Annotated in this window: 113 protein-coding genes and 2 tRNA genes (1 of these 115 only partly in view); 52 read left to right on the forward strand and 63 right to left on the reverse strand. The window is 60.6% G+C overall.

Annotated features, from left to right (window positions below; translation table 11 throughout):
• The first annotated feature begins 254 nt into the window (after nucleotides 1-254).
• Nucleotides 255-1730 (forward strand): inorganic phosphate transporter, encoded by a 1476-nt coding sequence (locus ACM6HV_RS21635; protein ID WP_007963152.1) that lies wholly within the window; start codon nucleotides 255-257, stop codon nucleotides 1728-1730.
• A gap of 949 nt (nucleotides 1731-2679) precedes the next feature.
• On the opposite strand, the gene ccoM is transcribed toward ACM6HV_RS21635, so the two are convergent.
• From ccoM to ACM6HV_RS21650, 3 genes are all read right to left on the reverse strand, one after another.
• Nucleotides 2680-2793: a cytochrome c oxidase subunit CcoM gene (gene ccoM / locus ACM6HV_RS21640; RefSeq protein WP_041070550.1), complete on the reverse strand. Its 114-nt coding sequence runs from the start codon at nucleotides 2791-2793 to the stop codon at nucleotides 2680-2682.
• Nucleotides 2794-2941: 148 nt separating this feature from the next.
• On the reverse strand, nucleotides 2942-3196 hold the full coding sequence (locus tag ACM6HV_RS21645; protein ID WP_131669914.1) for a hypothetical protein: 255 nt from the start codon (nucleotides 3194-3196) through the stop codon (nucleotides 2942-2944).
• A 19-nt stretch (nucleotides 3197-3215) separates the two neighbouring features.
• Entirely contained in the window at nucleotides 3216-3557 is a 342-nt protein-coding gene (locus ACM6HV_RS21650; protein WP_003222394.1) for a hypothetical protein, read from the reverse strand.
• 252 nt (nucleotides 3558-3809) lie between these two features.
• On the opposite strand from ACM6HV_RS21650, the gene rapA reads away from it, so the two are divergent.
• Nucleotides 3810-6656, forward strand: coding sequence for an RNA polymerase-associated protein RapA (rapA, locus tag ACM6HV_RS21655; RefSeq protein WP_041070553.1), 2847 nt, complete (start codon nucleotides 3810-3812; stop codon nucleotides 6654-6656).
• A gap of 172 nt (nucleotides 6657-6828) precedes the next feature.
• Here rapA and ACM6HV_RS21660 read toward each other — a convergent pair whose 3' ends face one another.
• On the reverse strand, nucleotides 6829-8178 hold the full coding sequence (locus tag ACM6HV_RS21660) for a spinster family MFS transporter (RefSeq protein ID WP_222016105.1): 1350 nt from the start codon (nucleotides 8176-8178) through the stop codon (nucleotides 6829-6831).
• 301 nt (nucleotides 8179-8479) lie between these two features.
• Between ACM6HV_RS21660 and ACM6HV_RS21665 the strand changes: the two genes are divergently transcribed.
• Both ACM6HV_RS21665 and ACM6HV_RS21670 read left to right on the forward strand, forming a co-directional pair.
• Nucleotides 8480-8848, forward strand: a complete 369-nt coding sequence (locus ACM6HV_RS21665; protein ID WP_041070557.1) for a YkgJ family cysteine cluster protein — start codon at nucleotides 8480-8482, stop codon at nucleotides 8846-8848.
• A 147-nt stretch (nucleotides 8849-8995) separates the two neighbouring features.
• Nucleotides 8996-11278, forward strand: a complete 2283-nt coding sequence (locus ACM6HV_RS21670) for a putative bifunctional diguanylate cyclase/phosphodiesterase (RefSeq protein WP_414905254.1) — start codon at nucleotides 8996-8998, stop codon at nucleotides 11276-11278.
• On the opposite strand, the gene ACM6HV_RS21675 is transcribed toward ACM6HV_RS21670, so the two are convergent.
• Complete coding sequence (locus tag ACM6HV_RS21675) at nucleotides 11169-12065, reverse strand: NAD(P)-dependent oxidoreductase (RefSeq protein WP_414905255.1); 897 nt, start codon at nucleotides 12063-12065, stop codon at nucleotides 11169-11171. The two genes, ACM6HV_RS21670 and ACM6HV_RS21675, sit on opposite strands and share 110 nt — an antisense overlap.
• A gap of 197 nt (nucleotides 12066-12262) precedes the next feature.
• Here ACM6HV_RS21675 and ACM6HV_RS21680 point away from each other — a divergent pair, with 197 nt between their 5' ends.
• Nucleotides 12263-14461, forward strand: a complete 2199-nt coding sequence (locus ACM6HV_RS21680) for a hypothetical protein (RefSeq protein WP_414905256.1) — start codon at nucleotides 12263-12265, stop codon at nucleotides 14459-14461.
• A gap of 294 nt (nucleotides 14462-14755) precedes the next feature.
• On the opposite strand, the gene ACM6HV_RS21685 is transcribed toward ACM6HV_RS21680, so the two are convergent.
• Nucleotides 14756-15061, reverse strand: coding sequence for a DUF2288 domain-containing protein (locus ACM6HV_RS21685; protein WP_145597836.1), 306 nt, complete (start codon nucleotides 15059-15061; stop codon nucleotides 14756-14758).
• Nucleotides 15062-15413: 352 nt separating this feature from the next.
• On the opposite strand from ACM6HV_RS21685, the gene ACM6HV_RS21690 reads away from it, so the two are divergent.
• The 5 genes from ACM6HV_RS21690 to ACM6HV_RS21710 all read left to right on the forward strand — a co-directional run bounded on the left by ACM6HV_RS21690 (nucleotide 15414) and on the right by ACM6HV_RS21710 (nucleotide 20414).
• Nucleotides 15414-16541, forward strand: coding sequence for a branched-chain amino acid ABC transporter substrate-binding protein (locus ACM6HV_RS21690; protein WP_047292128.1), 1128 nt, complete (start codon nucleotides 15414-15416; stop codon nucleotides 16539-16541).
• 230 nt (nucleotides 16542-16771) lie between these two features.
• Nucleotides 16772-17695 (forward strand): high-affinity branched-chain amino acid ABC transporter permease LivH, encoded by a 924-nt coding sequence (gene livH / locus ACM6HV_RS21695; protein ID WP_027614381.1) that lies wholly within the window; start codon nucleotides 16772-16774, stop codon nucleotides 17693-17695.
• Nucleotides 17692-18948 (forward strand): high-affinity branched-chain amino acid ABC transporter permease LivM, encoded by a 1257-nt coding sequence (locus ACM6HV_RS21700; protein WP_041070567.1) that lies wholly within the window; start codon nucleotides 17692-17694, stop codon nucleotides 18946-18948. Before livH ends, ACM6HV_RS21700 begins: the two co-directional genes overlap by 4 nt.
• Nucleotides 18945-19712, forward strand: coding sequence for a high-affinity branched-chain amino acid ABC transporter ATP-binding protein LivG (livG, locus tag ACM6HV_RS21705; protein WP_047292124.1), 768 nt, complete (start codon nucleotides 18945-18947; stop codon nucleotides 19710-19712). Before ACM6HV_RS21700 ends, livG begins: the two co-directional genes overlap by 4 nt.
• Nucleotides 19713-20414, forward strand: a complete 702-nt coding sequence (locus ACM6HV_RS21710; protein WP_003222380.1) for an ABC transporter ATP-binding protein — start codon at nucleotides 19713-19715, stop codon at nucleotides 20412-20414.
• 158 nt (nucleotides 20415-20572) lie between these two features.
• On the opposite strand, the gene ACM6HV_RS21715 is transcribed toward ACM6HV_RS21710, so the two are convergent.
• From ACM6HV_RS21715 to ACM6HV_RS21725, 3 genes are read right to left on the reverse strand one after another with little or no spacing between them, the layout of a single operon-like run.
• The gene (locus ACM6HV_RS21715) at nucleotides 20573-21811 is read right to left on the reverse strand and encodes a DUF2599 domain-containing protein (RefSeq protein ID WP_414905257.1); all 1239 of its coding nucleotides are present in this window, start codon (nucleotides 21809-21811) and stop codon (nucleotides 20573-20575) included.
• 30 nt (nucleotides 21812-21841) lie between these two features.
• Nucleotides 21842-23215, reverse strand: a complete 1374-nt coding sequence (locus ACM6HV_RS21720) for a DUF2599 domain-containing protein (RefSeq protein WP_414905258.1) — start codon at nucleotides 23213-23215, stop codon at nucleotides 21842-21844.
• Between the two features lie 48 nt (nucleotides 23216-23263).
• Nucleotides 23264-23440 (reverse strand): hypothetical protein, encoded by a 177-nt coding sequence (locus ACM6HV_RS21725; RefSeq protein ID WP_414905259.1) that lies wholly within the window; start codon nucleotides 23438-23440, stop codon nucleotides 23264-23266.
• Nucleotides 23441-23510: 70 nt separating this feature from the next.
• Here ACM6HV_RS21725 and ACM6HV_RS21730 point away from each other — a divergent pair, with 70 nt between their 5' ends.
• The 4 genes from ACM6HV_RS21730 to ACM6HV_RS21745 are packed head-to-tail and all read left to right on the forward strand — an operon-like array spanning nucleotide 23511 to nucleotide 25960.
• A complete protein-coding gene (locus tag ACM6HV_RS21730) occupies nucleotides 23511-23819 on the forward strand; it encodes a DUF2282 domain-containing protein (RefSeq protein WP_047292122.1) in 309 nt (102 codons plus the stop codon).
• Nucleotides 23820-23844: 25 nt separating this feature from the next.
• On the forward strand, nucleotides 23845-24732 hold the full coding sequence (locus ACM6HV_RS21735; RefSeq protein WP_414905260.1) for a DUF692 domain-containing protein: 888 nt from the start codon (nucleotides 23845-23847) through the stop codon (nucleotides 24730-24732).
• Nucleotides 24729-25487 carry a putative DNA-binding domain-containing protein gene (locus tag ACM6HV_RS21740; protein ID WP_414905261.1) on the forward strand — a complete coding sequence of 253 codons (759 nt, stop codon included), beginning with the start codon at nucleotides 24729-24731 and terminating at the stop codon, nucleotides 25485-25487. The genes ACM6HV_RS21735 and ACM6HV_RS21740 overlap by 4 nt, the downstream gene beginning before the upstream one ends.
• Nucleotides 25484-25960 (forward strand): DoxX family protein, encoded by a 477-nt coding sequence (locus ACM6HV_RS21745; protein ID WP_414905262.1) that lies wholly within the window; start codon nucleotides 25484-25486, stop codon nucleotides 25958-25960. Before ACM6HV_RS21740 ends, ACM6HV_RS21745 begins: the two co-directional genes overlap by 4 nt.
• A 118-nt stretch (nucleotides 25961-26078) precedes the next feature.
• On the opposite strand, the gene ACM6HV_RS21750 is transcribed toward ACM6HV_RS21745, so the two are convergent.
• Nucleotides 26079-26993 (reverse strand): LysR family transcriptional regulator, encoded by a 915-nt coding sequence (locus ACM6HV_RS21750; protein ID WP_414905263.1) that lies wholly within the window; start codon nucleotides 26991-26993, stop codon nucleotides 26079-26081.
• 104 nt (nucleotides 26994-27097) lie between these two features.
• Between ACM6HV_RS21750 and ACM6HV_RS21755 the strand changes: the two genes are divergently transcribed.
• From ACM6HV_RS21755 to ACM6HV_RS21765, 3 genes are all read left to right on the forward strand, one after another.
• Nucleotides 27098-27697, forward strand: a complete 600-nt coding sequence (locus ACM6HV_RS21755) for a short chain dehydrogenase (RefSeq protein ID WP_108181892.1) — start codon at nucleotides 27098-27100, stop codon at nucleotides 27695-27697.
• A 59-nt stretch (nucleotides 27698-27756) separates the two neighbouring features.
• Nucleotides 27757-28410, forward strand: coding sequence for a COG3650 family protein (locus tag ACM6HV_RS21760; protein WP_103485731.1), 654 nt, complete (start codon nucleotides 27757-27759; stop codon nucleotides 28408-28410).
• Between the two features lie 97 nt (nucleotides 28411-28507).
• The gene (locus ACM6HV_RS21765; protein WP_095667341.1) at nucleotides 28508-30121 is read left to right on the forward strand and encodes an NAD(P)/FAD-dependent oxidoreductase; all 1614 of its coding nucleotides are present in this window, start codon (nucleotides 28508-28510) and stop codon (nucleotides 30119-30121) included.
• Between the two features lie 138 nt (nucleotides 30122-30259).
• Here ACM6HV_RS21765 and ACM6HV_RS21770 read toward each other — a convergent pair whose 3' ends face one another.
• Nucleotides 30260-31354: a PLP-dependent cysteine synthase family protein gene (locus ACM6HV_RS21770; protein WP_414905264.1), complete on the reverse strand. Its 1095-nt coding sequence runs from the start codon at nucleotides 31352-31354 to the stop codon at nucleotides 30260-30262.
• A gap of 337 nt (nucleotides 31355-31691) precedes the next feature.
• On the opposite strand from ACM6HV_RS21770, the gene ACM6HV_RS21775 reads away from it, so the two are divergent.
• On the forward strand, nucleotides 31692-32918 hold the full coding sequence (locus ACM6HV_RS21775; protein ID WP_414905265.1) for an S-type pyocin domain-containing protein: 1227 nt from the start codon (nucleotides 31692-31694) through the stop codon (nucleotides 32916-32918).
• Between the two features lie 5 nt (nucleotides 32919-32923).
• Nucleotides 32924-33181 (forward strand): colicin E3-like toxin immunity protein, encoded by a 258-nt coding sequence (locus tag ACM6HV_RS21780; RefSeq protein WP_371917799.1) that lies wholly within the window; start codon nucleotides 32924-32926, stop codon nucleotides 33179-33181.
• A 71-nt stretch (nucleotides 33182-33252) separates the two neighbouring features.
• Here ACM6HV_RS21780 and ACM6HV_RS21785 read toward each other — a convergent pair whose 3' ends face one another.
• Nucleotides 33253-33717, reverse strand: a complete 465-nt coding sequence (locus tag ACM6HV_RS21785; RefSeq protein WP_007969461.1) for a glycine zipper 2TM domain-containing protein — start codon at nucleotides 33715-33717, stop codon at nucleotides 33253-33255.
• Between the two features lie 167 nt (nucleotides 33718-33884).
• Between ACM6HV_RS21785 and ACM6HV_RS21790 the strand changes: the two genes are divergently transcribed.
• Entirely contained in the window at nucleotides 33885-34121 is a 237-nt protein-coding gene (locus tag ACM6HV_RS21790; protein ID WP_414905266.1) for a hypothetical protein, read from the forward strand.
• A gap of 5 nt (nucleotides 34122-34126) precedes the next feature.
• Here the strand turns inward: ACM6HV_RS21790 and pdxH are convergent, their stop codons facing one another.
• The 5 genes from pdxH to dinG all read right to left on the reverse strand — a co-directional run bounded on the left by pdxH (nucleotide 34127) and on the right by dinG (nucleotide 41961).
• Entirely contained in the window at nucleotides 34127-34774 is a 648-nt protein-coding gene (gene pdxH, locus ACM6HV_RS21795; RefSeq protein WP_414905267.1) for a pyridoxamine 5'-phosphate oxidase, read from the reverse strand.
• A 24-nt stretch (nucleotides 34775-34798) separates the two neighbouring features.
• Nucleotides 34799-35935 carry an OmpA family protein gene (locus ACM6HV_RS21800; protein ID WP_414905268.1) on the reverse strand — a complete coding sequence of 379 codons (1137 nt, stop codon included), beginning with the start codon at nucleotides 35933-35935 and terminating at the stop codon, nucleotides 34799-34801.
• Nucleotides 35936-36048: 113 nt separating this feature from the next.
• Nucleotides 36049-37194: a serine hydrolase domain-containing protein gene (locus ACM6HV_RS21805; protein WP_145597807.1), complete on the reverse strand. Its 1146-nt coding sequence runs from the start codon at nucleotides 37192-37194 to the stop codon at nucleotides 36049-36051.
• A 190-nt stretch (nucleotides 37195-37384) separates the two neighbouring features.
• Complete coding sequence (locus ACM6HV_RS21810; RefSeq protein ID WP_414905269.1) at nucleotides 37385-39724, reverse strand: beta-galactosidase; 2340 nt, start codon at nucleotides 39722-39724, stop codon at nucleotides 37385-37387.
• Nucleotides 39725-39816: 92 nt separating this feature from the next.
• Nucleotides 39817-41961: an ATP-dependent DNA helicase DinG gene (gene dinG, locus ACM6HV_RS21815; protein WP_414905270.1), complete on the reverse strand. Its 2145-nt coding sequence runs from the start codon at nucleotides 41959-41961 to the stop codon at nucleotides 39817-39819.
• 98 nt (nucleotides 41962-42059) lie between these two features.
• Here dinG and ACM6HV_RS21820 point away from each other — a divergent pair, with 98 nt between their 5' ends.
• Complete coding sequence (locus ACM6HV_RS21820; protein WP_145597803.1) at nucleotides 42060-42524, forward strand: CopD family protein; 465 nt, start codon at nucleotides 42060-42062, stop codon at nucleotides 42522-42524.
• A 174-nt stretch (nucleotides 42525-42698) separates the two neighbouring features.
• Here ACM6HV_RS21820 and ACM6HV_RS21825 read toward each other — a convergent pair whose 3' ends face one another.
• From ACM6HV_RS21825 to ACM6HV_RS21840, 4 genes are all read right to left on the reverse strand, one after another.
• On the reverse strand, nucleotides 42699-43457 hold the full coding sequence (locus tag ACM6HV_RS21825; RefSeq protein ID WP_414905271.1) for a collagen-like protein: 759 nt from the start codon (nucleotides 43455-43457) through the stop codon (nucleotides 42699-42701).
• Nucleotides 43450-43725 carry a DUF1145 domain-containing protein gene (locus ACM6HV_RS21830; RefSeq protein WP_145597799.1) on the reverse strand — a complete coding sequence of 92 codons (276 nt, stop codon included), beginning with the start codon at nucleotides 43723-43725 and terminating at the stop codon, nucleotides 43450-43452. Before ACM6HV_RS21830 ends, ACM6HV_RS21825 begins: the two co-directional genes overlap by 8 nt.
• Nucleotides 43726-43887: 162 nt before the next feature.
• Nucleotides 43888-44610: an OmpA family protein gene (locus ACM6HV_RS21835; protein WP_041070617.1), complete on the reverse strand. Its 723-nt coding sequence runs from the start codon at nucleotides 44608-44610 to the stop codon at nucleotides 43888-43890.
• Nucleotides 44611-44700: 90 nt separating this feature from the next.
• A complete protein-coding gene (locus ACM6HV_RS21840; protein ID WP_414905272.1) occupies nucleotides 44701-45396 on the reverse strand; it encodes an OmpA family protein in 696 nt (231 codons plus the stop codon).
• A gap of 197 nt (nucleotides 45397-45593) precedes the next feature.
• Here ACM6HV_RS21840 and ACM6HV_RS21845 point away from each other — a divergent pair, with 197 nt between their 5' ends.
• From ACM6HV_RS21845 to ACM6HV_RS21860, 4 genes are all read left to right on the forward strand, one after another.
• Nucleotides 45594-46091 (forward strand): DUF6231 family protein, encoded by a 498-nt coding sequence (locus tag ACM6HV_RS21845; RefSeq protein WP_041070621.1) that lies wholly within the window; start codon nucleotides 45594-45596, stop codon nucleotides 46089-46091.
• A 4-nt stretch (nucleotides 46092-46095) separates the two neighbouring features.
• Nucleotides 46096-46572 carry a YchJ family protein gene (locus tag ACM6HV_RS21850; protein WP_108181882.1) on the forward strand — a complete coding sequence of 159 codons (477 nt, stop codon included), beginning with the start codon at nucleotides 46096-46098 and terminating at the stop codon, nucleotides 46570-46572.
• Between the two features lie 111 nt (nucleotides 46573-46683).
• A complete protein-coding gene (locus tag ACM6HV_RS21855) occupies nucleotides 46684-47178 on the forward strand; it encodes an LEA type 2 family protein (protein WP_041070625.1) in 495 nt (164 codons plus the stop codon).
• Entirely contained in the window at nucleotides 47175-47378 is a 204-nt protein-coding gene (locus ACM6HV_RS21860; protein WP_003198420.1) for an SEC-C metal-binding domain-containing protein, read from the forward strand. The genes ACM6HV_RS21855 and ACM6HV_RS21860 overlap by 4 nt, the downstream gene beginning before the upstream one ends.
• Nucleotides 47379-47570: 192 nt before the next feature.
• Here the strand turns inward: ACM6HV_RS21860 and ACM6HV_RS21865 are convergent, their stop codons facing one another.
• The gene (locus ACM6HV_RS21865; protein ID WP_414905273.1) at nucleotides 47571-48128 is read right to left on the reverse strand and encodes a cysteine hydrolase family protein; all 558 of its coding nucleotides are present in this window, start codon (nucleotides 48126-48128) and stop codon (nucleotides 47571-47573) included.
• 446 nt (nucleotides 48129-48574) lie between these two features.
• Here ACM6HV_RS21865 and ACM6HV_RS21870 point away from each other — a divergent pair, with 446 nt between their 5' ends.
• From ACM6HV_RS21870 to pdeM, 10 genes are all read left to right on the forward strand, one after another.
• Entirely contained in the window at nucleotides 48575-51025 is a 2451-nt protein-coding gene (locus ACM6HV_RS21870; RefSeq protein ID WP_414905274.1) for a penicillin acylase family protein, read from the forward strand.
• Between the two features lie 187 nt (nucleotides 51026-51212).
• A complete protein-coding gene (locus ACM6HV_RS21875; protein WP_047601187.1) occupies nucleotides 51213-52247 on the forward strand; it encodes a ligase-associated DNA damage response exonuclease in 1035 nt (344 codons plus the stop codon).
• A complete protein-coding gene (locus ACM6HV_RS21880) occupies nucleotides 52244-53932 on the forward strand; it encodes an ATP-dependent DNA ligase (RefSeq protein WP_414905275.1) in 1689 nt (562 codons plus the stop codon). Before ACM6HV_RS21875 ends, ACM6HV_RS21880 begins: the two co-directional genes overlap by 4 nt.
• 388 nt (nucleotides 53933-54320) lie before the next feature.
• On the forward strand, nucleotides 54321-55103 hold the full coding sequence (locus tag ACM6HV_RS21885) for a transporter substrate-binding domain-containing protein (protein ID WP_064586299.1): 783 nt from the start codon (nucleotides 54321-54323) through the stop codon (nucleotides 55101-55103).
• A gap of 57 nt (nucleotides 55104-55160) precedes the next feature.
• Complete coding sequence (locus ACM6HV_RS21890; protein ID WP_003222319.1) at nucleotides 55161-55889, forward strand: ABC transporter permease; 729 nt, start codon at nucleotides 55161-55163, stop codon at nucleotides 55887-55889.
• Nucleotides 55886-56596, forward strand: coding sequence for an ABC transporter permease (locus ACM6HV_RS21895; RefSeq protein ID WP_041070638.1), 711 nt, complete (start codon nucleotides 55886-55888; stop codon nucleotides 56594-56596). The genes ACM6HV_RS21890 and ACM6HV_RS21895 overlap by 4 nt, the downstream gene beginning before the upstream one ends.
• A gap of 11 nt (nucleotides 56597-56607) precedes the next feature.
• Complete coding sequence (locus ACM6HV_RS21900; RefSeq protein ID WP_414905276.1) at nucleotides 56608-57726, forward strand: succinylglutamate desuccinylase/aspartoacylase family protein; 1119 nt, start codon at nucleotides 56608-56610, stop codon at nucleotides 57724-57726.
• Between the two features lie 13 nt (nucleotides 57727-57739).
• A complete protein-coding gene (locus ACM6HV_RS21905; RefSeq protein ID WP_123586990.1) occupies nucleotides 57740-58504 on the forward strand; it encodes an ABC transporter ATP-binding protein in 765 nt (254 codons plus the stop codon).
• 171 nt (nucleotides 58505-58675) lie between these two features.
• Nucleotides 58676-61165, forward strand: a complete 2490-nt coding sequence (locus tag ACM6HV_RS21910) for a ligase-associated DNA damage response DEXH box helicase (RefSeq protein WP_414905277.1) — start codon at nucleotides 58676-58678, stop codon at nucleotides 61163-61165.
• Entirely contained in the window at nucleotides 61162-61818 is a 657-nt protein-coding gene (gene pdeM / locus ACM6HV_RS21915) for a ligase-associated DNA damage response endonuclease PdeM (protein WP_414905278.1), read from the forward strand. The genes ACM6HV_RS21910 and pdeM overlap by 4 nt, the downstream gene beginning before the upstream one ends.
• A 46-nt stretch (nucleotides 61819-61864) precedes the next feature.
• Here the strand turns inward: pdeM and ACM6HV_RS21920 are convergent, their stop codons facing one another.
• Together ACM6HV_RS21920 and dcd are read right to left on the reverse strand one after the other, a co-directional pair.
• Nucleotides 61865-62074 (reverse strand): hypothetical protein, encoded by a 210-nt coding sequence (locus ACM6HV_RS21920; RefSeq protein ID WP_047292047.1) that lies wholly within the window; start codon nucleotides 62072-62074, stop codon nucleotides 61865-61867.
• A 102-nt stretch (nucleotides 62075-62176) separates the two neighbouring features.
• Nucleotides 62177-62743: a dCTP deaminase gene (gene dcd / locus ACM6HV_RS21925; protein WP_003222308.1), complete on the reverse strand. Its 567-nt coding sequence runs from the start codon at nucleotides 62741-62743 to the stop codon at nucleotides 62177-62179.
• 353 nt (nucleotides 62744-63096) lie between these two features.
• Here dcd and ACM6HV_RS21930 point away from each other — a divergent pair, with 353 nt between their 5' ends.
• Nucleotides 63097-63306, forward strand: a complete 210-nt coding sequence (locus tag ACM6HV_RS21930) for a cold-shock protein (protein ID WP_002554837.1) — start codon at nucleotides 63097-63099, stop codon at nucleotides 63304-63306.
• 163 nt (nucleotides 63307-63469) lie between these two features.
• On the opposite strand, the gene ACM6HV_RS21935 is transcribed toward ACM6HV_RS21930, so the two are convergent.
• Nucleotides 63470-64477 carry a DUF481 domain-containing protein gene (locus tag ACM6HV_RS21935; RefSeq protein ID WP_414905279.1) on the reverse strand — a complete coding sequence of 336 codons (1008 nt, stop codon included), beginning with the start codon at nucleotides 64475-64477 and terminating at the stop codon, nucleotides 63470-63472.
• 166 nt (nucleotides 64478-64643) lie between these two features.
• On the opposite strand from ACM6HV_RS21935, the gene ACM6HV_RS21940 reads away from it, so the two are divergent.
• The 4 genes from ACM6HV_RS21940 to ACM6HV_RS21955 all read left to right on the forward strand — a co-directional run bounded on the left by ACM6HV_RS21940 (nucleotide 64644) and on the right by ACM6HV_RS21955 (nucleotide 69416).
• Nucleotides 64644-64997 carry an MGMT family protein gene (locus tag ACM6HV_RS21940; RefSeq protein ID WP_145597769.1) on the forward strand — a complete coding sequence of 118 codons (354 nt, stop codon included), beginning with the start codon at nucleotides 64644-64646 and terminating at the stop codon, nucleotides 64995-64997.
• Nucleotides 64998-65040: 43 nt separating this feature from the next.
• Complete coding sequence (locus tag ACM6HV_RS21945) at nucleotides 65041-66600, forward strand: AmpG family muropeptide MFS transporter (RefSeq protein ID WP_041070722.1); 1560 nt, start codon at nucleotides 65041-65043, stop codon at nucleotides 66598-66600.
• Between the two features lie 129 nt (nucleotides 66601-66729).
• Nucleotides 66730-68445, forward strand: coding sequence for a proline--tRNA ligase (locus ACM6HV_RS21950; protein ID WP_041070725.1), 1716 nt, complete (start codon nucleotides 66730-66732; stop codon nucleotides 68443-68445).
• Between the two features lie 17 nt (nucleotides 68446-68462).
• Nucleotides 68463-69416: a hypothetical protein gene (locus tag ACM6HV_RS21955; RefSeq protein ID WP_414905280.1), complete on the forward strand. Its 954-nt coding sequence runs from the start codon at nucleotides 68463-68465 to the stop codon at nucleotides 69414-69416.
• A 98-nt stretch (nucleotides 69417-69514) separates the two neighbouring features.
• Here ACM6HV_RS21955 and dinB read toward each other — a convergent pair whose 3' ends face one another.
• A complete protein-coding gene (dinB, locus tag ACM6HV_RS21960) occupies nucleotides 69515-70576 on the reverse strand; it encodes a DNA polymerase IV (protein ID WP_047292012.1) in 1062 nt (353 codons plus the stop codon).
• Nucleotides 70577-70855: 279 nt separating this feature from the next.
• On the opposite strand from dinB, the gene ACM6HV_RS21965 reads away from it, so the two are divergent.
• The 4 genes from ACM6HV_RS21965 to ACM6HV_RS21980 all read left to right on the forward strand — a co-directional run bounded on the left by ACM6HV_RS21965 (nucleotide 70856) and on the right by ACM6HV_RS21980 (nucleotide 75428).
• Nucleotides 70856-70932, forward strand: a tRNA-Met gene (locus ACM6HV_RS21965).
• A 208-nt stretch (nucleotides 70933-71140) separates the two neighbouring features.
• Nucleotides 71141-71217 (forward strand) — tRNA-Met (locus tag ACM6HV_RS21970).
• 279 nt (nucleotides 71218-71496) lie between these two features.
• Entirely contained in the window at nucleotides 71497-74136 is a 2640-nt protein-coding gene (gene mprF / locus ACM6HV_RS21975) for a bifunctional lysylphosphatidylglycerol flippase/synthetase MprF (protein ID WP_414905281.1), read from the forward strand.
• Entirely contained in the window at nucleotides 74136-75428 is a 1293-nt protein-coding gene (locus ACM6HV_RS21980; RefSeq protein ID WP_007964390.1) for a virulence factor family protein, read from the forward strand. Before mprF ends, ACM6HV_RS21980 begins: the two co-directional genes overlap by 1 nt.
• 248 nt (nucleotides 75429-75676) lie before the next feature.
• Here ACM6HV_RS21980 and ACM6HV_RS21985 read toward each other — a convergent pair whose 3' ends face one another.
• The 3 genes from ACM6HV_RS21985 to ACM6HV_RS21995 all read right to left on the reverse strand — a co-directional run bounded on the left by ACM6HV_RS21985 (nucleotide 75677) and on the right by ACM6HV_RS21995 (nucleotide 78280).
• Nucleotides 75677-75964: a type II toxin-antitoxin system RelE family toxin gene (locus tag ACM6HV_RS21985; RefSeq protein ID WP_414905282.1), complete on the reverse strand. Its 288-nt coding sequence runs from the start codon at nucleotides 75962-75964 to the stop codon at nucleotides 75677-75679.
• 11 nt (nucleotides 75965-75975) lie between these two features.
• Complete coding sequence (locus tag ACM6HV_RS21990; protein WP_273896440.1) at nucleotides 75976-76266, reverse strand: type II toxin-antitoxin system Phd/YefM family antitoxin; 291 nt, start codon at nucleotides 76264-76266, stop codon at nucleotides 75976-75978.
• Nucleotides 76267-76438: 172 nt separating this feature from the next.
• Nucleotides 76439-78280: a potassium transporter Kup gene (locus tag ACM6HV_RS21995; RefSeq protein WP_414905356.1), complete on the reverse strand. Its 1842-nt coding sequence runs from the start codon at nucleotides 78278-78280 to the stop codon at nucleotides 76439-76441.
• A gap of 349 nt (nucleotides 78281-78629) precedes the next feature.
• On the opposite strand from ACM6HV_RS21995, the gene rimO reads away from it, so the two are divergent.
• The 5 genes from rimO (at nucleotide 78630) to tsaA (ending at nucleotide 82758) form a co-directional block, all read left to right on the forward strand.
• Nucleotides 78630-79967, forward strand: coding sequence for a 30S ribosomal protein S12 methylthiotransferase RimO (rimO, locus tag ACM6HV_RS22000; protein WP_047292002.1), 1338 nt, complete (start codon nucleotides 78630-78632; stop codon nucleotides 79965-79967).
• A gap of 201 nt (nucleotides 79968-80168) precedes the next feature.
• Complete coding sequence (locus tag ACM6HV_RS22005; RefSeq protein WP_145597758.1) at nucleotides 80169-80642, forward strand: GNAT family N-acetyltransferase; 474 nt, start codon at nucleotides 80169-80171, stop codon at nucleotides 80640-80642.
• Nucleotides 80643-80799: 157 nt separating this feature from the next.
• Entirely contained in the window at nucleotides 80800-81510 is a 711-nt protein-coding gene (locus ACM6HV_RS22010) for an rRNA pseudouridine synthase (RefSeq protein ID WP_414905283.1), read from the forward strand.
• Nucleotides 81511-81582: 72 nt separating this feature from the next.
• Nucleotides 81583-82050, forward strand: a complete 468-nt coding sequence (locus ACM6HV_RS22015) for a DUF1456 family protein (protein ID WP_047291996.1) — start codon at nucleotides 81583-81585, stop codon at nucleotides 82048-82050.
• A 9-nt stretch (nucleotides 82051-82059) separates the two neighbouring features.
• Nucleotides 82060-82758 (forward strand): tRNA (N6-threonylcarbamoyladenosine(37)-N6)-methyltransferase TrmO, encoded by a 699-nt coding sequence (tsaA, locus tag ACM6HV_RS22020; protein WP_414905284.1) that lies wholly within the window; start codon nucleotides 82060-82062, stop codon nucleotides 82756-82758.
• A gap of 178 nt (nucleotides 82759-82936) precedes the next feature.
• Here the strand turns inward: tsaA and fpr are convergent, their stop codons facing one another.
• Nucleotides 82937-83716, reverse strand: a complete 780-nt coding sequence (gene fpr / locus ACM6HV_RS22025) for a ferredoxin-NADP reductase (protein WP_003222277.1) — start codon at nucleotides 83714-83716, stop codon at nucleotides 82937-82939.
• A 133-nt stretch (nucleotides 83717-83849) separates the two neighbouring features.
• Here fpr and ACM6HV_RS22030 point away from each other — a divergent pair, with 133 nt between their 5' ends.
• On the forward strand, nucleotides 83850-84776 hold the full coding sequence (locus ACM6HV_RS22030; protein WP_007964377.1) for a LysR family transcriptional regulator: 927 nt from the start codon (nucleotides 83850-83852) through the stop codon (nucleotides 84774-84776).
• On the opposite strand, the gene ACM6HV_RS22035 is transcribed toward ACM6HV_RS22030, so the two are convergent.
• From ACM6HV_RS22035 to ACM6HV_RS22045, 3 genes are all read right to left on the reverse strand, one after another.
• Nucleotides 84773-85135, reverse strand: a complete 363-nt coding sequence (locus ACM6HV_RS22035) for a diacylglycerol kinase (RefSeq protein WP_042607041.1) — start codon at nucleotides 85133-85135, stop codon at nucleotides 84773-84775. The genes ACM6HV_RS22030 and ACM6HV_RS22035 overlap by 4 nt on opposite strands.
• A gap of 74 nt (nucleotides 85136-85209) precedes the next feature.
• A complete protein-coding gene (gene erdR, locus ACM6HV_RS22040) occupies nucleotides 85210-85860 on the reverse strand; it encodes a response regulator transcription factor ErdR (RefSeq protein ID WP_041072218.1) in 651 nt (216 codons plus the stop codon).
• A gap of 224 nt (nucleotides 85861-86084) precedes the next feature.
• Nucleotides 86085-86831 (reverse strand): tRNA-uridine aminocarboxypropyltransferase, encoded by a 747-nt coding sequence (locus ACM6HV_RS22045; protein ID WP_186448507.1) that lies wholly within the window; start codon nucleotides 86829-86831, stop codon nucleotides 86085-86087.
• Nucleotides 86832-87020: 189 nt separating this feature from the next.
• Between ACM6HV_RS22045 and ACM6HV_RS22050 the strand changes: the two genes are divergently transcribed.
• A complete protein-coding gene (locus ACM6HV_RS22050; protein ID WP_041072220.1) occupies nucleotides 87021-87446 on the forward strand; it encodes a PA3611 family quorum-sensing-regulated virulence factor in 426 nt (141 codons plus the stop codon).
• Here the strand turns inward: ACM6HV_RS22050 and ACM6HV_RS22055 are convergent, their stop codons facing one another.
• Nucleotides 87447-87641, reverse strand: a complete 195-nt coding sequence (locus tag ACM6HV_RS22055) for a hypothetical protein (protein WP_041072222.1) — start codon at nucleotides 87639-87641, stop codon at nucleotides 87447-87449.
• A gap of 358 nt (nucleotides 87642-87999) precedes the next feature.
• On the opposite strand from ACM6HV_RS22055, the gene ACM6HV_RS22060 reads away from it, so the two are divergent.
• A complete protein-coding gene (locus tag ACM6HV_RS22060; RefSeq protein ID WP_145597751.1) occupies nucleotides 88000-89118 on the forward strand; it encodes a TIGR00730 family Rossman fold protein in 1119 nt (372 codons plus the stop codon).
• Between the two features lie 56 nt (nucleotides 89119-89174).
• Here the strand turns inward: ACM6HV_RS22060 and recX are convergent, their stop codons facing one another.
• The 29 genes from recX to ACM6HV_RS22205 form a co-directional block, all read right to left on the reverse strand.
• Nucleotides 89175-89645: a recombination regulator RecX gene (recX, locus tag ACM6HV_RS22065; protein ID WP_041072226.1), complete on the reverse strand. Its 471-nt coding sequence runs from the start codon at nucleotides 89643-89645 to the stop codon at nucleotides 89175-89177.
• 8 nt (nucleotides 89646-89653) lie between these two features.
• Nucleotides 89654-90712, reverse strand: a complete 1059-nt coding sequence (recA, locus tag ACM6HV_RS22070) for a recombinase RecA (protein WP_003222269.1) — start codon at nucleotides 90710-90712, stop codon at nucleotides 89654-89656.
• Between the two features lie 83 nt (nucleotides 90713-90795).
• Complete coding sequence (locus tag ACM6HV_RS22075) at nucleotides 90796-91296, reverse strand: CinA family protein (RefSeq protein WP_414905285.1); 501 nt, start codon at nucleotides 91294-91296, stop codon at nucleotides 90796-90798.
• Between the two features lie 68 nt (nucleotides 91297-91364).
• Entirely contained in the window at nucleotides 91365-91883 is a 519-nt protein-coding gene (locus tag ACM6HV_RS22080) for a lysis system i-spanin subunit Rz (RefSeq protein ID WP_414905286.1), read from the reverse strand.
• Nucleotides 91862-92428 (reverse strand): glycoside hydrolase family 19 protein, encoded by a 567-nt coding sequence (locus ACM6HV_RS22085; RefSeq protein ID WP_414905287.1) that lies wholly within the window; start codon nucleotides 92426-92428, stop codon nucleotides 91862-91864. The genes ACM6HV_RS22080 and ACM6HV_RS22085 overlap by 22 nt, the downstream gene beginning before the upstream one ends.
• A 33-nt stretch (nucleotides 92429-92461) precedes the next feature.
• Nucleotides 92462-92680 carry a hypothetical protein gene (locus ACM6HV_RS22090; RefSeq protein ID WP_414905288.1) on the reverse strand — a complete coding sequence of 73 codons (219 nt, stop codon included), beginning with the start codon at nucleotides 92678-92680 and terminating at the stop codon, nucleotides 92462-92464.
• A gap of 8 nt (nucleotides 92681-92688) precedes the next feature.
• Complete coding sequence (locus ACM6HV_RS22095) at nucleotides 92689-93888, reverse strand: carbohydrate-binding protein CenC (protein ID WP_414905289.1); 1200 nt, start codon at nucleotides 93886-93888, stop codon at nucleotides 92689-92691.
• Nucleotides 93889-93905: 17 nt separating this feature from the next.
• Nucleotides 93906-94352, reverse strand: a complete 447-nt coding sequence (locus tag ACM6HV_RS22100) for a hypothetical protein (protein ID WP_414905290.1) — start codon at nucleotides 94350-94352, stop codon at nucleotides 93906-93908.
• Complete coding sequence (locus tag ACM6HV_RS22105; protein WP_414905291.1) at nucleotides 94353-95249, reverse strand: gp53-like domain-containing protein; 897 nt, start codon at nucleotides 95247-95249, stop codon at nucleotides 94353-94355.
• Between the two features lie 20 nt (nucleotides 95250-95269).
• Nucleotides 95270-95836, reverse strand: coding sequence for a tail fiber assembly protein (locus ACM6HV_RS22110; protein ID WP_414905292.1), 567 nt, complete (start codon nucleotides 95834-95836; stop codon nucleotides 95270-95272).
• Nucleotides 95837-95844: 8 nt separating this feature from the next.
• The gene (locus tag ACM6HV_RS22115) at nucleotides 95845-96939 is read right to left on the reverse strand and encodes a phage tail protein (protein ID WP_414905293.1); all 1095 of its coding nucleotides are present in this window, start codon (nucleotides 96937-96939) and stop codon (nucleotides 95845-95847) included.
• A gap of 137 nt (nucleotides 96940-97076) precedes the next feature.
• Entirely contained in the window at nucleotides 97077-97592 is a 516-nt protein-coding gene (locus tag ACM6HV_RS22120) for a phage tail protein (protein WP_414905294.1), read from the reverse strand.
• The gene (locus tag ACM6HV_RS22125; RefSeq protein WP_414905295.1) at nucleotides 97589-98740 is read right to left on the reverse strand and encodes a phage tail protein; all 1152 of its coding nucleotides are present in this window, start codon (nucleotides 98738-98740) and stop codon (nucleotides 97589-97591) included. The genes ACM6HV_RS22120 and ACM6HV_RS22125 overlap by 4 nt, the downstream gene beginning before the upstream one ends.
• Nucleotides 98741-98754: 14 nt before the next feature.
• Nucleotides 98755-99354 (reverse strand): YmfQ family protein, encoded by a 600-nt coding sequence (locus ACM6HV_RS22130; RefSeq protein WP_108181847.1) that lies wholly within the window; start codon nucleotides 99352-99354, stop codon nucleotides 98755-98757.
• Nucleotides 99342-100388, reverse strand: coding sequence for a baseplate J/gp47 family protein (locus tag ACM6HV_RS22135; protein WP_414905296.1), 1047 nt, complete (start codon nucleotides 100386-100388; stop codon nucleotides 99342-99344). The genes ACM6HV_RS22130 and ACM6HV_RS22135 overlap by 13 nt, the downstream gene beginning before the upstream one ends.
• The gene (locus ACM6HV_RS22140; RefSeq protein ID WP_007964342.1) at nucleotides 100378-100776 is read right to left on the reverse strand and encodes a phage GP46 family protein; all 399 of its coding nucleotides are present in this window, start codon (nucleotides 100774-100776) and stop codon (nucleotides 100378-100380) included. Before ACM6HV_RS22140 ends, ACM6HV_RS22135 begins: the two co-directional genes overlap by 11 nt.
• Nucleotides 100776-101285, reverse strand: coding sequence for a phage baseplate assembly protein V (locus ACM6HV_RS22145; RefSeq protein WP_007964341.1), 510 nt, complete (start codon nucleotides 101283-101285; stop codon nucleotides 100776-100778). The genes ACM6HV_RS22140 and ACM6HV_RS22145 overlap by 1 nt, the downstream gene beginning before the upstream one ends.
• A 143-nt stretch (nucleotides 101286-101428) precedes the next feature.
• Nucleotides 101429-102472: a phage baseplate assembly protein gene (locus ACM6HV_RS22150; RefSeq protein ID WP_414905297.1), complete on the reverse strand. Its 1044-nt coding sequence runs from the start codon at nucleotides 102470-102472 to the stop codon at nucleotides 101429-101431.
• A gap of 3 nt (nucleotides 102473-102475) precedes the next feature.
• The gene (locus tag ACM6HV_RS22155) at nucleotides 102476-103711 is read right to left on the reverse strand and encodes a DNA circularization N-terminal domain-containing protein (RefSeq protein ID WP_145597717.1); all 1236 of its coding nucleotides are present in this window, start codon (nucleotides 103709-103711) and stop codon (nucleotides 102476-102478) included.
• On the reverse strand, nucleotides 103698-105596 hold the full coding sequence (locus tag ACM6HV_RS22160) for a phage tail protein (RefSeq protein ID WP_414905298.1): 1899 nt from the start codon (nucleotides 105594-105596) through the stop codon (nucleotides 103698-103700). The genes ACM6HV_RS22155 and ACM6HV_RS22160 overlap by 14 nt, the downstream gene beginning before the upstream one ends.
• A 130-nt stretch (nucleotides 105597-105726) precedes the next feature.
• Entirely contained in the window at nucleotides 105727-106023 is a 297-nt protein-coding gene (locus tag ACM6HV_RS22165; protein WP_003222226.1) for a phage tail assembly protein, read from the reverse strand.
• Nucleotides 106020-106367 carry a phage tail tube protein gene (locus ACM6HV_RS22170; RefSeq protein WP_007964335.1) on the reverse strand — a complete coding sequence of 116 codons (348 nt, stop codon included), beginning with the start codon at nucleotides 106365-106367 and terminating at the stop codon, nucleotides 106020-106022. The genes ACM6HV_RS22165 and ACM6HV_RS22170 overlap by 4 nt, the downstream gene beginning before the upstream one ends.
• 67 nt (nucleotides 106368-106434) lie before the next feature.
• Complete coding sequence (locus ACM6HV_RS22175; protein WP_414905299.1) at nucleotides 106435-107931, reverse strand: phage tail sheath subtilisin-like domain-containing protein; 1497 nt, start codon at nucleotides 107929-107931, stop codon at nucleotides 106435-106437.
• Nucleotides 107931-108113 (reverse strand): DUF2635 domain-containing protein, encoded by a 183-nt coding sequence (locus tag ACM6HV_RS22180; protein ID WP_041072263.1) that lies wholly within the window; start codon nucleotides 108111-108113, stop codon nucleotides 107931-107933. The genes ACM6HV_RS22175 and ACM6HV_RS22180 overlap by 1 nt, the downstream gene beginning before the upstream one ends.
• Nucleotides 108110-108694 carry a hypothetical protein gene (locus ACM6HV_RS22185; protein WP_145597712.1) on the reverse strand — a complete coding sequence of 195 codons (585 nt, stop codon included), beginning with the start codon at nucleotides 108692-108694 and terminating at the stop codon, nucleotides 108110-108112. The genes ACM6HV_RS22180 and ACM6HV_RS22185 overlap by 4 nt, the downstream gene beginning before the upstream one ends.
• A gap of 161 nt (nucleotides 108695-108855) precedes the next feature.
• A complete protein-coding gene (locus ACM6HV_RS22190; protein WP_414905300.1) occupies nucleotides 108856-109884 on the reverse strand; it encodes a phage late control D family protein in 1029 nt (342 codons plus the stop codon).
• Nucleotides 109885-109893: 9 nt separating this feature from the next.
• Nucleotides 109894-110106 (reverse strand): tail protein X, encoded by a 213-nt coding sequence (locus tag ACM6HV_RS22195; protein ID WP_145597708.1) that lies wholly within the window; start codon nucleotides 110104-110106, stop codon nucleotides 109894-109896.
• Nucleotides 110099-110482: a phage tail protein gene (locus ACM6HV_RS22200; protein ID WP_414905301.1), complete on the reverse strand. Its 384-nt coding sequence runs from the start codon at nucleotides 110480-110482 to the stop codon at nucleotides 110099-110101. The genes ACM6HV_RS22195 and ACM6HV_RS22200 overlap by 8 nt, the downstream gene beginning before the upstream one ends.
• On the reverse strand, nucleotides 110482-111064 hold the 3' end of the coding sequence (locus tag ACM6HV_RS22205) for a phage tail tape measure protein (protein WP_414905302.1). Its footprint extends 1670 nt past the window's final position; the window shows 583 of its 2253 coding nt (coding positions 1671-2253); its start codon lies beyond the right edge, outside the window; the stop codon is at nucleotides 110482-110484. The genes ACM6HV_RS22200 and ACM6HV_RS22205 overlap by 1 nt, the downstream gene beginning before the upstream one ends.

The raw sequence follows: 111064 nt of genomic DNA on the forward strand, positions 1-111064 counted from the left end.
AAGGAGCGTGTCTGACTCGTTTCAGAGATATTTCACACAAGCGTTTGAGGCCCTCGCGCACTCGACGAAACGCCTGCTGCCTGAAGGTTTTTTCAAAAGAATCAAACACTTGAAAAACCCTGCAACACGCTCGGGCTTTGCACCTTGCAACAATTTAATTCGACATTGATTGCTACCGATGAGCAGGTAGGGGATCGATTTCCAGTCTTTTCTGGCATAATCGCGCCCCCTTATGACCGGGTCAGAAAACCTTCATGATCGATTTATTCAGCGGACTGGATGCTTGGGTGCTTGTGAGCCTCTTGCTCGCCCTGACGTTTGTCCTCGCCTTCGAGTTCATCAATGGATTTCATGACACCGCTAACGCGGTAGCCACTGTTATCTACACCAAAGCCATGCCGCCTCACCTGGCGGTGTTCTTCTCCGGTGTGTTCAACTTCCTCGGCGTGTTGCTGGGCGGCGTTGGCGTGGCGTATGCCATTGTTCACCTGCTGCCGGTAGAACTGCTGATCAATGTGAACACCGGCCATGGCCTGGCAATGGTGTTCTCGTTGCTCGCCGCGGCGATCACCTGGAACCTGGGCACCTGGTACTTCGGTATCCCGGCCTCCAGTTCCCACACCCTGATCGGCTCGATCCTTGGCGTTGGCCTGGCCAACGCCCTGATCAACAACATCCCGCTGGCCGACGGCGTGAACTGGCAGAAAGCGATCGACATCGGCGCCTCGCTGGTGTTCTCGCCAATGGCCGGCTTCCTGATCGCCGCGCTGATCCTGATCGGCCTGAAGTGGTGGCGCCCGCTGTCGAAGATGCACAAGACCCCGGAACAGCGCCGCAAGATCGACGACAAGAAACATCCGCCGTTCTGGAACCGCCTGGTCCTGGTGATCTCGGCCATGGCCGTGAGCTTTGTGCACGGCTCCAATGATGGCCAGAAAGGCATCGGCCTGATCATGCTGGTGTTGATCGGTATCGTGCCTGCGCAGTTCGTCCTCGACCTGAGCAGTACCACTTACCAGATCGAACGCACCCGTGATGCGACCCTGCACCTGAGCCAGTTCTACAAGCGCAATGCCGACTCCCTGGGCGAATTCCTGGCCCTGGGCAAAAGCGTTGAAGGCGACCTGCCGGAGAAATTCCGCTGCAACCCGCAGCAGACCGAACCGACCATCAACGCCCTGCTCGATACGCTTAAAGGTGTAGCGGACTACCATTCGCTCTCCTCGGAAAGCCGCATCGAAGTGCGTCGCTACCTGCTGTGCCTGGACGACACCGCGAAGAAAGTCGGCAAGCTGCCAGGCCTGGAAGCGCGTGAAAAGGCTGACCTGGACAAACTGCGCAAAGACCTGACCACCACCACCGAATACGCCCCGTTCTGGGTGATTCTGGCGGTCGCGCTGGCCTTGGGCCTGGGCACCATGGTTGGCTGGAAACGCGTGGTACTGACCATCGGCGAGAAGATCGGCAAGCAAGGCATGACCTATTCCCAGGGCATGTCGGCGCAGATCACCACCGCGAGTCTGATCGGCATGGCCAACATCTTCAGTCTGCCGGTATCGACCACCCACGTGCTGTCCTCGGGCGTGGCCGGCACCATGGTCGCCAACAAGAGCGGCCTGCAGGGTGGGACTGTTCGTACCATTTTGCTGGCGTGGGTGCTGACCTTGCCGGCGACGGTGGCGTTGTCGGCTGGGTTGTTCTGGTTGGCATCCAAAGCGCTGGGTAGCTGATAGACCGCTGCACATGAGAAAGGCGTGATTCGTGAGGATCGCGCCTTTTTTTTGGGTTTGGATTTGTGAGCATATCCGTTGCTGCGGTAACGGCTGCTGGCGGTTTCGCTCTTACAGCGAGTCACCTTTTCCAGACGCCGAAAAGGTAACCCAAAAGGCTTTGCCCCGGCGTACGGCACTTCGCTGAGGCTCAGTGTTCCCTCGCTACGGTGTCCATCCGGGGGCATCGCCTACGGTTTGCTTCGCTGCACCTCCTCTCGATGTATGCGGCTTCGCCGCATGACGCTGCGCGCCTCCCCCCGGATGGACACCTTCGCTCGGCCTGCCGAAGGGGCTGAAGATCAAAAGCCAGATCAAGAGCCAAAGCCAAAGCCAAAGCCAAAGCAGATCAAAAGATCGCAGCCTTCGGCAGCTCCTACATGGGATTGGGTGCTTTCAGTTGGAGTTTGGTCGGCTGTCAGGCCGCCTTCGCGAGCAGGCTCGCTCCTACAACTTTATTCGTGCACACCCCATGCGGCGAAGCCGCCCCACTCAACACGATGAGCGTTAGCTCGAGTACCGCTTTTGATCTGAGGGCCCGTCGGCAGGCTGAGTGGAGGGATTTATCCGGGGGTGGGAGCGCAGCGACCGTTTGGCGCAGCCAAACACAGCGAGAGGAGGTGCAGCGAAGCAAACCGTAGGCGCTGCCCCCCGGATGAATCCCGCAGCGAAGGAACCCGAGCCTAAGCGAGGGCCGAACGTCAGGGTAAAGCCTTTTGGGTTACCTTTTCGGCGTTTGGAAAAGGTGACCCGCCGTAAGGGCGGAACCGTAATAAGCAACACCCGCAGCAACGGATATTCACACCCAACAACCCACAACATGGTCGGCCCAAAGGCCGCCAAGAACACAAAAAAAAGGGCAACCGAAGTCGCCCAAAATGCCTTGCGTGCTCATTCAATCCAGAAAGGACTACTTCTTGCGCTTATGCGCATCCTTCCAGATAAAAAATCCAAACCCTGCAAAAAACAGAACCATGAGACCTACGGTCAGAACCCCGGCAAACACCACGTTATCGAAAAACATGACTGTGGCCTCCTGGCCCCTGCTTTGCTGCGATGGAGCTAAGTTAACCAATCGCGCAGGCGCAGAAATTGACCAGGATCAAGTCCGGTCAACACAGAGGATAAAGGCGGGAAAATAACTGACCTGCATCAAAGGATGCAGGGGACGATCAACGCTTTTTCGGTTTCTTTTTCGGCTTTTTCTGGGTTTTTCCCAACGGCATGGCCTGCTCGAAGGCCTTGCGCACTTCGTTCAGCCGCTTTTCGTTGAGATCATGCACACGCTTGGCGCGTTCAGTGCCGAGGTCGATCAGTTTTTCATCTTGGCTCATGGCGTTCAGCGCATCACTTGAAGAAAACACAACTGCCGCATCAGCGGCAGGGCTGCGCCAATCATGCAGCCTGACACCAGCACCCGACAACAATTCGTGTAAATCGGCGGACTCAGATCTCGATATCGACCCACAAGCCCTGGCGCGGCTGGTCTTCCATCAGCGGCACCACCGGCACGGTGTTGTCGGCATTCAGCTCGGTACCCGGCACGGCCAGATGCTCCTCCGGGTCTTCATCGGCTTCGCGACGGCGCCGATCACGTTCCTGCTGACGGCGCTGTTCCTCGCGCGCCAGCAGACGATCCTCTTCCGGGTCGCGCTTTTGCAGGTCGATCGTGCTTTCGTTGGAGCTTTCCTGCACCGGCACCACCGGAGGAATGTCCGGCCGCTGGCGAATCGGATCCTGCTGGGAAGTGATCGGCACAGCGCTCAGGGGGAGCATCGGTGGCAGCATATAAAGGGTCTCCTGTCATCAGGCTATCGGCTGCGGCAAAGGCGCCTTGAGCCATCCGTCGCAAATCTGTGATCGGGTTGGCACTGCAGGAGCTGCCGAAGGCTGCGATCTTTTAATGGGACAACGTAGAACTCAGGTGTTTCCGTAGATCAAAAGATCGCAGCCTGCGGCAGCTCCTACCCAGTAATCTTTGGCCCTGAAGCCTGCATTCCGTTAAGATAGCCCGCTTTTTCAAGGTGGGAGTCAGGCAGCATGGCGCAGCAGTATCAACCGGGGCAACGCTGGATCAGTGACAGCGAAGCAGAGCTTGGTTTAGGCACCGTTCTGGCACAGGACGGCCGCTTGTTGACCGTGCTTTACCCGGCCACTGGCGAAACCCGCCAGTACGCGCTACGGAATGCGCCCCTCACCCGCGTGCGGTTCTCGCCGGGTGACACCATTACTCACTTCGAAGGCTGGAAGATGACCGTGCGCGAAGTCGACGATGTCGACGGGCTGATGGTCTATCACGGTCTCAACGGGCAGAACGAAGCCGTCACCCTGCCGGAAACCCAGCTGTCGAACTTCATTCAGTTCCGTCTGGCCAGCGACCGTCTGTTCGCCGGACAGATCGACCCGCTGCCATGGTTCTCCCTGCGCTACAACACCCTGGAACACACCAGCCGCCAATTGCAGTCCTCGCTCTGGGGCCTGGGCGGCGTGCGTGCGCAACCGATCGCGCACCAGTTGCACATCGCCCGTGAAGTCGCCGACCGTATCGCGCCGCGGGTTCTGCTGGCGGACGAAGTGGGTCTGGGGAAAACCATCGAAGCCGGTCTGGTGATCCATCGCCAACTCCTCTCGGGCCGCGCCAATCGCGTGCTGATCCTGGTGCCGGAAAACCTGCAGCACCAGTGGCTGGTGGAAATGCGCCGCCGCTTCAACCTGCAGGTCGCGCTGTTCGACGAAGAACGCTTTATCGAAAGCGATGCCACCAACCCGTTCGAAGACACCCAGCTGGCATTGGTTGCCCTGGAGTGGCTGGTCGAAGACGAGAAGGCGCAGGATGCCCTGTTCGCCGCCGGCTGGGACCTGATGGTGGTCGACGAAGCCCATCACCTGGTGTGGCATGAAGACAAGGTCAGCCCGGAATACGCGCTGGTCGAGCAACTGGCGGAAGTGATTCCCGGCGTACTGCTGCTCACCGCGACCCCGGAACAACTCGGCCAGGACAGCCACTTCGCCCGTCTGCGCCTGCTCGACCCGAACCGTTTCCACGACCTGGCCGCCTTCCGCGCCGAGAGCGAGAACTATCGCCCGGTGGCCGAAGCCGTGCAGGAGCTGCTCGACAAGGGACGCCTGTCGCCCGAAGCGCACAAGACCATCCACGGTTTCCTCGGCAACGAAGGCGAAGCCCTGCTGACCGCGGTCAACGATGGCGACAGCGAAGCCAGCGCCCGTCTGGTGCGTGAGCTGCTCGACCGCCACGGCACCGGCCGCGTACTGTTCCGTAACACCCGCGCCGCGGTGCAGGGTTTCCCCGAGCGTAAACTGCACCCTTACCCGCTGCCATGCCCGGACGAATACCTCGAACTGCCGCTGGGCGATCACGCCGAGCTGTACCCGGAAGTCAGCTTCCAGGCCCAGCCGGACGCCAGCGAAGAAGAGCGCTGGTGGAAATTCGACCCGCGCGTCGAGTGGCTGATCGATCAGCTGAAAATGCTCAAGCGCACCAAAGTGCTGGTGATCTGCGCCCACGCCGAAACCGCGATGGACCTGGAAGACGCCCTGCGTGTGCGTTCCGGCATCCCGGCCACGGTGTTCCATGAAGGCATGAACATCCTTGAGCGTGACCGCGCCGCCGCCTACTTCGCCGACGAAGAGTTCGGCGCGCAAGTGCTGATCTGCTCGGAAATCGGCAGTGAGGGTCGCAACTTCCAGTTCGCCCATCACCTGGTGCTGTTCGATCTGCCATCGCACCCGGACCTGCTCGAGCAGCGCATCGGTCGTCTCGACCGGATCGGCCAGAAGCACATCATCGAACTGCACGTGCCGTACCTGGAAACCAGCCCGCAAGAGCGTCTGTTCCAGTGGTACCACGAAGCGTTGAACGCCTTTCTCAACACCTGCCCGACCGGCAACGCCTTGCAGCATCAGTTCGGCCCGCGCCTGCTGCCGCTGCTCGAAGAAGCCGATGACGGCGAGTGGCAAGCACTGATCGACGAGGCCCGCACCGAGCGCGAGCGTCTGGAACAAGAGCTGCACACCGGTCGCGACCGTCTGCTGGAACTCAACTCCGGCGGCGCTGGCGAAGGGGATGCGCTGGTCGAGGCGATCCTTGAACAGGACGACCAGTTCGCCCTGCCGATCTACATGGAAACCCTGTTCGATGCGTTCGGCATCGACAGCGAAGACCACTCGGAAAACGCCCTGATCCTCAAGCCGAGCGAGAAGATGCTCGACGCCAGCTTCCCGCTGGGCGACGACGAAGGTGTGACCATCACCTACGACCGCAACCAGGCGCTGTCGCGCGAAGACATGCAGTTCATCACCTGGGAACACCCGATGGTGCAGGGCGGCATGGACCTGGTGCTGTCCGGTTCGATGGGCAACACCGCCGTTGCGCTGATCAAGAACAAGGCACTGAAACCGGGCACCGTGCTGCTGGAACTGCTCTACGTCAGCGAGGTGGTTGCCCCGCGTTCGCTGCAACTGGGCCGTTACCTGCCGCCGGCCGCCTTGCGCTGCCTGCTCGACGCCAACGGTAACGACCTGTCACCACGGGTCTCGTTCGCAACCCTCAACGATCAACTGGAAAGCGTACCTCGCGCCAGCGCCAACAAGTTCATCCAGGCCCAGCGCGATCAGCTGACGCCACGGATCAACGCGGGTGAAGACAAGGTCACTCCGCGCCACGCCGAGCGCGTGGCCGAGGCCCGGCGCCGTCTGGCAGCCGACACCGAAGAAGAACTGGCGCGCCTGACCGCGTTGCAAGCGGTCAACCCGACCGTGCGTGACAGCGAACTCGATGCGTTGCGCCAGCAGCGTGAACAGGGTCTGGCGATGCTGGATAAAGCGGCGCTGCGTCTGGAAGCGATTCGGGTGTTGGTGGCGGGTTAAACCACCCTGCCCCATCGCTGTAAATGAAAAGGCCCGCAGTGATGCGGGCCTTTTTGTTTGCCTGGTATTTATCCGGTGATGCTACAGACCCTTTCGCGAGCAGGCTCGCTCCCACAGGGATTGTGTTCACGCTGGAGATCCAATGTGGGAGCGAGCCTGCTCGCGAAGGCGGTTATGCAGTCGCCACAGAAACATCAGGCTCAACCACTGCCACCAAACCCTCCTTCATCCGCTGCGCATCCCGCACAAAACACCGCGCCGCCAGAAACAGAAACACCATGGTCAAGAACAGCGCCACCGGAATCAGGTACATCGCGTCATGCAGGCCGACAGCCTTGAACGCCTCGGTCATCTGCTCAGCCCCCGCCGAAAGCATCGCCGACTTGGCGAAGTGATCGGACAAGGCCCCCACCACCACCGGCCCCAACCCACCGCCGAGCAAGTACAGCCCGGCAAAGAACAACGCCATTGCCGTCGCTCGCAGGCGCGGCTCGACCACGTCCTGGATCGCCGTGTACACGCAGGTGTAGAAGTTGTAGGCAAACAGCCAGCCGACGCTGAACACCGCGACGAACACGCCGATCTCGACCCGTCCGGCGTGCAACGCCCAGGCCGTGCACAGGGTCGAGATGATCAGACTGAAGCCGGCAAACAGCAGCCGGCCGTTGGCGACTCGTTGATGAATCTTGTCAGCGATCCAGCCGCCGAGTGTCAGGCCGATCAACCCGGTGATCCCCACAATCACCCCGGTCGCCACCGCCGCGTCCTGCAACGGCATCAGGAAATACCGCTGCAGCATCGGCACCAGAAACGAGTTGCAGGCATAGGTGGCGAAGTTGAAGCACAAGCCTGCCATCACCAGCCACAGGAATGTCGGCACGGCGAGGACACGGCGGATCGGCCTGTCGACTTTATCCTGGGACACCTGCACGGTTTCCGCCGCGCCGCGCTTGGGTTCCTTGATGAAGAACATGAATACCGCGAGGATCAGCCCCGGCACCGCCGCGATAAAGAACGGCGCACGCCAGCTGTCGAACGCCTTGACCATCGCACCGATGGTGAAGAACGCCAGCAACAATCCCAAGGGCAGCCCGAGCATGAAAATGCCCATGGCCCGCGCCCGGCGGTGTGCCGGGAACAGGTCGCCGATCAGCGAGTTGGCGGCCGGTGCATAACTGGCTTCGCCAATGCCGATGCCCATGCGCACCAACAGGAAACTCCAGAAACTGCCAACCAGACCGTTGACCGCCGTCAGTGCGCTCCAGGTCGCCAGGCCCCAGCCCATCAGTTTGCTGCGCGAGCCAGTGTCGGCCATGCGGCCTAACGGCAGACCGGCAATCGCATAAACCAGGGTAAACGCGGTACCGACGATCCCCAGTTGAAAGTCACTGAGGTGCCACTCCATGCGGATCGGCTCGATGATGATCGCCGGAATGGTGCGGTCGAAGAAGTTGAACAGGTTGGCAAGGAACAACAGGAACAGAATGCGCCAGGCATTCGCCGCTTGGGTCGAGTTCTGCATGGGTCCGTCTCTTTATTGTTATGAGGGCTTCACTGCCGACGCATCCGAGCCCGGAACCTGCAATCTAGACAGGCGGTGCGTAGCTGTCTGTGATCATTCGTCAAGCTGATGATGAGCCATGGCACTGTAAAGAAACGTAAGCCCTTGATAACGCAGCAATCCCCCGTAAACCGGGGGTTTAGCGGCAAAACCCGGCTACAAAAAAATACTTTCGCGCCCCCCTTCCCAAGTTCATGGCGAAGCCTAGAATAGCCGCCGGATCCGTCCGGATTCGCCGATCAACCCCTTTGATGCCCTCCTAATGTCCGAAGTCAGTCCGTGTCTGAATTGCGGTGCCTGCTGTTCCCATTTTCGCGTGTCTTTTTTCTGGGGTGAATGCGCCTCCTCCGGCGGCACAGTGCCCGATGAGCTGGTGACGCAGATCAGCCCCAGCCGGGTGGCGATGAACGGCACCGACTGCAAATCACCGCGTTGTACGGCGCTGGTCGGCGAGGTGGGCAGCCAGGTGCAGTGCTCGATTTATGAGCAGCGCTCCAGCCCCTGCCGCGAATTCGAATCGTCCTGGGAGAACGGCGAACAGAATGTCGATTGCGACAAGGCCCGCGCCCGCTTCGGCTTGCCGCCCCTCGAAAAGGACTGGAATCAGATCCCCTACGACCAGAGCGCCTGACGCTTAGCGCCAATCGCTATGAGGCTCATGCCGAAATGGTTGGCGCCAATATGCCACTATCGCTTGCACGATAAAAACCGCCTCTATACTCATCTCATTCGCCTGCGTTTCTGACGCAGAAGGGACGACTTCAGAGACGGGGATGCTATGGAGTGGCTTGGTTTGCAGTTTGTTACCGAGCTGCCGGACGGCGGGCAGGTCATTCTCGATTGCACACACAATCCCTTGCTGGTGCTGGTGGCTTATCTGGTCGCCTGCGCCGCGAGTTTTGCCACCCTCGACATGGCCGAGCGGGTCGGCCATGCCGAAGACCCGGGCTCGCAACGGGTCTGGCGCTGGATCGGCGCCACTTGCCTGGCCGGCGGTATCTGGGCGATGCATTTCATTGCCATGCTGGCGTTCCAGACACCGATCGAAATCCATTACGAACTGGCCACCACTCTGTTTTCCCTGGTGATCGCCCTGCTCGCTTCTTGGCTGGCGATGCACACCCTGAGCGTGCCCCATCCCTCACGGGTGCATTACCTGAAAACCGCCATCGTCATTGGCTTGGGCATCGCCGGCATGCATTACGTCGGCATGGCGGCGATGCACTCGGTGGCCACCGCCTATTACCAGCCGCTGTTGTTCTGCCTGTCGATCGTGATTGCGATCAGCGCCAGTTTCGCCGCGCTGTGGGTCGCCGGTTACTTGCGTGAAGGCAGTGGGCGTTTTCATCAACTGTTCAAATACACCGCCGCGATCATTCTCGGCGCCGGCATCATCAGCATGCATTTCACCGGGATGGCCGCGTTGCATCTGGTGTTGCCCGAAGGCGCCACGCCCACTTTGAGTGCCGAAACCAATCACCTGCAACTGGGCCTGACCATCGCGCTGATCACACTGTTGATTCTCGGCAGCGCGATCAGCGCGGCACTGGCCGACAAGAAACTGCAAAGCAAGGAGCAGGACTTGCGCCGAGTCAACGCCTTGCTCAGCCAGCTCGATCAGGCTCGGATGTCGCTGCAACAAGTGGCCAATTACGACGCCCTGACCAACCTGATCAACCGTCGCGGTTTCAACCAGATCTTCGCCGAGAAACTCAGCCAGAAAACCAGCGAAGGCGGCATGCTCGCGGTGATGTTTCTCGACATCGACCACTTCAAGCGGATCAACGACAGCCTCGGCCATGACGCCGGCGACGCCCTGCTCAAAGTCATCGCCAACCACATCAAAGGCTCGGTGCGCAGCCATGACGACGTGGTCGCACGCTTTGGCGGTGACGAGTTCTGCATCCTGATCGGCCTGCACGACCGCGAGGAAGCGCGCAGCATGGCGCAACGGATCATGCAGAAAATGAAGGAGCCGATCGAATTGGCCGGACGTCGTATGGTGATGACCACCAGCATCGGCATCAGCCTGTTCCCCGACGACGGCACCAGCTGCGAAGAACTGCTCAAGCACGCCGATCTGGCGTTGTATCAGTCCAAGGGTGCCGGGCGTAACGGCCTGCATTTTTTCAGTTCGAACATGAAGACCCGCGCCAGCCTCGAACTGCAACTGGAAGAAGAACTGCGCCAGGCTTTGCGTGAAGACCACGGGCTGACGCTGTATTACCAACCCATCTTCGAACTGAAGACCGGCCGGGTGACCAAACTCGAAGCGTTGATTCGCTGGCAGCATCCGGTGCATGGCCTGCTGGCCCCGGACCGTTTCATCGCGATTGCCGAAACCAACGGCCTGATCGCCGAACTGGACAACTGGGTGCTTCGCCGGGCCTGCACCGACCTCGGCGAACTGACGCGCCACGGCTGCAACGAACTGAAAATCGCCTGGAACTGCTCACCGCTCAACCTCGCCCGGGAAGAACTGGCCAACGAAATCGAAAGTGCACTGCGCAGCGCTGGCGTCGCGCCGGAACGGCTGGAGCTGGAAGTCACCGAAAACGCACTGATGGGCAACATCGCCAACACGCTGGTGCTGTTGCGGCAGATCCGGGCCCTCGGCGTATCGCTGTCGATCGACGACTTCGGCACCGGATACTCATCGTTGGCCTACCTCAAACGTCTGCCGCTCAATACGCTGAAAATCGACCGCTCGTTCATCCTCGACATTCCTGCGGCGACCGCCGACATGGAGATCGTCCAGGCGATCATCGTCATGGCCCACACCCTGCACTTGCAGGTGGTGACCGAAGGCGTGGAAAGCCTGGAGCAGTACGAGTTTCTCGAACGTTCGGGCTGCGACTTCATTCAGGGTTATCTGCTCAGCCGCCCGGTGCCACTGGATGAACTCCGTCCGGTGCTGGAGGAAATCAACCAGCGCAAACACGCGCATGCGGTCAATCCACTGAGTCTGGCGCGCGGTACATGTGTACCAGAGTCGCTGGATCCTTCTGCAAAAAACCCTGCGCCCCATGCAGGCGCATCAGTTGTGCGGCCAATCCGCTGATCGGCGTAGCCGAGCCTTGTTCGCGGGAGAATTTCACCGCCGTATCGAGATCCTTGAGCAGCGTGCGCACGTGCCATTTCACCGGTTCAAAACGGCTTTCGGCCATTTGCGGGGCGAGGATCTGCAGCGGTTTCGAATCGGCAAAGCCACCGGCCAGCGCTGCGGCAATCAAGCGCGCATCGACTCCGGCCTGTTCGGCCAGCGCCACCACTTCGGCAATCACCAACGCGTTGCAGGCGACGATCATCTGATTGCAGGCCTTGGTCACCTGCCCGGCGCCGATGCCGCCCATGTGCGTGACGCGCTGACCGAGGTTGAGCAGCACCGGGCGCACCCGATCCAGATCCGTCACCGCACCACCGACCATGATCGCCAGGCTGCCCGCCTCGGCACCGACCACGCCGCCGGACACCGGTGAATCAAGCCAGGCCATGCCGGTCCTGCCTGCCAGGTCGGCGGCCATCTCGCGAGTAGCCGTCGGTTCGAGGCTGGAGAAGTCCACCAGCAACTGGCCGTTTTTCGCACCTTCAACAACCCCGCCGGCGCCAAACACCACCTCGCGCACCACCGCCGTATCGGCCAGACAGAGCATCACCACGTCCGCGTGTTCGCACAGCTCGGCTGGAGTCGCCACCTGCCGGGCGCCGGCTTCAACCAGGGGCGCGCACTTGGCCGGGTTGCGGTTCCACACGGTCAACGGGTAGCCCGCCGCCAGCAAACGGTGACACATCGGCAAGCCCATCAGGCCGATTCCGGCAAAGCCCAACGAAGGTAGCGTTGACATCATTTTGCCTCTTTTCGATTAAAGATCACCGAATAATGGCCGATTCATGAACGATCAGGAAAGGATTCCCCCGCGCGACGATCAGGCCAAGCCCCTGACGCCCGGGCCAAATACGCGCAGTCAAAGACGCGAGATCCTCTTTCCGTGAGGCTCGATGACAACGGTCGCCGAGCCAACCCTGTCCAGGTATATGGCGCACAATGACTTCTAAAAACAATCCCGCCACTGCGGTATCCGATCTGACCCTGAGCCCTGCCGCAAACAGCCCGTCACCTTCGAAGCCATTGCCTCCCTCGCGCCCGCTGGGCACTCAGCAATATCTGTACTACACCGAGACCAACACCGATCGCATCCTCGACAACCTGGACGGGCTGCGCGATCTGGTGTTCCCGCGCCCGCCGCACCTGGAAGGCGACAACGAGCAGCACAACGACCAGGAATTCCCGTCGGTGTGCCTGATCGGCCTCGGTCGCTGCGGCTCGAACATCGCCCTCGACGTCGCGGAGCTGGTGTACAACGCGCGCAAGTTCTACCTCAACGAATTCAACAACGAAGACCGCGCCGCGGATCGGCGTCTGGCCGACAAGGGCTACAGCCCGGCCCAGTGGATCAAGCAGAATCTGCGGATCGGCCCGAACAAGTCGAGCAAACCGGTGTTCCTCGTCGAACCGCTGGTGATGCTCGGCGACCTCGACAAGGACATCGCCGGGCGCATCCGGTTCTCGCGCAAGGGCGAGAAAAGCGGCTTTCTGCGCGATTACAGCAAAATGAAGATCATGGACTTGTCCGAAGTCCATGCCGGTGGCGCCGGTAACGCGCCGATCCTCGGTCAGTACCTGGCCAAGATCATCCTCAACAAGGACACCCAGCGTTTCTCCAGCCCTGACTGGAAAATGATCCACTCGTACCTGATCGACAGCTGCGGCATCAAGGCCAACCAGTCGCGCCTGTACTTCTCGATCTTCAGTGCCGGCGGCGGTACCGGTTCGGGCATGGCTTCGGAATTCGGCCTGGCCCAACAGCACTCGTACATGAACAAAACGTTCGACACCAAACCGATGGACGAACATGACGGCAAGAGCGGGCATTCGTTCGTGTTCGAGCCGATCTTCACCAGCGGCATCTGCGTGCTGCCGAACATTTCCGATCACCGCAGCGAAATGTCCGAGGCGCTGCACATCAACGCCGGACGCCTGTTGTGCAAATACCTCTCGGAAGAATGGGATTTCTCCTACAACTTCGCCAATGAAGACAGCAGCGAAGCCAGCGTCATGGGCCGTATTCGCCCCTGGAACGCGATGATGCTGATCTCCAACGACATCATGCGTTACGCCGAAGAGAGCGATGACGGCAACATCCAGAACATTGACGTCAATGCGATGGAGAAGCACGCCAACCAGTACATCTCCCAGCAGATCTTCAACATTCTGACGGCGCAGGCGGTGACCACCGACTACGACCAGAACTACTTCCGTCGCGCCGGCATCGACATCGGCGAAACCATTCGCCTCGACGCCAACGACTTGTTCATGAGCCTGGCCGGCCCGGTGGCGATTGCCTACGCCGAATCGGTGGTGCCGGAAACCCCGCCGCCGAGCAGCGACAAGTTCAAGGTATTCGACAAAGAGCCGCAGCGCCTGAACATCGATGATCTGTTCTTCCGCTCGATCGACCTGCCGCACTTCAACAAGGTCACCCAGGCGATCGAAGGCATCAGCCTGCTGCCAATCGAATCCAAGCGCTATCGCGCGTCGCTGGAGCAGTACAAGAATTCCGGCTACGACGCCGCCGCGCTGCACGACCTGCACTTCTTCAAGAACTGCTCGTCGGTGGTGTCGATCGTTTCGTTGCCGAAAGACTACAAGCTGTCCTACATGGACCTGAACCGGTTGAAGACCCACCTCAACAGCCTGTTCCCCAACACCACACTCAAGCGTTATGCGCTGGTGATCGGTGCGTCGGCCAACCTGTCGCTGACCACCCTGATCGCCAAGAGTCCGTGCCTGTCGGACGACTTCCTGACCCTGATCGTGGCGTTCATCAAGCGTTGCTTCGCCAAGACCCCGTACCGTTTCGACGAGACCCTGGACAACTCGATCCTCGACTTCATCATTAATGAAGACTTTGACGAAGACCGCATCGACGATCTGCTCAACGAGTTCGAAAACCCGGCGAAGATCCTCGACACCAACTGGTACGCGATCAAACCGATGTACGAGAAGAAGTACCGCGAACTGATCAACGACAAGGACAAGTTTGTTTCGATCAACGACATTCGCCTGTCGCGGGATTGCGTGAAGAAATCGATCAAGTACCTGCGCGAGATCTACCGTCACCGGATCGGCAAGACCAAGGTAATTTCCCTGAATAACCATACCGGGAAGACTTACTCGGTCTGATCGAAGACCGAGTCGCTCCCTTCGCGAGCAGGCTCGCTCCCACAATGGAATGCATTCCAAATGTGGGAGCGAGCCTGCTCGCGAAGAGGCCATTCCACACACTGCAAAACCTTCATCGCCAACATCCAGAAACAATTAAGCAGCCCTCAGGCTGCTCAATAAACTGTTCCCGTTACGTTTACGTCACCGTTATGCCACCCACGCTTGTGGCCTTTCTCTACGGCAACGTGCCATCACGCTACTCGGCTACACACTTTTCGCCGCTGGTCAGGCGCACCACAAAGGTGCGCAGTCTCAGGCAGCCGCCCTTTCCTGGACCAGAATCCACGGCCTTACCACCACCGCCCACATCTGCGGATCACGCTCGAAAATATCCAGCGCCCGCGTTTCAGACAGCTTGGCGACCTTGTCTTCGGCCAGCCAGGCGGCGACTTTCTCGCCATCGTCCGAAGCCACGGCCTCGGCGGCGGCGATCAAATCCAGGGCCGGGTCGACCCACAATAGGGCACCCTTGGCGAAGAACGGCTCCAGCTCTTTCCAGGTAATAGATGCGGTTTCACCAAGCAGCTTGGCATAGAGGGTGCTAGGTTCTTGATTCATGGGACTGTCCGGAAAAGAAATCGGCGCGAATGATAACGTCGGTGGTCCGGCAGAAAAACCCGGTTGCAAATGGCTTCATCGAACGAAAAGAGCAGGAACGCCAAGGAATGCTGCTGTTTGGGGCATAAGCCCCCCGAAAGCCCCGCCGCAATTCTGTCTTTTTCATTCAAAAATGCGACACCCACAAGTTTTGCCCCCTGGCGCCAGCTTCCCAGGCCAACAACCGGCGCTCTACACTGTACCGGTACAGTTGCCGGGGGCATTTCCGGAGGGTATCGCCAAGATATCTGACCCGGTTCTGCTGCTACGGCGCCAGAACTCAAAAAAATTACAACAGTAAGAGTGGAGCACTATGACTAAGGCTACTAAGCAGATTTCCAAACTGTTTGCCGCTATGGTTCTGGCCGGGGTTGCCAGCCATTCGTTCGCCGCTGACACCATCAAGATCGGTATCGCCGGCCCTAAAACCGGTCCTGTAGCCCAATACGGCGACATGCAGTTCAGTGGCGCGAAAATGGCCATCGAGCAGATCAACGCCAAGGGCGGCGTCGACGGCAAGAAACTCGAAGCCGTTGAATACGATGACGCGTGCGATCCGAAACAAGCCGTAGCGGTCGCGAACAAGGTCGTCAACGACGGCGTCAAGTTCGTGGTTGGTCACCTGTGCTCCAGCTCCACTCAGCCTGCTTCGGACATCTACGAAGACGAAGGCGTGGTGATGATCACCCCGGCTGCCACCAGCCCGGACATCACCGCCCGTGGTTACAAAATGGTCTTCCGCACCATCGGTCTGGACAGCGCCCAGGGCCCTGCCGCCGGTAACTACATTGCCGATCACGTGAAGCCGAAAATCGTTGCCGTACTGCACGACAAACAGCAATACGGTGAAGGCATCGCCACCGCCGTCAAGGCGACTCTTGAGAAGAAAGGCGTGAAAGTCGCCGTGTTCGAAGGCGTCAACGCCGGCGACAAAGACTTCTCCTCGATGATTGCCAAGCTCAAACAAGCCAACGTCGATTTCGTTTACTACGGCGGCTACCACCCGGAGCTGGGCCTGATCCTGCGTCAATCCCAGGAAAAAGGCCTGAAAGCCAAGTTCATGGGCCCGGAAGGCGTGGGTAACGACTCCATTTCGCAGATCGCCAAAGAGTCCTCCGAAGGCCTGCTGGTGACCCTGCCGAAATCCTTCGACCAGGATCCGGCCAACGTTGCCCTGGCAGATGCGTTCAAGGCGAAGAAAGAAGACCCGAGCGGCCCGTTCGTGTTCCCTTCCTACTCGGCGGTTGAAGTGATTGCCGAAGGCATCAAGGCAGCCAAGTCCGAAGACGCAGCCAAAGTGGCCGAAGCCATCCACGCCGGCACCTTCAAGACCCCTACCGGCGACCTGAGCTTCGACGCCAAGGGCGACCTGAAGGACTTCAAATTTGTGGTTTACGAGTGGCACTTCGGCAAACCGAAAACTGAAGTTTCGCCTCAGTAAGGCGCGCCCTGACTGACTGCCAATAAAGCCCACGGCGTGCCGTGGGCTTTGTTTTACGAATGTATGGGCCGCGCTGGCGTGATCCGCCAGTCTCCCCACCTGAAAATCTCAAAACCGTCATCAGCGGTTCGCTGGCAAAACCCGGATTCGAAGTGGATAAAGATCCACGGGGCCGGGCGGGAAAATGACTCCACCAGTGAAATGCGTATCAGGTTTTTAGGAGCGTTGTAATGCCTGACATCTATCACTTCTTCCAACAGCTGGTTAATGGCCTGACCATTGGCAGCACGTATGCCCTGATCGCCATCGGCTATACGATGGTTTACGGCATCATTGGAATGATCAACTTCGCCCACGGCGAGGTGTACATGATCGGTTCGTACGTGGCGTTCATCGCCATCGCCGGGCTGGCCATGATGGGAATCGACAACGTCCCGCTGTTGATGACCGCCGCGTTCATCGCGAGCATCGTCGTCACCAGTTCCTACGGTTACAGCATCGAACGGATCGCCTACCGCCCCCTGCGCGGCAGCAACCGTCTGATTCCGCTGATTTCCGCCATCGGTATGTCGATCTTCCTGCAGAACACGGTTCTGCTCGCGCAAGACTCCAAGGACAAATCCATCCCCAACCTGATCCCCGGCAACTTCTCCATCGGGCCAGGTGGCGCACATGAAGTGCTGATTTCCTACATGCAAATCGTGGTGTTCGTGGTGACCCTGGTCGCCATGCTCGGCCTCACGCTGTTCATCTCCCGCTCTCGCCTGGGTCGCGCCTGCCGCGCCTGCGCCGAAGACATCAAGATGGCCAACCTGCTGGGCATCAACACCAACAACATCATCGCCTTGACCTTCGTCATCGGTGCTGCGCTGGCGGCCGTTGCGGCTGTGCTGCTGAGCATGCAGTACGGCGTGATCAACCCCAACGCCGGTTTCCTCGTCGGCCTCAAGGCTTTCACCGCTGCGGTACTGGGCGGCATCGGCAGCATCCCCGGCGCCATGCTCGGCGGGCTGGTGCTCGGGGTGGCGGAAGCCTTTGGCGCCGATATCTTCGGCGACCAGTACAAGGACGTCGTGGCTTTCGGCTTGTTGGTTCTGGTGCTGTTGTTCCGTCCGACCGGCATTCTGGGCCGTCCGGAGGTTGAGAAAGTATGACTAGGAATCTTAAACAGGCACTGTTCAGTGCCTTGCTGGTGTGGGCCGTGGCCTACCCGGTACTCGGTCTGAAACTGACCATCGTCGGCATCAACCTCGAAGTGCACGGCACCAGCCCGGCCATTCTGGCGACCATCGCCGTCTGCTCGGTGCTGATGTTCCTGCGGGTGCTGTTCAACCAGCAGATCAGCAAGGCGTGGAAATCCTCGCCGGGCCTGCCGTTGATCCCGGCCAAGGCCAGCAACTTCCTGACCCTGCCGACCACGCAGCGCTACATCATCATTGCGCTGATCCTCGGTGCACTGGTGTGGCCGTTCTTCGGCTCCCGTGGTGCGGTGGACATCGCCACGCTGATCCTGATCTACGTGATGCTCGGCCTCGGTCTGAACATCGTGGTGGGTCTGGCCGGTCTGCTCGACCTGGGTTACGTCGGTTTCTACGCCGTCGGCGCCTACAGCTACGCGCTGCTGTCGCACTACTACGGCCTGAGCTTCTGGATCTGCCTGCCGATTGCCGGCCTGATGGCGGCGACGTTCGGCTTCCTGCTGGGCTTCCCGGTGTTGCGTCTGCGCGGTGACTATCTGGCGATCGTGACCCTCGGCTTCGGGGAAATCATCCGCCTGTTCCTGCGTAACCTGACGGACATCACCGGCGGGCCGAACGGTATCAGCAACATCGAGAAACCGACGTTCTTCGGCCTGACCTTCGAACGCAAAGCGGCGGAAGGCCTGCAAACCTTCCACGAGTATTTCGGCCTCGAATACAACTCGATCAACAAGGTGATTTTCCTGTACCTGGTTGCCCTGTTGCTGGCACTGGCGGCGCTGTTCATCATCAACCGTCTGCTGCGCATGCCGATCGGCCGTGCGTGGGAAGCGCTGCGAGAAGACGAAATCGCCTGCCGCGCACTTGGCCTCAACCCGACCGTGATCAAGCTGTCGGCGTTCACCTTGGGTGCGAGCTTCGCCGGTTTCGCCGGCAGCTTCTTCGCCGCCCGTCAGGGTCTGGTGACACCGGAATCGTTCACCTTCATCGAGTCGGCGATCATTCTCGCCATCGTCGTACTGGGTGGCATGGGCTCGCAACTGGGCGTGATTCTCGCGGCCGTGGTGATGATCCTGTTGCCGGAAATGATGCGTGAGTTCAGCGAATACCGGATGTTGATGTTCGGTGCGCTGATGGTGTTGATGATGATCTGGCGTCCACAAGGTCTGCTGCCGATGCAACGCCCACACATGGAGTTGCGAAAATGAGCCGCGAGATCCTGAAAGTCGAAAACCTGAGCATGCGCTTCGGCGGCTTGCTGGCGGTCAATGGCGTGGCCCTGACCGTCAAGGAGAAACAAGTGGTGGCGCTGATCGGGCCGAACGGCGCGGGCAAGACCACCGTGTTCAACTGCCTGACCGGTTTCTACCAGCCATCGGGCGGCAGCATCCTGCTCGACGGCGAGCCCATCCAGGGCCTGCCGGGGCATAAAATCGCCCTCAAGGGCGTGGTGCGCACCTTCCAGAACGTGCGGCTGTTCAAGGACATGACGGCGGTCGAGAACCTGTTGATCGCGCAGCACCGTCACCTGAACACCAACTTCCTGTCCGGTCTGTTCAAGACCCCGGCGTTCCGCAAGAGCGAGCGCGAGGCCATGGAATACGCCGAATACTGGCTGGAAAAGGTCAACCTGAAAGAGTTCGCCAACCGTACGGCCGGCACCCTGGCCTACGGTCAGCAACGGCGCCTGGAAATCGCCCGCTGCATGATGACCCGCCCGCGGATCCTCATGCTCGACGAACCGGCCGCCGGCCTGAACCCGAAGGAAACCGAAGACCTCAAGGCGCTGATCAGCGTGCTGCGTGAAGAGCACAACGTCACCGTGCTGCTGATCGAACACGACATGAAACTGGTCATGAGCATTTCCGACCACATCGTCGTGATCAACCAGGGCACGCCGCTGGCCAATGGCACGCCGGAACAGATCCGCGACAATCCTGAAGTGATCAAAGCCTACCTGGGGGAAGCGTAAATGCTGCAGTTCGAAAACGTTTCCACCTTCTACGGCAAGATCCAGGCCCTGCACAGCGTCAACGTCGAAGTCCGTCAGGGCGAGATCGTGACCCTGATCGGCGCCAACGGTGCCGGCAAGTCCACGCTGCTGATGACGCTCTGCGGTTCGCCGCAGGCGCACAGCGGCAGCATCCGCTACATGGGTGAGGAACTGGTCGGCCAGGACTCGTCGCAGATCATGCGCAAGAGCATCGCCGTGGTGCCGGAAGGTCGTCGGGTGTTCGCCCGTCTGACCGTCGAAGAGAACCTGTCGATGGGCGGTTTCTTCACCGACAAGGGCGACTATCAGGAGCAGATGGACAAGGTCCTCGGCCTGTTCCCGCGCCTGAAAGAACGCTTCAACCAGCGCGGCGGCACCATGTCCGGCGGCGAACAGCAAATGCTCGCCATCGGCCGCGCGCTGATGAGCAAGCCCAAACTGCTGCTGCTCGACGAGCCATCGCTGGGCCTGGCACCGATCATCATCCAGCAGATCTTCGACATCATCGAACAGCTGCGCAAGGACGGTGTAACGGTGTTCCTGGTCGAGCAGAACGCCAACCAGGCGCTGAAAATCGCCGACCGTGCGTACGTTCTGGAGAACGGCCGCGTGGTCATGCAAGGTACCGGTGAAGCGCTGCTCACCGACCCGAAAGTGCGCGAGGCGTACCTCGGCGGTTGAGGCTTTTCGCTGAACAAAAAAACGGCCTTCGGGCCGTTTTTTTATACCTCACACATCCCCCGTGTAGGAGCTGCCGCAGGCTGCGATCTTTTGACTTTGCCTTTTAGAAGCAAGATCAAAAGATCGCAGCCTGCGGCAGCTCCTACAGGGAAGCGCCGTCAGTACGGGTTGCAGTACTGCGCCACCGCCGTCGCCTGATCGACATACGGCCGGGCCGGTTCAAGGTTCCACTCAGGCTTGTTCCTCACCGGTTTGCCGTCGTAGACCGCCGCCAGATGACAAACCATCTGCCGCCGCAACGACCCGCCATTGACGCTGTACTCGCGCCATTGCGCATCGTCCTTGTGCTTGTTGTACAGCTCGGCAAACATCCGGTCGGTCTGGTCGTCCTTGATTGCCCGCCCGCACGCGGTCGGCACTACCGAGAGCGACCAGGTGTTCGGCCCCAGTTTCGGATCGGGACGCTGCACCCAGGTGCTGGAGTCGATGTACTTGTCGCAAAATTTTGGTGCGGCCGGCGTCGAGGTCTGGATGCACGAGAAAGAGGCCTTGGCGACCGGGGTTTTCGGGAAGTCGATCTTGATGATGTTGCGATCCTTGCCGGTCTTGGCCTTGTAGTCCTTTTGATTGGCCAACGCATCGTTCAGACCACGCTGATCGCTGTAGAAGAACGCCAGAATCGGCAGCTCATCGGTTTTCGGGTTACCCAGACGCAGCTCGGTCTGAGTCTGAAACTCGCGGCTGTTGATGACTTTGCGCGCGCCCATGAAATTGCGAAAGGCGTCGACCCGCTCCTTGCTGCTCATCGGATTGCGCATGTTGAAGCCGCACTGCAACTGGTCCTGCTGGCGATTGTTGTTGTACTGGGTGAAGTGCGCCACCCAGGCATTCGGCGTCGAAATCGGCGGCTTCATGGCCTGGCAGACCGCCTCGGTCGGGGCGGTATTCTTGTTGTCACCACAGCCACGGTCATTGCGAAAGTCGGTCCAGGCATCGTTGGGAAACGCACAGTAGACATGCACCGGGGTTTCCGGGTCGCGCACCAGATCCCTTGGCGTAATCAGATAACCGTTTTGCGTGCTCATGCCCGGGTCTTCATAACTGATGCCGTCGGCCCGCATGAATGAGGCGGCAAACGTGCCCAGCTCCACGGCTTTCGGACTGGGGTTCCACACGTCCCACTTTTGCCCCTTGGCCGGATCGGCCCGGTGCGTGCCGCGCACCAGCAGCCCCGAGCAGTCCGAGGCGGGGTCCTGCCCGCAACTGTCGACGGTATTGTTATAGAGCTTTTCCACCTTCCTCAGCGTCTCGTCGCATGACTCGGCGTTGGCCCATGCCGCATGCACCAACAGCGGCAATACGAGCAACGGGACGATCCTGTTCAAACGTTTCTTCATGGCTTGCATCTCCTTGATTAGCCAACACACTCAACGCGGGACCGGGTTGCAACCCGCGGCGCGAGTCTCGCTGTCCGACAACGCCGGCCGGTACGGCTCCAGGTTCCATGGCGTCTTGTTGCGGTAATTGACCAGCACGCAGCGCAGTTGCTGACGCATGCTGCCAGCGGACTTTTCGTTGTCGCGCCAGTTGCTGTCCGGCCCCTTGAGGGCGAACAACTGATCGTACAGAGCGCCGACCTGCTCACCGGGCAAGGCGCGCCCCGCTGCCGTGGGCACAACGCTCAGGCTCCATTCATCCTTGCGGGTGCCGGGGTCGTAACGTTTGACCCAGTTGGCGGAGGCGATGTATTGCGGCACCGGGGCGCCACCCACCACCATCTCGGCGATCGCCTGATCGGCGGCGACATAGCTGAAACGCCGCTCCGCAGGCTGGGTGAAATCCAGGCGCAGGATCGGCACGCTGTAGCCCTGGGCCTGAAGTTTTTTCTGGAAATTGCGCGCACTGTTCAAGCCGTTCTCCGGTTTCGGTGGTGCCTGATCTCCGCGAGTGGCGAAGTTCTGCGTGCTGTTGACGTTGTAGATAAAGGCATCGATGTACTTCATGTTTTCGCTGCCGTCGTTGCTCGCGGTGGCGTTCTTCAACATGAACTCGTTGACCTGGGCACTGAAGGCAAAGGGGTCCTTGTTGGTGGTGTTCGGGCGCGACTCATGCACGCGGATCATCGCCTGCCAGTCGCTGGGTTTTTCCGCGTTCCACGAACATTGGCTGTACTGGATCGGCCCCTTCATCAGCCCGGTGTACTTCTGCGTCCACTGCTCGGCGGTGGTGACACCCGCCTCGGCACAAGTGCCGTAGGCCAGTGCGGCATTGCGGTTGTTCAGCGTGCCTTGCGCCGCACGCGGCGGTTCGCGGCTGTCGAAGAAGCCGCAGCCATACCACTTGCGCTCCGGCCCGGTACCGCCATCAAACGCATAGATGCAGGTGAAGCCTTGCTCCTTGACCGGCAGCTTCAGCGCCGCTGCATCGGTGGGTGTGCGCAGGATGAAACCGGCCGGGTGAATGAGAATGCGCGTGCTCAGATCCTTGCGAATCCACGAGTAGGACGTCGCGCCGATCTTGATTGCATAAGGGCTGTAATCCCACGGATTGAAGGGCCCGTCATTGACCATGCGCAGGGTCACGCCGCTGCAGTAATACAGCCCGCGCGCGGCGCCGGTATCGGGTTCCTGGCAAGCGTCCTTGAGGGTGTTGTAGTTGCTGTTGATGCGCTTGAGCGTGTCCAGCGGATCAATCTGCGTCTGCGCGCAAACCGTGCCAGACAGCAGGGGCAGCGTGCAGGCGAGCGTAAAAGATGAAGCCGTGCGCAATAGCACAGCGCGGGCTGAGCGATCCTTCGTCATGAGATACCGTCCTGGTAAATCGGCCTGTCACAGGGGCCGTTGCAATGACTATAGACGCGCAACCACAGAAATCCCCTGTAGGAGCTGCCGCAGGCTGCGATCTTTTGATCTGGCTTCTGGTTTTAAAATCAAAATCAAAATCAAAAGATCGCAGCCTGCGGCAGCTCCTACAGGGTTTTGCATTTTTTTCTGAAAAATTTCGGTGGCGCTGTAACGCATCGCCATGGGCGTTCTCTAGTGGGGTAAGCAAGCGCACTTCGCTTGTAAAACCCAAGCTCAAATCTGGAGAAACATCATGACTGCTACCACTCGCACCCTGTCCGCCGCTGCACTGGTTCTGGCTCTTGGTTCCGCCCTGAGCATGACTGCCGTTTCCAGCGCCAACGCCGCCGACAACAGCAACATGGAAAAATGCTTCGGTGTGGCCATGAAGGGTCACAACGATTGCGCCGCGGGCGCAGGCACCACATGTGCCGGCACCGCGAAAATGGATTACCAGGCCAACGCCTGGAAGTTCGTGCCAAAAGGCACCTGCACCACCACCGAGAGCAAAACCTCGCCGACCGGCTTCGGTCAGATGGAAGCCTTCAAAGCCAAGTCCTGATCCACGACCTGCCCGAGTGACGCTCATGTTCACCCTCAACGAACCTGTCCCACCGCGCACTCGGGCAGCCCTCTGCGGGCTCCCGCCCCGCGCGGGGCTGGGACTCAAGACCGGGCACTTTCGTGAAGTGCTCGGCACCCGACCAGACATCGGTTTCTTCGAAGTCCACGCCGAAAACTACATGGTCGACGGCGGTCCGTTTCATCATTTTCTCGGGTTGATCCGCGAGCAGTATCCGCTGTCGCTGCACGGCGTCGGGCTGTCGATCGGGGCCGAAGGGCCACTGGATCTGCAACACCTGCAACGCCTGCAAACACTGATCGAGCGTTATCAACCGCAAGCCTTTTCCGAACACCTGGCCTGGTCGAGCCACGGCCCGGTGTTCCTCAATGACCTGCTGCCGCTGGCGTATGACACGCCGACGCTTGACCGCGTCTGCGCGCATATCGACCAGGTGCAGAACACCCTCAAGCGTCCGATGCTGCTGGAAAATCCAGCGACCTATCTCGGCTTCGAGCGCTCGACCATCGACGAGCCGGCGTTCATCACCGAGGTGATTCGCCGCAGCGGTTGCGGTCTGCTGCTTGACGTCAACAACGTCTACGTCTCGTGCATAAACCATCGACGCGATCCACTGACCTACCTCGACGCACTGCCTTTGCACGCCGTCGGCGAGATTCACTTGGCCGGGTTCGCTGAAGACGCCGACAGCCTCGGCGATCGCTTGCTGATCGATGATCACGGCGCGCCGGTTGATGATGCCGTTTGGGTGTTATACCGACAGGCACTCGAACGTGTTGGCCCGGTGGCAACCTTGATCGAACGGGACAATCACCTCCCGACGTTCAACGTGCTGCTGGCCGAGGCGCAGCAGGCCGAAGCGTTGCTGCGGCGCTCAAGGAGTCAGCCATGAGCACTCAAGCCGACTTCAGCGCCGCCCTGCTCGACACTCGCCTGCCCTGCCCCGCTGGCCTGTACAGTGCCAACGGCGCTGATCCTGCCAGCCGGTTTTCGGTGTATCGCAATAACGTGCAAGGCTCGTTGATCAACGCGCTGGCCGACAGTTATCCGGTGGTGCAGCAGTTGGTCGGCGAGGAATTTTTCCGTGGTATGGCCGGCATTTTCATCCAGCAGCAGCCGCCGCACAGTCCGTTGATGAGCCGTTATGGTGACGGACTGGCGGACTTCATTGATGCATTCGAACCGGCGGCCGGGGTGCCGTATCTCGCCGATGTCGCACGGCTCGAACGCTTGCGCACACTCGCCTATCACGCCGCCGATGCGGCAACAGTCAGTGCGCAACAGATCAGCGCTGCACTGGCCGATCCGCAAACACTGGCCGAACTGCACATCGCCCTGCACCCCTCGCTGCACCTGCTCGACTCCGCCTACGCAGTGGTTTCGATCTGGGCCGCGCATCAGCAAGACACCACACTGGCGGGTATCGATATTCATCAAGGGCAACACGCACTGGTGCTGCGCAACGGTCTGGAGGTCGAGGTGTTTGCCCTCGATTACGGCGCCAGCGTATTCATCCGCCATCTGTTCCATCACCAACCGCTGCTGCAAGCGGCGCAAGACAGCCCGCCCTTCGATCTGCCGCAGACCCTCGCCCTGCTGATCGGCCACCACGCCATCACCGACCTGAACAACAAGGTATCGCCATGAACAACCTCATCACTCGCGCCATCGGGCTAATGGAAAAGATTCCCCACAGCCTGATCGCCTTCATCGCCCGGTTCTCGATTGCCGCGGTGTTCTGGAAGTCCGGGCAGACCAAGGTCGAGGGACTGGCCATCGATTTGGTCGACGGCACCTTTCAACTCGGCTGGCCACACTTGGCGGACTCGACGATTCCGTTGTTCCAGAGCGAATACCACGTACCGCTGCTGTCACCGGAAATCGCCGCGCACATGGCAGCGTTCGCCGAACACTTCTTTCCGGTGCTGATATTGATCGGCTTCGCCACGAGATTTTCGGCGCTGGCGCTGCTGGGCATGACGCTGGTCATCGAGGTGTTCGTCTATCCCGATGCCTACCCGACCCATGGCACCTGGGCGGCGGTGTTGCTGTACCTGATGGCGACCGGGCCGGGCAGATTGTCGATTGATCACCTGCTCGCCAAATACTGCAAACGCTGATGTCCCTGATGCCTCTGATGTCTCAGTAGGAGCTGCCGAAGGCTGCGATCTTTTGATTTTCAAGGTCAAAAGATCGCAGCCTTCGGCAGCTCCTACAGGGATATCACAGGCATCGTGGTCAATGCGCCAGGCGATCCAGCGCCTCGCCGCTGCGCTTGAACCAGCCGATCAGATAGTCCGCCAACACCTGCGTGCGTTTGGGCAAACCACCTTGGTACGGGTGCACCAGATACATCGGCATGCGCCGCGTCTGAAAATCGCGCAACAGCCAGTGCAACCGGCCGTCAGCCAGTTCTGTTTGCAACAGATACGACGGCAACCGTGCGATACCGGCGCCGGCCAGGGCGGCTTTCTTCAGCAGGTTGTAATGGTTGCTGGCGAACGGCCCCGACACCCGCACCCGCAGCAATTCGTGCTGTTGGTGATACAGCCATTCTTCACGGCCACTGTAATGACTGTTGAGCAGGCAGCGGTGTTCGGCCAGCTCCTGCGGGGTCAGCGGTTCACCGAATTGTTCAAGGTATATCGGGCTGGCGCAGGTAAATTCCTGCCACGCCAGCAGGGGTTTGGCCACCAACCGCTCGTCATTGGCCACCTCGGAGCGAATCGCCAGATCGAAGCCGTCCCGGGACAGGTCGCGATAGTGGTTGTTCAGCTCCAGCTCGATCTGCACCTCGGGATACTTCTGCGAGAACTCCAGCAGCAAGCCGTCGAAAAACGTTTCCCCCAGCGACACCGGCACCGTCATCCGCACCGGACCGGCCATGTCGTCTTTCAAACGCGCCAGCGCCTGACGTGCCCGCTCCACTTGCACCACCAGCGCCTGGGCTTGCGGCAACAATGCGGCGCCCGCCGCTGTCAGGCTCAAGCGGCGCGTGGTGCGTTGCAGCAACACCACGGAAAACTGAGCTTCCAGCTGGCTGATACGCTTGGACAGCTGGCCCTTGCTGCAACCCAGCTGCTGCGCTGCCAAGGTAAAACTGCCAGCCTCGATCAACACCGCGAACGCCGCGAGATCATCCATTTCACTCATGGATTGTTTCCATTTGAAAACCAAAGGTTGCCTATTAGTGCGCTTATCCGCAGAAAAAACCACTCTAGACTGAAACCTCGTTCAACCCATTGAGGAACAGTCCCATGAAGATTCTGTTGATCGGTGCCGCCGGCACCATCGGTTCGGCCGTGGATAAAGAGCTGAGCCAGCGTCACGAAGTGATCCGCATTGGTCGCAGCAGCGGCGACTTCCAGGTGGACATCAGCGACAGCGCATCGATTCGCAAACTGTTCGAGCAAACCGGCAAGTTCGACGCGCTGATCTGCGCCGCCGGCAACGTAACCTTCGCCCCACTCGGCGAGATGAACGCTGACAGCTTTGCACTGGGCCTGAAAGACAAACTGATGGGCCAGGTCAACCTGCTGCTGATCGGCCGCGAATACGCCAACGACGGCGCCTCGTTCACCTTCACCAGCGGCGTGCTCAGCCACGACCCGATCCGTACCGGCGCCTCGGCGGCATTGGTCAACGGCGCACTGGACAGCTTCGTCAAAGCGGCCGCCATCGAGTTGCCGCGTGGCCTGCGCATCAACTCGATCAGTCCGACCGTGCTGCTGGAAGCGATGGGCAGCTACGCTCCGTACTTCCGTGGCTATAAGCCGGTTCCGGCAGCCGATGTGGCGCTGGCCTACGCGAAAAGTGTCGAAGGCCTGCAAACCGGTCAGACCTTTCACGTGGGCTAAACCCTTGTGATCGACGGTCAGCCTGCGTAACGTGGCGGCACTTGTCTGGAGAGCCGAAGATGCGTGTTGCCCGTTCGTTGATCGTTGTTGCCTTGCTGCCATTGTTCGCCGCCTGCCAATTGCTTGATGGCCCGCGCGAAAGCGCATCCCATGTCGGGCAATCTCGGATGCAGGGGCAATTGACGGCGGCCGACGGCAAACTGGTGTTCCAGCCATGTGGGGAACAACGTCAGTACGTGGTCAATGACATCGGCGGCACCAGCGTGCTGCAAGAGGCCGCGACCCTCGCCGATCAGCAGGGCAAGCTGTTTGCCGATGTACGCGGAAAGATCGCCGGCGACCGCCTCGACCTCGGTCAGTTGTATCGCGTCGAGCGCTCCGGCACCGCGTGCGATGACCCGAATTTCAAACTGTTGATCCTGCGGGCCGCCGGCCACGGTCCCGAGTGGAACGTCAAAGTCAGTGGCAAGGGCATGGTCATCGACCGTGAAGGCCAACCGGCGCTGGCCGTGCCGTATGTAGAAGAACAACTGGGCGACGGCCGCTTCAACCTCAGCAGCGAAGCCAACAACCAGCGCATCGAGTTGTGGGTCGCGCCGCAACGCTGCGTCGACAGCAGCACCGGCAGCGTGCAGCACATGAGCGCCGAACTGCGCATCGACGGCAAGGTCGAGCGTGGTTGCGGGTATTTCGGCGGATCGCGCAACGACTGAGCGTTTTAGCCTCACCGGATCCGGCCTTTGCGGCTTATAATCGCGGCCTTCAAACGCCCTGGCGCAGTTGTGCGCCCCGCGAATCCGGATCCTCGCCATGTTACGAATCACCGAACTCAAGCTGCCAATCGACCATCCCGAAGAAGACCTGCGTGCCGCCATCGTGCAGCGCCTGGGCATCGCCAGCGATGACCTGCTCGATTTCACCTTGTTCAAGCGCAGCTACGACGCGCGCAAAAAGTCCTCCGAACTGTGCTTCATCTACACCATCGACCTCACCGTGCGCGACGAGGCCAAGGTGCTGGGCAAGTTCGCCGACGACCGTAACGTCAACGTGGCGCCGGATGTCAGCTACAAATTCGTCGGTCAGGCGCCGAGCGACCTGAGCCAGCGCCCGATCGTGGTCGGTTTCGGCCCGTGCGGGATCTTCGCCGGCCTGTTGCTGGCACAGATGGGCTTCAAGCCGATCATCCTCGAACGCGGCACCGAAGTCCGTCAGCGCACCAAGGACACCTGGGGTCTGTGGCGCAAAAGCGTGCTCAACCCCGAGTCCAACGTGCAGTTCGGCGAAGGCGGCGCGGGCACGTTCTCCGACGGCAAGCTGTACAGCCAGATCAAGGATCCGAAGTTCCTCGGCCGCAAAGTCCTGCACGAATTCGTCAAGGCCGGCGCGCCGGAAGAAATTCTCTATGTCAGCAAACCGCACATCGGGACCTTCCGTCTGACCGGCATGGTCGAGACCATGCGTGAAGAGATCCGCGCCCTGGGCGGCGAAGTGCGCTTTCAGGAACGCGTCACCGACGTGCTGATCGAAGACGGCCAACTGGTCGGCGTCGAACTGGCGAGCGGCGAAACCCTGCATTCGAAACACGTCATTCTGGCCCTCGGCCACAGTGCCCGCGACACCTTCCGCATGCTCCACAGCCGTGGCGTGTTCATGGAAGCCAAGCCGTTCTCGGTGGGCTTCCGCATCGAACACCCGCAGTCGCTGATCGACCGTGCGCGGCTGGGCAAGTACGCCGGCCACCCGAAGCTGGGCGCTGCCGACTACAAACTGGTACACCACGCCAAGAATGGTCGTTCGGTCTACAGCTTCTGCATGTGCCCGGGCGGCACCGTGGTCGCGGCGACGTCCGAGCCGAACCGCGTGGTCACCAACGGCATGAGCCAGTACTCGCGTAACGAGCGCAACGCCAACTCCGGGATCGTCGTCGGCATCACCCCGGAGGTCGATTACCCGGGCGGCCCGCTGGCCGGTATCGAGTTGCAGGAGCGTCTGGAGTCCCACGCGTTCATCCTCGGCGGCAGTGATTACAAGGCCCCGGCGCAACTGGTCGGCGACTTCATCAACGGCACCCCGTCCACCGAGTTGGGCGAAGTCGAGCCGTCGTACAAACCGGGTGTGGCCCTGGGCGACCTGGCCCTGGCGCTGCCGGATTTTGCCATCGAAGCGATTCGTGAAGCGTTGCCGGCGTTCGAGAAACAGATTCGTGGCTACTCGCTGCACGATGCCGTACTGACCGGCATCGAAACCCGCACCTCGTCGCCGCTGCGCATTACGCGTAACGAGTCGCTGCAGAGCATGAACGTCAAAGGTCTGTTCCCGGCGGGTGAAGGTGCGGGTTATGCCGGTGGCATTCTGTCGGCGGGTGTCGACGGGATTCGGATTGCCGAGGCCGTGGCGCGGGATATCCTCGGCCTGGAAGCCTGATCAGCATGAGCTGACTCAACATAAAACCCTGTGGGAGCGAGCCTGCTCGCGAAAGCGGTATTTCAGACAACAATGATGTTGAATGAGATGACGTCTTCGCGAGCAGGCTCGCTCCCACATTGGTCTCTGTATTCGGCTTTAGATATTCGCGCGCAGGACTGAGTCAGGCAGCGGCTCACCGCGTTCGGCACTCGCCGCCACCGCTGCAATCAATCCCTCCAGCTCATAGCCCTGCGCCTTTAGCCAGTCCTGATCGTAATAGGTGTCGGCATAGCGCTCGCCGCCATCGCACAGAATCGCCACGATCGACCCCGATTCCCCCGCCGCTTTCATCTGCTGCGCCGCCATCAGCGCGCCGATCAGGTTGGTGCCGCTCGACCCGCCGACATGCCGTCCCAGACGCTGCGCCAGGTAATGCATGGCCGCCAGCGACAAGGCGTCCGGCACCTTGACCATCGCATCGATCACCTGCGGCAGGAACGACGCCTCGACCCGGGGCCGACCGATGCCTTCGATCCGCGAACCGCAGTCCAGGCGCAGGCTCGCGTCGCCCGTCTGGTAGTAATCGAAGAACACCGAACGCTCGGCATCGGCGCACAACACCCGGGTGCAATGCTGGCGATAACGCACGTAGCGGCCGAGAGTCGCGGTGGTGCCGCCGGTGCCGGGGCTGGAAATCAGCCAGCTCGGTTCCGGATGTTTCTCGAAACGCATCTGCTGGAAGATCGACTCGGCGATGTTGTTGTTCGCCCGCCAGTCGGTGGCCCGCTCGGCGTAGGTGAACTGGTCGATGAAGTGGCCGCCATGCTCGCGGGCCAGACGTTCGGACTCGGCGTAAATCTGCGTCGGATCCTGAACCAGATGGCTCTGGCCACCGTAGAAGGCGATCTGCGCGATCTTTTCTTTCGAAGTGGTCGCCGGCATCACCGCAATGAACGGCAAGCCAAGCATGCGCGCGAAATACGCTTCGGAAATCGCCGTCGAGCCGCTGGACGCCTCGATCACCGGCGCGCCGGGTTTGAGCCAGCCGTTACACAACGCATACAGGAACAACGAGCGCGCCAGGCGATGCTTGAGGCTGCCGGTGGGATGGCTCGACTCGTCCTTGAAGTACAACTCAATGCCTGCGAAGCCCGGCAGCGGCAAAGGGATCAGGTGGGTGTCGGCGCTGCGCTGGAAGTCCGCTTCGATGATGCGGATCGCTTCACGGGCCCACTGTCGGTTGTCGCTCATAGTCATGTTCTCATTGAGTCGGGCAGGAGTAGCCTTGTCACAGGCTCAGTCCCCCAGCATAGGAAAAAACCGGCAAGGCTCACAGATACAGCTGAGGCTCAATTCACCCACCAACTGCCAGGTACTGGGGCAAATAAGTATCAGGCTTTTGCAGTAATTGCGCAGAACCCATCTCCCCGTTCTTTGAACTGAAGCGGTCTGCTCGAATCCCTGCCTGACAAATAGCGAACAATCCGCACTTAATCAAAGATCCGTCCTACAGCCAGCATTTGTCCGCTTCGTTAACGTCGCACAGCCCTTTCGAGGGCCTGTCGATGGATGAACGAAAGGACGCTCAGTGGCTCGCAACAAGGACATTCCCCGGGTTCCCAACCCACCGGCGGGCGACGGTCATCACGTCACCTGGCGCTACATGACGGCCACCGAACTGGCCGAGCGCGAAGCCCGGCAAAACGCCTACGACGCCATGCTGGCGCGGCAGGAGGCCTTTGAGCGCAGCCGCGAGGTAGCGGCCCAAAAGCCAGATCCGGTGCGTGCCGGATGCGTGTTCGCCAAGTCCTGCAAATTGCCGGACGCGATCATCGACTACGCGAATCCTTCGGGGATGGTGCCGACCGACAGCCTCAAGGATTACGGCGAGCTGATCCTGCTGGGTGCACGCGAAAGCGATGAAACCGGCGGCGTTGCCCTGAAGAAAATCGGCGCCACAGCCATTCCCGCCGGGTTCGGCAGTTTCGCCCTGGCCGGCGCCGCCTTCGAGGCGCTACCCGCCATCGCCGCCGGAACGGCCACCGCCACCCTGGCAGGCCTGGTGGCGCTGCTCATGCCTTCCAGCCTCGGCGACAGCGCACTCTATAGCGACGAGCAACTGCGCAGCCTCAAACAGGCCCGCACCCGCGTGCGCCTGCGCGTCGAACAACAGGCCGACGGCAGCCTCAGGGGCTACGGCTTCTATACCGGCAGGAATCGCGATTGGGAAATGGTCGATGTCGTGCAGTTCACCGCACGTGATAACCGCTTTGTCGCAGACCTCGGCGAAGGCATCGAACTGATCTGGACGCCCGCCGTGGACGGCTCCGACATCCTCGGCATCCCCGCGCTGGAGGCTGCACCGCAAGCACCGCACATCTGGGTGTATCCGCCGACGAAAGCGGCGGACGGGATTCTGGTGAATCCGGTTTATCCGCCGGAGTATCGGGATTTCATTCTGGTGTTTCCGGCGGATTCGGGGGTTCGGCCTCTATACATCGTGGTCAACACCTCGCGCAAAGGCTTACCACCAGCAGGACACAGCTATCATAAACCTCCGAAAGCAGAGGAAATTACCGCGTTTCCCGGCCTGAAAAAGGCACAGAAAATGAATCCCGTACAAGGAGGTGGCGGACTTCGGGAACGATGGAAGGATGCAAAAGGCAGGAGAATTTATGAGTGGGACTCGATGCACGGCGAGTTGGAAGTTTACCGTGCAAGTGACGGAACTCACCTAGGCGCTTTTGACCCTTTTACAGGAGAGCGACGAGAAGACCCGAAAGATGAAAGAAGCATCAGAAAAAAATACTTGTGAGGGTGATGATGGGATTAAAACTAAGGCTGGAGTGGTACGACAAGCAAACCCATCTATGCGAGGGCGAAGAATATTCCGAGGATTTAGGCGACGATGAAACCGTTTTGAATGCCTTGGGTATACCGGTGGAAAACAACATTAATAATGGCGGCTTCAACGTACTCGAAAGTTGGAAACCTGTCCTTCAACCTTACTTTCAAAATAATATTTCCCTAACGACTTACGACTATCAAATTTCGTTCGACTACAGCGACGTCTGGTAAGCGGCACCTCAGATCATAAAAAACCCCAACCAGTCACCTGATCGGGGTTTTGTTTTACCGCTCGTTCGCGCTTAGTGCGAAACGCGGCTGGTGCCACCGACGGTGGAGATGCGTACGCGCTCACCGACACGGAATACTTCGTTTTCCTGAACCTGTTGCACGTAGGCGCGCATGCTGCCGTCGTCTTCGCGCACGGTGATTTCCACGCCCTGTGTGCGGGTCAGGCCTTCTTCGGTGGCCGAACCGATCAGGCCGCCGGCCACGGCACCGATGACCGCCGCAACGATGCTGCCCTTGCCGCCACCGATGGCGCTGCCACCGACACCGCCGACCACTGCGCCTGCAGCGCCGCCGATCGGGGTCTTGGTGCCTTCGATTTTCACCGGACGCAGGGATTCGATGGTGCCCATGCGAATCGTCTGCACACGACGCGCTTCGTCACGGGAGTAGGAGTCACCGGTCAGGCTCGACTGGCAGCCGGTCAGCAACATCGCCATCGTGGAAAAGGAAGCAACCAGCAGAACAGACTTACGCATAGCATCAACTCCAAAAGAACAGGTGTTCATTAAACCCCGCTGCTTGACGCCTGTCACGACGCAGCCCGGATAAACTTGATTTTATTCAGGCCCGGTACAGGCACCTGCAGCCCCACCCAACAGTAGCGCCAAATCGCCCAATCCGCCCTGCCAACCCAAGGATTTTCATGGATTACCTGATCATTTTCGTCACCACCGTCGCCGGTCTGTACTTCCATGGGTGGCTGTACGTGCGGATCAAACGCTGGATGGATCGTGATCTGGCCCTGTCGCTGGCGGGCAAGGATGAAGACAAACGCGCCTTCATGCTGCAACAACTGGCCGATGCCCGCGTGCAGAAGATCAAGCGTCGGGACCTGCCGAAGTGGCTTGAGGCCGCTGCGGCAAGCTATCCCGCTCGGTAGACTGCTTAAGGCGCCAGACGTTCAAGAATCCAGTCGGCACCCTGCTGACGGTAGTTCAGGCGATCGTGCAGACGACTTGGACGGCCCTGCCAGAACTCGATGCGCTCAGGCAGCAGGCGATAACCGCCCCAGTGTTCCGGACAGTGCGGTTGCGTATCGCTGAAACGCTGCTCGGTGGCCTTGAGCAGCTCTTCCAGTTCGCCGCGCCCGTTGATCACCCGGCTCTGCGGTGAAGCCCAGGCCCCGAGCCGACTGCCCAGCGGACGCACCTGATAATAAGCATCGGACTCAGCAGGCGTGACTTTCACCACACGCCCTTCGATGCGCACCTGGCGCTCCAGGGTCGGCCAGAAGAACGTCATGGCAGCCAACGGGTTGGCCGCCAGATGCTGCCCCTTGGCGCTGTCGTAATTGGTGAAAAAAGTGAAGCCCTGCTCGTCCAGGCCCTTGAGCAGCAGAATGCGGCAGTGCGGGCGACCGTCCGCATCGACCGTGGCCAGGGTCATGGCGTTGGCCTCCACCGGCGCCTGTTCGGTTTTCACCGCATCGGCGAACCACTGGTGGAACAACGCAAAGGGTTCAGCCGGGGCTTGCGCCTCGGTCAGACCATCCCGGGTGTAATCACGACGCATATCTGCCAGAGTCTGGGTCATGGCGCATTCCTTTTCGTTAGCGGATCACTGCTTGGAAGTATCGCTGGCGGCAACTTTCTTGTCAGTCGTCGCAGCTTTGGCCGGAGCGGTTTTCTTGGCTGGGGTTTTCGCCGGAGCCTTGGTCGCTGCTTTCTTCGCAGGTGCCTTGGCAGCGGCTTTCTTCGCCGGAGCCTTTTTGGTTGCAGGTACGGTGGCCTTCGAAGCGGCCGGCGCCGGGGTTACCGGTTTGGCTGCAGGCTTGACGTCCTGTGCGGCAAGCATCGTGGTCGGTGCGGGCGCCGGCATGTTGTATTTGCTCAGCAGGGCCACCATGGTGTTCTGCGGGGTCACCAGCAGTTCGACGCGACGGTTCAGGGCACGGCCTTCGGCGCTGTCGTTGGCCGCACGCGGGGCATCGCCACCCATGCCGCGCAGCATCAGGCGATCACGCTGCAAGCCGCTCAGGCGGAAGATTGCCGCCACGGACTGAGCGCGCTCCTGACTGAGTTTGACGTTGGCCGGCGCGGCGCCAGTGTTGTCGCTGTGACCGAGCACCAGGACAGCGGTTTTCGGGTCGGCTTCGAGGATTTTCGCGACATTGGTGAACGGGCTGAGGGTCACCGGCAACAGCATCGCTGGACGTTTCGGGTTGAACGAGCCTTCAACCGGCGCAATCACCACCAGAACGTTGTCGCGGCGCTCGAGTTGCAGATTGCTGTCCTTGATCGCTGCACGCAGGCGTGGCTCGTAGTCATCCAGCCAGGCCTGAGTGACTTTCGGGTCAGGCATCGGCACCACTTTGGCCGTGGACTGATCCTTGCCGCCGAACGGCCACCACCACTTTGTGCCGGTGTCAGCATCGGCCTTGGCCACTACCGCCGGTTTTGCTTCTGGTTTGACTTCGGGTTTCACCTCGGCCTTGGCCGCCGCGTCATCGGAGCTACCGAACGGCCAGTACCAGTGGCTGTTGCTTTCAGTCTTGGCCACTGGAGCGGTCGCGGCAGGTTTGAGCGGCGCCGGGGCTGCGACAGAAGCCGGGGCTGGGGCCGGCTCTTTGGCCGCCACTTTGTCGGAAGATCCGAACGGCCACCAGCTACCGCCGTCCGCATCGTTTTTAGGAGTCTGTGCGCAACCGGTCATTGCAACGCACAGGGCCAGGGCGAGAGTTTTTTTGGATGACATTGAAAATCCACAAAGTGAAGTAATGAAAGATCAGAGCTCTTTTGCCCGGATAAACAGACGCTTTGAATCAAAAAACCGGATCTGGTTCCAACCCTGGAACCTCATGTAACGCTTTACAGACAAGTGGCAAGTACCCGCGCCAGTTGCTGCGCGCGCGGATCCATCAAGACGTACGGCCCAAGGGTATTTGTCACAAAACCGAATGCGACATCGTGCTCGGGATCAGCAAAACCCACCGAACCGCCCGCCCCCGGATGACCAAACGCCCGCGGGCCGAGGCCATAGGTGGCGTTCGCCATGTCCGGCTGATCGAGCATGCAGCCCAGGCCGAAACGGGTGCGGGTCAGCAGGGTCTTGTCTTCGCCGTAACTGTGTTCGCGGGTCAGTTCTTCGAGCATTTCGCTTTCGAGCAGGCTGCCATCGAGCAGGCCAGCGTAGAAACCGGCCAGGCTGCGCGCGTTGCCATGACCATTGGCGGCCGGCTGCTGCATGCGCCGCCATTCCGGTTTGTTGGTGCTGGTCAGCACCGACGGCGGATTGGTGAAGGCACGGGTGGTCATGGCGGTCGGTTCGCGCATGGTCACCTGCAGCAGACGCTGGGCCGCGGCATCGCCGACGTTGCCCTTGCCGCGAGCAATATGTGCCACGCGGTGGAATTCTTCGTCCGCCAGACCGACGTGGAAATCCAGCCCCAGCGGTCTGGCGACGCGGGCGACGATGGACTCGCCCGGCCCACGACCGTCAGCACGGCGCAGCAACTCGCCGACCAGCCAGCCATAAGTGATGGCGGCATAGCCGTGACCGGTGCCCGGCGTCCACCACGGCGCTTCGGCTGCGAGGGCGTCGACCATGGTTTGCCATTCGTAGAGGGCAGCGGGTGCGAGCAACTCGCGCAGCGCTGGCAGACCGGCCTGATGGCAGAGCAATTGGCGCAGCGTGACGGTTTCTTTGCCAGCGGCGGCAAATTCCGGCCAGTAGCGGGCAACCGGCGCATCCAGTTGCAGTTTGCCTTCGGCCACCAGTTGCAGCGCGGTGACCGCAGTGAACGTCTTGGTGCAGGAAAACAGGTTGGCGATGGTGTCGCTGTGCCAGGCCTCGGCGCCGTCCTTATCGGCGGTACCGGACCAGAGGTCGAGGACGGTTTCGCCGCCGACCTTGATGCACAGGGCTGCGCCGCGCTCCTGGGGATCGTCGAACAGTGCCGCGAATGCCTCGCGCACCGCTTCGAATTGAAGCTCGTAATGACCCTGAATCTGCACCCGCAACTCCCCCGCGAAAACGCTCTACAAAGTGGCCCGCATTGTTCCAGCCCTTGAGGGATTTGGGAACAGCTGCGGGCCGGGTGGTCATTTCAAAGCAAAATCAAAAGATCGCAGCCTGCGGCAGCTCCTACAAAATTCCATTCCCTGTAGGAGCTGCCGAAGGCTGCGATCTTTAAGGCATCAAACCTCAATGACCATTGCCCGAATGCCCACCCGCATGCTCGGCCCCCGGGCCTTTTCCAGCTTCAGCCTTGCGCCCGCCTTCGGCTTCATGACCGGCGACCGCAGCGGCCTTCTCAGCCTCTTTGCCCAATTGATCGATCGCCTGCAGATTGCTCTTGCGCACCGCTTCGACGAAACCCTGATACGGCAAATCGGTAATCCCCACCAGACCAAAGTGCCCGTTCTCGCCATCAAGCAGACGCCCGGTTACCGGTTGATCCAGATACTGGAACCAGTGCACGCCGACAATCGACGGCTCACTCAACGCCTGTTTGAGGAAGTTGGCATACGCCGGGCCGCGATCTTCTTCCTTCGCCAGTTGCGTCACGCCACCCCAGAACGGGCCGCGATCACTGGAGCCGAAGTTGAACTCGGTAATCAGCACCGGTTTGTCGAGGGCACGCAGAGCGGCGAAGTCATAGCCGTCCTGCGGTTTCAGCGTATACAGGTTGAAACTCAGCACGTCGCAATACTGTGCACAGGACGCCACGGCTTCCGGGGTGCTGGTGGCGAAACGGCCGCCGAGCAGCAACTGGTTCGGCGCGTGCCATTTCAGCGAATCCGAGATGGTTTTGAAGTAGGTGTCGGCGAACACCTTCTGGAAGTATTTGAAGTCGTTTTCGATTTCCGGGTGCTCCGGATTCGGCATCGGCGGCACAAAGCCCGGGTCTTCCATCAACTCCCACGCCGGCAGATCAATGCCCCAGGCTTTCGACAGGCCCGCCTGGTTGCGGTACTTGTCGCGCAGCTGCTTGAGAAACGCGCGTTTGGCCGGCACGTCGGTGGTCATTTTCAACGTGCCATAGGCCAAGGCATAGCGCGACTGCGGATCATCGCCCGGACCGGCCCAGGCCAATTCGTTGTCGGCGTAGTAACCGATCAGCCACGGATCATCGCGATGATCGCGGGCGGCGATGGCCACGGCACGCTCGGTGGCCATCGCGAAACGCGGGTCGAACGGATCAGGCATGCCGCCCCACCAGTCGCTGCCGGTGCTGATGCTGGTGTAGTCGCCGACGATCGACAGCGGCAAGGTATACGGCACCCGCTCGGCGTCGGCGAGCGCGTCGGCACTCCAGTTGCCGACCGTGTTGAAGCCCCAGGCCTGCAGGCGGTCGAGGGTGTGGGTGGCCCACTTCTGCTGATCGACCGTGGCCTTGCACGGCGCGGCTGGCGGTTCGGCATGCGCCTGTGCTGCGCAAGGTTCGCCGTACAGGCGTTGCAGGTTGGCGCCGTAAAAATCGTACCAGCGCCCGTTGCCATAGCCTCGGCCCTGATCGGCACCGTTGCCGCCACGGTTATCGCCTTCGCCGAAATGACTGGCGAGCGGCTCATCGGCCTTGGGCAGGGATTCGAACATCCACTCACGCCCGGCCACGTAGGTCTGGTTGACCTGCGGGCTGACGGTGTTGACCCCCAGCGAATAGAACGGATGTCCTTCCGGCGTGACGAGATACCAGCGACCATCACGCTTTTCGGTGCGGAAAAACCCGCTGGCCTTGAACGCCGGGCCTTTGTTCCAGCCACCGAACTTGTCCAGCGAAGATTTTTCGCGCTCGGCCAGCCAGGTTTTCAGCTGTTGCTGTTCCTTGGCGGCGGCGGATTTCAGTTGTTCGTCGTTGCTGATTTTTTCCGGCCATTTGCTGCGGGTCGATTGACCGTAGGCGTCCACCAGATTGCCGTAGACGGCCTGGGTCACAGCATCGCCGTCCTGCACGCCGAATCGCTCGAGCAGCAGGCTCTGCGCGGCTTTCGGCTGATCCATCCACAGGCTGACCGACACCACCTGGCTGCGATCCAGTTCGCCGCTGCTGCTGGCCAGCAGAATGCGCTGGCCATCGACGGTCATCGGCATCGGCGGCCCGGCCTTCATGCCCTGGCTCAGTGGCGAAGTTGCCACCAGCGGCACCAGCAGGGTTTGCGCAGGGCCGGCCGGCAGGTCAACGCGGCTGGTCAGGGTCTGGCCGTTGTTGCTCTGGATTTGCACGTAGACCGTCACGGCCCAGTTCATTGCGCTCTGCAGACGCAGGCTCATCATGCCCGACTGCGACCAGTCCCAGGCGCCGGTTTGCGGGGTCAGGCGCAGGGTCGGGCGGGCTACCGGGTTGAACGTCACCCGGCGCAGCACTTCACCTTCCGGGGTCTGCTCGGCGTTGGCTTGTGGCAGGTCAGTGTTTTCGGTGACGACTTTCACCACATCGGCAGGACGGACGAAGTTGAACAGGGTCTGCTGACCCGCAGGCGCCGCCAGTAACGGAGCGGCAAAGATCAAGGCAAAAACGGCAGGCAACGAGCGGCGAATCATAAGAACGGAGTTCTCCCTAACGACCAAAAGGCCAATGGAAAAGCATGGCAGAGAGATAGACAGCGCGGCGGGCAAAACTGCCCACCGTTGTCTCAGGATATTTCACGACGGAATGGCGGCAACGCATTGAGGATCGCCTTGCCATAGCGCTGGGTGACCAGGCGCCGATCGAGCAAGGTGATGGTGCCGCGGTCTTCTTCGGTGCGCAGCAGGCGGCCGCAGGCCTGAACCAGTTTCAAGGAGGCGTCGGGCACCGAGATTTCCATGAACGGATTGCCGCCCCGGGCCTCGATCCACTCCGACAGCGCCGCCTCGACCGGATCGTCCGGCACCGAGAACGGGATCTTGGCGATCACTACGTGTTCGCAATAGGCGCCCGGCAAGTCCACCCCTTCGGCGAAACTGGCGAGGCCGAACAGCACGCTGGCATCGCCGCCATCGACCCGCGCCTTGTGCTTGTTCAGGGTTTCCTGTTTCGACAGGTTGCCTTGAATGAACACTTGTTTGCGCCAGTCGCGGTCGAGGCCGTCGAACACGTCCTGCATCTGTTTGCGCGAAGAGAACAGCACCAGACTGCCGCGCGAGCCTTCCACCAGGTCCGGCAGATCGCGGATGATCGCCGCCGTGTGGGCCGCCGCATCACGCGGATCAGCCTTGAGGTCCGGCACGCGCAACACGCCGGCGTCGGCATGATGAAACGGGCTCGGCACCACAGCGGTGACGGCTTTCTTCGGCAGCCCGGCGCGCATGCGAAAGCGGTCGAAGGTGCCCAGCGCGGTCAGCGTTGCCGACGTTACGAGGCAGCCGTAGGCGACGTTCCACAGGCTGCGGCGCAAGGTTTCTGCGGCGAGAATCGGGCTGGCGTTGACCTCGATGTCGAACAGCGAGCCGCTTTCGGCCAGCGTCAGCCAGCGGGCCATTGGCGGGCTGTCCTCCGGGTCTTCGGCGGTGAACGCGGTCCACAGTTCCCAGTTGCCCGAGGCGCGGGACAACAGGCTGCCGAACAGCGGATACCACTCTTCGGCCTGATTGCTGGCGATGCCGATGTTGACCTCGCCGTCCATGCCTTCCTTGAGCAGGTCGGTCAGACGGGTGAACAGGTCGTTGAGACGTGAGTAGCCCTTCTTCAGCTCGATGCCCATCTCGCGCATGTGCTCGGGAATTACCCCGCCGACGAAACGATGGCGGGGCCGCTCGCGACCTTCGACGTCTTCGCCGGGTTTGAAATCGGCAATCTGCTCGCACGCGGTGAACATGAACTGCTGCTGGGTCTTGATTTCCCGCGCCAGCTCCGGCACCTGCTCGATCAGCTTGCCGAGGTCGCCCGGCAACGGATGCTGGGCCAACAGTTTGGTGAGGTTCTTCGCCGTGGTTTCCAGCCAGTCGGCGGTGGAACGCAGGCGCGTGTAATGAGCGAAGTGGCCGATGGCCTTGTCCGGCAGGTGATGGCCTTCGTCAAACACGTAAATGGTGTCACGCGGATCCGGCAGCACCGCACCGCCGCCGAGGGCCAGGTCAGCCAGCACCATGTCATGGTTGGTGACGATCACATCGACCTTGCCCATGCCTTCACGCGCCTTGTAAAAGGCGCACTGGCCAAAATTCGGGCAATGGCGGTTGGTGCACTGGCTGTGATCGGTGGTCAGTCGCGCCCAGTCTGCATCTTCGAGAGCGTTGGGCCAGCTATCACGGTCGCCGTCCCATTTATTGCCGGCGAGTTTCTCGATCATGCTGGTGAACAGCTTCTGACTGGCCTCATCGACCTCGATCTTGAAGCCTTCTTCTTCAAACAGCTGCGCGGTGGCAGTTTGCGCGTGGCCTTCCTGCAACAACATGTCGAGCTTGGACAGGCACATGTAGCGACCACGGCCCTTGGCCAGCGCAAAGCTGAAGTTCAGCCCGCTGTTGCGCATCAGGTCGGGCAAGTCCTTGTAGACGATCTGCTCTTGCAGGGCCACGGTCGCGGTGGCGATCACCAAACGCTTGCCGGCCAGCTTCGCCGTGGGGATTGCCGCCAGGCTGTAGGCCACGGTCTTGCCGGTACCGGTGCCGGCTTCCACCGCGACAATCGCGGGGTCGCCACTGCGCCGGCCTTCGTCGTCGGTGTCGATATCCCCGAGGACTTTGGCGACTTCGGCGATCATCAGGCGCTGGCCGTAACGCGGTTTGAGGCTCTTGGCTTCAAGAAAACGCGAATAGGCGCCCTGGATCGTGGTTTTGAGTTCAGTGCTGATCATTGAATGTCGGGCGTAAAAACGCTGGATAAATTTTCAGTAGTTCGGATCGGCCGCTATCATACCCCGCTAATCAGTCCCGCGCAGAACGGAGTACCCCAATGACACCTTTTAGCCTCGTTTATCCGCTGCATGTCCTGTCCGCCCTGGTCTGGGTTGGCGGCATGTTTTTCGCCTGGGTGGTCCTGCGCCCGGCGGCGGTGAAGGCGCTCGACGGCCCCGCTCGCCTGACCTTGTGGGTAGAAGTGTTTCAAGGTTTTTTCCGCTGGGTCTGGGTCGCGGTGATCCTGTTGCCGATCAGCGGCGTGGGCATGTTGCATTTGCAGCAGGTCGGTTTCGAGACCGCGCCCAAGTATGTGCAAGTGATGATCGGTCTATATGTGGTGATGACGGCGCTGTTTATCCGGATTCAGGGTTTGATGCTGCCAGAGTTGCGCAAAGCCGTTGAAGCCAAGGAATGGCCGGTGGGTGCGGCGGTGCTGGGGCGGATTCGCCGGGTGGTGGGGATCAATTTGATTGTCGGGTTGGTGCTGGTGGCGATTGCGGCGGCGCGGCCGATGTTCTGACCCGCTGAAGACCTGCACTTTTTGTGGCGAGGGAGCTTGCTCCCGCTGGGCTGCGCAGCAGCCCCAAATCAGCTGACGCGTTCAATCTGACGAAACGCGGTATATGGCGTAGGGGCCGCTACGCGACCCAGCGGGAGCAAGCTCCCTCGCCACAGTTGTGAATAGCGCGGTTATTCAGAGGCGCTGTACGGTCACAGCCCCCGCCGCACCCGTCGGTCCAGGCTGACCATCCGCCCCGGGCTTGCCGTTCTTGCCGCCATCGGCGCGATACACCAGGCAGCCCTTGGACCTGCCACCCTGGCCGGCCTTGCCGCCAATACCCGCCGGGCCTCCAGCGCCGCCCGCGACATTGACCTTGATCAGCTCAGCCGGAAACTCGCGCGGCACTTCCAGGCGCACCAGCGCTCCCGGCGCTCCCGGCTGGCCATCGCTACCGTTGCTGCCATCAAAACCGTGACCGGCCGCGCCCCAAGTGCAGCCCGGATCTTCACCGTTGCCGCCATCGAGGCCAACAAAACCCGGCGCGCCGGTACCGCCGCGAGCATCCACAAACAGTTTTGGCGCGCTCAAGGCCTTGAACTGCAAATTCAGATTGCGTCCGGCACGGGCGGCTTTCTCATACGTGCCCGGCGCACCGCGCGCGGTGATCAGGCTGCCTTCAGACAGTTCGGCACGAATGACTTTCATATCCAGCGCCTGTTCGCTCGGGACGATCGCGATGCGTGCTTCGTGACCCAGACGCAATTCGCCGACGGTCAGCTCGGTCACGTTGGCAGGAATCAGCAAGGTGCCGTAGTCCGCGACGTCCAGCCGCTCCAGCTGCAGTGTGCTGGCCGTGTTGGGCAAACGCATCAGGGAATTGGTTTCGACGCTGACCACCTGGGCGCAGGCCAGAGGACTGATGAGTGCAGCGAGCAGGCAAAGTTTACGCATGGGAAGAAGCCTCCGGAGCGGCCGGGGCCGGGATGGTTTGCAGGTGGAATACGCCGAACAGCAGGATGCGCAGACGGTCGCGCCACGGGTTGGCACGCCCCTTGAGGCGCGAGAACAGCAATTCGAGTACATGCAGCGCCAGCAACAAGGCGCCGGCCAGATTGACCAGCAGATGCAGCGGATGCACAAACGGCAGCAGCAGATTGACCACCACCACGCACCAGAACAGCAGGGTCAGCAAACGCCCCAGCCCCCAGAAAACCTTCATACGCTCCCCCGTCTCGGAATTATTCTTTGGGCGCACAGTAACGGCTTACGCGGGGGATAAGCCAGAGGGGCAAAAGAAAAAACTTTTGTCAGTCGTCGGATCGCTGCCGGTTCGACGATGATCGTCGCCCGGCAGCTCTAGCCTGCGGACTACAGACAAGTCCTAGCGATTGATATGCAACTCCACCCGACGGTTTTTCGCCCGCCCTTCGTCCGTCGCGTTATCGGCCACCGGCTCGCTCTCGCCGCGCCCTTCGCTGGTCAGTTTGGCCGGTTCCAGACCCTGACTCAGCAGATACGCCGCCACACTGCTGGCACGCCGCTCCGACAACGCCTGGTTATAGGCGTCCGAACCCTTGCTGTCGGTATGGCCGATGACTTTGATGCTGACCACGTCGGCATTGCGCAACTTGTCCATCAGCGTATCGAGCTGGGCTTTGGCGGCCGGGGTCAGGTCCGACTTGTCGAAATCGAACAACACATTGCCGGCATCGCTGAGGGTGATGACTTCCGATTGCGGTGCAGGCTCGGGCGCTTTTTCCGTGACCGGGTATTGCGGCAACGGACAACCACGATGATCGACCGGGGTATTGGCCGGAGTGTCCGGACAACGGTCGCGGCGATCGAACACGCCATCGCCATCTTCATCGCCATCCTGGGCATAACAGATCAGCCCACCCGTGAGGATCCCCAACGCGGCACCGCCGCCGGCCCAGCCGCCACTTTCAATGGCGCCAAGGCCGCCACCGACCAGCCCGCCGATCAGGCTGCAAATCGGCCACGTACGTTGATTGAGGGGGGCGTCGCCGTCGCTGTGAGTGGCGCAACCGGTGAGCAAGCTGCCCAGCAGCAGCACCGGCAAGACGGACCTTGAGAAAACAGTCATTGTGAAAGCTCCTGTGTCACCGGCCCATACCGGTTACACAGGAGTAAAGACGCGCATCCGCGACTGCACAAGCCGCGGATGCGTGAGGGGCTAGCGGACGATTTTGATTTCGGTACGACGGTTCTGTGCGCGACCGTCAGCGGTTTTGTTATCCGCCACTGGCTGGCTTTCACCCATGCCCGAGACCGAAACGAAGCTGGCACGCGGCACACCTTGCTGGATCAGGTATTCCACCACCGAGTGCGCACGACGATCCGACAGTTTCTTGTTGTAGGCATCACTGCCCACGCTGTCGGTGTGACCGGTCACGGTCAGTTGCGCCGTGGACGACTCTTGTTTCAGGCGCGCGGCAACTTTGTCCAGCACCTGTTTATCGGAGCCGGTCAGGGTGGCTTTGTCGAACTGGAAGTGCACATCGCGGATGACGATGGTTTCTTCCTTGACCACAACCGCCTCTTCTACCACAGGCGCCGGGGCTGGTGGAGGGCAGCCGTCAGCATCGACCTGCACGCCTTTAGGCGTGTGCGGGCACTTGTCGCGGCTGTCCGGCACACCATCGCCGTCTTCGTCGCCATCACCGTGCACCCAGCAATAGGCCGCTGCCGTACCGCCGACCAACAGTGCGCCGTAGCCGGCCCACGCCGAACTTTCCGTCGCACCGAGACCGGCCCCGACCACACCGCCGACCGCCGCACAGGTCGGCCAATCGGTTTTCTGCAAACCTGCGCAACCAGTCAACACACTGGTTAGCAGAATCAAAGGTAATGCTGTCCGAACTATGCTCATCTGGTTTTCTCCTGAGGGATCGGCTTAGAACCGATTCACGGAGTAAAGACCGGAGTTTTAATCTCCGCCAGCAATAGGCCACTGGCATTTGGGACCGTGTTCACAGGGATTCGGCACTTTTGCCACGCGCGACAAATCGGGGTCTAGGCCGGATCCGTCTGGCGCGCTAGTCTTGGCGATCTGATTGAGGAGCTTCGATGAACGTCGCCATTTCTTCGCGCACGCCGCAACAGGCGCTGGCTGCTTTACTGGATCGCTACGCCCCGGCGCGTTTGCTGCTGATCGGCGCCAGCGAGTTTCCGGCGCTCGCCGCTTTCAAACAGGCTCACCCGGATTGCTGCGTAGCCCACGCCGAACCCGGTGCGTTGCCCGCCGAACTCGCGGCGCGGCGCTTCGACCTGGCGCTGGTGGTCGATTGCCTGGAGCACTTGCCCAAGCGTGACGGCCTGAACCTGCTGGGCGGGATTCGCAACCTCAACGCCAGTCGCATTGCGGTGCTGGCGGATCTGCCAGCCAGCGGCTGGCAGGAAACCGATTTCTACTCGCTGGCGCTTCAAGCCAGTGAGCGCTTTCAGCGTGACGAGCAGGTACTGACCCTGTTCACTTACGATCTGCTTGACTACAAGCAAGTCCCCGACTGGCTCAACTCGCGGTTCTGGGCCAATCCGGAAAACTTCGGCAAATACTGGTGGTAATGCAATGAGTACAGCCATTTGCCCATGCGGCAGCGGCAACCTGCTGCAGGCCTGCTGCGGTCCCTACCACGAAGGCCACCCGGCGCCGTGCGCCGAAGCGTTGATGCGGTCGCGCTACAGCGCCTACGTTTTGGGGCTGATCGATTATCTGGTGGCCACTACCCTGCCCGCCCAGCAGGCCGGTCTGGATCGCCAGTCAATCAGTGCCTGGAGCGCGCAAAGCACCTGGCTCGGCCTTGAGGTCGAAAGCTCGGAAGTGTTCGGCGGCCAGCCCGAGCACGCCTTCGTCACCTTCACCGCGCGCTGGCACGACAGCCAGGGCGAACACAGCCACCGCGAGCGCTCTTCATTCGTGCAGAACGCCGGGCGCTGGTACTTCATCGACCCGACCGTGCAGTTGAAGCTGGGGCGCAATGACGCGTGTCCATGTGCCAGCGGGCAGAAGTTCAAGAAGTGCTGTGCGGGGTATTTCGGCGCATAAGATCAAAAGCTCGCAGCCTGCGGCAGCGCCTACAGAGGACGCGACTCGTGTAGGCGCTGCCGCAGGCTGCGATCTTTTAGCGTCTAGACTGCCAGCAAAGGGAGTTAACTCATGCTCGGACTATGGCGCACACTCAACATTCTTCCCCTGTTGCTGATCCTGAACCTCGGCGGTTGCGCCTCATGGTTCAGCGACGACAGCGTCGACCCCGCCGTCCACCTCGTGAAAGTCGAGGTGGTGCGGGCCAAATTGCTCGAACAGAAATTCATCCTGCATTTTCGCATCGACAATCCCAACGACAGCGACCTGACCGTGCGCGGCATGGAATACCGCATTCATCTGGCGGATATGTTGTTGGCCGAAGGCGAGCATGAACACTGGATCACCGTGGGGCCGAAAAGCAGCGCGTTCTATCGGATACCCATCCGCACCAACCTGTGGCCACGGGTCAAGGACGTGGTGAAAATGCTGAAAAGTCCGCACCAGCAGGTGCCTTACCGACTGCAAGGCGAGATGGAAACCGGTTTATTCATCGCCCACTACGTGCACCTGGAGCGCAATGGCGTGATAATCCCCGCCGATTTAATTCCGGAGCACAACCGATGACTCAGCAACCTCATGTCCATGGCCCTGACTGCAACCACGATCATGACCATCATCACGATCACGACCATGGCCATGTCCACGGCCCGAACTGCGGCCACGCTCACCAGGAACCGGTGCGCAACGCCCTGAAAGACGTCGGTCGCAACGACCCTTGCCCTTGCGGCAACGGCAAGAAATTCAAGAAGTGCCACGGCGCTTGATGTTTCGGGTGAAGATACTCTTCGCCTGACACATTGCCTTCGCGAGCAAGCTCGCTCCCACAGTTGACCGCATTCCTGCTGCCTGAACGCAGTCGACTGGGGAGCTGGCTTGCCAGCGATGAGGCCGGCACATCCAGCATTGATGCAGCCTCACGCTCCGCTATCGCTGGCAAGCCAGCTCCCACCGGTTTCTCAGGCGACTGCGAGAATCTGCGCAGCACTGACCACCGTCGCATACTCCCCGTGCACATTCCCCAGCGACATCCCGTGCACCTCTTCGGCTGAACGCGGTGTACCGAAATAATCGGCCTTGTCGAAGGTAAAACACGCGTCCTCTGCCACCCAGGCGTCAAATCCCAGATTGCCCGCCGTACGCGCTGTGGATTCCACCGAGTTGTGGGTCGCCACACCGACAATGATCAATTGCCCGATCCCGGTCTCACGCAACCGCGCCTCCAGCCCCGTGGCGCAAAACGCGTCCGGCACCTGTTTCTGGATCAGCCATTCGCCGTCCTGCGGCATGAATCGCTGCTGAATCTCCACCCCTGACTGCCCGGGCCAGAACACCGAATCCGCCTCACGGGACAGATGCTGCACATGAATCACCGGCCGCCCGCTGCTGCGCCATGCCCTCAGCAAATCAAGCATGCGTTCTTCGGCCTGCGGATTATTCCGTCGGCCCAGGCGCGGCTGCAGAATGCCTTGTTGCTGGTCGATGATGATCAGTGCAGCGTTGGCCTTGAGCTCCATGGCGTTTTTTTCTCATGCGGGGTCAGTGAATTTCCCGCACTTCAGCATCACCGCCACGGGGTGAGCAAGCTCTGATTCAACCCGATCAAGGATCGCCCGGCGACGGTGAACGCGTATGTCTTGGTGCAGAAGATCAACCCGCCGAAATCCTGATATCTGGATGGATTGTTGTTGTGGCGAGGGAGCTTGCTCCCGCTGGAGTGCGAAGCGCTCCCAAACTGGTCGCCGCGATCTATCAGAAAAATGCGCAGTCTGGATAACGACTGCTGCGCAGCCGAGCGGGAGCAAGCTCCCTCGCCACAAAAACACTGTTATCTCTGCAGATTTGCGGTTGGTCAGACAAATACAGAAATAACCACTCGACCCGCTTGCGCGGCCACCGCCTGCTCACTAACGTAGCGGCTTTATTGCGCCCCCAGCCTCTACACCCCCGCAGGAGCTTTGCCATGGCCTCGCCAGCCCTCACACATTTTCTTCCCCGGTTCGGCGTTGCCGCAGCAGTGACCGGTGTCTTGAGCCTGTCCGGTTGCCAGACCTGGAACGCTCAGGACACCCTCCCGCCCACCTCCGGCGTGCAAGCGCTCAAGGGGCTGGCACAGAACGTTTCGGTGCGTCGCAATGCGATGGGCATGCCGTTGATCGAAAGCAACAGCTTCCACGACGCACTGTTCACCCTCGGTTACGTGCATGCCAGCGACCGCATCAACCAGATGGTCACCCTGCGCCTGCTGGCCCAAGGCCGTCTGGCGGAAATGTCCGGCGCCTCGATGCTCGACGCCGACCGCTACATGCGCGCGGTCAACCTGAAGAAAAGCGCCGACGAGCTGTACAAGGCCTCGTCGCCCCGCCTCAAGCGTTTCTTTGAAGTCTATGCGCGGGGCGTCAACGCCTACCTGTTCCGCTACGCCGACAAACTGCCAGGCGACCTCGCGTCCAGCGGCTACAAACCGGAATACTGGAAACCGGAAGATTCGGCGCTGATCTTTGCGTTGCTGAACTTCAGCCAGTCGGCCAACCTGCCGGAAGAGATTTCCTCGCTGGTGCTGGCGCAAACCGTGACCACCGACAAACTCGCCTGGCTGACCCCGTCCGCTCCGGACGAAAACCTGCCGCTGGCCGAAGCCGACAAGCTGCAAGGCCTGAAACTCAACGGACAGATCCCTGGCTTGAGCGAACTGAGCAACGCCAGCCAACAATTGGCAGCGGTGAATCTGCTGGGCGCCAGCACCTCGAACAACTGGGCGATCGCCCCGCAACGCAGCCGCAGCGGCAAGAGCCTTCTTGCCAGCGACAGTCATGGGCCCTTGGCCGCGCCGTCGCTGTGGACCTTCGTGCAGATCCGCGCGCCGAAATATCAGGCTGCCGGCGTCACCGTCGCCGGCTTGCCGATGGTACTCGGCGGTTTCAACGGCAAAGTGGCGTGGAGCGCCACCAGCGTGCTCGGCGACAACCAGGACCTGTTCCTGGAAAAAATCCGCCGTCAGGGCAGCAGCCTGACCTACGAGGTCAACGGCAAATGGCAGCCGCTGGGCGTGCGCAACGAAACCTATTTCGTCAAAGGCCAGCGGCCGATTCGCGAAGCGGTGTACGAAACCCGTCACGGTGCACTGCTCAACAGTGCCCAGGCTGCGGCACAGGGCAACGGTTTTGGCCTGGCCCTGCAAACCCCGAACTTTACCGACGACAAATCGCTGGACGCTTTTTTCGACCTGACCCGCGCGCAGAACGTTGAACGCGCTTCGGACGCCAGTCGCGAAATCCGCGCCATCGCCCTGAACATGGTGTTCGCCGACGCCAGCAATATTGGCTGGCAAGTCACCGGGCGCTTCCCCAACCGTCGCGAAGGCGAAGGCCTGCTGCCATCGCCGGGCTGGGAAGGTCGTTATGACTGGGACGGTTACGCCGACCCGATGTTGCACCCGTACGATCAGGACCCGATCCAGGGCTGGCTCGGCACTGCCAACCAGCGGGTGATTCCTCACGGCTACGGCATGCAGCTGTCCAACTCATGGGCAGCGCCAGAGCGCGGCGAGCGCTTGGCGGAACTGGCCAACAGCGGCAAACAGGACGGTCGCAGCGTGATTGCCATGCAGTACGATCAGACCACCACGTTTGCCGCCAAGCTGAAAAAAATGTTTGAAGCGCCAGGCATGAAGCAACCGCTGAAACAGGCGATCGACGCCCTGCCGGAAGCCGATCGCAGCAAGGCCCGCGAGGCCTTCAGCCGCTTGATGGCGTTCGACGGCAAACTCAGCCCGACCTCGGCGGATGCGGCGATCTATGAGCTGTTCCTGCAAGCAAGCATGAAGCAGATCTTCCTCGATGAGCTCGGCCCCGAGTCGAGCCCAACGTGGAAAGCCTTTATCGCCAACGGTGACTTGTCTTACTCGGCGCAGGCCGATCACCTGCTCGGTCGCGAAGACAGCCCGTTCTGGGATGACATCCACACCCCGCAGAAAGAAGACAAGGCACAGATTCTGGCGCGCAGTCTGGCGGCCGCGATCAACGCCGGCGACAGTCAGTTGGGTGGCGATCATAAGGCCTGGCAGTGGGGCAAACTGCACAGCTACACATGGAAAAACGCCAACGGCCAGACCGTTCGCGGCCCACTGGCAGCCGGCGGCGATCACACCACGCTCAATACCTCGGCATTTGCCTGGGGTCAGGACTTCAACACCACACGGGCGCCGTCGATGCGTTTCATTGTCGACTTCAGCCAGACCGAACCCTTGATGGGGCAGAACGGTACCGGCCAGTCCGGCAACCCGGCCAGCCCGAATTACCTCAATGGCGTTGATGCGTGGCTCAAGGGTCAATACATCGGTCTGCCGATGCAGCCGCAGAACTTTGACCGGGTTTACGGCAAAAACCGATTGACCCTCACCCCCGGCAAATAAACGCAGTTCCCTTGTGGGAGCGAGCCTGCTCGCGAAGACGGAGGCACAGTCAGAATAGATGTGTCAGTTAAACCGCTTTCGCGAGCAGGCTCGCTCCCACATTGGTTTGCCTGCCGCGAAAAAGTCGATAGAACTTCCAGACTCGCGCCAGCCTCATAGCTAACAAGCCCTCCATTCTGGTAACGACATGGACCTTGTTATCGCCCGCCCCGAAGGTTTGTACTGCCCTGCCGGGGATTTCTATATTGATCCGTGGCGTCCGGTCGAGCGCTCGGTGATCACTCATGCCCACGGCGATCACGCCCGTAACGGCAATCAGCACTACCTTGCAAGCAGCGCGAGCGAAGGGATTTTGCGCGCGCGCCTGGGTCAGGACATCAACCTGCAAACCCTCGCCTACGGCCAGCGGCTGACCCACCACGGCGTGACCTTGAGTTTCCATCCCGCCGGGCATGTGCTGGGTTCGGCCCAGGTGCGTCTGGAATACGGTGGTGAAGTCTGGGTCGCGTCCGGCGACTACAAGATCGAACCCGATGGCACCTGCGCGCCGTTCGAACCGGTGCGCTGCCACACCTTTATCACCGAATCGACCTTCGGCCTGCCGATCTACCGCTGGCAGCCACAGGCGCAGGTGTTCAGCGAAATCAACCAGTGGTGGCAGGCAAACATCGCGGCGGGCAAGGCCAGCGTGCTGTTCTGTTATTCATTCGGCAAGGCTCAGCGGATTCTGCACGGTATCGACGCCAGCCTCGGCCCGATCCTCAGCCACGGCGCCGTCGAGCCGCTGAACCGGGTCTACCGCGAGGCCGGCGTGTACCTGCCGCCGACGATCTACGCCGGCGACATCAAAAAATCCGACCCGATCATGCGTCAGGCGCTGGTCATCGCCCCGCCCTCGGCCGGTGGCAGCACCTGGATGCGCCGGTTCGGTGATTTCAGCGACGCCTTCGCCAGCGGCTGGATGCGCCTGCGCGGCACCCGCCGGCGGCGCGGCGTGGATCGTGGTTTTGTGCTGTCGGATCACGCCGACTGGCCGGGCCTGCTCTGGGCCATCGAACAGACCGGCGCCGAACGGGTGATGGTCACCCACGGCTCGATCGGCGTGCTGGTGCGCCATCTGCGTGAACAAGGCCTGGATGCGCAAGGCTTCAACACCGAATACGGCGACGATGAAGAGGAAAACATTGACGCCGAACCTGCCATCGCCGAGGTGCAAGCATGAAAGCCTTCGCCGAGTTGTATGCCGAACTCGACGCCACCACGTCCAGCAACGCCAAACTGGCCGCCATGCAAGCCTACTTCGCCCAGGCTGCACCGCAAGACGCGGCATGGGCGGTGTACTTTCTGTCGGGCGGGCGCCCGCGACAACTGGTGCCGGTGCGCATCCTGCGCGAACTGGCGGTGGAGGTTTCGGGGCTGCAGCCATGGCTGTTCGAAGAAAGTTATCAATCCGTCGGCGATCTGGCGGAGACCATTTCCCTGGTGCTCCCGGAAAATTCGCACAGCTCCGAGGCCGGCTTGGCCGAATGGATCGAAGACAAGCTGCTGCCGCTGCGCGGTGAAACCCCGGAGTATCTCGCCCGCCAACTGCCCGCACTGTGGTCGCAGCTGGATCGGCCGAGCCTGATGCTGTGCATCAAATTGATCACTGGCAGCTTTCGCGTCGGCGTGTCGAAACTGTTGGTCACTCGCGCATTGGCATCGATGGCCGGCCTCGACAGCAAACGTGTAGCGCAGCGACTGGTGGGTTACACCGACCTGTCGAACCGGCCGAACGCGGCCAGCTACCTGAAACTGATCGCTCCGGAATCCGCCGACGAACACGCTCAGCGCGGCGGCCAGCCCTACCCGTTTTTCCTCGCCCATGCCTTGTCGCAACCGGTGGAGGAGTTCGAAACATTGCTGGGCCCGGCGAGCAACTGGCAGGTGGAATGGAAGTGGGATGGGATCCGCGCGCAGGTGGTCAAACGTGAGGGGCGGTTGTGGGTCTGGTCGCGCGGTGAAGAACTGGTGACCGAACGCTTTCCCGAATTCGATACGTTGATCCACGCGTTACCCGACGGCACGGTGATCGACGGCGAAATCGTGGTCTGGAAAAGCACCCACCCCAGCACTGAAGACGCGTTCGACCCGCAATCGACAGCTGCGCCGGCGGTGCAACCCTTCGCCCTGCTGCAGCAACGCATCGGCCGCAAAACCCTCGACAAGAAGATCCTCGAAGAAGTGCCGGTGGTGGTCCTCGCCTACGACTTGCTGGAGTGGCAGGGCGAAGACTGGCGCAATCGTCCGCAGGCCGAACGGCGTGCGCAACTGGAGCAAGTGATCGCCCAAAGTAACAACCCGGTGTTACTGGCCTCGCCGATGCTCACTGGCAGTGACTGGTTCGATCTGGCCCGGCAGCGTGAAGCCTCACGGCGACTGGGGGTCGAGGGCATGATGCTCAAGGCCCGCGACGCCCTGTATGGCGTGGGCCGGACCAAGGACATGGGCGTGTGGTGGAAGTGGAAGGTCGATCCATTCAGCGTCGATGCGGTTTTGATCTATGCCCAGCGCGGACATGGCCGGCGCGCCAGTCTGTACAGCGATTACACCTTCGCCGTGTGGGACGGCCCGCCTGAGTCCAGCCAACGGGCGCTGGTACCGTTCGCCAAGGCCTATTCGGGGCTGACCGACGAGGAAATGCGCCAAGTCGACAGCATCGTGCGCAAGACCACCGTGGAAAAATTCGGCCCGGTGAGCAGCGTCAAACCGAGTCTGGTGTTCGAACTGGGTTTCGAAGGGATCGCCCTGTCGCGACGGCACAAGAGCGGCATTGCCGTGCGTTTTCCGCGCATGCTGCGCTGGCGGCAGGACAAGACGGTGGATGAGGCCGACAGCCTGGCGACGTTGCAGGATTTACTGGCCTGACCCGGTTTCCGGGGACACTGATCACATCCAACTGAATGAACTCCCTGTGGCGAGGGAGCTTGCTCCCGATCGGCTGCGCAGCAGTCGCAAAAAAGACGGTCAGTCTGAAAAAACCTGGGGAGTGCTTCGCCCTCCAGCGGGAGCAAGCTCCCTCGCCACAATGGCTCATCCCATCACTTGAAAATGCATGCCTCGACCCAACTTGGTGCAGCCTTCAACAACCGCCCGGTTCCGTGCACCAATCCCTTTCCCTCTCCCCTCCCCCAACCTTTTAAAACACTTGTTCGGGACTCTGGTTCGGAAATTGCTACTTTCTATAGGTCGTACGCGTTCCAGTAACAATAATTCTGCGCCACAAGCGCTCATATTGGTTCTTAGGGATTGAATAATGAAAAAAGCATTGCTGACCCTTTCTGCACTGGCGTTGTGCATGGCTGCCGGCTCCGCGCTGGCCAAGGAATACAAAGAGCTGCGTTTTGGCGTTGATCCTTCCTACGCACCGTTCGAGTCGAAAGCGGCCGACGGCAGCCTGGTGGGCTTCGACATCGACCTGGGCAACGCGATCTGCGCCGAGCTGAAGGTCAAGTGCAAATGGGTTGAAAGCGACTTCGACGGCATGATTCCGGGCCTCAACGCCAACAAATTCGACGGTGTGATTTCGTCGATGACCGTAACCCCGGCCCGTGAAAAGGCGATCGATTTCTCCAGCGAACTGTTCTCCGGCCCGACTTCCTATGTGTTCAAGAAGGGTTCCGGCCTGAGCGATGACGTCGCCTCTCTCAAGGGCAAATCCGTCGGTTACGAGCAAGGCACCATCCAGGAAGCCTACGCCAAGGCCGTCCTGGAGAAGGCCGGGGTGAAAATCCAGGCTTACGCCAACCAGGACCAGGTCTACGCCGACCTGAAAAACGGCCGTCTCGACGCCTCGATCCAGGACATGCTGCAAGCCGAACTGGGCTTTTTGAAGTCGCCGGATGGCGCCAACTACGAAGTCAGCAAGCCGGTCGACAGCGAATTGCTGCCAGCCAAAACCGCTGTCGGTATTAAGAAAGGTAACAAAGACCTGAAGGCGCTTTTAGATAAAGGTATCAAAGCGTTACACGATGACGGCAAATACGCCGAGATTCAAAAGAAACACTTTGGCGATCTGAATCTGTACAGCGGTAAATAATGCCCTGGCGCCCATCACTCGATGGGCGCCTTTTCCATCCGCTCAGGTTGCTGATTTATGTTCGAAAACCTCTTACAAAATCTGGGGCTCTCCGCCTTCAGCCTCAAGGGCTTCGGTCCGTTGCTGTTGGAAGGCACCTGGATGACCATCAAATTGTCGGCGTTGTCGCTGCTGGTGGCCGTGTTGCTCGGTCTCTTGGGCGCCAGTGCCAAACTGTCGAAATCCAAACTGCTGCGCCTGCCTGCCCAGCTCTACACCACGCTGATTCGAGGGGTGCCGGATCTGGTGCTGATGCTGTTGATCTTCTACAGCCTGCAAACCTGGCTGACCGCCCTGACCGACGTCATGGAGTGGGATTACATCGAGATCGACTCCTTTACCGCCGGGGTGATCACCCTGGGTTTCATCTATGGCGCGTATTTCACCGAAACCTTCCGTGGGGCGATTCTCGCCGTACCGCGCGGTCAGGTTGAAGCGGCCACTGCCTATGGCCTGAAGCGCGGCCAGCGTTTTCGCTTCGTGGTGTTCCCGCAAATGATGCGCTTCGCCCTGCCGGGCATCGGCAACAACTGGATGGTGATGCTCAAGGCCACCGCGCTGGTGTCGATCATCGGTCTGGCGGATCTGGTCAAAGCCGCGCAGGACGCCGGTAAAAGCACCTATCAACTGTTCTACTTCCTGGTACTCGCCGCCTTGATCTATCTGCTGATCACCAGTGCTTCGAACGTCATCCTGCGCTGGCTTGAGCGCCGTTACGCCGCCGGTGCCCGGGAGGCCGTACGATGATCGAACTCCTGCAGGAATACTGGAAACCCTTCCTTTATACCGACGGCACCAACATCACCGGGCTGGCGATGACGATGTGGTTGCTCAGCGCCTCGATCTTCATCGGGTTCCTGGTGTCGATCCCGCTGTCGATTGCCCGGGTGTCCTCGCACTTCTATGTGCGCTGGCCGGTGCAGTTCTACACCTACCTGTTCCGTGGCACGCCGCTCTACATCCAGTTGCTGATCTGCTACACCGGGATCTACAGCCTGGCCGCAGTGCGCGCGCAGCCGTTGCTCGACAGTTTCTTTCGCGATGCGATGAACTGCACGATCCTCGCGTTTGCCTTGAACACCTGCGCCTACACCACGGAGATTTTCGCCGGGGCGATCCGCAGCATGAACCACGGTGAAGTCGAAGCGGCCAAGGCCTACGGTCTGACCGGCTGGAAGCTGTATGCCTACGTGATCATGCCCTCGGCGCTGCGCCGTTCGTTGCCGTATTACAGCAACGAAGTGATCCTGATGCTGCACTCGACCACCGTGGCCTTCACCGCGACCATCCCCGACATCCTGAAAGTGGCACGGGACGCCAACTCGGCGACCTACCTGACCTTCCAGTCGTTCGGCATCGCCGCGCTGATCTACCTGACCATTACCTTTGCGCTGGTCGGCCTGTTCCGCCTCGCCGAACGCCGATGGCTGGCCTTCCTCGGGCCGACCCACTAGGAAACCCTGTAATGCGACACCAGATCCATGACCTGTTGGCCCCGGTGCCGGGGACCGCACGCCAGATCCACAGCTTCCACTTCGGCCCTGAGCAGGCCCAAGGCAAGATCTACATCCAGTCCTCGCTGCATGCCGACGAAATGCCCGGCATGCTCGTGGCCTGGCACCTCAAGCAGCGCCTGGCGGAGCTGGAAGCCGCCGGGCGCCTGCGCAGTCAGATCGTGCTGGTGCCGGTGGCCAATCCGGTCGGCCTCGAACAAGTGCTGATGGACGTGCCGCTGGGCCGTTACGAGCTGGAGAGCGGGCAGAATTTCAATCGCTGGTTCGTCGACCTCAGCGAAGAAATCGGCAACGACATCGAGGGCCAACTGGGCGACGACCCGCAGCGCAACCTTGAGCTGATCCGCGCCAGCCTGCGCAACGCCCTCGCCCGCCAGACACCCGCCACGCAGCTGCAATCCCAGCGCCTGACCCTGCAACGGCTGGCGTGTGATGCCGACATGGTGCTGGACCTGCATTGCGATTTCGAATCGGTGGTTCACCTCTACACCACGCCCGAGGCGTGGCCGCAGGTCGAGCCGCTGGCGCGTTATATCGAAGCCCAGGCGAGCTTGCTGGCCACCGATTCCGGCGGCCAGTCGTTCGACGAATGCTTCACCCTGCTGTGGTGGCAACTGCAGGAACGCTTTGGCGAGCACTTCGAGATTCCGCTGGGCAGTTTTTCAGTGACCGTGGAGTTGCGCGGCCAGGGTGACGTCAATCACCCGATGGCCAGTCGTGACTGCCAGGCCTTGATCGATTACCTGATCCAGTTCGATGCGATCGTCGGCGAGACCCGGCCGCAACCGCCCTTGCCCTTCCCCGCAACACCTTTGGCCGGTGTCGAGCCGGTCGCGACAGCGGCCGGCGGGCTGCTGGTGTACACCGCGCAAGCCGGCCAGTACCTGCAAGCCGGGCAACAGATTGCCGAAATCATCGACCCGATCAGTGACCGGGTTACCCCCATTTGCTGCACCGCTGCCGGCGTGATGTACGCCCGCTCGCTGCGGCGCATGGCCACTGCCGGCATGGTGATCGCCCACGTGGCCGGCGCCGAAGCCTATCGCAGCGGCTACCTACTTTCGCCTTGAGGATGTCTGTCCCATGTACAAATTGACGGTTGAAGGTCTGCACAAAAGCTATGGCGACCATCAGGTACTCAAAGGCGTTTCGCTCAAGGCCAAAACCGGCGACGTGATCAGCCTGATCGGCGCCAGTGGCTCGGGCAAAAGCACCTTTTTGCGCTGCATCAACTTCCTCGAACAACCCAACGATGGCGCCATGAGCCTCGACGGCCAGGCGATTCGCATGGTCACCGACCGCCACGGCATGCATGTCGCCGACCCGAATGAACTGCAACGCCTGCGCACGCGACTGGCGATGGTGTTCCAGCACTTCAATCTGTGGAGCCACATGACCGTGCTGGAAAACATCACCATGGCCCCGCGCCGGGTGCTGGGTTGCAGCAAACAGGAAGCGGAAGACCGCGCCCGACGTTACCTGGACAAGGTTGGCCTGCCGGCGCGCGTCGCCGATCAGTACCCGGCGTTTCTCTCCGGCGGCCAGCAACAGCGGGTGGCGATCGCCCGGGCGCTGGCGATGGAGCCGGAAGTGATGCTGTTCGACGAACCGACCTCGGCGCTCGACCCGGAGTTGGTGGGTGAGGTGCTGCGAGTGATTCAGGGTCTGGCTGAAGAAGGCCGGACGATGATCATGGTGACCCATGAAATGAGCTTCGCCCGGAAGGTCTCCAGCCAGGTGTTGTTCCTGCATCAAGGCCTGGTGGAAGAAGAAGGCGCGCCGGAAGACGTGCTGGGCAATCCGCGCAGCGAACGGCTGAAGCAGTTCCTCAGCGGAAACCTCAAGTAACCCGAATCTCCAATGTAGGAGCTGCCGCAGGCTGCGATCTTTTGATTTTGAAAGGCAACATCAAAAGATCGCAGCCTGCGGCAGCTCCTACACGGGGATTGCGGCGTGATTAAACCTTTCGCCAGTCGGCGCGGTCACTGAAGGAACACGTTCAGAGCGCACGCCGCCGGTATGCCCACCTCCACCGACCTCGCAAAAACCTGGTTCAGCGCACGCAACTGGAAGCCGTTTGCCTTTCAAAAGCAGGTGTGGGCCGCCGTCAAACAAGGTCAGTCCGGGTTGCTCCATGCCAGCACCGGCGCCGGTAAAACCTATGCGGTGTGGTTCGCCGCGCTCAACCGCTTCGCCCGCATCAAACCCAGCGTTGCAGACAGCAAAAAACGCAAAGCACCAGCCGAACCACTGACCGTGTTGTGGATCACGCCGATGCGCGCCCTCGCTGCCGACACCGCGCGTGCCCTGCAAGCGCCGGTCAGCGATTTGCAGATTCCGTGGAGCATCGGTCTGCGCACCGGCGACACCAGCAGCGCTGAACGCGCGCGTCAGGGCCGACGCCTGCCGACTACGCTGATCACCACCCCGGAAAGCCTGACCCTGCTGCTCGCCCGCGCCGACGCACAAACCGCACTGTCGAGCCTGCGCATGATCGTCGTCGATGAATGGCACGAATTGCTCGGCAACAAACGCGGCGTACAGCTGCAACTGGCCCTCGCCCGCCTGCGCCACTGGCAACCGGAGCTGATCGTCTGGGGCGTGTCCGCGACCCTTGGTAATCAAGCCCACGCCGAACAGGTGCTGATCCCACAGGGCGGCGGCATCAGCGTGCAGGGCCAGAGCGAAAAATCACTCAAGGTCGACACCTTGATCCCGCCCGCCATCGATCGTTTTCCGTGGGCCGGGCACATTGGTCTGAAGATGCTGCCGCAGGTTGTCGCCGAACTCGACGCCTGCGCCAGCAGCCTGGTCTTCACCAACACCCGCGCGCAGTCGGAAATCTGGTATCAGGCGTTGCTCGAAGCGCGGCCGGACTGGGCCGGACTGATCGCGCTGCACCACAGTTCACTGTCTCGCGAGACCCGCGACTGGGTCGAGCAAGCGTTGAAGGACGGGCAGTTGAAAGCCGTGGTCTGTACGTCAAGCCTGGATCTGGGCGTGGATTTTTTACCGGTGGAACGGGTGCTGCAAATCGGCTCGGCCAAGGGCGTGGCGCGGCTGATGCAGCGTGCAGGGCGCTCCGGTCACGCGCCGGGGCGCACCTCGCGAGTGACGCTGGTGCCGACCCACAGCCTGGAGCTGATCGAAGCCGTCGCCGCACGCGATGCCGTGGCGCAACGCCACATCGAACCGCGCCTGTCGCCGCACCAACCGCTGGATGTGCTGGTGCAGCATCTGGTCAGCATGGCGCTAGGCGGTGGCTTTATTCCCGAGGCGCTGTACGAAGAAGTCCGTGGTGCCTGGGCTTATCGAGACCTCACGCTGGCGGACTGGGCCTGGGCGCTGGCATTCGTACGTCACGGCGGGCTGTCTCTGACGGCCTATCCGGATTACCGCCGGGTCGAACCGGACGAAAATGGCGTCTGGCGCGTCCCCGATGCACGGCTCGCCCGCCGCCATCGCATGAGCATCGGCACCATCGTCAGCGATGCGAGCATCCATCTGAAATTCTGGAGCAAGGGTGGCGGCGGCAAGCAATTGGGCAGCGTCGAGGAAGGTTTCATCGCGCGGCTGAAACCGGGTGACGGCTTTCTGTTCGCCGGGCGTTTGCTGGAATTGGTGCGGGTGGAAAACATGACCGCGTACGTCAAACGCAGCACCGCAAAGAAAGCCGCCGTGCCGCGCTGGAATGGCGGGCGGATGCCGCTTTCCAACGAATTGGCCGCTGCCGTGGTCAGTCGCTTCACAGCGGCCGCGCGCGGTGAGTTCGCCAGCCCGGAAATGCAAGCGCTGCAACCGTTGCTGCAAACCCAGGCGCGCTGGTCGGATCTGCCCACTTCCGACAGTCTGTTGGCAGAGGTGCTGAAATCCCGCGAAGGCTGGCACCTTTTCCTCTACCCGTTTGCCGGGCGCCAGGTGCATCTGGGGCTCGCCAGCCTGCTGGCGTGGCGCATGAGCCAGCGCCAGCCGCTGACGTTTTCGATTGCGGTCAATGATTACGGGCTGGAGTTGCTCAGCGCCACACCGGTCGATTGGTCCGGGCAATTCGATGCAACGCTGCTCAGCCCCGAGCATCTGCTGCGCGACGTGCTCGCCAGCCTGAATGCCGGGGAGCTGGCGTTGCGGCGCTTTCGCGAAATTGCGCGGATCGCCGGGCTGGTGTTCGCCGGCTATCCCGGCGCGCCGAAAAGTACCCGTCAGGTGCAGGCCTCCAGCGGATTGTTCTTCGAGGTGTTCAAGCAATACGACGCCGATAACCTGCTGCTGGCCCAGGCCGGGGAAGAAGTCCTGCGCGAAGAACTGGATATTCGTCGTCTGGAACAGACATTGGAGCGAATCAACCGGATGAAACTGGACATGCACCTGATCAAACGGCCTACACCGCTGGGCTTTCCGTTGCTGGTGGAGCGCATGCGCGAAAGCATGAGCTCGGAAAAACTTGCCGACCGCATCCGGCGCATGGTCGGTGATCTGGAGCAATCCGCCGACAAGGGTCAAGCCTCATGAGTGCAGCGTATCCCGTGCGCCTGGCCGGCGAGGAACTCTGGCTGCTGCCGGAAAAGGCTTTGTACTGGCCGGCGCAGCAAGCGCTGCTGATCGCCGACGTGCATTTCGGCAAGGCTGCGGCGTACCGCAGCCTCGGCCAGCCAGTGCCACAAGGCACCACGACGGCGAACATTGAAGTGCTCGACCGCTTGCTGGCGAGGCTGCCCTGCCGGCAGCTGCTTTTCCTCGGTGACTTTCTGCACGGTCCCGGTTCGCATGCGGCGGGCACGCTGAATGCTTTGGCCGAATGGCGCGCACGTCACGCGGATCTGCCGATGACACTGATTCGCGGCAACCACGACAAGCGCGCCGGGGACCCGCCGGCGGCGCTGAATATCCGCGTGGTTCCGGAACCGATGCTGCTCGGGCCGTTTGCCTTACAACACGAACCCGACCCGCACCCGGAACGGCATGTGCTGGCCGGGCACGTGCATCCCGTCTATCGGCTTAACGGCAAAGGGCGGCAGCGTTTGCGTCTGGCGTGTTTCCGGTTGGGCGAGGGTTTGAGCCTGTTGCCGGCGTTTGGCGCGTTTACCGGCGGCTTTGCGGTGGAGAAGGATGACACCTGCAGGATTTTCGTCGTCGGCGACAACGAAATATGGCCAGTCAGCTGAGGTCTTGGGGCACACCTCGGCCAACTGGCCATTATGGGGCAGCGGCTCAGGCCACTGGCGCGGGTGGCGGCTCGTCCGGCAGCGTCGGCTCGCCCGGTTCGGTCGGTTGTTCGTTGGGCGTATCGGGATCAGGCTGACCGGGAATGCCGCCAGCCATATGGAAAGCCGGGTGTGCCAACAATGACCAGGCCAAAACGCCAACCTGATTGGGCTCAAGCCTTGCCAGTTCGGCGGTGATATGCGGATCGATCTTCATGCAACCTCCTCGGCGAAGGCCCGCTTTGCCAGAAGCAAAAACGGGCAGTACACCCCATAGAGTGCCTGCCCGCCAAAGAATTCCCGCGAACTGCCGGACGGATCAGGTACGCGGCAGGGTCACGCCACGCTGGCCTTGATACTTGCCGCCGCGATCCTTGTAGGAAACTTCGCATTGTTCGTCGGATTCGAGGAACAGCATTTGCGCCACACCTTCGTTGGCATAGATCTTCGCCGGCAGGTTGGTGGTGTTGGAGAATTCCAGGGTCACATGACCTTCCCACTCAGGCTCGAGCGGGGTGACGTTGACGATGATGCCGCAACGCGCATAGGTGCTCTTACCCAGGCAGATGGTCAATACGTTGCGCGGAATGCGGAAGTATTCGACGGTGCTGGCCAGGGCGAAGGAGTTCGGCGGAATGATGCAGACATCGCTGTGAATGTCGACAAAGCTGCCGGCGTCGAAGTTTTTCGGGTCGACGATCGCCGAGTTGATGTTGGTGAACACCTTGAAATGGTTGGTGCAGCGCACATCATAGCCGTAGCTCGACACACCGTAGGAGATCACACGGCTGTCGTCGCTGCCGCGCACCTGGCGCTCGACGAAAGGCTCGATCATGCCGTGTTCCTGCGCCATGCGGCGAATCCACTTGTCCGATTTGATGCTCATGGCGGGTGTCCTGAATAGCGAGGTGGAAAAAATCTGTCCGGCATCTTACCGGGCGCGCCGCCGGGTTCAAAGTGTGCGCTGCAATTCTCGGCGAACACGCTGGAAATACGCGCCCTGGCGACGAAGCGTCACACCGCCGATCCTTAAAACAGAGAAACCTTCGCAAGAAGCATTGGCACGTTCCGGAAAAAGGGTTAAGGTGGCGCCACTGTGCTGCTTGTGTCACTGAGAATCTCTACACGATATGTTGAATTTCGATCCAACCATCTACAAGAATTTTTCCTGCTCTTTGCACTCAGTCTCGGCCAGGGTTCTTCCTGAGTCGCAGTTATCTTTGTTCAAGGAGTTACACCATGTCTAATCGCCAAACCGGTACCGTTAAGTGGTTCAACGATGAAAAAGGCTTCGGCTTCATCACTCCACAATCCGGTGACGACCTGTTCGTTCACTTCAAAGCTATCCAATCCGACGGCTTCAAAAGCCTGAAAGAAGGCCAACAGGTTTCTTTCATCGCTACCCGCGGTCAGAAAGGCATGCAAGCTGAAGAAGTACAAGTTATCTAACTTGTAGCTTCTTTAGAAAAGAGCCCCGCCCTCAAAAGCGGGGCTTTTTTGTGGGTGTCTGTTTTCCAGACGCAAAAAAAGATCGCAGCCTGCGGCAGCTCCTACAGGGGAATGGTGTTCATCCTGTAGGAGCTGCCGCAGGCTGCGATCTTTTGCTTGTGCCTTACCAGGCCACGCCAAACCCTGCGGTATAGCGGGTCTTGTTCAAATCTGCGTCCTTCGTGCCACTGATGATGTCGCGCTCGGCCTTGAGATTGAGCGACGCCCAGTCGGTGACCTTGTAACGCAGCCCCATCTCGGCATCCAGCGCGTAGTTGGCCACGTCCGACAGCGGCTTGCCCAGTTCGCCGTTGGTGAAGAACTCGACCTTCTTGCCGATCAGGTAGCGGTTGTAATCCCACTTCATGGCGACCGAATAGAAATTGTCCTTGCCGCCATCGCTGTACTCGTAATCGGTGCGGTTGAGCAGCGAGCCGAGCGAGAACGCCCCCAGCTCGTCGTCCCAGAACTGGTAGCCCGGACCGGTACCGACCACGCGCTGACGTGACAGCTCTTCAACGTAATCACGCTTGTAGTTCAGGCGCCCCTGCCAGAACCACTTGTCGGTGAGGAAACGGTCGAGCGCGTATTCAGCGCGCCAGTTATTGGTGGTGACTGCGTCGTCCTGCACTTCGCGGTTGTATTCGCCCTCGGCAGTGTGCCGCCAGCGACCATGACGTGCGGTGGTCTTGAAGTCGATGTCGTAATCGTCGGTATCCTTTTCCGCCCGCTGATAGTCCATCGCCAGGCCGATATTGCCTTTCCACACCAGATCTTCGACCACCGGTTTCGGTTTGAGAATCTGCTGGATACTCGCCAGCTCGACGGTTTTCGGCGCCTCGCCGTTGGCCAGAGTGACCTTGCCGTCCTCAGCAGCGCTCAGCGACTTGGCCTTCTCACCGTTGTAGGCGTCCTGTTTGACCAGCAGTTCCTGATCGCTCTGCAGGGTCTTGACCTCTTTCCAGTCAATGGTGACCGCACCCGCGTACTGGGTCTGAATCAGCAATTTGCCGCCATCGAAAACGGAAATCTTGCCGCTCAATTTGTCACCGTTCTTCAACCAGACGGTGTCGGCAAGCAGGGGCGTAGACGCACTGAAAACAGCAAGGCACAGCAGGGTTCTGGACAGCATAAGCAGTTCAAGGGCTCAAGTTTGCGAAAAAAGGTCGGCATTATCCGTAGGAATAAGACCCTGACAAGGACTGACCGGACGATTTCCATTGAGTTCATTTCTCATCTGGCCGACGAGCGATTACGCTTAAGTCCATCCACTCGACCGATGTTCAGGAACCGCACCGGTGAAAGAGCCGAACCCTCCCGATGAAAGCGAAGCGCAAATCCGACGCACGGCGCTTTATTCCACCCTTGCCCAAGTACCTGAAGGCAAAGTGGTCAGCTATGGTCAGCTGGCCGAACTCGCGGGTCTGGGGCGCGCCGCCCGCTGGGTCGGCCGGACCCTCAGCCAACTACCCGGCGACACCAGACTGCCGTGGCACCGGGTATTGGGTGCTGGCGGTCGGATCAGCCTGCCGCTGGGCAGCCCTTCGGGGGACGAACAACGGGCACGATTACGTTCTGAAGGCGTCACCATCCTGAACAATCGTGTGGATATTCAGCGCCATGGCTGGCGTCCGATAGAGCACAGCGGTTAGAGTGCGCGCTTTGTTTTCGCAATCTTGAGGCAGACTTCAGCCCATGCCCCGTAAAACCTGGCGCGCCGCGCTAGCCGCCTATGCCAGTCCTTCGACGCTCGTGCTGTTGTTGCTCGGTTTTGCTGCCGGCCTGCCGTACATGCTGGTGTTTTCGACGCTGTCCGTCTGGCTGCGTGAAGCCGGCGTTGCCCGTGAAACCATCGGCTACGCCAGCCTGATCGGCCTGGCCTACGCCTTCAAATGGGTCTGGTCACCGCTGCTCGACCAATGGCGCCTGCCTTTATTGGGCAAGCTGGGCCGCCGCCGTTCGTGGCTGGTGCTCTCGCAGTCGTTAGTGATTCTGGGCCTGATCGGCATGGGCTTCTGTGATCCGCAGAAACACCTGTCCTGGCTGATCGCCATTGCCGTCATCGTCGCCTTCGCCTCCGCCACCCAGGATATCGCGGTCGACGCCTATCGCCTGGAAATCGCCGACGACAGCCGTCAGGCCGCACTGGCCGCCAGTTACATGTCCGGCTACCGCGTCGCCGCCCTGCTGGCCACGGCGGGCGCGCTGTTCTTCGCCGAAGGCTTCGGTTCCACCGGCTTCAACTACCAACATTCAGCCTGGACCGGCACCTACGCCCTGTTCGGGGTGTTGATGGTCCCTGCCCTGTTGACCTCGCTGCTGATGCGCGAACCGCCCGTGCCATTGCGCACGCAGTTGCAGGCCGGCCGCTACAGCTTCGTCCATCAACTGGCCTCGGTATTCGTGCTGATCGTGTTGCTGGTGTCCGTTCCGGCAATGTTCACTCAGCTCTACAACACCGATTTCGCCAGCGTACTGTTCGGTCAGATGAGCCCGCTCGACCTGCTGCTCGAAGACCGCGCCTTCCTGCGTGCCATCCTCTATACCCTGCTCACCGGCCTGTGCCTGTCAACCATGGGCCGTCGCGGCCTGGCGCCAGTGCTGACGCCGGTCAACGACTTCATCCTGCGTTACCGCTGGCAGGCGTTGCTGCTGCTCGGACTGATCGCCACCTATCGGATGTCCGACACGGTGATGGGCGTGATGGCCAACGTGTTCTACATCGACCAGGGCTTCACCAAGGATCAGATCGCCAGCGTGAGCAAGATCTTTGGCCTGATCATGACCCTGGTCGGCGCCGGCATGGGCGGCCTGCTGATCGTGCGTTTCGGCATCCTGCCGATCCTGTTCATCGGTGGCGCGGCTTCGGCGGCGACCAACCTGCTGTTTGTGATGCTGGCCGACATGGGGCCGAACCTGCAGATGCTGGTAGTGACCATCTCCCTCGACAATTTCAGTTCCGGGCTCGCGACCTCGGCGTTCGTCGCCTACCTGTCGAGTCTGACCAACCTCAAGTTCTCGGCCACCCAGTACGCCCTGCTCAGCTCAATCATGCTGTTGCTACCGCGCCTGATGGGCGGTTACTCCGGTGTCATGGTCGAGAAGTTCGGCTACCACAACTTCTTCATGATCACCGCGCTGCTCGGTGTGCCGACGCTGGTGCTGATTGCCCTGCACTGGTTCCAGGAAAATCGCCGCGCGGGCCCGACGCCAACGCCCGAGCCTGCACCGACCTCCGTCGTCGAAGAGTCGTAGGACATTTCAGATACGGCGGGAGGATTCCCGCCGTCGAGCCTCACCGCCAAGCGCAATCCTGTACGTCGGCAAATCTCGCCGGTACACTGCTCAGTCATTTCCAGTCATAGCAACCGACAACGGCCAACCATGCGCACCAGTCAATTTTTGCTCGCCACACAGAAAGAAACGCCTTCCGATGCGGTCGTCGTCAGCCACCAGCTGATGCTGCGCGCCGGCATGATCCGCAAACTCGCTTCGGGCCTGTACACCTGGCTGCCGATGGGCTTGCGGGTAATGCGCAAGGTTGAAGCCATCGTTCGCGAAGAAATGAACGCTGCCGGTTCTCTTGAAGTGTTGATGCCGAGCACCCAACCGGCCGAGCTGTGGCAGGAATCGGGGCGCTGGGAAGAATACGGCCCTGAGCTGCTGCGCATCAAAGACCGCCACGGTCGCGACTTCTGCGCGGGCCCGACCCACGAAGAAGTGATCACCGATCTGATGCGCAACGAGTTGAGCAGCTACAAGCAGCTGCCGATCAACCTGTACCAGATCCAGACCAAATTCCGTGACGAAATCCGCCCACGCTTCGGCTTGATGCGTGGCCGTGAATTCATCATGAAGGACGCCTACTCGTTCCACGCCGATCAGGCTTCGCTGCAGGTCACCTACGACCGCATGCATCAGGCGTATTGCAACGTGTTCACCCGCCTGGGCCTGAAATTCCGTCCGGTTGAGGCCGACAACGGTTCGATCGGTGGCGCTGGCTCCCATGAGTTCCACGTACTGGCCGAGTCCGGCGAAGACGACATCGTCTTCAGCAACGGCTCCGACTACGCGGCGAACATCGAGAAAGCCGAAGCCGTGCCACGGGAAACCTCGCGTCCAGCGCCGGCCGAAGAGCTGCGCCTGGTCGACACCCCGGACACCAAGACCATTGCCGCGCTGGTGGAAAAATTCAATCTGCCGATTGAAAAGACCATCAAGACCCTGATTGTCCACGCCGAAGAGCCAGGCAAGCTGATTGCGCTGATCATCCGTGGCGACCACGAGCTCAACGAAATCAAGGCTGCCAACCAGCCAGGCGTTGCCAGCCCGCTGGTCATGGCCTCCGATGCCGAACTGCGTGACGCCATTGGCGCCGGCGCCGGTTCCCTCGGCCCGCTGAACCTGCCACTGCCGATCATCATCGACCGCTCGGTCGAACTGATGAGCGACTTCGGCATCGGCGCGAACATCGACGACAAGCACTACTTCGGCGTGAACTGGGAGCGTGATCTGCCGGTTCCGACCGTCGCCGACCTGCGTAACGTCGTGGCCGGCGACCCAAGCCCGGACGGCAAAGGCACGCTGGAAATCAAGCGCGGCATCGAAGTCGGGCACATCTTCCAGCTGGGCAACAAGTACAGCAAGGCGATGAAGTGCGAAGTGCTGGGCGAGAACGGCAAGCCGGTCACGCTGGAGATGGGTTGCTACGGTATCGGCGTATCCCGCGTGGTCGCTGCCGCCATCGAGCAGAACAACGACGACAAAGGCATCATCTGGAGCGACACCCTGGCGCCGTTCCAGATCGCCCTGGTACCGCTGCGCTATGAAACCGAGCAGGTGCGCGAAGCCACCGACAAGCTGTACGCAGAACTGACTGCCGCCGGTTTCGAAGTACTGCTGGACGATCGCGACAAGAAAACCAGCCCGGGCATCAAGTTCGCGGACATGGAGCTGATCGGCATTCCTCACCGGATCGTGGTCAGTGACCGCGGCCTCGCCGAAGGCAACCTGGAATACAAGAGCCGCACCGAAGCCGAAGCGCAAGCGCTGCCGGTCGCCGATGTGCTGTCCTTCCTTCAGGCCCGTATCCGCCGCTGAATCCAGATAGAGACCTCATGTTCAAGCGAAACACCTTGGGCCTCGGTGGCGCCGCCTTGTGCGGCGCCCTGCTGGTCAGCGGCTGCGCCAATCAGATGTCACAGCGCAGCGAGCACGAAGAGCGGGTCGAGCGCAAACTGCTCGACCACAGCCTGCAGATCGATGTCGGTGAGCCTAAGGTGCTCGAGCTGCCGCAGCGACGTGTGAAGATCAACGAACAGAAGACCTTCGAAGTCACCGAGTTCGAAGTCACACGCCGTTACGACCGCTACACGCCTTACCAGCCCTGGCGCGAAATCTATGAGATTCCGTTGGGTGCAGTGGCGGTGGTTGCCGGTCTCGGCGCCAATGTGGTCAACGTGTTCGCTTTGGGCAATCTGCCGGACAGCGTGACCAAGGACTGGCTGAACTACGGCATTGCCGGGGTCAACCCGTTCATGAACGTGCAGTCTCACGGTCGTGCACAACAGAACCTGGCCGGTATCGATGAAGTCCAGCGCGACAAGCGCACGGAATATTCGAGCCTGCCGTGGAGCGAGCGCCCGGTGCAGGTCAAGGCTGGCAAGCAGTCCTTCGACATGACCACTGACCGCAACGGCGTGCTGCGCCTGAACCTGCTGGACAGTCCGTTTGCCGAAAATGACTTGAATCACATCGGCAAGCTGCAAATCAGCGTCGAAGACGGCAAGGATGACGTCCACAGCGATTCGTCCCTGGCGATCAGCAGTCATTTGCGCAGCAAGTTGCTCGAAGCCCACGGGTTGATTTATGACGATCTGGAAGACGACGAAGTGAGCCAGTGGGTCCACCGGGTCAAGCGCCTGTCGGAGCTGGGTCTGGAAGAAGAAGCCAGCGAGCTGGAGCAAAGCCTGATCGAACTCACGCGCAACGATCCTGAATTGCAGGCCGAGTTTCTCAAGTCGCTGACCAAGGATGCCGGGCGCCTGGTGGCTGATCCAGGACCGAATTAACAGCAAAAGCTTCGCGAGCAGGCTCGCTCCCACAGTGGAATGCAATCTAATGTGGGAGCGAGCCTGCTCGCGAAGGGGTCCTGACAGACACCATAAATCTACCGCTCAAATAACTCCATCTGCTCAAAACCGCCGCGCAAATCCTCCAGCCGGACCCCCACCCCCAACAACCGCACCGGTTTCCCGCCACGATTGAATGCCTGCGTCAGCATCAACTGATAACTGCCCAGATCGCGCCCTGCCCCGGCCTGCTCCAATGTGGTCTGGGTAAAGTCATGAAACTTCACTTTGACGAACGGCTTGCCCGGCCGATAACTGCTGTCGATCCGTTCCATGCGGGTTTTCAGGGTGTCCAGCAGCTCCGGCAGCTTGTCGAGGCAACTGCGCAGATCCGGCAGATCGACGTCGTAGGTGTTTTCCACGCTGATTGACTGACGGCGACTGTCGTTATGCACCAGCCGGTCATCAATCCCACGGGCCAGACTCCAGAGTCGCTCACCGAAACTGCCGAATTCGCGCACCAGCGCCAACTTGTCCCACTCGCGCAATTGCAGGCAATCGGCGATGCCGAGTTTGCCCAGCTTGTCCGCGGTGACTTTGCCGACGCCGTGCAACTTGCTCACCGGCAAACCGCTGACGAAATCTTCCACCTGATCCGGAGTAATGACGAACAGCCCGTTGGGCTTCTTCCAGTCACTGGCGATCTTGGCCAGAAACTTGTTCGGCGCCACACCCGCAGACACGGTGATGTGCAACTGATTGGAAACGCGCCGGCGAATATCCTGAGCGATACGCGTGGCGCTGCCGCCAAAATGCGCGCTGTCGGAGACGTCGAGATAGGCTTCGTCCAGCGACAGCGGTTCGATCAGGTCGGTGTAATCGCGAAAGATCGTGTGGATTTCCTTCGAGGCTTCGCGATAGGCATCCATGCGCGGCTTGACGATGGTCAGGTCGGGGCACAGCTTCAAGGCATGTCCGGATGACATTGCCGAGCGCACACCATAGGCCCGCGCTTCATAGTTGCAGGTCGCAATCACTCCACGCCGATCCGCCGACCCGCCCACCGCCAGCGGCTTGCCGGCCAGGTTCGGGTCGTCGCGCATCTCGATGGCGGCGTAGAAACAGTCACAGTCGACGTGGATGATTTTTCGCTGGGTCATGACAGAAAAAGCAACATGGTGAGCCGGAAACGCAGTATCTCACTGACACCTGTATATAGCACCAGTAGTCCGAATGTTCTTTTCAGTCTGTAGGACAACGACAATGAATTTATTTTCTCAATCGAAAATCATTGGCCGATAGAGCTGAAAGCCTTGTCCCACCTGCCCTGCGTCCCTTCTCCCGCCCTGCAAAAAGCGCTAAGCGATTGAACAGGAACAGATTTATCCAGATTCAAGGTTGACACCCCGGCGATCCTCTGTAGAATGCCGACACACAGACGCGGGATGGAGCAGTCTGGTAGCTCGTCGGGCTCATAACCCGAAGGTCGTCGGTTCAAATCCGGCTCCCGCAACCAAACATCAAAAAAGGCTACTCGAAAGAGTGGCCTTTTTTGTGCGCGTCTGTTTTTCAATCAACGCGCAGTCGAGCAAACAGGAATTCGTTGCATTTCCGAAACTTACCGCTGCGCTGCGACCGTTTGACGCAAATTCACACTTATTTGACCCTTTACGGGATTAGCGGTTGACACCTCGCCGTTCGCCTGTAGAATGCCGCCACACAGACGCGGGATGGAGCAGTCTGGTAGCTCGTCGGGCTCATAACCCGAAGGTCGTCGGTTCAAATCCGGCTCCCGCAACCAAACATCAAAAAAGGCTGCTCGAAAGAGTGGCCTTTTTTGTATCTGTGGAAAAAGTCCTTTCGCAACAATGATCTGTCACGCTGCAGTGAAACGCTCAGGATCGTCAGACCCGCCGAGTTGCGACTAAGCTTGAGTCGCAGGCAAGACGTCTGCCATCCATGACCCGCCCTCGCCGATCCCGGATGAGAGGCGTAGTATTTTGTGATTATTTTTTTCTACAGGGATTGGTAACTTGGCTGGATACCTCCATCCTGTCGCGCACAATCCAAGAGGTGATTGATGCGCGCCAACTCGTCTGATTCACAAGACACCGTCACAGCAGAACATCCGATCAAACCCGAGCGCCTGCGCTTGCTGGATCGGTTGAGCAAATATCGCCAGCCGATCGGTCTGGCGGTCACGTTGCTGCTGTTTGCCATTGCGCTGATTGCCTGCCGCCATCTGCTGAGCGAACTCGATCTCTACGCCCTGCATGACTCGATCCTGGCCGTGCCGAAACCGGCCCTGCTGGGAGCCGTGAGTGCGACGGTGGTCGGCTTCATCATATTGCTCGGCTATGAATGGTCGGCCAGTCGCTATGCCGGCGTGGCCTTGCCGCCGCGCACTCTGGCGCTGGGTGGCTTCACCGCATTTGCGATTGGCAACGCCATCGGCCTGTCGCTGCTGTCAGGCGGCTCGGTGCGCTACCGTTTATATGCACGACATGGTCTGGGGGCATCGGAAGTCGCGCACATGACGCTGTTCGCCAGCCTGTCGCTGGGTTGCGCCCTGCCTCCGCTGGCCGCCCTCGCGACCCTGAGCGACCTGCCCGCCGCCTCCACTGCATTGGGTTTGTCAGAAGGCCTGCTCGGCACGATCGCCGCGGTGGTGCTGGGGCTTGGCGCGATTCTGGCCGTCGGCATCTATCGCCGCCGCCTGCCGGAGCAGCCATACCGCGACAACCTGCTGGTCAGGGTCGGTCGCCGCACATTGCGCCTGCCGGGCCGGCGCCTGACCTTCCTGCAACTGATCATCACCGCCCTCGACGTCGCCGCCGCCGCCACCGTGCTCTATCTGCTGCTGCCGGAAGCCCCGCCGTTCGGCGCCTTCCTGCTGGTGTACCTGCTGGCCCTGGCCGCTGGCGTCCTCAGCCATGTACCGGGGGGGGTCGGGGTCTTCGAAGCGATCCTGCTCGCCGCTTTCGCTGACACCCTCGGCGCCGCGCCGCTGGCCGCCGCCCTGCTGCTGTATCGCCTGATCTATGTGGTGCTGCCGCTGCTGGTGGCCTGCCTGTTTTTGCTGATCAACGAAGGCCAGCGCCTGTTCCAGACCCAGACCATGCGCGCCGCGTCCGGTCTGGCCGCGCCGATTCTGGCGGTGCTGGTGTTCCTGTCCGGCGTGGTACTGCTGTTTTCCGGTGCCACCCCGGAGATCGATACGCGCCTTGAACACATCGGGTTTCTGATCCCGCATCGCCTGGTCGACGCCTCGCACTTCGGCGCCAGCCTGATTGGCGTGTTGTGTCTGTTGCTCGCTCAGGGCCTGCGCCGTCGCCTGTCAGCGGCGTGGATGCTGACCACCATTCTGTTGCTGGTCGGCGCCCTGCTTTCGCTGCTCAAAGGCTTCGACTGGGAAGAAGCCACGCTGATGACGCTCACCGCGGCGCTGCTCGGGGTGTTCCGCCGTTCGTTCTATCGTCCGAGTCGACTGACCGAACTGCCGTTCTCGCCGCTGTATCTGGTGGCCAGCCTGTGTGTATTGGGCGCTTCGACCTGGCTGCTGCTGTTCGCCTATCAGGACGTGCCGTACAGCCATCAACTGTGGTGGCAGTTCACCCTCGACGCTGACGCCCCGCGCGGCCTGCGCTCGCTGCTCGGCGCGGCGGTGCTGTTGCTGGTGATCGCCCTGACCTGGCTGCTGCGCACCGCTCGCCCGGTGATTCATCTGCCCACCCCGGACGAACTGGATCGCGCCGCGAAAATCCTGATGGCCTCGTCGCAACCCGATGGCGGCCTCGCCCTGACCGGTGACAAGGCGCTGCTGTTTCACCCCAACGACGAGGCGTTCCTGATGTACGCCCGTCGCGGCCGCAGCCTGGTGGCGCTATACGACCCGATCGGCCCCGGCCAGCAGCGTGCCGAGATGATCTGGCAGTTCCGCGACCTGTGCGACATCCATCACACCCGTCCGGTGTTCTATCAGGTGCGCGCCGAGAACCTGCCGTACTACATGGACATCGGCCTGACCGCGATCAAGCTCGGCGAAGAAGCCCGGGTCGATCTGCATCGCTTTGACCTGGAAGCCAAGGGCAAGGAGATGAAGGACCTGCGCTACACCTGGAACCGTGGCACCCGCGACGGTCTGTCGCTGGAAATCCATGAGCCGGGCCAGGCGCCGATGGATGAGTTGAAAGTGATTTCCGATGCGTGGCTGACCGGCAAGAACGTGCGCGAGAAAGGCTTCTCCCTCGGCCGTTTCAGCGACGATTACCTGAAGCATTTCCGCATTGCGGTGATTCGCTTCGAGGGCCGCCCGGTGGCGTTCGCCAACCTGCTCGAGACTTACAGCCATGACCTGGCCAGTCTCGACCTGATGCGGTCGCACCCGGACGCCCCCAAGCTGACCATGGAGTTCCTCATGGTCGGCCTGATTCAACACTATAAGAGTCACGGATACGCGCGCTTCAGCCTGGGCATGGTGCCGTTGTCGGGGTTGCAACCCCGGCGAGGTGCACCGCTGACCCAGCGTCTGGGCTCGATGGTCTTCCGCCGTGGTGAGCAGCTGTACAACTTCCAAGGCTTGCGCCGCTTCAAAGACAAGTTCCAGCCTGACTGGGAACCCCGTTATATGGCAGTGCCCGCCGGACTCGATCCGCTGGTGGCGCTGGCCGATACTGCTGCCCTGATCGCGGGCGGCTTGACTGGATTGGTGAAACGCTGATGATTCAACGCTCCCTGAAGTACATCCTGGCCGCACTGATCGTGCTGGCCGTGATTGCCGGCGGCGGTTACTGGTACCTCAAACGCCCGGCACCGCAACCGACACTGCAACCACTGACGGCTGCCGACGGCACGGTCATGACCCGCGTCATTCCCGGCACCCAGCCCAAGGCTCAGGTGCTGGTAGCGGTCAATGACGACCAGAAGCTGACCGACAACCAATTGAGCACCCTGAGCCGCAGCGCCTCGGCGCAGATCGTTCAGGTGATTCTGCCCAAGGACTGCCTGCAACAGAGCCGCGCCCTGCAAACCGGCCTGCGCGAACTGAATGGCCCGGCTACGCTGGTCAGCGGTATCGGCCCTGGCGCGGTGCTGGCCTGGCGCTGGTTGTCCGAGCAGAAGGACGACAAGGCCCAGGCGATCTCGGTCGACCTGGCCCTGGAAAAACCCGGCTGCACCCACCTGCTGCCGAAATCTGCCGCCCACGGCCACTGGCTGGTGGCGTGGAACGACAACCCGGACGACACCAGCGCCGGTTTCGTGCGCGATCAACCGAACGCCGAAACCAGCATCAGCGACTACGACATCAATCTGCCGCAAGTGCTGAACAATGAGCTGCGCAAGATCCTCGTCGGCGGCGACAAGGCCAACGGTGGTCTGGCGATCCCGGTGGTTGAAGTGCCGGCCGGTCAGGCCAAGGACACCGTGACCCTGTTCCTTTCCGGTGATGGCGGCTGGCGCGACCTCGACCGCGACGTGGCCGGCGAGATGGCCAAGATCGGTTACCCGGTGGTCGGCATCGACACCCTGCGCTACTACTGGCAGCACAAGAGCCCGGAGCAAAGCGCGCTGGACCTGACCGAGCTGATGCAGCACTACCGCCAGAAATGGGGCACCAAGCGCTTCATCCTCACCGGTTACTCGTTCGGTGCCGACGTCCTGCCGGCGATCTACAACCGCCTGCCGGACACCGAGCAGCAACGCGTCGACGCCATCATCCTGCTGGCCTTCGCACGCACCGGCAGCTTCGAAATCGAAGTCGAAGGCTGGCTCGGCAACGCCGGCAAAGAAGCCGCCACCGGCCCGGAAATGGCCAAGCTGCCAGCGGCCAAAGTGGTGTGCATCTACGGCGCCGAAGAGACCGACGAGAGCGGCTGCACCGACAAGACTGCCGTCGGCGAAGCGGTAAAACTGCCTGGTGGCCACCACTTCGACGAGAACTACCCGGCGCTGGCCAAACGTCTGGTGGACTTGATCGAGAAGCGTCAGAGCAAGGATCAGCCGGCGGAGTGATCTGCGCCGGTCAAACAAAAAGCCCCCGCAGCCTACGCTTGCGGGGGCTTTTTACATTCCAGCCGCCACCAAAATCCCCTGTGGGAGCGAGCCTGCTCGCGAAAGCGGTGAGTCAGTTAACATATTCGTCGACTGACACTACGCCTTCGCGAGCAGGCTCGCTCCCACAGGGGATTTGCGCTGGATTTGAGGCTATACACAGCCACAAAAAAGCCCCGCCAGCCACAAGGCTGACGGGGGCTTATTGTTTAGAGGCGTTTTTCAGCAGTGCCATACACTTCTTCGTCACGTCGAGCACATACCGCGACGATCAACACTTGGATGGCCCGGCCATCGACTCGATAAACGATTCGCGTGTCGCCCGTTCGAATTCGTCTGCACCCCGCAAGACTGGCTCTCAGAGGCTTGCCACTTTTGTCCGGCTCGCCATGGATGATCCGTTCTTCGATTACATCCAGAATCCGGTTGGCAGCTGCTGCCCCCAATTGATCAAGATCCCCTTGGACTTCCGGATGATAAATCACTCCCCAAACCATCCAGCGCTCCCTTAATCCTTCCGGGCGTACCTTGCCCGCATATCCTCATGGCTGACAGCCTTGGTCTGATCAAAATTGTTCAGACGTTCACGGGCTGCCGCTTCAATGCGCAGGTTCTCAAGTTCATCCAGCATTTCCTGATAGGCCTGCACGTTGATGATGACCGCTGCCGGTTGATTGTCCTTGAAGATGACCAGACGCTCAGTGGCACGACTGGAAATCTCCTTGAGCTTCGCGCTGAAGCTCCTGACCATGGCAGTCACGGAAATAGCCTGGTCAGCACGCTCTAATAATGCCGTCATAATCACCTCTCACTCACATGCTGATGCGTACGTTAATGCACAGAGTATTGTGCTGAATTAAACATAGTGCAACTTGCTGTTTCCTCTATCCGACCAAGCACTCAAACCGGACACGCACAAAAAAGCCCCCGCCAGCCTTCAAGCTGACGGGGGCTTTCCAGTTAGGGCGCGGCTACATCTCCACCTGCGTCCCCAACTCAATCACCCGGTTGAGCGGCAGATTGAAGAACCGCAGGTTGCCGTTAGCATTCTTCAACATGAATGCGAACAGCGCTTCGCGCCAGCGGGCCATGCCTTCGAGTTTCGAGGCGATCACCGTTTCGCGGCTGAGGAAGTAGGTGGTGCGCATCGGGCTGAAGTCGAGGTCTTCGAGGTGGCACAGTTTCAGCGCCTGCGGCACGTCCGGCTCGTCGGTGAAGCCGAAGTGCAGGATCACCCGGAAGAAGCCTTCGCCGTGGGCCTCGACTTCAAAGCGACGCGATGGCGGCACGCGCGGGATGTCCTCGTAGACCACGGTCAGCAGCACCACTTGCTCGTGCAATACCTGGTTATGCAGCAGGTTGTGCAACAGCGCATGCGGCACCGCGTCGGAGCGTGCGGTGAGGAACACGGCGGTGCCCTGCACGCGGTGCGGCGGTTGCACGCGGATGCTGCTGATGAAGATCGGCAGCGGCAGCGCGCCTTCGTCGAGGCGATCGACCAGCAGCTCTTTGCCGCGCTTCCAGGTGGTCATCAGGATGAACAGGACGATCCCCGCCAGGACCGGGAACGCACCGCCCTGAATGATCTTCGGCACGTTGGCGGCGAAGAACATGCCATCGACCAGCAGGAAGCCGAGCAGAATCGGCACCGCCAGCAGCGGCGGCCATTTCCACAGCAGAAGGATCACCGCCGCTACCAGAATACTGGTGATCAGCATGGTGCCGGTTACCGCGACACCGTAGGCAGACGCCAGAGCACCGGAAGATTCGAAACCGATCACCAGCAGGATCACTCCAACCATCAGCGCCCAATTCACCGCGCCAATGTAGATCTGCCCCTGTTCGGCACTGGACGTGTGCTGAATGTGCATGCGCGGGATGTAGCCGAGTTGAATGGCTTGACGGGTCAACGAGAACGCACCGGAAATTACCGCTTGCGAAGCGATCACCGTGGCCAGGGTTGCCAGCATCACCAGCGGCACCAGTGCCCAGTTCGGCGCCAACAGGTAGAACGGGTTACGTGCCGCTTCCGGGTTTTCCAGCAGCAATGCGCCCTGACCGAAGTAGTTCAGCACCAGCGCCGGCAGCACCAGAACCAACCATGCGCGGGCAATCGGCTTGCGCCCGAAGTGGCCCATGTCGGCGTAAAGCGCTTCGGCGCCGGTCAATGCCAGCACCACCGCGCCGAGAATCGCCACGCCCATGCCCGGGTGCACGATGAAGAAGCGCACGCCCCAGATCGGGTTCAGCGCATTCAACACTTCAGGGTGTCTGACGATCCCGCTGATACCTAGGCCGCCCAGCACCAGGAACCACGCCACCATCACCGGGCCAAACAGCTTGCCGATGCGATCGGTGCCGTGTTTCTGGATCAGGAACAGTGCGACAAGCACCACCAGCGCCATCGGCACCACCCAGCGCTCCAGGCCGTCGAACGCCAGCTCCAGACCTTCAACCGCCGACAACACGGAAATCGCCGGGGTGATCATGCTGTCGCCATAAAACAGCGCCGCTCCGATCAGCCCCAGAATCACCAGTACCGCCTGCAACTTCGGGTAGCGACTCGATGCACGTCGCGCCAGGGCAGTCAACGCCATGATCCCGCCTTCCCCCTGGTTGTCGGCGCGCAGTACGAACAACACGTACTTGATCGTGACCACCCAGATCAACGACCAGAAAATCAACGCCAGAATCCCGAAGACTCCGTCGTGGTTGACTGGCACCCCGTAGTGACCAGCGAAAACTTCTTTGAGGGTGTACAACGGGCTCGTGCCGATGTCGCCGTAAACCACCCCGACTGCCGCGACCAGCATGCTCAGCGGTTTTGCAGCCGAATGCTCGGCGCCCGCCGCCTGACTACTTGCCTGACCCATCCAACACTCCTGATTCTCGAACCGGCTTCTTTGACTGAAGCACTATGCTTTGTGGTGCAGCATGCGCTGTTTTACCTGTTGTTACAGACGTTTTGTTGACTGTAAAAAATCGGTAAAGCTCAACGGCGCGAAGCATAGCGCAGCACTCGTCGTATTTCCCTGCATAAAGCTGGTCAAGTGCGTTGCTCATCGCTAGAATTGCGCACTTTTTGATCAGAGGCGCACCCTGAGCGCCCGTCCGTCGACTTTCCCACAGGGCAAGCGACGTCACAAAACACCGAGGTTAGACATGTCCACCACTCCTGCGCCGGCCAATCCAAAGGTTGGCTTTGTATCTCTGGGTTGCCCGAAAGCACTGGTCGACTCCGAGCGCATCCTGACCCAGCTGCGCATGGAAGGCTATGACGTGGTGTCCACCTATCAGGACGCCGACGTGGTGGTGGTCAACACCTGCGGTTTCATCGACTCGGCCAAGGCTGAATCGCTGGAAGTGATTGGTGAGGCGATCAAGGAAAACGGCAAGGTCATCGTCACCGGTTGCATGGGCGTGGAAGAAGGCAACATCCGCGACGTACACCCGAGCGTGCTGGCCGTGACCGGTCCGCAGCAGTACGAGCAAGTGGTCAACGCGGTGCACGAAGTGGTGCCACCGAAACAGGACCACAACCCGCTGATCGACCTGGTGCCGCCGCAAGGCATCAAGCTGACCCCGCGCCACTACGCGTACCTGAAGATTTCCGAAGGCTGCAACCACAGCTGCAGCTTCTGCATCATCCCGTCGATGCGCGGCAAACTGGTCAGCCGTCCGGTGGGTGATGTGCTCGACGAAGCCCAGCGCCTGGTCAAGTCCGGCGTCAAAGAGCTGTTGGTGATTTCGCAAGACACCAGCGCCTACGGTGTCGACGTGAAATACCGCACCGGTTTCTGGAACGGCGCGCCGGTGAAAACCCGCATGACCGAACTCTGCGAAGCGCTGAGCACCTTGGGCGTGTGGGTGCGTCTGCACTACGTTTACCCGTACCCGCACGTTGACGAGCTGATCCCGCTGATGGCCGCCGGCAAGATCCTGCCGTACCTGGACATCCCGTTCCAGCACGCAAGCCCGAAAGTCCTGAAGTCCATGAAACGCCCGGCGTTCGAAGACAAGACTCTGGCGCGGATCAAGAACTGGCGTGAAATCTGCCCGGACCTGATCATCCGTTCGACCTTCATCGTCGGCTTCCCGGGCGAAACCGAGGAAGACTTCCAGTATCTGCTGAACTGGCTGACCGAAGCCCAGCTCGACCGCGTCGGTTGCTTCCAGTACTCGCCAGTCGATGGCGCGCCGGCCAATGACCTGGACCTGGAAGTGGTCCCGGACGACGTCAAGCAAGACCGTTGGGAGCGCTTCATGGCGCACCAGCAGGCGATCAGCTCGGCACGCCTGCAAATGCGCATCGGCCGCGAGATCGAAGTGCTGGTGGACGAAGTCGACGAGCAAGGCGCCGTCGGCCGCTGCTTCTTCGATGCCCCGGAAATCGACGGCAACGTGTTCATCGACAACGGCAGCAACCTCAAGCCGGGCGACAAGGTCTGGTGCAAGGTGACTGACGCTGACGAATACGACCTGTGGGCTGAGCAGATCTAAACACCGCACCCCCTGCAGGAGCTGCCGAAGGCTGCGATCTTTTGCTCTTGAAAGATCGCAGCCTCGTTTCACTCGACAGCTCCTACAGGGATTGCGCTGATACCAAAAGCCCCGCTCTTTTTACGAGATGCGGGGCTTTTTTACGGCTATTGTTTGCTGTGGGAAGGAATCCCGCTTATCCACTGGAAAGAGGCGACGGGCATGCGTCAGCATTCGGTCATTCATACACCGAAACTCAGCGATTATCAGGAACTGACCCGGGTCTGGGAGGCCTCGGTCCGCGCGACCCATGACTTTCTGCCGGACAGCTACATCGAATTGCTGCGTAATCTGGTGCTCACCCGTTACCTGGATGCGGTGATGCTGATCTGCACCAAGGATCATCAGCAGCGCATCACCGGATTCGCCGGGGTCGCGGCGGGCAAGATCGAGATGCTGTTCATCGATCCCGCGCATCGCGGCCAGGGGCTGGGCAAGCAATTGCTGAATTACGCCATGCAACATCTGAACGCTGATGAACTGGACGTCAACGAACAGAACCCGCAGGCGCTGGGGTTTTACTTCAAACAGGGTTTTGAAGTGATCGGCCGCTCGGAAGTCGACGGCATGGGCCAGCCGTACCCGCTGCTGCATATGCGCCTGCGCCAGAACCAGCAGCGCTCCAGCCATGCCTGACACACCACAATCCCACTGTAGGAGCTGCCGAAGGCTGCGATCTTTTGCTTTGTGAAGATCAAAAGATCGCAGCCTTCGGCAGCTCCTGCAAATGGAACCGGGCTTAACCGGCGCCAGGCAGGTACAATGCCCACCCCTTTTTTGTTACGGCCCTGTCATGACTGACCCGATTCGCCTCTCCAAACGCCTCATCGAACTGGTCGGTTGCTCCCGTCGGGAGGCCGAGCTGTTCATCGAGGGCGGCTGGGTCACCGTGGACGGCGAAGTGATCGACGAACCGCAGTTCAAGGTCGCCGACCAGAAGGTCGAACTCGACAAGGACGCCAAAGCCACCGCGCCGGAGCCGGTCACGATTCTGCTCAACGTGCCGGCCGGTATGGACGTCGACACCGCCATGCAATCGCTCAGCGCCGACACCCTCAGCGAAGAGCACCGCTACGGCAAACGTCCGTTGCGCGGACACTTCCTGCGCCTGACCGCCAGCGCCGACCTGCAGCCCAAGGCCAGCGGCCTGCTGGTATTCACTCAGGACTGGAAAGTGCTGCGCAAACTGACTGCCGATGCGGCCAAGATCGAGCAGGAATACGTGGTCGAGGTCGAAGGCGACATGGTTGCCCACGGCCTCAATCGCCTGCAGCACGGCCTCACCCACAAGGGCAAGGAGCTGCCGCCGGTCAAGGCCAGCTGGCAGAACGAAAACCGCCTGCGCTTCGCCATGAAGAACCCGCAGCCGGGGATCATCGCGCAGTTCTGCGAAGCGGTTGGCCTGAAGGTGGTCGGCATCCGCCGCATCCGCATCGGCGGCGTGTCGATCGGCAAGGTTCCGGTGGGCCAATGGCGCTACCTGTCCGGCAAAGAGAAGTTCTGACACCTCTGTTGCCGCCACACATTCCGGCAGCGTGCCTGCACGTTGCCCACAACGATTATCAGGATGACCCACATGATTCATAACGACGTATTGCGCAGCGTGCGCTACATGCTCGACATCAGCGACAAGAAAGTCGTCGAGATCATCAAGCTCGGCGGCATGGACGTGGAGCTGAAAGACGTCGTCGCGTACCTCGACAAGAAAGAAGAAGACGAAGAAGGCTTCGTGCGCTGCCCGGACGAGGTCATGGCGCACTTCCTCGATGGCCTGGTGATCTTCAAGCGTGGCAAGGACGAAAGTCGTCCGCCGCAGCCGATCGAAGTGCCGGTGACCAACAACATCATTCTGAAGAAGCTGCGCGTGGCATTCGAACTGAAGGAAGACGACATGCACGCGATCCTCAAGGCTGCCGAGTTCCCGGTGTCCAAGCCTGAGCTGAGCGCGCTGTTCCGCAAGGTCGGCCACACCAACTACCGCCCGTGCGGCGATCAGTTGCTGCGCAATTTCCTCAAGGGCCTGACCCTGCGCGTTCGTGGCTGATCACGCAACATGACTTATAGCGTCTCCCCCATTGGCTTTGTGCGCTCCTGCTTCAAGGAGAAGTTCGCCATCCCGCGCCAGCCACAACTGGCCCCCGCCGCTCGTGGTGTGCTGGAGCTGGTGGCGCCGTTCGATCAGGGTGACGCGGTGCAAGGGCTGGAGCAGGTCAGCCATGTCTGGCTGCTGTTCCTGTTTCATCAGGCGCTGGAAGAAAAACCGCGCCTGAAAGTGCGCCCACCACGTCTGGGTGGCAACAAGTCCATGGGCGTGTTCGCCACCCGCGCCACTCACCGTCCCAATGGCATCGGCCAGTCGGTGGTAAAGCTGGACAAGGTCGAGGCGCATCGGCTGTTCATCTCGGGCATCGACCTGCTCGACGGCACGCCGATCCTCGACATCAAACCCTATGTGCCTTATGCCGACATCATCGCTGACGCCTCCAACAGCATCGCCAGCGCCGCGCCACAGCTGATTGGCGTGCGGTGGACGGACGCCGCGCTGCAACAGGCGCACGGGCATGCTCAGCGCCTTGGCGAGCCTCTGGTCGAGTTGATCGAGCAGTGCCTGGTCCAGGATCCGCGCCCGGCGTATCAGACGCCGGCGCCGGAGCGCGAGTACGGTGCGCAGTTCTGGGATCTGGACGTGCGCTGGCATTACCCGACGCCGGAGCAGATTTGCGTACTGGAAGTCATCCCGGCCAACACCTGAGACCCCGCTCAATGTAGGAGTTGCCGCAGGCTGCGATCTTTTGATTTTGCCTTTTCAAGATCAAAAGATCGCAACCTTCGGCAGCTCCTACATGGATTGTGGCAGGCAGGAATGAAATATTTCGGGCATGAAAAAGCCCCCATTGCCTTCGCCGGCAATGGGGGCTTTTTCGTGGGGCTTACTTCTCGACGAACGCACGCTCGATCAAGTAGTCACCCGGCTCGCGCATCCGCGCCGAGATCTTCAGGCCGAAGCTGTCGAGCACTTCGCTGGTCTCGTCGAGCATGCTCGGGCTGCCGCAGATCATCGCGCGGTCGTCCTGCGGGTTGATCGGTGGCAGGCCGATGTCGCTGAACAGCTTGCCGCTGCGCATCAGATCGGTCAGACGGCCCTGGTTCTCGAACGGCTCGCGGGTCACGGTCGGGTAGTAGATCAGCTTGTCACGCAGCGCTTCACCGAAGAACTCGTTCTGCGGCAGGTGCTCGGTGATGAACTCGCGATAGGCGACTTCGTTGACGTAGCGCACGCCGTGCACCAGGATCACTTTTTCAAAGCGCTCGTAGGTTTCCGGGTCCTGAATCACGCTCATGAACGGCGCCAGCCCCGTGCCGGTGCTCAGCAGATACAGGTGCTTGCCCGGGTTCAGGTCGTCCAGTACCAGGGTGCCGGTAGGCTTTTTCGAGATAATGATCTCGTCGCCTTCCTTCAGGTGCTGCAGCTGCGAGGTCAGCGGACCATCAGGCACTTTGATGCTGAAGAACTCGAGATGCTCTTCCCAGTTCGGGCTGGCGATCGAGTAAGCGCGCATAAGCGGGCGGCCATTTGGCTGTTGCAGGCCGATCATCACGAACTGACCGTTCTCGAAGCGCAGGCCCGGATCGCGGGTGCACTTGAAGCTGAACAGAGTGTCGTTCCAGTGATGAACACTGAGGACACGCTCGTGGTTCATGTTGCTCATGTACGTGGGACTCCTGGATATTGGGTCTGCGCTCGCCTTTGCGGCCGACAGTGCGCAATTGCAACGCATTCTAATAGCGACGACAATATCTGTTAACTGGATTATTAAGATAAGGGTTATCGGTTATATCGATATGCGATTTACTCTTCGTCAACTGCAAGTCTTCGTCGCCGTCGCCCAGCAGGAAAGCGTATCCCGTGCTGCGGGTCTGCTCAACCTCTCGCAATCGGCGGCAAGCACCTCTATTACCGAACTGGAGCGCCAGTCCAGCTGCCAGCTGTTCGACCGCGCCGGCAAACGCCTGAGCCTCAACGCGCTGGGCAAACAGCTGCTGCCGCAAGCCGTGGCCCTGCTTGATCAGTCCAAGGAAATCGAAGACCTGCTCAACGGCAAATCCGGTTTCGGCTCACTGTCGGTGGGGGCCACCCTGACCATCGGCAATTACCTGGCGACCCTGTTGATCGGCGGCTTCATGCAGCGTCATCCCGAAAGCCAGGTCAAGCTGCATGTGCAGAACACGGCCAATATCGTGCATCAAGTCGCTCACTACGAAATTGATCTGGGTCTAATCGAAGGTGACTGCAGCCACCCGGACATCGAAGTGCAGAGCTGGGTCGAAGATGAGCTGGTGGTGTTCTGCGCGCCGCAACATCCATTGGCCAAACGCGGCAGCGCGACCATGGAAGAGTTGACGCACGAAGCGTGGATTCTGCGCGAACAAGGCTCTGGCACACGGCTGACGTTCGATCAGGCCATGCGTCACCATCGCAGTGCGCTGAATATCCGCCTGGAGCTGGAGCACACTGAAGCGATCAAACGCGCGGTGGAATCAGGATTGGGGATTGGCTGTATTTCGCGGCTGGCGTTACGCGATGCGTTTCGGCGCGGCAGCCTGGTGGCGGTGGAAACGCCGGATCTGGATCTGGCGCGGCAGTTTTACTTCATCTGGCACAAGCAGAAATATCAGACGTCGGCCATGCGCGAATTTCTCGATCTGTGCCGCGCTTTCACCGCCGGGGTGCAGCGCAGCGACGAGATCGTCTTGCCAAGTATTGCTTAAAGCAGAATCACCGCCCAAACCAGGGCAATCATGCTCAGGGCCACGAATTGCGCAGCGCTGCCCATGTCCTTGGCGTTCTTGGACAGTGGGTGGAGTTCCAGGGAAATGCGGTCAATCGCCGCTTCTACTGCGGAGTTCAACAACTCGACGATCAATGCCAGCAGGCAGACGGCGATCAGCACTGCCTGTTCGACGCGGCTGACATTCAGGAAAAACGTCAGCGGAATCAGCACCACATTGAGCAGCACCAGTTGGCGGAACGCCGCTTCGCCGGTGAAGGCTGCGCGCAGGCCGTCCAGCGAGTAACCGGAAGCGTTGAGGATGCGTTTCAGGCCGGTCTGGCCCTTGAAAGGTGACATAAGGTAAAAACCAACCAGAAAGGAGTGGGAAAGCTAGAGCAACAAAAGTCAAAAAAGCGTGAAGACGCCAGCCTTTATTGGCTCGGAATTGACTCAAGTTGTTGCAGAAGTAATGCAGCCTGTGTCCGGGTGCGTACGTTCAACTTGCGAAAGATCGCTGTAACGTGAGCCTTGATGGTCGCTTCGGACACGTTCAGCTCATAGGCAATCTGCTTGTTCAGCAGGCCTTCACAGACCATGGTCAATACGCGGAACTGTTGCGGGGTCAGGCTGGCAAGGCCGTCGCTGGCAGCTTTGGCTTCGGCGGAGACACTGACCGCTTCGAACGCCTGCGGTGGCCAGAACACATCGCCATCGAGCACCTTGCGCACGGCTTGCTGGATCATGCTCAGGTCGCTGGACTTGGGAATAAAGCCACTGGCACCGAACTCGCGGGACTTGACCATGACCGAGGCCTCTTCCTGCGCCGAGACCATCACCACCGGAATCTGCGGGTACTGCCCGCGCAACATGACCAGACCGGAAAACCCGAACGCGCCGGGCATGTTCAGGTCCAGCAGGACCAGATCCCAGTCGGATTTTTCCGTCAGGCGTGCTTCCAGCTCGGCGATGCTCGCCACCTCCACCAGTCGTACATCCGGGCCAAGGCCCAGCGTCACCGCTTGATGCAGTGCGCTACGAAACAGAGGGTGATCATCGGCAATCAGGATGTCGTATGTGGCCATTATTCAAATGATCCTGTTTTTTGATGGCAGACCCGACGCATTCGAGCCTCGCCAAAGCAACTCAAGAGAGCGCTGCACAGCGCTATCCACAGGGGCACGTTCAACGCCAATCACAAGCAAACACGGCGTTTCAAACCTTGGCCGCCCCCTAATCGGCGCCAAGCATGCCCAGCGAAGCCGGGGTGGTCAAGCAGCACGGCCGCCGCTGCGTGAAGTATGGTCCACTATGGCGCCAACACTGCCTGCGGCTTTCGTATATAAGGCAACAACTCGGCGTGCGCCGGGGTCGACTCGTTCATGTCCAGCTGTTGTTTGGCGCCCAGGTAATGCTGGCTGAACACATCGAAATACGCGTCCAGTGCCGAAGCCGCATCGCTGTCCCCTGCCAGCTCCAGGCACAACGCCGCGACTTCAGCGGTGCACAGGTGTTCGCTACGGGTGGAGCGACGCAGGCGATAACGCGAGAGTCTGTCGGGCAACAGGCTGAGAATCGGTAAGCGATCGAAATACGGACTCTTGCGGAAGATCTTGCGCGCCTCGGTCCAGGTCGCATCCAGCAGAATGAACAACGGACGCTTGCTGCTATCAACGGCGACGGTGTTGGTCACCCGCGACGGTTCTACATATTCGCCGGGAAATACCAGGTACGGCTGCCATTGCGGGTCGTTGAGCAGCGCGAGCATCTGCGGGTCAGGCTCGGTGCGCGACCAGATGAACGCGTGGTTGTCGCGCACCACATCGGCAATCAGCCAGCCGGTGTTGCTCGGTTTGAACACTTCCTTGCCGGTCATGATCAGGCACACGCCGGAACGGGACTCGACCGTTGGTCGCCAGGCGCACAGGCAATGGCTGATGATCACCCGGCAGTCGCGGCAACGTTCGGAGCGAAAACCTCGGGCCTGAATCGGCTTGATGCCCTCGTCCTCGCGCTGGTCGCGCAAACGGGCTACAGCGTTGGGGGCATGTTTGATCACAGGCAACGCACCACAGCAGGAAAACTCGACACGCACAGCACTCGGCAAGGTAATAAAGGCCGGCAGTTTACCAGAGCGGCGAGCGCAAACCTGTACCGTCCCGACCGGCTCCCCTATAATCCGGCGCCACTGAACGCACAGCCACAGGGCTGGTCGAACCACCAGTCACTGAATCAGGAGAGTTTCATGCTGCGCCTAATCGTTCCCACCGCCGCCATCGCGCTGGCGTTGTCCTTCAGCGCACAAGCGGCGTCGTTGAAAGAGCAGAATCTGAACAAAGAACTGCGCAACATCGCCGAACAAAGCAGCGTCGGTACGCCACGGGCGATCAACGAAGACATTCTCGATCAGGGCTACACCGTTGAAGGCATCACCCTGATCAACCACCTGAGCGTGCAGGCCAGCCACGCCGAAAAGATGCGCGCTGATCCAAAAGCGGTGTATTTCCAGCTGGGTGCTTCGGTGTGCAATAACCCGTCGTACCGCAAGCTGATGGCCAAAGGCGCGGTCATGCGTTACGACTTCACTGAATATAAAACCAACAAAGCCATCGGCTCGGCCAGCTATCAGGATTCCGATTGCCCGAAAGCGGCCCCGGCGAAGAAGAAGTAATCACCGGGTATTGGCGCGCCGCTGTTCATCCTCGGCGCGCAATTCGGCCACCAATGCCTGTAGATAGCGTGAACGCCGTTCACCACCTGCCAGACGTCGGCAGCACTCCTCTTCGAGACTGACTTGATTGGCCTCGGCTGACGCTTTCAACATCCGATACAGCTGCGTATCGATTTCCAGAACCACTCTGGCCATCTCTCCCGCCTCCTTGCCTGCTACCTACGAATCCCTGAAAAGCGTGCACCCTGCGTACGATTGCTGACTCAAAGCTGTCGTACAGTGCCTGTAGGTTAGTAAATCAGAGTGATTGCTCTACGGCGTACGTTCGGACGAGCGGTGAACACTCTTTGCCAATCAGCACCCAATGGCTGGCGGAAAAGGACTGCGCGGCGTAAAGATCAATTCAGCGCAATGGCTCGCGAGGGTCTAGATTCAAAGTATTCCCGATCACCTGTTCACGGCAGGACAAGGAGCTGCCGAGTGTGTGTTTTTTGCAGCGCGGCACTGACGCCGCACGTCAGGGCCACAAGCTCTGTGCAGAAGGAGACGTTGAATGCCTTACCAACCGAATGACCTGCTCAGCCGGCATTTTCAGGAACAACTTCCCGACCTCATCAACAAGGTTGAAGAACAACTCAATCAGGTTTCTCCCAACAGCCCGAACCTGCCGATCTATCGCGACATGATCCTGACCGTCCTACGCATGGCTCAGGAAGATCACAACCGCTGGAACGCCAAGATCACCCTGCAGGCCCTGCGCGAACTGGAGCAGGCGTTCCGGGTGCTGGAACAATTTAAGGGGCGACGCAAAGTCACCGTGTTCGGCTCGGCACGCACGCCGGTCGAGCATCCACTGTATGCAATGGCCCGGGAACTCGGCGCGGCCCTGACACGTTCAGACATGATGGTCATCACCGGCGCTGGTGGCGGAATCATGGCCGCCGCACACGAAGGTGCCGGACGTGAGCACAGCCTCGGGTTCAATATCACCCTGCCCTTCGAACAGCATGCCAACCCGACTGTGGACGGCACAGGCAACCTGCTGCCGTTCCACTTCTTCTTCACCCGCAAACTGTTCTTCGTCAAGGAAGCCGATGCGCTGGTGCTGTGCCCTGGCGGGTTTGGCACGCTGGACGAGGCACTGGAAGTACTGACACTGATCCAGACCGGTAAAAGTCCGTTGGTGCCCGTGGTATTGCTGGATGTGCCGGGCGGAACTTTCTGGCAAAGCGCACTGGATTTCATTCGCCAGCAACTTGAAGAAAACCGCTACATCCTGCCCACCGACCTGAAACTGATGCGACTGGTCTATAACGTCGATGAGGCGGTGCAGCAAATCAACCAGTTCTACAGCAACTTCCACTCCAGCCGCTGGCTCAAGCGTCAGTTCGTTATTCGTATGCACCACAAGCTCAGCGACCAGGCATTGGCGCATATGCAGACGGCTTTCGCCGATCTGTGTCTGAGCGACCAGTTCCATCAACACGCCTACAGCGGTGAAGAACACGACGAAGCGCAGTACAGCCATCTGGTGCGGCTGGCGTTCGCCTTCAACGCCCGGGACCACGGCCGACTCAGGGAACTGGTGGATTACATCAACCTTCCGGAGAATTGGGCCCACAGCAAACCGCAGACCACACATCGCACACGCGAACCTTCGAAGGTTATTTGAAGGCAAAAAAAAACGGCCCGCTATTTTCATAGCGGGCCGTTTCTATTTAAACCGACTTAGTCGTCCATCCCTCTGCCGCTGAACAAGCGGTTGATCATCTCCATCGAAAAGCCCCGATAGGCGAGGAATCGACCTTGCTTGGCGCGTTCCTTGGCATCAATCGGCAAGTGTCCGGAGAACTTGCGCTGCCATGTGTCCCGAAGCTGCTCCTGCCAGTCGATACCGCTCTCACGCAGTGCGAGTTCGATGTCGGCGCGTTGCAAACCACGCTGCCCCAGTTCTTCGCGAATGCGCAAGGGGCCATAACCGGAGCGGGCACGGTAGGAAACAAAGCTTTCAAGGTAACGGGCTTCAGAAAGCAGCCCCTCTTCCGTCAACCGGTCGAGGGCTGTTTCGATCATTTCCGCCTCAGCGCCTCGCTGACGCAGTTTACGCGTCAGCTCAACTCGACCGTGCTCGCGTCGAGCAAGCAGGTCCATGGCGGTTCGCCGCACCGCGACGAGGGTATCCAGTACAGCGGTGGTCATCGCTGCGATCAGATATCAGCGTCAGCCAGGTCATCTTCGGTCTCTTTGACCGCAGAGGCCTTGGAGTCCGCAATCACTGCTGGCGACAGCAGTTTGTCACGCAGCTGCTTCTCGAGCTTGGCAGCGACTTCCGGGTTGTCTGCCAGGAACTTGGCCGAGTTGGCCTTGCCCTGACCGATCTTGGTGCCTTCATAGGCATACCAGGCGCCGGATTTCTCGACGAAACCGTGCAGCACGCCCAGGTCGATCATTTCGCCATTGAGATAGATGCCTTTGCCGTAAAGGATCTGGAACTCGGCCTGACGGAACGGCGAAGCCACCTTGTTCTTCACAACCTTGACGCGGGTTTCGCTGCCGACCACTTCGTCGCCTTCCTTCACCGCACCGGTACGGCGGATGTCGAGACGGACCGAAGCGTAGAACTTCAGCGCGTTACCACCGGTGGTGGTTTCCGGGCTGCCGAACATTACGCCGATCTTCATGCGGATCTGGTTGATGAAGATCACCAGGCAGTTGGCGTTCTTGATATTACCGGTGATTTTACGCAGCGCCTGGGACATCAGACGGGCTTGCAGGCCCACGTGCATGTCACCCATTTCGCCTTCGATTTCAGCCTTCGGTACCAGCGCAGCCACCGAGTCGACGATGATCACGTCGACTGCGTTGGAGCGCACCAGCATGTCGGTGATTTCCAGTGCCTGTTCGCCGGTGTCCGGCTGCGAAACCAGCAGGTCGTCGACGTTGACGCCCAGCTTGCCGGCGTACTCAGGGTCGAGGGCGTGTTCGGCGTCGACGAAGGCGCAGGTCGCACCGGCTTTTTGCGCCTGGGCGATCACGGACAGCGTCAGTGTGGTTTTACCGGAAGATTCAGGACCGTAGATTTCAACAATACGGCCTTTTGGCAAACCGCCGATGCCGAGTGCGATGTCCAGACCCAGAGAGCCGGTGGAGATAGCCGGGATCGCCTGACGGTCCTGATCGCCCATACGCATCACGGCACCCTTGCCGAATTGACGTTCGATCTGACCCAGGGCCGCAGCCAAGGCTTTCTTCTTGTTGTCGTCCATTAAAGTCCTCACGTAATCAATAAGGCCTGACGGCCAACACCTGTATAAGTAGCCAGTATTATTCCACAGCGTTCGCGGATCGCCTACCCCTGATTTTCGATTTCTCGTGCCGCTAGTCGCAACAGCCCCTCTAGCGCGGCCTTCACCGTTTGTCGGCGCACTTCGTCGCGGCCGCCGGGGAAGTGCTGAACCTCGCTGGAAACCGCATCGCCCACGCCCCACGCCAGCCACACGGTGCCCACCGGTTTGTTCGGTGTACCGCCATCGGGCCCGGCCACGCCGCTGACGGCGACGGCAAACCGCGCCAGGCTGTTTTTCTGCGCGCCCCGCACCATCGACTCGACGACTTCGCGGCTGACCGCACCCACCGTGCCGAACAAGTCGGCGGGCACATTCAGTTGCCGGGTCTTCTGCCGGTTGGAGTAAGTCACGTAACCGGCCTCGAACCACGCCGAGCTCCCGGGAATCCGCGTGATCGCCTCGGCAATCCCGCCACCGGTACACGACTCGGCCGTGGTGACGTGGGCGTTGAGCAACTGCAAACGTCGGCCAAGCTCGGCAGCCAGTTGAGTGATCTCTTTCACGGTGCGCTCCGGATCGGGTGGAATGACTACCACCGTACACGACCCGGTTGCGCTTTCAATACACAGACTCATTCAAAATGTTCGGGCGCCAGCGCTCTGACATAGGCCTGACAGGCCTGCAATGCAATCAGTCCGCGGTCGCCGGCGTCGGTGATGGCGATAATTCGTTGAGCATGCGCCGGGTCAAGTCGGGCGCGTACGGCTGCATGATCCACGCCGCCGGCGCCGGCGGTGGCTGGCACCCCGCAGCCTTGGGCAGCGTCACCGGCGTCGATGAGGACTGACAGGCGCAGATCAGCAGTGGCAAGACGATCGCGCAGGCGATCCTGATCACGTTGGGCATCACTGAGTGCTCGATAGTGGGTTTGTTCACTGGCCGCGAGGCGTTGCTCAAGGGCCAGACGTTTATCCTGCTCGATCTGCTGCGCGCTGGCTGCGGCCACATTCAGCTGATTGAGAGTGTCGGCGTTTAACCGCGCCTGCTCCGCCAGCTGCCGACCGTAGCGCCAGTCCTGAAACTGCCAGGCCAGCGCAGCGGCCACCGCAGCCAGCAGCAAGATGCCGATCAGGCGCCAGGAGATGGACATAGCACCGCCCTCGCCCGCGCCCAGATGTCGAGACGATCCTGCAGGCCATTCAACCCGCCGTTGATTCGGCGGGTGATGCTGTTGAACTGATCGCGGTCGGCCAGATCGTTCAGGCCGTTCTGCTCCCAGAACCATGCCGCCGATTCCGCTGCCCATTGCGGTTGCTCGAGCAATTCCGGCAAGGACAGCAGACGCTCATCGCCGAACAGGCCGAGGCTGCATTGGCGATAGTTGCTGCGCCCGGTGATCTGGATCAGCCCGCGACCACGGTACTTCTGCCCGTCGCCGTCGGCCTCGGGCGTGTTGCCCAGACGCAAGGCCAGTGTGCCGGTGTCGTATTTGCTCAGGTACTGGTTGTTGCCCAGCTCGCGCACGTATTGCAACTGGCCCGACTCATGACCGATTTGCGCAAGAAACGCGGCGATGCGTTTCGGCGAGTCGATATGGCGGCAAGTCATTGCGCTATTCAGTGCAGAAACAAAAACGCCCGCTTGGGAGCGGGCGTTGGGCATGATGGTTTTAAGGTTGTCTTCAGTTATTTGCATGATGCGTAATCCTCCCTGGATGCTCCGATTGAATCATGGTTGGCGAGCAACGGCCCCCAGCCATTTTTTTGCCAGAGTTGTCAGGGTGTTGTTCGGTGCAGACTCTTCGAGTGTTTCATTCAGGGCCATAACCTGACCGCCCGATGACAACCACTCCTGATACTCAAGCCAATCGCGGTTGGCAGGATCCTGCGGGACGAATGCCGAATCGCTCAGTCGAAGAACGCCGTTGTTGGTCAATTGATAACTCATGGTTTCTCCTAAAGTTCGGCGTCAGCAGTCCATTCGATCTGCAAGGTCTGACCTGGCACACTGCCAACCGGTGTAACGGTGGCAAACGAAATGGCACGTTCAGTCAACCCCTGCACAATGCTGCCGGTGCATGCGCCCACGGCCTGATTCCATACCTGATTGCTGGTATTGCCTGGACAGTACATGACGACAGTGGGCAAGACTCTCTTCTGCACCATCATACCCACCGTCATCGCGAACTGACCGCTATTGGCAGGTGCCGCTTGGGTGAATGATGAAATGCAGGTGCCAGAGCCATTGTTTGCCCGCACCGGCAACCAAGTGGCGAAGGACTTCTCGAAATAACGCTGGCAAAGCATCAGCTCTTCAGCCATCGGCCGATATTCGAAAGGTGTAGATACCGGTCCTTCTTCCAGCTGGATCTGCGCCAGATCCACGGTCTGCAGCACGTTCAGTGGCAGGTCGAACGCAAGCCTCAGAAAGTTGTTGGCGCCCAGCATCTTCCCGGCAATGCCCGACAGACGAAACGTTGCGCTGTACTTCTTCCACGACGTGCCCAGCTGAAAAACTTCGACGGTTTTCTCAACGGATTCGGAACCTGCAGAACCGAAGTTCTGGATTACCGACACTCTCAACGGTCTGGCCGCATCGGAACGCGCCCAGAAGCTGACTGTGGCGGTTTTCCCTGCCAGGGTTCGGACCGATTCAACAGCCTGAGAAACCCTGTGGACGGTGGCGGCGGTTCCTGTCTGGGTCTGCTGCCAGCGCAGGAAAAACTGCGGTTCGTCGGCGACTTCGCTCTGCCCAGTCGCGAAACTCTGCTGAGAGATGACGACGCCCGCATTGCCATTCCAGTCGCAACGAAAACGATCGGCTACATACCCACCAATATTGGGGCCTTGATTGGTCGTTCCGCGCTGCCAGATATCGAAGCCGCCATTGATTAGCACATTCCGGCGATACACCTGCACAGGAAACTGCTGTAGAGGATCAGGCTTCGATAATTGCCGGATCGCCTGCGCCAACTGATCGGTCTGTGCTTCATCAGGTTTCAAACCGGCCGCGGTAATTGCGTTGAGTATTTCCTGAGTAACACTGTTGCCCCAACTGGCCGGGATCAGCGATCCCGGCGTTCCGGCAATGGCGTTTTCGTCGACAAATTCGCCGTCGACCAGGCCGGAACCGGGTACGCCTTTTGGATAGTCCATTTAAACTCACCCGCGATCTATACAGAGGTAATCAGCCACTTCGGCGCGACCGGCCGATGCTCACTGAACGGAAAAAAACCATCCTGCGGCCAATCCCGCAACTCACGGCGATAGGTTTGCAGTTCGGCATATTGCTCGGTGGTCAATGTAGTGCCGCCGCCATCCTCGAGTTCATCGCGGTCACGTGCTACCAGACCGTCGGTGGCGGCGAGTTGCGCGGTGCGCCAATGACGTTCAGCGTCGGCCGCCTCTTCTAATGAAGGCGGCGGCGGGTCAACGAGAATGGGGAAGCCATTATCGGGCCGCACACCAATCACTTTTGCCGAGACCGACAACTGCTGCAGGAGCGAGGTCCAATAGGCTTGGGGAATTTCGATAACGTCGTCGGGAGTGTGCGACAAATGGATACCCGGTACATAAACGCCCCGGGTGCTGGCGCTGAAGAGAACACTGTAGACGTTCATTCAATAACCCTTCACCTGATAGTGGACAGTCCAGCCGGCAGAGACCGTGCCGAGATAGCTGCGTATTTTCAAATGGCACCCGAATTTGTTTGCCGCCGGGTTGCCACTCAGAATCACCATGGCGCTATCGCCCCCGGCATGAGTCGCCACGATGTTGCTGAATGCATTGGGGAAAGCGATAGGGAATACGACATTGATATCGCCGTTGGCATCCGAAACTGCCGATCCCCACTGCTCGATAACGCCGCTCGCAAACCGCTGATAGCCGGCATCACCAAAGACACCGGAATGAATCGAAGCGAACCGGTCGCTGACCGAGCCGCCATAAAGGCGCCAGTCGTTACCTGTGCGGAAAAGCTGCGCGGAGTCACCGATACCCAGTACCAGCGACCCCACCGTATTACTGCTGACAATGCGGTCGTTCGGCGCCGGGTTGATCGTCAGTACACCAGTGCCAAGATTAAGGATGGTCAGCGTGCTCGTGCTTATGACACTGGTGGTGACCGGCATCGTGGCCGTGACCGACGTGCTGCTGTTGAAACTTACTACTCCCCCCGCTTGAGCCGCTGTCAGAGCAGCGCTAGTCGCATAGGTTGTGAAACCGGAAAATTGCGTACCGCTGCGGTTCACAAACCCGGTGGTGGCTACGTTCTGGCTGTTATCGAACTGTGGTGGTGTCGCAAACAATCGATTGCTGCGCAAGGCAGTCAGCAGCTGATCGGTCTTGGCTTCTGACGCGGCGAGGCCCGCTGCCTGGATGACATTCAGCAACTCTTGGGTAACGCCGTTGCCCCAACTGGCCGGAATCAGCGACCCCGGTTTGCCGGCGATCGGGTCTTCATCGACAAACCGGCCGTTGACCAGACCGGCACTCGGCACACTGTTTGGGTAGTCCACGGTACTTCTCCTTGTGTGAGTCAGGTGTTTACTGCTGATCCGGGCGCAACCGGCCAGGTGATTTCATCGGGGAAACCGGCCTGTTTTTCGATCCGGTTCAGCTCTACGCTGTAAAGCTTCCACTCGATCAGCAGCAGTTGTTCGTCATGGCTGGCATCGCCGATATCTTCGGCGTATTGCAGCGGGGCGATGCGCAGGACGGCATCGCGTAACAATGCGTCGCGCTGGCCGAGAGATTGCTGTCTGACGCTCGCCAAACGAGCCTGCTCATCCAGCACCCAGGCGTTGTCGCGCCAGATGTGGAACTCGCCTGGCCATGGCTGCGCGGTGAGGGCGTCAGGCAACTCGCCCAGCTCGGTCCAGATCTGTTGCGCACCGCCGTCCTTGCGATAAACCGTGCCACGGCGATCGATCACCTCACGCGGTACACCGTTGATCAGTGCCCAGCTACGCCCGGTTTCCGGCTCAGGCAACTCGTACGCCAGCTCAACAGCATTACCGGGTAACTGAATGCCAATGCCCGGCGTGACAATGAACTCGACAGGCCCGGACAGAGCGCCCGAGCCATCAAATAGATAATTGAACATAAAGTGCCTCAGATGAGTTTGATGCGACCGGGATAGGCGATGTTGCGCGGACGGGATTTGAAGGCGTAGAGCAATGTTGCTGCGGTATCCCTCTGGTAGGTGGTGTTGACCGGAAAGATCGGGCCGCCATTGACCAGCCCTGTAACGTATTGGGGCTCTTCACGCGTATCTGCGCCAAAGTTGGTCAGGCTATCCGACCAATAAGCGCCCACAGCACCTCCGCCGTTGGCGCCCTGGGCATACGAGTGCAGAGATCCTGGCTGAAAAGTACCCATTGCACGCCCGGCATCCACACCACGACCTTCATCCAGAACCCGCAGGAACTCCCCTCGCCCTTCCGGGCCACGAAAAGTCGTCGCGCCGTCACCCGTGGTCCATTTCCCCTCGGTGCCTGCGCGTAAGGCTTCGGCTCCCAACATTCCTGATTGCTGGGCGTGATCCCACAGCCATGGCCATTCCGCGCGTTTCATCACAGTGCCATTCAATGCACCGTATCCACCGGGACTGAGCATCAGGGTCGTCTCGAAAAACGGCCGCCCCAATGGCGTATTGTCAAAGCGCCCGACTGGCCACCAACTCCCCGCCCCATCACTGCGCAGTTGCCACCAGTCACCGCCGCCCATCAATACGAAGAACGGATAACCGCTGGCCGACAGATGGGTGTGAAAACGAATCCCGTCAGAACCGGACGCCTGGATGACCATGCGATTGCCGCTGTTGTCCACCCGCCGAATAATCACGTCGCGCACACCGAGGGCGGCGTTGGCCGGTGGCAGCAGCAAGGTCACTGGCCCCGGGCTGCCGTCGACCAGCACCAGGCCAAGCTCGGCCTCGGTCAGGGTTTTCGACGCGGACAGTCGGGTGATGACCGAACGCATCGGACTGGCTTTACCGACAATCGACTGAATCGCCTTGTACAACTGCCCGGTATCGGCTTCAGCAGCCACCAACCCGCCACCGTTAATCACGCTCAGGATCTCCTGAGTCACGCTGTTGCCCCACACCGCCGGAATCAACGAACCCGGGGTTCCCGCCACCGGGTTTTCATCGACGAAGCGGCCATCGACCAGGCCGACGCTGGGGACGCTTTTTGGGTAATCCATAGGGTTCTCGTTCCTCTGAAATAACAAATGAACCGCGTCGTGGTGATCGCTGATGCGAGCCCGTGGCGGTCTGCTTTCTGAAAATAAAAAGCCCACGGTGAAGTGGGCTTGACTGATGCAGCACGCAGACGTGGCGACTAGAAAGTCTGGCCGCTGACCAGTTCGCGAATCGCCGCCAACGCGTCATCGCTCGCACTTCGCGCCAGATCGAGATTGCCTTTGGCCGCATGCGCGCGGATCTGGCTTTTGGCCTTCAGGCGCAAGGTGCGCAGGGTCAGCAGATGATCGGTGAGTTGGTCGGCCTTGCTCAGGATCTGCTCGGCTGCCTGTTTGGCAGTTCGACCTTTGACTACCCACGCAGCGACCGACAATGGCACCTCTTTTTTCGGATAGCCGGCGTCTTGATAAGCCTGAGCGTCGGCAGCAGCCTGGGCGTACTCCATGGCTTTGAGCGGGTCTCCGGCCAAAACGGTGCGAGCACTGTCAGCCGCCGCGTCGACCTTGGAACACAGCTGTTCGGCTTCCTGAAGTTCCAGCTCGGCAACTCTGGACGGATTCAGCTGCCATTTTTCTCCATCCCAATCATGGGCACTGGACGGCTGGGCCGGACGCAAGCCTTCCTCGAACTGATGCAGCTCTTGAATGATGATCATCGGATCAGCTCCCAGGAAAGATTGATATTCACCGCCGCTGAAAAATTGAGCGCAACACCGTTGGCGTAGTCGCTTGGGAGGAGATTTTTGATGCCCATGCTGAACAGCAATTCGTCACTTGAACCGTTATCGGCACCAAAAGCGTGTTCGGCTTGATAGGTCTGCCACAAGGAACGCAACATGCTGTGGTCGAAGCTGGCGGTCAGTGTCGACACGGTTGTGTCACTCACCTCGTTGTTGGTAATAACCCGTACCGTCTCACCCGCAATGGCCCAACCATCCCAATTGCTCGACGCGGCAGCCTTTGGATTGAGAAAACAGTAGTTGGCACCCAGCCATCCGGGTGTAGCAAAATTCACGGCTGTGACGAGCGTCGGATGCGGCGTCGCATTGCCCACCACCAGCCGCGCGGCACGGGCATGCGGGTCAAGTGGCAGGTACACCACGCCATTACCGCTGATTGTTTGCGTCCACGACAAACGACCGCGGTTATAAATCGGTCGGACAATCGGCACCGAGCCAGGGCCTGCTGTCACCACCCATGCCAGACAAATATCCAGCGGCGTCGACTGAAAACCGCCTCCCGCCGCACCATTGATCGTGCCCTTCAAGCCTTCGGGCGTAGCGTCATAGATGATGCCGCGCTGCGTGTAAAAGGTCAGCACGCCGGCAACCACTTGCGCACGCAAAAAGTAATTAGAGTTAGGCAACAGATCAACACTGCTCCAAGCTTGTGTCGTAAATGTGCGCGGACGAGCCAACTGACCAGTCAGCACTTCCTGGCCGAGGCTGATCAGCACGCCCGCCGGAATCGAGATCCGTCCGCCACTGGTGGCAACCGCTGCCGGAGTGATTGCCAGACGACCGTCCGGCGTCGCCACCGTCGCGGTCGGCAAAGACCCGATCGGCAACGCCGAATCCAGATTCCAGCCCTTGGCCGAAACGCTCTGAATCGCCTGCAACAACTGATCGTATTTCTTCTCGTCCGGGGTCAGATCCCCGGCCTTGATCACGTTGAGAATTTCCTGCGTAACCCCGTTGCCCCAGTCTGCAGGAATCAGCGACCCCGGCGTCCCGGTCAGCGGGTTTTCATCGACAAATTTCCCATTCACCAGACCGGCGCTGGGCACACTTTTCGGATAATCCATCCCGTCATTCCTCCCTAGTCATAGTTGATGTGCACCTTGGTATGCGCCGGCGCACTGCGGTGGATCAGGCACTCCAGCGCCGAGCCCGGGTTCACGCCAAAGCGCTCGCCCCAGTAGCTCGCGCCGTAGCGCCGACCGAGCAGCAACCGGCCGCCGGTGTTGAGGGTCCACATGAACTGCGCTTCCCAGGTCCCCCAGTGCGCTGCGCCAAAACGCGAGCGACCCATGCGGGGGGCTTCGTGTTCGGTGATGCTGGCGTTGGGGTAGCCCTGGCTTTTGGCGATGTCGAGGTAGTAACCGACAGCCTGGCTGCCCACTGCGAGCAAGCGGCGGCGTACGGCGAGGCGGCGGTCGTCGAACAGCGGCGTGGCGCCCAGGCACGGGTCGGGCAGTTCCATCACCCGCTCCCAGTCCGGCACCAGTTCGCTGACGCCTGCCGGGTCCATCTCGTTGAGCAGGTCGGCGGCGCGGGCATCGAGACGGGCCAGTTCGACGGCGACGCCTTGCAGTACGTCCTCGAGTTCCGGGACGCGTTCCGGGTCCCACGCCGGGCCGCTCGGCAGCAAGGCGCGCAGCTGCGCCTGGTATTGCGCGGCGGTTCTTATGCCCCCCATACGCAGCCTCCGAAGGTCAGCAGTTCGCTTTGCCCGGCAGGCATGTCAGCGGCCGGCGCGGTCAGCGTGTGGTCGTACTCACCGCCGGCGCTGCTGATGGCTTCGCGGATATGGCTGATCAGCAACGGCACACCGAGGTCGGCCTCGCGGTTGTGCAGGTCGCGCAGTTGCGCTTCAACGGCGGCGCGCACAGCAGTGGTGTCCGGGTTGACGCTCTTGAAGCGGTACACCACCGGCACCTGAATCGGCCGCTGCACGTGTACTTCCGCCGTCACCGGACGCAGCGGTTCGATGTACGCCTGAACTTCCGCCAGTTGTTCATCGTTGGGCACCGGTTGCGGGTCTTCGTCGCGCATGATGAACACCGTTACCGTGCCCGGCCCCAGGAAGCCACCTCGGCACCAGGCTCGCGTCACGCCCGGCACTTCCAGCGCCCAGGTCTCGTAGTCGCTGGCCGAACCGCCGTGCGGAATGACCCGATAGGAACGGATCACCCGCGAACGCAGCGACTCCAGGCTTTCCCGCGCCACGCCGCCACTGAGGCCGGGCGCGAGCACCACAAAACTGTTGCCGACCACACCGGCGATCGGCTGCACCGGGTTCAGCGCCAGACCGGCATCGGCATTGCCCAGGCTGCCAGCGTCGAGCGCCGCGATGGTGGTGGTGTTGCTGCCATTGACGGTGGTGCGCGCGGTGGTGACTTTGTAGGTACGGCCATCGCTTGCTTGCAGCAGCGTGTCAACGTCGAGCACCGCGCCGGCAGTGGCGGTAAAACTGACGCTGCCGGTGGCGACTTGCGCCGGTTTGCGCGGCTGGTTCAGGCGCAGCGCGGCGATGCGTTCCAGGGTCGATTCGTCGGCCTTGTCCGGCAGGATCTGCTCGGCAATCCAGTCGAGATAACCGTACAGGCCATAAGCCGCGCCACCGAGGGTGCGGGCCAACACTTGCGCATCGGACTGGCGCAGCGAATCGCCGGCCAGGTCGCTTTGGGTGCGCTTGATCAGCACCGGCAGCGAAGGGGTTTCAAACGGCATAGATCACCTGCCAACTGTTATCGGGGTTGATGTCCAGACGTTCGCCGTCGGCCAGGGTCAGGACCGTGCGCAGGTTCAGGCGCTGGGCGTCGAGGCGTTCGCTGATGATGTCGATGGCGCTGCAGTGGCCGTCGTCGATCAGCCATTGCAGGGCTTCGCGGGCATAGAACTCGGCGTCCATCTGGGTCTGTCGGGTCAGCTTGACCCGACGCAAAAGCCACAGCCGCGAACCGATGCGATCGTCGGCGACGGTGGGAAAGCTGTCGCCCCACCAGCCGAAGCGCTCCTCGTCGTCGAGGGCGTCGTCATCGGCAGCGCGGCGCCAGGTGAACAGGCTGATGAGCACGGCGCGGGTCAGTGCGGCGTGGAGGTTCTGGCTGACAAGCATTATTTGCCTCCTGCCGGCGCACCGGTCTGGCCGCTGCCGGCCTGCACGCCAACGTGCACGTGTTTGATCTGGCTGATGCCGCCGGCGAGCTGGTCGCCGGTGGAAACGATCTTGCCGGTCTGGTTGATCACCGGCGTGTCGAAGTTCACCGCGCTGCTGGCGCGGATGTTCAGGGTGGCGGTTTCGATGTCGATGATCCGCCCGCGCTTGAAGTGAATTTTGTCGCCCTCGTCGGTGTAGATCGCCACTTCGCCCGAGGCCAGCGACTGCAGGCGATAGCGGCGGTCGGCGACCACCAGGGCAATGGCGTGAGAACGGTCGCCGCCGAGAAACGTGACGATGCCTTCGGCGCCGGCCAGCGGATTGCTGGTGAAACCGTAGGGTTCGAAGTGCTCCAGATCGTCGTTCACTTCACCGGCGGTGAGGCGCATTTGCAGCGATTGCAGCTTGGATGCCGAGTTGGCGAGCACGACAGTGCCGCGCGCCAGCAGGCGTGTCAGTAGGCTCATGGGGTGTCCTTCAAAAAAGTGGCCCGAATGGGATCAATGTGGGAGCGAGCCTGCTCGCGAAGGCGGTGGGTCAGGCACTGTGATGTTGAGGCTGGCGACGCTTTCGCGAGCAGGCTCGCTCCCACAGGGGTTCGGAGTCAGGCTCAGGTTTTTTTCGGGGGCGTGGGATCAGGATCGAAGGTATGCGGTGGCGCCACTTGCAGCGTGGTCACCGAGCCTTGCGCCGACAGCGAATACGTGACTTTGGAAATCAGCATGTCGCTGTCGAACCCGAGCACCGGATCCGTGACCTTCACCAGCGTGTTGTGGCGCCACAGATCGCCATTGGACTGACGCCAGCCCTGCACCTGATAGGTGGTGGTCTGCGCCCGGCCCATGCGGGTGGCGCTTTCCCATTGGGCGCGTTGCTGGGCCAACTCGAACGTCAGTGCGGTGCCCTCGTTGATGATCGTGGTGCGTCGGCGCTTGAAGCTCAGATCAGCCGCGCTGGATTGAACCTCGCTGACGGCCGCCCCGCTCTTCTTGTCCGAGCCTTTCTGCTGACCGATCACTCGGTATTCAGAAAACACCTGGCTCTGATCCATCGGCGCGTTCGCCGACAGAATGTTCTTGCCCAACTCCAGCGCGTCACTGGCCCGACCACCACTGCCGGGCTTGGCCAGAACCAGCCGGCCTTGCTCGTCATCAGTGGAAAACACCCGGAACAGCGAGAGCAGACGGTCGATCGACTGGAACACCGTTTCGCCCGGCACGATGGTGTGCTTGGCGAGCCGCGCGGTCTCGGGAATTTCATTGACCACGTACAGCGAGTATTCCGCCGCCAGAGCCTGGACGATGCTCAGCAGCGGTTGCTCCTGCCATTGGTTCGGCCGGTTGGTGGCTGCGCAATCGACCAGATCCTGAGTCTTGGAACTGCCCTCGATGCTCAGGCTGATCTGGCGCCCGTCGTAGCGGATCGGCGCCTTGAACACGTAGCCGGTGAGCACCAGATCCTGGCCGATCTTCACTTCGCACGGGTCACCCGGTTTGATCCGTTGATCCACCGTCTGCCCCGGCCACTGCCAGGTGATGTCGAGTTTGAAGGTGCGGAACTGGCGCTCAAGATCGGCGGTAATTTCGACGCTTTTCCAGCCGCCGTATTCCATGTTGTTGACGGTCAGCGTGACGCGGTTGTCTATCTCGCTCATGGTTTACTCCCCGGAGACTTTCACTTCGTTGGGTGAGAAACCGGGATGGGTGATCCCGTTGCGTTGAGTGATTTCCGTGACCCGCGTCGCATCGCCAAGGTACTTGTAGGCCACCACCAGTGCCGGAAAGCTTTCCTGGAACGACTTGCTGACTTGCCGCACACCCGACGACGCGACGGCTTTGAGGTGCGCAAGCAGCGCCTCTTTCACATCGCTGATGGCCTGGTAGTGCGCCGGGTCGGCCTTGTCCAGCATCGGGTTGATTGCCACCGCCACGGCGTCACGCAATGCCTGCATGTCGTCACTGACCGGAACTTCCTGGCGGGTCACCGGGCTCGTCGCCTGCTGCCCTACCGCCGGTGTCGATGACAGTTTCACCGGGCTTGTCGCCACCGGCATCGACGCCACCCATTGCGCGACTTTGACCAGCACCGTGTCCTGCACCAGATCGGCCATTGCTTGTGCCGCCGCGTTGGTGTCCTTGCCGGTAGTGATCTTCGGCGCATCGGCCTTGCGGATGGCTTCGAGTTGTTGGGACACGTCGGCAATCACGCCACGGTAGCCCTCCTTCGCGAATTCCTTGAGCTCCTTGATATCGCCGAGCAAGCCCTTGAACTCCGCTGCCACTTCCTTGGGCAACTCCTTGACGGCTTTGACCAGTTCAGTGATCTGCTTGTACTGCTCGATCAGCGGTTTGAGCTGCTCCTTGATCACCTCATAGACCCCGGTCAGGCTGTTGCGCAGATTGGCAATGCCGATCCGCGCAGCCTTGATCAACGTCATCGCCTGCTCGAAGCGCGCCACCGCAGAACCCAGCAACGTGTCAGCCTTGGCCAACAGGACTTTTTGCGTACTGACCGTGGCAGTCGGAAACGGCAATGGCCGGTCGGGGTAAAACTTCAGACTGAACGTCACTAGCCCGCCGTCCTGGCGGGTGTGGGTCATGTCGCATTCGCCGACCTTGACCTGCAAGCGTCCGAGCCATGGATGCACCAGCTCACCACTGCCCGCCTCCAACGCTTTGAGCAGCTTGTCGCGCTGCTCCAGGCAATCGGCGCCGATGATGAACGCCGTGATGTCATGGGTCTTGGCCTGCTGGCCGAGATCCTCGAAATACGGCAGGTCGCGTTGCGGGTATTCGTGCAACTGACCTTTGCGACCGACCGGGGTTTTCGCCTGATCGATCCAGAACCCGACACCGCGAAACGATGCCGGCAACAAACGGTCACGCCAGTTCATTGGAACCTCCTGCCGACAGCGAGCGATAGCCGATGCGCGAAGACAGCGCCAGGCCAGGTTGATTGGTTTGTGGTTGATCGGTACGCAGGCCCGCCGGTGCGTTTTCGAAGCGCACGGTCAGGCCGCCTTCGAGTTGCGTGCGGTTGTTGGCAGCGCTTTGCTGGATCAGGGCGCTGGAGGTTTGTGGCAGCGATCCGCCTTGCAGCGTTCCGTTTCCAGCAGGGGCGCTACTCGCGCCAAAGAATGCCGGCGCCAACTCACCCTTGCCTTCGGCATTGGTCTGGCGCTGCGCTTGGGTCAGAGTTTCGACCTTGCCGGTGACCTTGGCGATCAACCCGGCAAAACCACCGTCGAACAGTTCCTTGATCGGCGCAATGACGGTTTGCAGCTTTTGCCACAACTCGCCGAACCACCCGACGATCGGCCCCCAGCTCTCGATGATCTGATCCAGAGGTTTCCATTCGAACAGCGTGTGCAGAAAGTCCACGACCGGCGCAGAAACCGCCAGCACAACATCCCACAACGCTGAAAAAACCTCGCCGACCGGCTGCCAGTACTGCGCAATCTGCTCCAGCGGCGACCACTCGAACAGGCTGGTGAAAAAGCCCTGGACCCGCTGCACTGATGTTTGCAGGGCTGTCCAGATCGGTTCGAAGTACCCGACGACACCACCCCAGGCGCTGGTGATCATTTCCATCGGAAAATAATCAAACAACGTCCGCAATGTATCCCGGGTGCTTTGCACAGCCGATTGCAGCGTCGTCCACAGCGGCTGGAAGTACGCAACGACACCGCCCCAGGCGCTGGTGATCATCTGCATCGGCGAGAAGTCGAACAACGAATCCAGGAACGCCTTGGCCGGCTGCGCGGCTTTTCGCAGGCCGTCGAACATCGGCTCGAAGAACCTGACAACACCGCCCCACGCACTGTTGATCATCTGCATTGGCGAGAAATCGAACAGATTTCTGAGGAACGCCATTACCGGCACACTCAAGGCCTTGAGCAGTTCCCAGATCGCCGAAAACAGTCCCGTCAGCGGCCCCCAGTTGTCCAGGATCATGCCGTAAGGCGTCCAGGAGAAAACTGTTTTAAAGAAGTCGATCACCGGGCGGGTGATCGCCTTGACCTTGTCCCAGATCCCCGAGAAAAATCCCGTGACCGGTTGCCAGAGCGCCGCCAGCGTATCGAGCGGGTGCCAGTCGAGCACCGAACGCAAGATCGCCATGGCATTCGCCCCGACGTTTTTGACACCTTCCCACATCCCGGTGAAGAACGTGCTGATCGGTGTCCAGTTGGCATAGATCAAACCGGCCGCCACCGCGATACCCATGGCAATCAGCATGATCGGGTTGGTCTTGAGCACCATGCTCATGACATCGAACACTTGCGTCGCGCCAGTGACTGCGGTTTGCATCGCCGAAAAGGCGATGGCCCCCGCCGCCAGCCCCTCAACCAGTTTCGGATTGTCGGCAAGCAGGCTGCCGACCTGAGTCATCATCGGCTCAAGCCCGATCACCAACGCACCTACCGCCGGCACCAGCGCTGCATCGACAGCGGAGGAAACCTTTTGCATCGACGCACTGAACACGTTCATGTTCTGCGCCGCGGTTTGCGGTGCGGCGGGCAGATCAACGGTTTTCGCCGTCTCGCTGACTTCAGTCAGTTTGCCCTGAAACGCCGCCGCCGATTTGATCCCGTCCACGAACGGCGTGATCACACTGCCGCCCTTGAACAGACCGCTGATGTCCAGTTTGCCGAGGCCGGTCTGTTCGAGATTTTTCTTGAAGCTCTCGACCTTTACTCGCAGGGCGCCGAGTTTGGGCGACAGTTCATCGATGCCCGTGATCAGCACCGGTGTTTTGACTTGCTTTTCTTCGTCTGCCATCACTGCACCTGCTGCATCGCATTGATCCGTTGCGCGTGCTCCAGCGACTCGCGGAGCACATCCAGTGGCCTGGCCATCATCTGTTCGGGGTCAACCTTCCAGAACCAGGCCAGGTCATAGGCGACTGCGATCAGGTCGGTGATGGCTCCGACGCCGCACTCATGAAAAAACTCGCAACGGCCCAGCTCAACGCATTGAGGTCAGCCAGATCGAGCTGGTTGACCGACGACGGCGGGATGCCGGCGCACACGGCGATGTATTTGGCCGCCACGTCCATGTCGAGGCTGACTTCTTCGCTCTTGTCGATCTTGTACGGCAGCGCCTTGATCGCTCGCACTTCCTGCACCGTCGGACGGCGCAGGACGAGTTCGGTCAGGGGCTCGCCGTGAGCTTCGATCGCAACCTGAAGCTTCACGGCGCCGCTCATTGCCAGGTCCCCTTGATGCCTTCGAATTTCAGTTCGATGGTGGCGTCATCGCCTTTGGAAACCGGCTCTTCGACCAGATAGGCACCGGCCAGCACGTAGACTTTGCCGTTGCTGAATTCGCAGGTGACGGTGATGTCGGTGCCTTCGATCAGCTTCTTCAGCGGGAAGTCGGCGGTGTGCAGCGCGGTCACTTTGAACGACGGCGCGACATCGGTTTCCTTGTAGAAACCCGGTACGACGGTTTCGCGTTTGACGGCCATCAGCGGGGCTTCGCAGCCGCCGTTGATAGTCAGTTGTGCACCGTCGACTTTGACGTAGCAGGTGCCTGCAATCACTTGACCCATGGTGTTACTCCCTTCAAATAAAAAAGCCCACCGAGGTGGGCTGAATGCTTACGGCCAAACGCGGCGATCAGGCCGCGTCGTCGTATTGCAGACGGAATTGGTTGAGCAGTGCGAACACGCGCAGACCGTTGATGTAATCCGGCGGGAACAGCACGTTCACGCGGCTCGGGTCCTGCACGTCACGCTCGACGATCAGGTGCTCGGCGAACAGCTCGGCGTTCTCCACGTGGCCTTCCAGTTCCAGCTTGGCGTACTGCGCGATCAACTCGCCGCGAATGGTCGCCGGAGTGACGATCGGCTGGCCGGCGCCGAAACGGGTGCCGTCGGAAGCCAGTTTGTGCCGGCCGTATTTGCTGGTGATCACGCTTTGCAGACGACGCACGATGAACGCCGACTGGTGCATGGTTTCGCTATCCAGATAGGAGTTGTCAGCCTGACCGTAAGCGTTTTTCTGGTAGGTGGTGATCGAACGCTGGATGCGCACGTAACCGCCCTCGTAGTACGCAGTGGCGATGCCGTAGTTGAGCAGCGACTGGCGCTCGGTCAGGGTGAAACGCTCGCTGGCCGGCGCCGGATCAACGCCCGGCAGGCTGCCGCTTTGCGTCGGACGGCTGGCATCGGCGGAGATGAACACCGCGGTGCGCGCAGCCAGTGCTGCCGCTTGTACCCAGAACGGTTGCGGTACGCCCGGCTCCAGTGCCTGAATGGTCATGTGCTGGTCGTTACGTGCCTGGCCAGCAGCAACCAGGGTGCCGACGGTGCCGCGTTTGGCGCTGTAGACGTGACCGAACAGTTGCTTGGCCCAGGACCAGCGACCGGTGCTGTCATCCATCACCGCTTGCCAGGTATTGAGGGTCGACAGATCCGACCACGGCAGAGCGATGAACTCGAACGGCTCGTCGCCCAGTGCAGCCACGGCGGCGACCTGGTCCGGTACACCGGCGCCGCCGGTCATGGCGGTGATCGCAGTGGTCAGGCCGGCCGGGGTTTCTTCGCCGTTGCTCTTGCCCAGACGATTGAACTGCAGGCTGATGTCGTTACCGCTGTCGCCGGTCCATTTGGCGCTCAGAGTGACCACGCCTTCAGCAGCCGCAGCGCTGACTGGCAGATCGGCGGTGGCGTTGATTTTCTGTGCCAGTGCGGTGGCTGCCTGAGCAGCGGTGGCACCGTTGACCACGGTGGCTTGCACACGCACACCAGCGACGTACAGGTTGAGCACGCCAGCCTGAGTGGCGGTGCCGGTCAGGGTCAGCACGCCTTTGGCGATGGCGCCTTCGGTGTTGTGCAGCGGCAGGCACCAGATCTCGCCGATCGGGTCGGCCTTGCGGAAGGTCTCGTACATCGAGGCGAGCATCGAGCCCTGACCGCCGATACTTTTTGCCAGTGCAACGCTGGAGACCAGCACCAGTTTGCCGACTTCGGTCGGGGCGATGTTGTCGTTGACCTGAGCGACGATCAAGCGACGCAGGCTCGAGCTCGCGCTATTGGCGGCCGAGTTGTCCATTTCGGCATAGAACAGCGGTACACGAATGTCCGCGGGGATGTTGCTGAATCCGATCGCCATTATTTGGCTCCCTGTGGTTTAGCCGCTTTTGCGGTTTTGAGTGTGATATCGCCGTCGGCCAGACGCCGGCGCCACCAGGCGCTGTCCAGCACTTCACGGCCTTCCTTGGGCAGCAGATCGCCCGCTTCCGGGTCAGGCACGGCACGGCCAGCGGCCGGCAGTACGGTGATGCGATTGCTCATGGGGTTACGTCTCCAGAGAAAGTCAGTTCCACGCGCCCGTCAGGGCCCGGGTGTTTCAGATTGGGGTCGGCCGGGTCAATCGCATCGACCCGCACGGTGACCCCGGTAAAGGACGACAAACCGTCCAGTTCACGTTCGTGCCAACTCTCCGCAGGCTGACTGGGCAGATTGCGGCCGAGCTGGAACTCGGCAAAAAAGCGCAGCCGATAGAAGGCCCGGCTGCTGTTGATCGAGACCATCTCGCCGCCGTCGTAGACGATGGCGCTGTAGTCGGTGCCCGGCTTGAACCCCACCAGCGCGCGCCACAGTTCGGCGCGCAGGTCGTGCAACAGATCCAGCGCTTTTGTAGCGTCCGTGGCATCAAGCGCCAGGACGATGTCGAAGCGGTCGCGGATCGGTTGGGCGGTGAGGTTTTGTGCGGTGCTGTTACTGGCGACATCGGCCAGCGGCAGCACATGGGCCGAGGGTGTCGGCAGATCGGCATTGCCTTGCAGCAACGCCAGATCGACACCGACGGCAATGTGGTTGGCAAGCCCAGGGCATTGCGCACGCAGCTGCGTGAGGATCGGGGTGATCTTCATGGTGGTGTTCCAGAGTGTGGGGGGAGTTAGCGCAGGACCAATGTGGGAGCGAGCCTGCTCGCGAAGGCGGACTTACATTCAAAACCAGTGTTGATTGATCCACCGCTTTCGCGAGCAGGCTCGCTCCCACAGGGGTTTGTGTCGCTCTGAGAAAGAGTGAATCAGTCTTTGGCGCCCGCCTTGGGATCAAGGCCGCTGGCATCGATCACGCAGCGATAGCTGTTCTCGCGATTGCCGCTGGCGGTGACTTTTTCGATCGACCAGCGCCCACGCATGAAGTCCGGCCAGGTCTCATCGAGTAGTACCAGGCCTTCGGCTGCCAGCCGTGGATCGCCGGGACAAGTGATTTTCACCTTGTACTTCTGCCGGAGCATCTTGCGCACTTCGCCTTCGCCAACGGCAATCGCATCGGCTTCGCTGGGTTGCTTCTGGCGGATGATCTTGAACGGCGCAAGCCCCGTTTCGACCCACTGCAACAAACCTGTGGCAGCCTCCACGAAACAGGTCTTGCAACCCTTGGTTTGCTCGCGGGCGGACTCCTCCAGCGTGGCGCTGATGAATGCGTGATCGCCGGGACGGTTGTTGCTGGTCACCGACAATGTCACGTCCGCCAGTACCTGACCCGACAACGATTTGGTCTGGCCGGGACGGGCCAGCACATACACGTCGTTGTAGGGTTTGGTCACCGCGTTGTACTTTTTCGCCAGGCGCGTCAGAAAGCTCATGTCGGTTTCGTTGGACTGGTCGACATGCTCGATCCTGATCATCGACACCTCGGGCGCAACGCGCGGTGAAAAGCCATGGCTCGACACCAGTTTGCGAAACAGCGCACCCAAGGTGGTCGGGCCATGACTGGCCGTGCGACGTTGCTTGAAGCCCGTCTCATCCTCCTTGCTGAACGGTGCCGCCGTGGCCACCAGCGTCAGGCGAAACGGGAACAGCGTCGGCGTCAGGCGCGTCACTTTGAACTGGCCCTTGTCGACCATTCCCGACTCCAGATAACCGACCTCAAGGCCGATTTTTCCACCCAGATCCGGCAGCCCTTCGAGGCCTTCAAGATCGATGGTCAACGTCAGTTGATCGGACTCGAAACCGGCTGCATCAATGTGTTCCCAACTGATCAGGCGTTGATTGAGCAAGGCCGAATGGGCCCCGTAGAGTCTTACCGCCGGGGTGAAACCCAGTGCCATGCAACCTCCTTAATCCCAGGCCGTGAGCGGTTTGATCGTGGCCGGTTTCGAATCGAGTTCCGGCAACGTGACCCAAACGCCCGCAGGCAGGATCGGGCCGTGTTCGGCCAGGGTCGGGTTGAGTGTCCACAGGGACTCTTCGGCGGTGTCATCACTGCGTCCGGTTTCGCGGTGGAGCAGCAGATTCACCGAATCACCGGCCACGCTTCGTACCTTACGCATTGTTGAACTCCGCTAGCTCGATAACCCAGTCAACGACCATTGCCGTGCCGTCATCGATGATCTGGCTCTGGGTTTCCTGAATATTGTTGATTCGCCACAGCCCCCAGTTGCGACCGATGCCGTCAATCAACGGCAGCGGGATACGCTGGGCCTGCAACGCGCGCAATTCGTCGAGCCGATCCATGGCCACGGCATACATCGACTTGCCGGTGATGGTCAGGGTTTCCGGTTTTTGCCCGGTCTGGCTGGACTTGGGTTTGCTGGTGAGAATCTGGATTTCGCTCCAGCCTCCGTCGGACTTTCGCGCCAGCGTGCTGTAAGCGAAGTTGCGCGACAGGCCAAAGATGAAACTGCCCAGCACCATTTGTTGTTTCATCAGGCGACTCCATCGGTCAGGGCTGCGTCACGGCGGGTGGCGAGAGCGTTGGTGCCTAAAGCGGGTGTGAATGCGGTATCGAAATGGCTGCGCATAACCTGCGAAACCACATCGCCGATTTTTTCGGCATTGAGCGCATCACTGCCGCTGATCTGCACTAACGGCGAGTAGGTGTAATTGGGGAGTTGCGTCTGAGCGCTGGACAGATCCTTGGCCACTTGCGCGGGGGGCGCTAGTTTGTCCTCGACAGGTTTCCCCCATTGTTCCCCCACATAGGAGCCGAGCATTCCGCCCAGAGTGCCGCCGATGAATGTGCCAATACCAGGTGCAATGAACGAGCCGATCGTTGCACCAATCGCCGTTCCAGCCAACTCGCCGGCAGCACCTTTGACAGCTTGATCATCGCCGTCACGCCAGCCCTTCAAACCTGCGTAAGCGGCATGACCAATCGCCAGCGGAGCGCCCATCTTGAAGGCGGGCAATGATTTGACCAGCGGCGGTAGAAGCTTGGATTTGGCGCCCTCGACCAGCGGCATGAGCTTGGCAGTCGCGCCGCTGAGCCAACTCGGGCGCATGCTTTTG

The sequence above is a fragment of the Pseudomonas sp. IT-P260 genome (assembly GCF_949768395.1).
Taxonomy (GTDB): domain Bacteria; phylum Pseudomonadota; class Gammaproteobacteria; order Pseudomonadales; family Pseudomonadaceae; genus Aquipseudomonas; species Aquipseudomonas parakoreensis.

Excerpts from the sequence above, each read along its gene's own strand:
- ACM6HV_RS21635 (WP_007963152.1), top strand. The coding sequence starts at position 255 with ATGATCGATTTATTCAGCGGACTGGATGCTTGGGTGCTTGTGAGCCTC.
- ccoM (WP_041070550.1), bottom strand. The coding sequence starts at position 2,793 with ATGTTTTTCGATAACGTGGTGTTTGCCGGGGTTCTGACCGTAGGTCTC.
- ACM6HV_RS21650 (WP_003222394.1), bottom strand. The coding sequence starts at position 3,557 with ATGCTGCCACCGATGCTCCCCCTGAGCGCTGTGCCGATCACTTCCCAG.
- rapA (WP_041070553.1), top strand. The coding sequence starts at position 3,810 with ATGGCGCAGCAGTATCAACCGGGGCAACGCTGGATCAGTGACAGCGAA.
- ACM6HV_RS21660 (WP_222016105.1), bottom strand. The coding sequence starts at position 8,178 with ATGCAGAACTCGACCCAAGCGGCGAATGCCTGGCGCATTCTGTTCCTG.
- ACM6HV_RS21665 (WP_041070557.1), top strand. The coding sequence starts at position 8,480 with ATGTCCGAAGTCAGTCCGTGTCTGAATTGCGGTGCCTGCTGTTCCCAT.
- ACM6HV_RS21670 (WP_414905254.1), top strand. The coding sequence starts at position 8,996 with ATGGAGTGGCTTGGTTTGCAGTTTGTTACCGAGCTGCCGGACGGCGGG.
- ACM6HV_RS21675 (WP_414905255.1), bottom strand. The coding sequence starts at position 12,065 with ATGATGTCAACGCTACCTTCGTTGGGCTTTGCCGGAATCGGCCTGATG.
- ACM6HV_RS21680 (WP_414905256.1), top strand. The coding sequence starts at position 12,263 with ATGACTTCTAAAAACAATCCCGCCACTGCGGTATCCGATCTGACCCTG.
- ACM6HV_RS21685 (WP_145597836.1), bottom strand. The coding sequence starts at position 15,061 with ATGAATCAAGAACCTAGCACCCTCTATGCCAAGCTGCTTGGTGAAACC.
- ACM6HV_RS21690 (WP_047292128.1), top strand. The coding sequence starts at position 15,414 with ATGACTAAGGCTACTAAGCAGATTTCCAAACTGTTTGCCGCTATGGTT.
- livH (WP_027614381.1), top strand. The coding sequence starts at position 16,772 with ATGCCTGACATCTATCACTTCTTCCAACAGCTGGTTAATGGCCTGACC.
- ACM6HV_RS21700 (WP_041070567.1), top strand. The coding sequence starts at position 17,692 with ATGACTAGGAATCTTAAACAGGCACTGTTCAGTGCCTTGCTGGTGTGG.
- livG (WP_047292124.1), top strand. The coding sequence starts at position 18,945 with ATGAGCCGCGAGATCCTGAAAGTCGAAAACCTGAGCATGCGCTTCGGC.
- ACM6HV_RS21710 (WP_003222380.1), top strand. The coding sequence starts at position 19,713 with ATGCTGCAGTTCGAAAACGTTTCCACCTTCTACGGCAAGATCCAGGCC.
- ACM6HV_RS21715 (WP_414905257.1), bottom strand. The coding sequence starts at position 21,811 with ATGAAGAAACGTTTGAACAGGATCGTCCCGTTGCTCGTATTGCCGCTG.
- ACM6HV_RS21720 (WP_414905258.1), bottom strand. The coding sequence starts at position 23,215 with ATGACGAAGGATCGCTCAGCCCGCGCTGTGCTATTGCGCACGGCTTCA.
- ACM6HV_RS21725 (WP_414905259.1), bottom strand. The coding sequence starts at position 23,440 with ATGGCGATGCGTTACAGCGCCACCGAAATTTTTCAGAAAAAAATGCAA.
- ACM6HV_RS21730 (WP_047292122.1), top strand. The coding sequence starts at position 23,511 with ATGACTGCTACCACTCGCACCCTGTCCGCCGCTGCACTGGTTCTGGCT.
- ACM6HV_RS21735 (WP_414905260.1), top strand. The coding sequence starts at position 23,845 with ATGTTCACCCTCAACGAACCTGTCCCACCGCGCACTCGGGCAGCCCTC.
- ACM6HV_RS21740 (WP_414905261.1), top strand. The coding sequence starts at position 24,729 with ATGAGCACTCAAGCCGACTTCAGCGCCGCCCTGCTCGACACTCGCCTG.
- ACM6HV_RS21745 (WP_414905262.1), top strand. The coding sequence starts at position 25,484 with ATGAACAACCTCATCACTCGCGCCATCGGGCTAATGGAAAAGATTCCC.
- ACM6HV_RS21750 (WP_414905263.1), bottom strand. The coding sequence starts at position 26,993 with ATGAGTGAAATGGATGATCTCGCGGCGTTCGCGGTGTTGATCGAGGCT.
- ACM6HV_RS21755 (WP_108181892.1), top strand. The coding sequence starts at position 27,098 with ATGAAGATTCTGTTGATCGGTGCCGCCGGCACCATCGGTTCGGCCGTG.
- ACM6HV_RS21760 (WP_103485731.1), top strand. The coding sequence starts at position 27,757 with ATGCGTGTTGCCCGTTCGTTGATCGTTGTTGCCTTGCTGCCATTGTTC.
- ACM6HV_RS21765 (WP_095667341.1), top strand. The coding sequence starts at position 28,508 with ATGTTACGAATCACCGAACTCAAGCTGCCAATCGACCATCCCGAAGAA.
- ACM6HV_RS21770 (WP_414905264.1), bottom strand. The coding sequence starts at position 31,354 with ATGAGCGACAACCGACAGTGGGCCCGTGAAGCGATCCGCATCATCGAA.
- ACM6HV_RS21780 (WP_371917799.1), top strand. The coding sequence starts at position 32,924 with ATGATGGGATTAAAACTAAGGCTGGAGTGGTACGACAAGCAAACCCAT.
- ACM6HV_RS21785 (WP_007969461.1), bottom strand. The coding sequence starts at position 33,717 with ATGCGTAAGTCTGTTCTGCTGGTTGCTTCCTTTTCCACGATGGCGATG.
- ACM6HV_RS21790 (WP_414905266.1), top strand. The coding sequence starts at position 33,885 with ATGGATTACCTGATCATTTTCGTCACCACCGTCGCCGGTCTGTACTTC.
- pdxH (WP_414905267.1), bottom strand. The coding sequence starts at position 34,774 with ATGACCCAGACTCTGGCAGATATGCGTCGTGATTACACCCGGGATGGT.
- ACM6HV_RS21800 (WP_414905268.1), bottom strand. The coding sequence starts at position 35,935 with ATGTCATCCAAAAAAACTCTCGCCCTGGCCCTGTGCGTTGCAATGACC.
- ACM6HV_RS21810 (WP_414905269.1), bottom strand. The coding sequence starts at position 39,724 with ATGATTCGCCGCTCGTTGCCTGCCGTTTTTGCCTTGATCTTTGCCGCT.
- dinG (WP_414905270.1), bottom strand. The coding sequence starts at position 41,961 with ATGATCAGCACTGAACTCAAAACCACGATCCAGGGCGCCTATTCGCGT.
- ACM6HV_RS21820 (WP_145597803.1), top strand. The coding sequence starts at position 42,060 with ATGACACCTTTTAGCCTCGTTTATCCGCTGCATGTCCTGTCCGCCCTG.
- ACM6HV_RS21825 (WP_414905271.1), bottom strand. The coding sequence starts at position 43,457 with ATGCGTAAACTTTGCCTGCTCGCTGCACTCATCAGTCCTCTGGCCTGC.
- ACM6HV_RS21830 (WP_145597799.1), bottom strand. The coding sequence starts at position 43,725 with ATGAAGGTTTTCTGGGGGCTGGGGCGTTTGCTGACCCTGCTGTTCTGG.
- ACM6HV_RS21835 (WP_041070617.1), bottom strand. The coding sequence starts at position 44,610 with ATGACTGTTTTCTCAAGGTCCGTCTTGCCGGTGCTGCTGCTGGGCAGC.
- ACM6HV_RS21840 (WP_414905272.1), bottom strand. The coding sequence starts at position 45,396 with ATGAGCATAGTTCGGACAGCATTACCTTTGATTCTGCTAACCAGTGTG.
- ACM6HV_RS21845 (WP_041070621.1), top strand. The coding sequence starts at position 45,594 with ATGAACGTCGCCATTTCTTCGCGCACGCCGCAACAGGCGCTGGCTGCT.
- ACM6HV_RS21850 (WP_108181882.1), top strand. The coding sequence starts at position 46,096 with ATGAGTACAGCCATTTGCCCATGCGGCAGCGGCAACCTGCTGCAGGCC.
- ACM6HV_RS21855 (WP_041070625.1), top strand. The coding sequence starts at position 46,684 with ATGCTCGGACTATGGCGCACACTCAACATTCTTCCCCTGTTGCTGATC.
- ACM6HV_RS21860 (WP_003198420.1), top strand. The coding sequence starts at position 47,175 with ATGACTCAGCAACCTCATGTCCATGGCCCTGACTGCAACCACGATCAT.
- ACM6HV_RS21865 (WP_414905273.1), bottom strand. The coding sequence starts at position 48,128 with ATGGAGCTCAAGGCCAACGCTGCACTGATCATCATCGACCAGCAACAA.
- ACM6HV_RS21870 (WP_414905274.1), top strand. The coding sequence starts at position 48,575 with ATGGCCTCGCCAGCCCTCACACATTTTCTTCCCCGGTTCGGCGTTGCC.
- ACM6HV_RS21875 (WP_047601187.1), top strand. The coding sequence starts at position 51,213 with ATGGACCTTGTTATCGCCCGCCCCGAAGGTTTGTACTGCCCTGCCGGG.
- ACM6HV_RS21880 (WP_414905275.1), top strand. The coding sequence starts at position 52,244 with ATGAAAGCCTTCGCCGAGTTGTATGCCGAACTCGACGCCACCACGTCC.
- ACM6HV_RS21885 (WP_064586299.1), top strand. The coding sequence starts at position 54,321 with ATGAAAAAAGCATTGCTGACCCTTTCTGCACTGGCGTTGTGCATGGCT.
- ACM6HV_RS21890 (WP_003222319.1), top strand. The coding sequence starts at position 55,161 with ATGTTCGAAAACCTCTTACAAAATCTGGGGCTCTCCGCCTTCAGCCTC.
- ACM6HV_RS21895 (WP_041070638.1), top strand. The coding sequence starts at position 55,886 with ATGATCGAACTCCTGCAGGAATACTGGAAACCCTTCCTTTATACCGAC.
- ACM6HV_RS21900 (WP_414905276.1), top strand. The coding sequence starts at position 56,608 with ATGCGACACCAGATCCATGACCTGTTGGCCCCGGTGCCGGGGACCGCA.
- ACM6HV_RS21905 (WP_123586990.1), top strand. The coding sequence starts at position 57,740 with ATGTACAAATTGACGGTTGAAGGTCTGCACAAAAGCTATGGCGACCAT.
- ACM6HV_RS21910 (WP_414905277.1), top strand. The coding sequence starts at position 58,676 with ATGCCCACCTCCACCGACCTCGCAAAAACCTGGTTCAGCGCACGCAAC.
- pdeM (WP_414905278.1), top strand. The coding sequence starts at position 61,162 with ATGAGTGCAGCGTATCCCGTGCGCCTGGCCGGCGAGGAACTCTGGCTG.
- ACM6HV_RS21920 (WP_047292047.1), bottom strand. The coding sequence starts at position 62,074 with ATGAAGATCGATCCGCATATCACCGCCGAACTGGCAAGGCTTGAGCCC.
- dcd (WP_003222308.1), bottom strand. The coding sequence starts at position 62,743 with ATGAGCATCAAATCGGACAAGTGGATTCGCCGCATGGCGCAGGAACAC.
- ACM6HV_RS21930 (WP_002554837.1), top strand. The coding sequence starts at position 63,097 with ATGTCTAATCGCCAAACCGGTACCGTTAAGTGGTTCAACGATGAAAAA.
- ACM6HV_RS21935 (WP_414905279.1), bottom strand. The coding sequence starts at position 64,477 with ATGCTGTCCAGAACCCTGCTGTGCCTTGCTGTTTTCAGTGCGTCTACG.
- ACM6HV_RS21945 (WP_041070722.1), top strand. The coding sequence starts at position 65,041 with ATGCCCCGTAAAACCTGGCGCGCCGCGCTAGCCGCCTATGCCAGTCCT.
- ACM6HV_RS21950 (WP_041070725.1), top strand. The coding sequence starts at position 66,730 with ATGCGCACCAGTCAATTTTTGCTCGCCACACAGAAAGAAACGCCTTCC.
- ACM6HV_RS21955 (WP_414905280.1), top strand. The coding sequence starts at position 68,463 with ATGTTCAAGCGAAACACCTTGGGCCTCGGTGGCGCCGCCTTGTGCGGC.
- dinB (WP_047292012.1), bottom strand. The coding sequence starts at position 70,576 with ATGACCCAGCGAAAAATCATCCACGTCGACTGTGACTGTTTCTACGCC.
- mprF (WP_414905281.1), top strand. The coding sequence starts at position 71,497 with ATGCGCGCCAACTCGTCTGATTCACAAGACACCGTCACAGCAGAACAT.
- ACM6HV_RS21980 (WP_007964390.1), top strand. The coding sequence starts at position 74,136 with ATGATTCAACGCTCCCTGAAGTACATCCTGGCCGCACTGATCGTGCTG.
- ACM6HV_RS21985 (WP_414905282.1), bottom strand. The coding sequence starts at position 75,964 with ATGGTTTGGGGAGTGATTTATCATCCGGAAGTCCAAGGGGATCTTGAT.
- ACM6HV_RS21990 (WP_273896440.1), bottom strand. The coding sequence starts at position 76,266 with ATGACGGCATTATTAGAGCGTGCTGACCAGGCTATTTCCGTGACTGCC.
- ACM6HV_RS21995 (WP_414905356.1), bottom strand. The coding sequence starts at position 78,280 with ATGCTGGTCGCGGCAGTCGGGGTGGTTTACGGCGACATCGGCACGAGC.
- rimO (WP_047292002.1), top strand. The coding sequence starts at position 78,630 with ATGTCCACCACTCCTGCGCCGGCCAATCCAAAGGTTGGCTTTGTATCT.
- ACM6HV_RS22005 (WP_145597758.1), top strand. The coding sequence starts at position 80,169 with ATGCGTCAGCATTCGGTCATTCATACACCGAAACTCAGCGATTATCAG.
- ACM6HV_RS22010 (WP_414905283.1), top strand. The coding sequence starts at position 80,800 with ATGACTGACCCGATTCGCCTCTCCAAACGCCTCATCGAACTGGTCGGT.
- ACM6HV_RS22015 (WP_047291996.1), top strand. The coding sequence starts at position 81,583 with ATGATTCATAACGACGTATTGCGCAGCGTGCGCTACATGCTCGACATC.
- tsaA (WP_414905284.1), top strand. The coding sequence starts at position 82,060 with ATGACTTATAGCGTCTCCCCCATTGGCTTTGTGCGCTCCTGCTTCAAG.
- fpr (WP_003222277.1), bottom strand. The coding sequence starts at position 83,716 with ATGAGCAACATGAACCACGAGCGTGTCCTCAGTGTTCATCACTGGAAC.
- ACM6HV_RS22030 (WP_007964377.1), top strand. The coding sequence starts at position 83,850 with ATGCGATTTACTCTTCGTCAACTGCAAGTCTTCGTCGCCGTCGCCCAG.
- ACM6HV_RS22035 (WP_042607041.1), bottom strand. The coding sequence starts at position 85,135 with ATGTCACCTTTCAAGGGCCAGACCGGCCTGAAACGCATCCTCAACGCT.
- erdR (WP_041072218.1), bottom strand. The coding sequence starts at position 85,860 with ATGGCCACATACGACATCCTGATTGCCGATGATCACCCTCTGTTTCGT.
- ACM6HV_RS22050 (WP_041072220.1), top strand. The coding sequence starts at position 87,021 with ATGCTGCGCCTAATCGTTCCCACCGCCGCCATCGCGCTGGCGTTGTCC.
- ACM6HV_RS22055 (WP_041072222.1), bottom strand. The coding sequence starts at position 87,641 with ATGGCCAGAGTGGTTCTGGAAATCGATACGCAGCTGTATCGGATGTTG.
- ACM6HV_RS22060 (WP_145597751.1), top strand. The coding sequence starts at position 88,000 with ATGCCTTACCAACCGAATGACCTGCTCAGCCGGCATTTTCAGGAACAA.
- recX (WP_041072226.1), bottom strand. The coding sequence starts at position 89,645 with ATGACCACCGCTGTACTGGATACCCTCGTCGCGGTGCGGCGAACCGCC.
- recA (WP_003222269.1), bottom strand. The coding sequence starts at position 90,712 with ATGGACGACAACAAGAAGAAAGCCTTGGCTGCGGCCCTGGGTCAGATC.
- ACM6HV_RS22080 (WP_414905286.1), bottom strand. The coding sequence starts at position 91,883 with ATGTCCATCTCCTGGCGCCTGATCGGCATCTTGCTGCTGGCTGCGGTG.
- ACM6HV_RS22085 (WP_414905287.1), bottom strand. The coding sequence starts at position 92,428 with ATGCAAATAACTGAAGACAACCTTAAAACCATCATGCCCAACGCCCGC.
- ACM6HV_RS22090 (WP_414905288.1), bottom strand. The coding sequence starts at position 92,680 with ATGAGTTATCAATTGACCAACAACGGCGTTCTTCGACTGAGCGATTCG.
- ACM6HV_RS22095 (WP_414905289.1), bottom strand. The coding sequence starts at position 93,888 with ATGGACTATCCAAAAGGCGTACCCGGTTCCGGCCTGGTCGACGGCGAA.
- ACM6HV_RS22100 (WP_414905290.1), bottom strand. The coding sequence starts at position 94,352 with ATGAACGTCTACAGTGTTCTCTTCAGCGCCAGCACCCGGGGCGTTTAT.
- ACM6HV_RS22110 (WP_414905292.1), bottom strand. The coding sequence starts at position 95,836 with ATGTTCAATTATCTATTTGATGGCTCGGGCGCTCTGTCCGGGCCTGTC.
- ACM6HV_RS22115 (WP_414905293.1), bottom strand. The coding sequence starts at position 96,939 with ATGGATTACCCAAAAAGCGTCCCCAGCGTCGGCCTGGTCGATGGCCGC.
- ACM6HV_RS22120 (WP_414905294.1), bottom strand. The coding sequence starts at position 97,592 with ATGATCATCATTCAAGAGCTGCATCAGTTCGAGGAAGGCTTGCGTCCG.
- ACM6HV_RS22125 (WP_414905295.1), bottom strand. The coding sequence starts at position 98,740 with ATGGATTATCCGAAAAGTGTGCCCAGCGCCGGTCTGGTGAATGGGAAA.
- ACM6HV_RS22130 (WP_108181847.1), bottom strand. The coding sequence starts at position 99,354 with ATGGGGGGCATAAGAACCGCCGCGCAATACCAGGCGCAGCTGCGCGCC.
- ACM6HV_RS22135 (WP_414905296.1), bottom strand. The coding sequence starts at position 100,388 with ATGCCGTTTGAAACCCCTTCGCTGCCGGTGCTGATCAAGCGCACCCAA.
- ACM6HV_RS22140 (WP_007964342.1), bottom strand. The coding sequence starts at position 100,776 with ATGCTTGTCAGCCAGAACCTCCACGCCGCACTGACCCGCGCCGTGCTC.
- ACM6HV_RS22145 (WP_007964341.1), bottom strand. The coding sequence starts at position 101,285 with ATGAGCCTACTGACACGCCTGCTGGCGCGCGGCACTGTCGTGCTCGCC.
- ACM6HV_RS22150 (WP_414905297.1), bottom strand. The coding sequence starts at position 102,472 with ATGAGCGAGATAGACAACCGCGTCACGCTGACCGTCAACAACATGGAA.
- ACM6HV_RS22155 (WP_145597717.1), bottom strand. The coding sequence starts at position 103,711 with ATGAACTGGCGTGACCGTTTGTTGCCGGCATCGTTTCGCGGTGTCGGG.
- ACM6HV_RS22160 (WP_414905298.1), bottom strand. The coding sequence starts at position 105,596 with ATGGCAGACGAAGAAAAGCAAGTCAAAACACCGGTGCTGATCACGGGC.
- ACM6HV_RS22165 (WP_003222226.1), bottom strand. The coding sequence starts at position 106,023 with ATGAGCGGCGCCGTGAAGCTTCAGGTTGCGATCGAAGCTCACGGCGAG.
- ACM6HV_RS22170 (WP_007964335.1), bottom strand. The coding sequence starts at position 106,367 with ATGGGTCAAGTGATTGCAGGCACCTGCTACGTCAAAGTCGACGGTGCA.
- ACM6HV_RS22175 (WP_414905299.1), bottom strand. The coding sequence starts at position 107,931 with ATGGCGATCGGATTCAGCAACATCCCCGCGGACATTCGTGTACCGCTG.
- ACM6HV_RS22180 (WP_041072263.1), bottom strand. The coding sequence starts at position 108,113 with ATGAGCAATCGCATCACCGTACTGCCGGCCGCTGGCCGTGCCGTGCCT.
- ACM6HV_RS22185 (WP_145597712.1), bottom strand. The coding sequence starts at position 108,694 with ATGAAGATCACCCCGATCCTCACGCAGCTGCGTGCGCAATGCCCTGGG.
- ACM6HV_RS22190 (WP_414905300.1), bottom strand. The coding sequence starts at position 109,884 with ATGGCACTGGGTTTCACCCCGGCGGTAAGACTCTACGGGGCCCATTCG.
- ACM6HV_RS22195 (WP_145597708.1), bottom strand. The coding sequence starts at position 110,106 with ATGCGTAAGGTACGAAGCGTGGCCGGTGATTCGGTGAATCTGCTGCTC.
- ACM6HV_RS22200 (WP_414905301.1), bottom strand. The coding sequence starts at position 110,482 with ATGAAACAACAAATGGTGCTGGGCAGTTTCATCTTTGGCCTGTCGCGC.